This window comes from Sinomicrobium weinanense (assembly GCF_018863395.1).
In the GTDB taxonomy this organism is placed as follows: Bacteria; Bacteroidota; Bacteroidia; order Flavobacteriales; family Flavobacteriaceae; genus Sinomicrobium; species Sinomicrobium weinanense.
Window position 1 is genome coordinate 57,672 of record NZ_JAHKRR010000002.1, and the last position, 115,343, is coordinate 173,014.

The window sequence follows — 115,343 nt, forward strand, 5'->3', positions numbered from 1 at the left end:
AGGCCAGAGCTACCAGAATAGTATATCCGAAAACGATCCAGTAATAATTGGTCCCCTTCCACAAATGTGATTCGTACTCTTTTTTCAGGGAAGTCAATATCTCGTATTTTTCACCCTCCACGACTTCCCCGTTAAGGATGATCCGTTTGCCCCTGTCTATTGTTCCTTTGGTCGTATAGATATTGTTCAGTTCGTCTTCCAGGGCCTTTTCAGAAAGTTCCTTGTTTGCTATGATGTTAGGTTTTACAATAGCTGTAAACAGGTCGTAAAAGTCGTCTTCATAATCAGAAAGCCTTTGTTGTGCCAGGAAGTCGGAAAGCAGCTGTCTTATTTTTCCAATCTGTACTAATTTGTCTTTGGCTACGGGTGTTACTTCATTACCTTTTACCACATTGACAAACCGGGTGTCCGGCAGGGTCTCTGTATCGGCCACTACCCCGTCGGCATATAGCATTTCGAGAAAATCCTGTCCTGCCTTTTTCGGGCCCCTTCGCTTAAAATAATTGGCGTATTCCGCCTCATAACGGTCCGTAACACCGGAAACCACACTCGTATCGTAAGCGTAATAAGGTATGAAGTTGGCCCGTACTTCTTCCTGCTCGTCCGCAATTTCTTTTTCCGTTTTCTGTATGGCGAAATCAAAAGGGGCATAGAGATTTTCATACTGCCATGCTTTTCCCTTCTGAAATTCGTATTTGAACTTTCCCGCCTTTGGAAAAAGATAGATCACCAATGCCGTAGCACAGAGAAAAAGAAAAGTCTTATAGATCAGTGACTGATTCCGGTATATATCGTGCAAGGCATCTTTCATTAATAAGGATATATTTAGTTCAAATTTACACAAAATTGTTTCACTTCAAATGTTCAGCGGTGAAAGGTTGCCAGTTGCCAGTTGCGGGTTGAAGGTTTTGTTATTGTTTTTTTTGACCATGCTCAGGCATATCCAGCCTGAGCACAGGTATTTGCCAAAGGTTCACCTTACAACAGTAAGGAACCAATGCTTTATAAATGCCAGATTTCCCTCTTCAGGGTATTCGAACCGGATTCAAACTGACAACCGGCACCCCGCTTCCCTCCTCCAAATCTTACAGGTTGTGTGTTCGTATTCATCCTAAAAATTCATACCTTTAAACTTCTATAATGAATTATACTAACTCAAAATAGATTATGAAAAGACTCTGCCTCTTTATGCTGTTGTGTGGCTGTTTCACGGGTGTTGCACAATCAGGACTTCAGAAAGACATTGAAAACATCGAACCGAAAATAATTGAATGGCGAAGGTATTTCCATCAGAACCCGGAATTGTCCAACCATGAGTTCAATACTGCCAAAAAGATCGCCAAACACCTGAAAGACCTCGGGATGGACGTACAGACCGAAGTGGCCAAAACCGGCGTGGTGGGTATCCTCGAGGGCAAAAAGCCGGGAAAGGTTATTGCGCTTCGTGCCGATATCGATGCCCTGCCCGTTACGGAACGTGTGGATGTACCGTTCAAATCTACCGTGCGGACGGAATACCTGGGCAAGGAAACAGGTGTTATGCATGCCTGCGGACATGATACCCATATTGCCATTATGATGGGAGTGGCCGAAGTCCTTGCAAAGAACAATGATTTTGCAGGCACTGTAAAATTTATTTTCCAGCCTGCCGAAGAAGGCCCGCCCCCTGGAGAGGAAGGAGGGGCAAGCCTCATGGTCAAAGAAGGCGTCTTGGAAAACCCGAAAGTAGAAGCTATCTTCGGCCTGCACATCAACTCACTCACCGATGTAGGCAAAATACTGTACAAACCCGGCGGAACTATGGCCGCCGCCCAGGAATTTGACATCCATGTCAAAGGAATACAGGCACACGGGTCCGCTCCATGGAGCGGAGTCGATCCTGTACTGGTGTCGGCCAAAATAGTGGATGGGCTGCAATCCATCATTAGCAGGGAAATGGAATTGACCAATGAAGCGGCTGTAATAACCATCGGGAAGATAAGCAGTGGTGTCCGCCATAACATCATTCCGGAAACCGCAGAGATGCTGGGCACAATACGAACCCTGGACTACGACATGCAAAAGCTGCTTAACCGCCGTATGAAAGAAATGGTTCCTGCTATTGCGAAGGCATATAAGGCTGAAGCTACCATCAACATTGCCAAAGGCCTGCCCATTACCTATAACGATCCCGAACTCACAGAAAAAGCACTCCCTTCCCTTAAAAAGGCTGCAGGAGAAAATAATGTAATGCTGACCAAGGCCGTCACCGGAGCTGAGGATTTTTCCTTTTACCAGGAAAAAATACCCGGCTTTTTTTTCTTTTTGGGAGGAAAACCTGTTGACAAAGGGCCTACCCAGCACCATACTCCCGATTTTTATATCGATGAAAGCGGTATGCTGCTCGGCGTAAAAACTTTTACGCAAATTGTTTTTGATTACCTGGGAAAATAAATATGTTTATCAGGTAATATATCAATCAGCAAATTGAAATTGATCGGTAAACTGAACATAAGACAACGCTTTAATGTGCCATTATCAAATTAACTGATTGACAAATTGGCTAATTAAATTATATACAATGAATATCATAGCTTTATTTCTCGGTGATATCCCATGGTGGGGATGGATCCTTATATTTCTCGCACTTGTAGCTGTCCGGGATATTTTTGTTCAGCGGGCACACACTATAAGCCATAATTTCCCTATTGTGGGGCATTTACGTTATCTCCTGGAAAGTATAGGTCCGGAACTCCGCCAGTACCTCGTGGCCAATAACCGGGAAGAACTGCCCTTTAACCGTATAGAAAGGGGCTGGATATACGCCTCGGCAAAAAAGGAGAACAATTATGAGGGTTTCGGTACGGACCGGGATATTTATTCTCACCAGTACCTTTTCGTAAACAATGCCATGATCCCCTATAAGATAAAAGAAGGGCATCCGAATTACACAGACAAGTATTTCCTTCCCTGTGCCAAAATTATGGGCGCATATCGCAACCGGCGAAAACCGTTCCGGCCGGGATCGGTGATCAACATCTCGGCCATGAGTTTCGGATCGCTCTCCGCCAAGGCAGTAGAGTCGATGAACCTCGGGGCTAAAAAAGCAGGCGCTTACCACAATACGGGCGAAGGCGGATTATCTCCCTACCATTCCAACGGTGCCGATGTGATATTCCAGATCGGAACGGGTTATTTCGGTGTACGGGACAAGGAAGGCAATTTTTCCATGAAAAAACTGAAGAAGCTGGTGGAAGAAAATCCATTTGTAAGGGGTATCGAGATTAAGTTGTCGCAGGGCGCCAAGCCCGGTAAGGGCGGAGTGCTCCCTGCCAAAAAGATCACTAAGGAAATTGCCGGGATCCGGCATGTTGATACGGGAAAAGATGTGCTCTCTCCGGTGAACCACAGTGCTTTTTCTTCCATACCGGAACTCATCGATTTCGTAGAGCGCATTGCCGAAGAGACCGGGCTCCCGGTGGGCATTAAAGCGGCTATTGGTAAACTGGACCAATGGCACGAACTGGCCATACTGATGAAAGAAACCGGAAAAGGCCCCGACTTCATTACCATAGACGGTGGTGAAGGGGGAACAGGAGCCGCTCCCCCCAGTTTTGCAGACCACGTTTCCCTGCCCTGGGTATACGCTTTCAGTGATGTCTACGGGATATTCAAGGAATACGATATTGCCGATCGTATGGTCTTCATTGCCAGCGGAAAACTCGGATTCCCTGCCAAGGCCGCAATGGCCTTTGCCATGGGAGCCGATTGTATCAATGTAGCCAGGGAAGCCATGATGAGCATAGGATGCATACAGGCGCAATCGTGCCATACCAATCGTTGCCCCAGCGGAGTGGCCACACAGAACAAATGGCTGCAAAGCGGTATAAACGTCCCCCTGAAATCGGACCGCCTGGAGCAGTATTTCAAAACCTTCCGCAAAGAATTCCTGGAAGTTACCCACGCCTGTGGTTACGAACATCCCTGTCAGTTTACCATGGACGACGTCGATGTAAGCGTCGGTGACCGCAACCTCACACAAACCCTTGCCGCCACCTACCAATACAACAAGGTAAAAGTGCCTTTTGAAAGTATGCAAAAAATAAAGGAATGCCCTTATCTGGGCGGGAAAGATCAGCATCACGCATAATTGGCCTCCAATCCCCTTCTGCATGCCTGAAGCGGGGGCCAGTTACCAGTTTTCCGGTTGGTGGTGGTTATGGGTAAAAGAGCAAATTCATGACAAATACTGATGCTTATGCTCGGAATATTAAGAATACATCCCAAAAAGTCCAACAAAAAACTGGTAACCGGCAACTGGCACCACCTCTATTAACCTCACGTTAAATTTTAATTTATCACAATATTTTTACAGTGAGATAGTTATATATTTATCAAAAAAACCCCATGACTCCTATAAAGAAAAGTTTACTTTTTGCTTTTTTCCTACTTTGCAGCATTTCCTTTGCCCAGGAAAAGTATACCATAAGCGGTATTGTTACCGAAGAAAAAAGTAATGAAAGCCTCATTGGTGTCAACATTATCGTGTCGGGACTACACCAGGGAGTATCTACCAACGAATATGGTTTTTATTCCTTCAGCCTCCCGGAGGGGAAGCATACCCTGAGTATCAGCTACCTCGGGTTTAATACCATTACCCGGGAGATCGACTTGCATTCGGATATACGGCTCAATTTGCAACTGTCCGAAAACTCCGAGCAGCTCGACGAAGTGGTCGTCACGGAATACATCAGTCCGGAAAATATCGGCTCTCCTCAGATGAGTGTCAACGAACTGTCGATAAACACCATCAAAAAGATGCCTGTTGTCCTGGGCGAGACCGATATCATCAAATCCATTCTCCTGCTTCCCGGTGTAACCAGTGCAGGCGAAGCGGCTTCGGGCTTCAACGTCAGGGGTGGTGCTGCAGACCAGAATCTTATTCTATTGGACGAAGCTACCATCTACAACTCCTCGCACCTCTATGGTTTTTTCTCTGTGTTTAATCCGGATGCCATCAAAGACATCAAACTATACAAAGGAGGGATCCCTTCGCGTTATGGCGGCAGGGTTTCTTCGGTCCTCGATATTTTCCAGAAGGATGGCAACAGCAGGAATTTTCATATGAACGGCGGAATAGGCGTCCTCTCCAGCCGACTGCTCGCCGAAGGGCCTATCGTAAAGGACAAGGGTTCTTTTCTCTTCGCAGGCAGGAGCTCTTATGCCCACCTGTTCCTGAAACTTACGGACAATGAGAACGCCGCGTATTTCTATGACCTGAACACCAAGATCAGCTATCGTTTTAACGACAACAACAGTATATTTATCTCCGGCTATTTTGGCCGGGATGTGGTAAGCATCCGCAACAGTTTTAAAAATACATATGGCAATTCCATCCTCAATTTCCGCTGGAACCACCTTTTTTCGGACAAGCTCTTCTCTAACCTTTCATTTATATACAGTGATTATTACTACGGATTACGCCTGAATTTTGTTCAGTTTAACTGGGATTCAGGTATTCAAAACTTCAACCTCAAGTACGACTTTAAACATTATGTCAACCAGGATCTGAAATTATACTACGGGGTCAACGGGGCTTATTACAAGTTCAATCCCGGGGAGGTTACCCCCACCGGTGAAAATTCCGGGGCAAATTACCGGAAACTGGATGATAAATATGCCCTGGAAAGCGCCGTCTATATCGATGTGGAACACTCCATTTCCGACAGGTTAAAACTCCAGTACGGCCTTCGGGCCAGCAGTTTCTTCAGGATGGGCCAAAAAAACCTCAATCTGTATAAAAACAATAATCCCGTGATCTTTAATGAAGATTTCGGCATTTACGAAAAGGCCGTCCCGACCGGTACGTTGACCAGGTCCAGGACCAAACGCCTCAAGACCTTCATCAACCTGGAGCCCCGTGCCTCCCTGGCCTACAAACTAAGTGAGAACACCTCGCTCAAGGTGAGCTATAACCGGATGGCCCAGTACCTGCACCTCATTTCCAACACCAGCTCACCTACCCCGCTGGATGTATGGGCACCCAGTGGCAGATACATCAAGCCTCAGTTGCTCGATCAGTATGCCCTGGGGTATTTCCACGATTTCAGGGACAACTCCTACACCCTGGAAGCCGAAGGATTTTACAAGAACATCAAGAACCGTATCGATTATATAGACGGCGCCGACCTCATTGCAAACAATGCCATAGAACAGGTTATACTCCCCGGCGAAGCTCGTGCCTACGGGCTGGAATTGCTGTTGAGAAAGAAAAAGGGGCGCCTTCAGGGCTGGCTGTCCTACACCCTGTCGCATTCAGAACAGAGAACCCCGCCAAGGACCATCCGGGAAACCGGTATAAATAATGGGGAATGGTATAACACCCCATATAATAAGACCCACGATATTTCCCTGACCGGCTCTTATGCCTTTAACAAAAAACTTACAATGGGCATGAATTTCATAGCGCAATCCGGGCAGCCGGTCACTTATCCGGACGGGTATTATCAATACCAGGGTGTAAACTTTCCCAGCTACACCGGTAGAAATGACGAAAACCTGCCGGCCTACCATCGCCTGGACCTCTCCCTCACCTACACTCCTAAACCGGAAAAGAAAAAGGGCTGGCAGAGCGAGTGGGTTTTCGGTATATACAACCTGTACAACCGCAAAAATGCAGCTTCCATTACTTTCAGACAGGACCGGGAAACCGCCAGGAACGAAGCGGTGAGATTATCTATTTTCGGTATTGTCCCCTCCATTTCCTATAACTTTAAATTCTGATGCCATGTCTATCACCATAAAACGCATACTGCCCTGCCTCATGTCCATCATCGCACTACTGGGCTGTGAAGACACCGTACATGTGGATGTACCCGAAGCCACTCCCCGTCTGGTCATAGACGCCTCCATAAACCTGCCCAAGGACGGGCTTCCGGAAGCACAACAGATAAAACTCACAACTTCCGCCCCCTACTACAATGACCAGGTGCCACCTGCAACAGGGGCTTCGGTTGAAATTACCGATAGCGAAGGTATTGTCTATACCTTCCTTGAGGACGGTAATTCCGGGATATACAAAAACACACAGCTCGTCCCGAAGTTCGGCAAGTCCTATACGTTAGACATTGTATATCAGAATGAACACTATACGGCCACTGAAACCATGAAATCCGTCACAGAGATCGAAGATATCCTTCAATCCAAAGGCGGTGGTTTCAGCGGAAACGATTATGACATCAAAGCCTATTATACCGACCCCCGGGATGAAGACAATTTCTACCTGTTCGAGTTTATTCCGAACATACAGCTTATTCCCAATTTACAGGTCTATGAAGACGAATACACACAAGGCAATCGCATATTTGCCTATTATACCGACGAAGACCTGGCTCAGGGCAACCAGATAACCATAAGGGTATACGGGGTTTCCGAACGGTTTTACAACTTTATGAACATCCTCCTGGAGCAGAGCTCCAGCCAGGGCAACCCGTTCCAGACCCAACCTGCAACTGTCAAGGGCAATTGTGTGAACCTTACGGATAAGAACAATTTTCCCTTTGGGTATTTCCGCCTTTCGGAAATGCATGAAGTGATATATACATTAGAATAAAAATTAACGGGTAAAAGATATCAATACGTTAGTATCGGGATCCGTTTTATCCATGAACATCGTTTTTTATCAGTACATTTTTACAGACCGAAACAAATACTTAAACCCATGTAAACCACTGAAGTCAAACCTCTAAAACCAAGCCCCCGCCATGTTAGCCACTAAAAATTGTATTGCGATCCTGTCGCTGATCGCATGGTTGCCTGGTTTTTCCCAGGCCGAGGATTCAACACACACAAAAGAAGGACGTTTCCGGACGTCAGTAAATGTTTTAAAAAACAGTATCTTAAGCATTCCGGGAGATTTTAAAGAGATGGGACATTCTATTTCCGGAAACTGGAAAAAAACTGCTGCCTACACCGGTGGAATTGCCGGACTGGTTATGGTGGACAAATACACTACCGAATTCTACCAGGACAACATTGAGGATAATATTAAATATTCCCTGCCCCGCATTTCATCCAGGAAAAGCAACTTTCCCCTGTTTCAGGGAAACGATGCCTACATTACCTACTCCCTGCTGGGAATTTACGGCGGGTCTATAATAGCCAACAATGAAAAGGGGCAGATCGCCGCGATAAATTCCTTTAAGGCCCTGGCATATTCTTATGTGATCTCCCATCTGGTATTGAAAACCCTTTTCGGCAGACAACGCCCGGACCCCGCTTTAAGTGATGGCATCCCTCCCGAAAGCCCTTTTACCTCCAACCCTCTTGATTTCGGTAATTTTCACGGTGTTTCTTTCGATGCCGACGCGGACGGTACAGCTTTTCCTTCATTGCACGCCACAGCCTATTTTGCCGTAGCAAAAGTGCTCGCCATGGAATTTAACAATTACTGGATACCCTATACCCTGGTCAGCGTTGTATTTTTTGCCGACATCAAGAATCACAGGCACTGGGTTGCAGACATGGTTGCCGGGGGGCTTATTGGAACATTGATAGGAAAAGCCATTGTAGTCAGTTCCCGGAAGCTGAAAGTTAAAGAAGACTCCGGTACACAGCAGGCCTCCTTGCGGAAAAGAGCCAGTTTTCAGTTGGTACCACAGATATCCGGCAGAATGGTCGGACTACATTGTGCGGTAACTTTTTAAACGTGATAGGGCAAAATAAAAAGCGGGATATTTTTTATCATATCCCGCTTATGCTATATTAAACCCCAGAAAGGGCAACAATAAATTACTTCAGTTCAAAACCTACATTTACCGTGGCTTCGATACTCATTTCACCAATAGCTATGGACTCCCTGCCACCTGAAGCATCGGCTTCCACTTTCATCGTGGCAAATCTCGGCATGGGGATGGGTTCGGACAGTCCGGTCTCAGACAGGTAAATGGGATCGCCTACACTTTTACCCAGTGCAGTAGCGTATTCTTCGGCTTTTTTTCTCGCATTTTCCACTGCCTTGATCCGTGCCTTGCTTTGCAGTTCTTCGATATTGGAAGCTCCGAAGGTCACTCCGTCTATCCTGTTGATCCCGGCATCCAGAAGGCCCTGGGTCAGGGCTTCATATTTAGATAAGTCTTTCAGGCGAATGGAAAGTGATTGATTGGCCACATACTTGTATTCCTTGGTCTGGTAGTCGTAGTTTTTGTTAAGGTTCAGGTACTCCGTCCGGACATCTTTGGAGTCTATCTTCATCTCCTTACAGAATTTCAGGACCTTGTCTATAAGCACATCGTTGAGTTTCTTTACCTCGCCAGCCGATTTTCCTTCGTTCTCTACCCTAACTTTCAGGGTTACGTTATCCGGAATCACTTTTACCGTACCTTCACCCGAAACAGATATCGTCCGGGACTGGTCTTTTACCAATACTGACGGATTTTGAGCTTGTAGTGCCATAGTGCTGCCTAATACTAAAGTTAAAATGATTTTTTTCATCGTATATATTGCTTTTTTGTTTATATCCTTGCCTGTAATCAACTCCCGTGCCAAACCAAAAACCACTTTTTGCTCTCTAAAAAATTTATATTTTTCTTAACGCTCCGGGAAAACCAGATATACCGTCTCAACGGCAATCGGGACAAAAGTCTGGCGAGACTTATCGAGACAAAGGTAGATTTTTCAACAGTAAAAACGTTACAGCTTCCCCATTTTTCCGAGCACATAGAGCAAAACGATCGGAATGGCTAGTAGAGTTACCATCAATGGATCAATGGCAATAAGCCCCGGATAGAAAACAAGCGTAAGGACATATCCGCCTATTGCCCCGCCAAAATGCGCCGTATGCCCGATGTTGCCTATTCTCTTTTTCATGCCGTAGATGGAATAGAGCAAATAGCCTATGCCAAATACATAAGCCGGGATCGGTATGGGGATAAAGAAGAAATACAGGCTCATGTTCGGGTTGAGCAGTATGGCAGAATAAATGACCCCTGTCACCGCTCCGCTGGCCCCCACTGCGCTGTAATGATCTTCATTCTTGTGGAACTGAAAGGAAAGCAGGTTCCCTGCTAGCAGGCTCGCCAGGTAAATGGCCAGGAATTTCGGATCGCCAAAACGCGATACTACGATCGGGGCAAAAAAATAGAACGTTATCATGTTAAACAACAGATGGGTCACATCCACATGCAAAAAGCCGGAAGTGACCATACGCAGCTTTTCCCCGTTCTTTATGCCCCTTATCTGGAATTTATAGCGTTCAAAAAAAGAAAGGTCGTTAAACCCTTTTATGGAGACTAATACATTAGCGGCGATAACCGCTATCATTACTATGTTCAAATTCATGGAATCACTTGTTTGTAACCTTGTATGTTCAAAAATACATTAATTTTTTTCATTGCAATTCTTTTATGATTTTCTTTAGTACATGACAAAATTCAAAAATCCATTGTTTTTTTGACTCAGGACTTCAAGATATGGGATATGAGATGTTAGACATAAGGCTTAGGGCTTTAAGATGTGCCTATGTCAACTAGCTCGGGGTAAGCCCTTTGATAAATACTATACTAAGTTACCTGTACTGATCATACCAAAGTGCTCAGTACAGATTCCATAAGGCATTCAAATGAAATGAACCATATATCTAAAATCTCATATCTGATATCTTCCTTCATGCCCATAATTTTTTGTCATATACCTAAATAATTTTCAATAAAAATTTAACGTGTTTCCTCCCGGATGGGACGAAGAGCGGAAATATGGCTATATTTGCCGGAAATACTACGCGATATAATGCAGCTTCTGGTCTTTATTCTGGCATATCCCCTGTTGTGGATCATCTCTCAACTACCGTTCCGTTTGCTTTATGTTATTTCTGATGTAGTGTACTTTATCCTGTACAAACTCATAGGGTATCGCAAAAAAACGGTCAGGACCAACCTTAAACTTGCTCTTCCCGAACGATCTGCCGAAGAAAGGCTCTGTATCGAGAAAAAGTTTTACAGACATTTCGGAGACGTGTTCCTGGAAATGATAAAATCCCTTTCGGTCTCAAAGGCCGAAATAAAGAAACGTTATACATTTACCAATATAGAGCTCATACAAAAGCTCGAAAAGGAAAAGAGTATTATTCTGCTGTTTCCGCATTATGCCAACTGGGAGTGGAGTTCTACAATAAACCTGTATGTCACTTCTTCCAAAGGGTATGCTGTATATCAACGTATTCAAAACAAATACTTTAACAATCTGGTTAAAAATATCCGGGAAAAGAACGGTACTACCCTGATCGAAACCAGGGAAACCATTAAGGTCATACGAAAGAACCAGATAAATAAGGTACCTGCTATTTACGGCTTTTTAAGCGATCAATCCCCGCAGTTGAGCAAGGCTGTATACTGGCAGGAATTTATGGGCATAAAGGTCCCTGTACACATAGGCCCGGAAGTACTTGCCAAGCGGGCAGACCTGACCGTACTATATATGCACACTGAAAAAATAAAAAGGGGATATTACCGCGCAACCCTTAAAACACTTACCACCTCTCCTGCAACAAACCCGAATTATCAAATAACCGATATGTATATCCGGGAAGTGGAAAAACAGATCAAAGAAGCTCCGGAATATTATTTCTGGACCCACAAACGTTGGAAACACAAAGGCAAGGCCCCGAAGGATTGACGATAGTCATTCTGAACCCCGATGTATCAGGGTTCAGAATGATGATTGGCTTCAGCTCCTCAACGGTCTTACATCATCATACCCCCGGAAACTTCGATACGCTGTCCGTTGATCCAACGGGCATTTTCAGAGCATAAAAAAGCAACTACCCCTCCGATATCTTCCGGCAGGCCTGCCCGGCCAAGGGCGGTAGCATCCGCTATGTGTTTGTTCATCTCCTTATTATCCCATACGCGACCGCCGCCAAAATCTGTTTCTATGGCTCCGGGCGCAACTACATTGGCAGCGATACCCCTCGCCCCAAGTTCTTTAGCCATATACCTGGTGAGCACTTCAACAGCACCTTTCATGGAACCGTAGGCCGAAGAGCCCGGAAAAGAGAAGCGCGCCAGTCCGGACGAAATATTGATGATGCGCCCCCCGTCATTGATGAAAGGTAAAGCCTTTTGCGTAAGGAAAAACACGCCTTTCAGATGAATATTGAACATCCCGTCAAACTGTTCTTCCGTAGTTTCCGCAAAGGGGGCGTAAAGCGCAGTCCCTGCATTGTTGATCAAAAAATCGAAACTTGCGTTGCCATTTTGCTCTTCCAGTCGCCCGGAGAGTTGCCGAAAGAAAGTATCGAATGTACTGACATTGCGCGTATTCAGTTGCAGGGCTATGGCCTTCCGGCCCAGGGACTGAATTTCTGTAACAACTTCTTCGGCCTTCTCTTTATTGCTGTTGTAGGTCAGTACTACATCCGTTCCGTTTTTGGCCAGGTTTATTGCCATATCCCTTCCCAGGCCACGGCTCCCACCTGTTACCAAAGCGGTTTTACTCTTTGTTGTTGTCATTGTTCTGCTATTTAAATTCACAATTTTTTTACAACACAAAGGTCCGCAGAGAAGCGGGATCGCAGTTTGTAAACAACAATCCAAGATTTGCAAAAATCAAATATATATTTTACGAACGAAATGCCAGGGGAGACAGGGAGGTCCGTTTTTTAAAAAAGTTAGAAAAGTGGGCTACTTCTTCAAAACCGAGACTGAAAGCTATCTCAGACACGTTCCAGCCTGTTTGTTTCAGCAATATCTTGGCTTCCTGGAGCAGCCGGCCGTTTATGATCTCGGTAGTGGTCTTTCCGGTGTTTTCTTTGAGCACTTTATTGAGATGGTTTACATGAATGGCAAGCCTTTCGGCATATTCTCCGGCGGTTCGCAGCTTTAGTTGCTGACCGGGGGAATCCAGGGGGAATTGCCGTTCCAGCAGTTCAACAAAAAGGGAAGTGATACGGGCCGAAGCGCTCTGGTCGTTATGCAAAACTGCGGCAGGCTGCAATTTTTGCCCGTAGTGAATAAGCTCCAGGACATAATTGCGGAGCAGGTCGTATTTGTATTCGTAGTCCGATGCTATTTCGCGCTGCATTTTTACGAACAACTGTCCTATTTCTTCCGCTTCTTCATCGGTAATCTCAAAAACAGGATAGCCACCCGCCCTGAAAATAGGGAGTTCATCCAGCACCACCCCACTTTTGTTCCTGATCAGAAATTCACCGGTAAACACACAAAAAGAGCCGGCCTGCTCTTCTTCCAGCGGAAACCAGTGATAAGGGACCTTTGGCGTGGCAAACAGCAGCGCATTCTTTTCCACATCGATCACTTTGTCGGCATATTCTGCCCTGTTCCTTCCCCTGATAAGGCTTATTTTGTAATAAGCCCTGCGATCATAAGGCATCACATTTTTTTGTTTTACCTGCCTGATGGTGTCCGATATATCGAATACATTAAAATGACCGATCTCCTTATGGATCCCCGGCGGTAAAAGGGTATTCAGGTCCTTCCCGGTAAAGTTTACGGCTTCTTCGTAAAATTGCTCAAGCGACCTGTTCCTTATATGTTTCACCTTGTGGTCGGTTTGTAAAATTCAAAGATAGTATACTGGGCTTTCTCTTAAAACGTGATCTCTTCCCAGGTATTGGCATACACAGGAGCCACCTTGTTCAGGGAATTTTTAAGGCTTATGATATCTACTTTGGGGCCATCGGAGAAAACCTTGAGTATCTCGTCTTTTTTGGCGTCGAAAAAGACCTGCAACAGGAATGAATTAGGCCTGGTGGAATTTACCCGTTCCAGGAATTTCATGGATCTGGCCATGGATTCTTTTCCGGAAGCTGCGTCTTCTGTCATCATGTCCAGTCCTTTCCGGTGATATTCGTACAGGGCTGTACGATAGCTTTTGAACGGATTGGACAGTAGGTTGTCGATCAAGCCCCAGCGGCTTTTGTTCCCGTCGGACTGTTTCCACCCGGAATAGTCACTGCTCTGTGCCAGGTTTACGATATTTCGTGCCTGTTCGTAGTAGGGCGTCCCTCCTTCGGGCGTAAAGGTGTCGGCATCCATCCCCAGGATGATGTATACATAATACGTCACCACCGATACGAGATTGGACTCAAAGGTATTGGGGTTAAAAAAAAGCGGTTGAAATTCCAGGTAGCGGAAATTGAACTGCCTGTCCTGGAAATTCAACACAGGCGATTCATATGCGGAATTGTACACCGGACGCGACGATTGCACCTGTATGGAAGCCGTAAAACGGTCAGATTCATAATTGTTGATCGTGATATACATGCTACTCTTTATCCGTTCCTGAGGTGCATATACGCGGTTGGTCCATTGGGTCTTGTTCACAAAATCGGTAAGGGATTTCTCCAGGCTTTCGAAGATCTGTTTATTGCTTTGCCCTACCTGTTCGGCATTCACGATCACCCGGCAGTTCAGCTCCTGTGCAGACAGGGAATACGACCATAGCAAAACGAAAAGTAAAAGTGTATTACTCCATACCGCCTTAAGACATCCGGCGGCATATTTCGGTAAAAATATCCTGGGCAACATCCGATTTAGGTTTTAGTTCAAACGGGATGGTATTCCCCTCCCTGTCTATAAAAGTAATCTTATTTGTGGACTTACCAAAACCGGCTCCTTCGTCATTGAGTGAATTGAGCACAATGGCATCGAGCTTCTTTTTGTGGAGTTTTCCCCGGGCATTTTCCAATTCGTCATGGGTTTCCAGGGCAAATCCTGCCAGGTATTGATGTTTTTTGATGGCCCCGAGGGAGGCCAGGATATCTTTTGTAGGTTCCAGTTCGATGGACAGGGAGACGTCTTTTTTCTTTATTTTTTTATCTACCGGTGCTGCCGGCCTGTAATCGGCCACGGCTGCTGCCAGAATGGCTATATCCACACCGGGGAACACCTCGTGTGCAGCCTCGTACATTTCTTTGGCACTTACCACCCGCACAGTCCTAATCTCCGGAATATCGGCAGAGAGGTACGTAGGGCCGGAAATCAAAGTTACTTCCGCCCCGAGCCGGGCGGCAGTTCTGGCCAGTTCATAGCCCATTCTTCCGGAAGAATGATTTCCTATAAAACGCACCGGGTCTATGGCCTCATAGGTCGGGCCCGCGGTAATAAGCACTTTTTTGCCATAGAGGGGCAGGTTACGGATGATATGGTTTTCCATGAATTCCACAATGGCCTCCGGTTCTGCCATACGGCCTTCGCCGGTAAGCCCGCTCGCAAGTTCACCATGGGTTGCGGGGATCACTATATTACCGTAAGTCTTTAATCTGTCCAGCGTTTCTTTTGTAGACGGGTGCCGGTACATATCCAGGTCCATCGCCGGGGCAATGTAGACCGGGCATTTGGCAGAAAGGTAAGTTGCAAGTAAAAAATTGTCCGATACACCATTGGCCATCTTTGCCATGCTATTGGCTGTGCCCGGGGCAATTACCATATAATCTGCCCATAAACCGAGCTCCACGTGGTTGTTCCATAGGGCATTTTCGTCGTCCTCACTGGTAAATGAGGACAATACGGGATTTTTGGACAGGGTAGACAGGGTGAGCGGTGTAACGAATTCCCTGGCGTTTTCGGTCATCACCACCCGGACACTCGCTCCGGACTTTATAAACAACCGTACCAGAAAAGCGGTCTTATAAGCGGCAATGCCCCCTGTAATGCCCAAAAGGATGTTCTTGCCGCTTAAAACAGACATTTATGCTTCTTTTTCGGTATTCCTGTAATATATTTTGTCGTTCAACCACTCTTCCACAGCAATAGCGTGGGGCTTGGGGAGTTTTTCATAGAACTTGGACACTTCGATCTGTTCCTTGTTCTCGAAGATCTCCTCCAGGCTGTCGGTATAGGTAGCGAACTCTTCCAGCTTTTCGATCAGTTCCTTTTTGATCTCTGAATTGATCTGGATAGCCCTCTTGGAAACAATGGATATCGCCTCGTAGATATTGTCGGTAGAGGCGTCTATCTTGTTTTTGTCGAGCGTTACGGTAGAAACCGGTGCTTCTGTTTTTCTCAGGTTACTCATCTCTCTCTTCTTATTTGCTAAATTGTTGTAATTCTTTTTCCACCACGGCTATCATCTTTTCCGTTTTATCTGCATATTTGGTCTCGGGGTAATATCTTTTCAATGTATTATAGGCATCTTTTGTATTGTTTAACCGCTCTTCCATCTTTGCATAAACACTGTTCACTGCAAGATTATAGGAAGCCTCCATTTTGTAATACATGGCATCTTCCCTGAAAACGGTTCCCGGATAATTGGACAAGAAATTATCAAATGACTTAATCGCTGCTTCATAATACCGTATCCGGTTGTATTGCTTGGCGATCTCCAAATCCTTCTTTTCCAGCTTTGTCCGCAATTCCTGCGTAAGTTTATTGGCTTCGTCTATGTACTCCGAATCGGGATAAGTGTTGATAAACAACTGTAATTTGTCCAGGCCCGTATTGGTCTCTGTCTGGTCTACACTAAACTTCGGAGAAAGCATATAGTAGCTCTTGGCCCCGAGGAAAGCCGCTTCTTCGGCCTTGTCACTTTTGGGATACGATTTTGAAAAACGTTCAAACTGGTAGGCCGCCAGATAGTATTCCTTGGTCTGATAATAGGAGTCCGCATGAAAATATACCACCCTCTCTCCTTGCGGTTTTCCCGCATACTGGGGCACGATCTGTTCAAAAAGGCGGTTCGCTTTCTTGTAATCCCCTTTGTTATACAGCTTTTCGGCCAAATCGTATTTTAACTTAACATCCTCGCTCTTCAGCGCCTTCTGAAATTCACTGCAGGAACTCAGCAGGGCAGCTGTGACAGCGATGTAAACAAATCTCTTCATGCTTTGACTCGTAAGTTTTAGTGGTTCTTTCCGTTAAAATTACGGAAATGGCACTTACCGCTAAAATTAACGGCAAAATTAGCCAATAATTAGATAATACAAAATTATTTATCGCCCGAAGATACAATTTACATTCTTCCCTGAAAACAGGAAGGAACGAATTTTAACCATATTTTAGAGTTTACTACGCTTCCTTCTCTGCTTTACCTTTTTACCGAAATCCAAAAATCACCCTTGTACAGTGATTTTTTTCCTGCTCTTTAATTCTATGTTTGTAGAATTGAAATTTTATTCTATATTTGTAGAGTTAATTCTAATTTTATAGAACATGAAGCTATCCAACTCCGAAGAAGAACTCATGAATTATCTATGGAAGCTCAAAAAGGCTTTTATGAAAGATCTGTTGCAGCAATATCCCGAACCCAAACCGGCCCCAACGACTTTGGCCACCTTATTAAAACGAATGAAGGATAAGCAGTTCATCGATTACAAAGTTTATGGAAAATCCAGAGAATACTTCCCGCTGGTGAAGAAGAAAGACTACTTTTCCAGGCACGTCAACAGGTTGATAAAAACCTTTTTTAATGACAACGCCAGCCAGTTCGCTTCGTTTTTTACGACGGAAACCAATCTTACCAAAGAAGAATTGGAAAAACTTAAAGAGTTAATAGATGATGAAATAAAAAAGAAATAACATGCTGTATTACATCTTAAAATCATCGGCCTGCCTGACGGTATTCATATTGTTTTACAAGTTGTTTCTGGAAAAGCAGGACATGCATGTTTTTAAACGGTTTTACCTGATCTTTGCGTTAATCGCCTCATTCTGCATTCCGCTGATCACTTTTAAAACCTATGTTGAACCGGCCCTGACACCACAACTTATAGCCCATACTGCAATTCCGGCCGAAAAACTGTTGGGCACAACAATCCGGGAAACAAATTACTTTCCTGTCGTTTTGTGGGGTATTTACGGGATGGGAGCAGCAGTTTTTGGCATTCTTTTTTTATCGAACCTGCTGAAACTCATTAAAAAAATAACGCTTAATGAAAAAAAGAGGTCCGGGAAATTCACCAATGTGCTACTCTTAACAGAGGTAGTTCCGCACACCTTCTTCCATTATATTTTTCTGGAAAAGAATAAATTTGAAGCCGGACAAATTCCCGAAGAAATTTTACTGCACGAACAATCGCATGCCCGACAAAAACACAGTCTGGACCTTGTTTTTATCGAGTTGCTTCAGGTTATATTCTGGTTTAATCCGCTTATTTATTTTATAAAAAAAGACATCAGGCTCAACCATGAATTTTTGGCAGACCAGGCTGTTCTGTCCCATGGTTATCACACAAGAAAATACCAGCAGATGCTATTGGCATATTCATTAAGAGTAGCTCATTATCCATTTGCTGCAGCCATCAATTATTCATTCATCAAAAAGCGATTTACAGTTATGAGAACACACACATCTAAAAAAGCCATTTGGTTGAGAAGCCTCATGCTCCTACCGTTGTTGACGGTACTGGTTTGCAGCTTCAGCCAGAAAAAGGAGATTGAAAAAAACAACTCCGAAATTCAATCTCTCTCTTCAAAAAAGACAGTCTCCATTTTGGAAAATACAGAGATCCTGGTCACGAAAGACCGGAAACTCTATGTCAACGGAAAACAAACAACCCTTAAAGCATTGCCAAACATTCTTGCTCAGTTAGGCCTAAAGCCGTCTTCCGACAAGCAGGATAAAACAGGGCCTGTTAAGATTAAAATTGAAAAGGGCGTAAAAATGGGCCTTGTCACCGACATCAAAGAACAATTAAGGCAACACGGTTATCCTGCGGTGAAAATAACGCCCCTTTCGCAACGAAAAGGCGCAACCCCCAAACAAATTGCCGAACACAACAAACTGACGAGCTTTTACAATTCACAGCCAGGCGGTAAGCGGATCATTAAATTTGACGACCTGGCCCGTATACAATATCTGTACACCCTTATGACCGGAGAGCAAAAGGCACAGGCTCAACCCCTTGCCACACTTCCTCCGCCCCCACCGGAGGCCCCTCAAAAGCCTGAACCCGTTTCAATCCAGGAAGATCAGTTCCAGCTCGTCATATTGATAAACAAGCACGACGAGCTGATGTTAATCGAAAACTCCAAAGACTTTATAGAAAAAGTCTCCATAAATGACCTGAAAGATCAATTGCTGAACATCCATAAAAACGAAATGAAGAGATCCGGTTCTATAAACACACTGATAAAAACTGACAGGGCTTCTAAAGGAATTATTGCCAGGGTCTCTTCCATTTTAGAAGAACTGAAACTATACAAGCCCATTAAGATGGGGGTTAGGACTCAATACCCATAATCACCCGAACCACAACCGGCTAGCCCTCATTAAGATCTGTAATCCGGTTAAGTGGCCTTACCCGCAAGTACTTTAATTTATTAAAATCAGTTCAACATAAATCACGAAGTCATTACGAGCCCTAACATTTTAGCAACCGCATAAATGGAAAATGACATCTCTGTCCCGTCAAGCGAAGTCGAGACGCCCTAGCCAGCCCGGAACCCCTCGACTCCGCTCGGGGTGACAGCTTCCTATATCATTGTAATTCATATTATTACAACCAAAAAAAAGTATCGAGAAATATCTGACCAGAAAAAATCCTCGGCCTGATGATAGGGATCATTCTTATGTCGGGATTCAGGTTATACCAAATTCACATTTTTTTCAACAAAACCCGATATTCTTGCTTCCAGTTCGCTGTCCACTTTTACCAGGGGCAGCCGCACCGCATCATCTGCCAGTTCAAGGGCATGTAATATGGATTTTATTCCGGCCGGGTTACCCTGTTCGAAAGCCATATCTATGACATCCATAAGTTTGTAATGTAAAGTATAAGCCTCCTTGGCATGCCCTTTCAACCCATACCTTACCATCTCCGAAAATTCCCTGGGAAATCCCTGCCCTATGACAGATATAACCCCGGATCCCCCGGCCAGTACCATGGGGAGAGTGATCATATCGTCACCGGAAATGACCAGGAAGCCTTCCGGTTTGTCCTTTACAAGCCGCATGGCCTGTACGATATCGCCTGCTGCCTCTTTTATCCCTATAATATTTTCCATGTCCCGGGCCAGCCTCAGTACGGTTGCAGGTAATATATTGGAAGCCGTTCTTCCCGGAACGTTATACAGGATAACGGGTATCGGTGACGCTTCTGCCACGGCTTTGAAATGCTGATATATACCTTCCTGTGTAGGCTTGTTATAATAAGGCGATACGGACAGGACGGCATCGAATGCAGACAGGTCTGCGTCCTGCAGCTCGCGGATCACTTCGGCCGTGTTGTTGCCACCGATACCGAGCACCAACGGAAGTTTGCCTGCATTTGCCTTTATAACGGTTTGTTTTACGATCTCTTTTTCTTCTTTGGTCAATGTCGCACTTTCTCCGGTGGTCCCCAAAACCACCAGATATTCCACTCCTCCTTCCGTGCAGTGGGTAACCACCCTTTCGAGTGCTGCCCGGTCCACACTGTTATCCCTGTTAAACGGGGTTACCAAAGCTACCCCGGTGCCTGTGAATTTTGACATTTTATATCTTGTTTAAAATAGTGAGGTATTTAATTAATTCTGTCCTGAACTCCGGAAACCTGTTCGGAGTAGTGTTTAATATAAAATCGTTCCCTTTCTCGTATTCGCCTGTCAGCCCCACCTTAAAGGCCGACCTGACCTGCAGGGTAGCCAGTCCCAGCAACAGTTGCGGCTGACTGTAATAGCTGAGCAACATATCGTAGGGCCTGTCCAGGATCTGCTTGTAACGATCGTTGCGGATCTCTCCTTTCCACCCCAGGTCTTCCTGGCGAAAGACCGGAATGCCATAATAGGCATTGGCATCTTTTCGCCCGGTATAACCTATGATCCGGAAATGCTCCTGCCGGACCTGTATATCCATGGCCAACTCCTTAAACGCCTCTACATCATCAAATTCGTCAAGGTTTACCACACAGGCCAGTGAAGACACTTTGTCATTCCCGGCATTTCGTTCGCCACTGTTGGACGACAGGCCTTTTTTAAGAATTTTATAGGCCGCTTTTTCCTTGTATTTCTTAAAAAACATATACCTTCGCTTTGTTTTGCAAATGTAATACATTACCATGCATAAAAACATACTCAAACCGGACCTTAAATACATAAAAATAACACATTTTGTTATTTTTACAACAATTATAGTGTTTTTTTCCTGTAAAAATGAAAGTAGTGATTTCAGCGGAAATATTTCACGGATAGAAGGCAGGGAGATCAACATTAATGACAGCATCGCCGCAGACCAGTCCATAGACGACTTTGTACGCCCTTACCGCGAACATATAGACAAGGATCTAAGCACTCCCCTTGCATATAATCCGGAGACCCTGAACAAAACAGACGGAGAGCTAAACACAGCCATAGGCAACCTGATGGCCGATATTGTCATGGAACAATCAGCTCCCGTGTTCCGGAGCAGAAAAGAGAGCGAAATAGATGCCGTACTCCTTAATTTCGGAGGTATCCGGGCTATGATGCCCAAAGGGGATGTTACTGCAAGGACCGCCTATGAGGTAATGCCATTTGAAAATGCTATTGTGGTCCTGGAACTTTCCGGCAAAAAGGTCAGGGAAATGATCGATTACCTGGTAAAAAGGAAAACCGCCCATCCCATAAGCGGCATCAAACTTTCCCTCAACAGCAACGGCGGCCTGAAAGAGGCACTTATCGGCGGAAAACAGATAGAGGATGGCAAAAATTATTTTATCGCCACATCTGACTACCTGATGAACGGGGGCGACAATATGAACTTTTTCCTCAACCCGGTGAGCGTAACTCCCCTCGACTACCGTATCCGGAATGCCATGATCGATTATTTTACCCGAACCGATACGATCCAGGCAGTCCGGGACGACCGTTTTGTGATGGAATAAACCGGTTATTCCTTTTATTCATAACAATTATTGCACGTTATACGTTATTATAAGGGTTTTCAGTTGCGAGTTGCCAGTTTTAATTCGTCTTACATGTATTAACAACAACTGGTAACCGGTAAAAAACACAAACCATGACCTCGACATTAGACTTACTCTTCTACTGCATTCCGGCCCTGATCACCGGGTTGATCGCTTATTATTTTTTCGTTCAATTTATCAAAAACGAGGATGCCCGCCGCCGTTTTCTCCTGCATAAGGACCACCAGAAGCACACTACGCCTATACGCCTGCAGGCCTACGAACGCATGGTACTCTTCCTGGAACGCATTGCTCCTTCCAAACTGCTTTTACGGGTGGCTCCCAACAGCACGGATAAAGAAAGCTATGAATCCATGCTTATCAAAAGTATAGAGGAGGAATACGACCACAATCTCTCTCAACAGATATATATGAGCGACAAATGCTGGAATGTGATCAAAACTGCTAAAAACACCACCATACAACTCATCCGGAAGACGGCCATGAGCGATAAGACCGATTCGGCCGACAAACTGCGGGAAACCATTCTCAACGAACTACTCGACAAAGCCCCGCCTTCCAGCACGGCCCTGGCGTATATTAAAAAAGAGGTCAATGACTTGTTGAATTGAAGGTGACAGGTTCCGGGTTTTGATCCCTGAGCAGAGCCGAAGGGCAGGTTCAAAGTTCCAGGTTTCAGGTTGAAGGTTTCAGGTTGTTTACGTTTTATAGTCCGGAGCTTATGTTTTTCTGTTTTTAGTGAACGTTCTTTTAACTTCGGTATACATTTTTGTATTTACTCTATACGTTGTCTAATAAGGGAATAATATACTTTTATCCACAGTTTACGTCCCATCAGTTACAATTTGTATTTTTTCCTTTTTGGTTTATATTCGGGCATTTACATTTAACATTTTTTAATCAGCAGTTTACATTCTCAGATCTGCAATCTACATTTTTCTTGCCATAATCTGCATTCTACCTCTGAACACCTACCTTTTACAGAACACTTTAAACTTCTAACCTGAAACCTGAAACTTTACCACCTTAGTTAGTTAAAATGTTCGTACTTTTACCCCGCAGGCCATCTTATCGCGCCCCGGTCTCTTTCCGGGGTGAGGAAAGTCCGGACACCACAGCGCAGCGTAGCGGGTAACACCCGCCCTTCGCCAAGGCGGAGAGGACCAGTGCAACAGAAAGGATGTACAGGTAATGCTGTAGTGAAATCAGGTAAACTCTACGCGGTGCAACGCCATGTAAACCGGCATTTGAGGGTTGCGCGCCCGACTCGCTCACAGCGGATGCCGGAGGGTAGGCGGTTAGAGATGCCGGGCAACCGGTATCCCAGATAAATGATAAGACTCGACAGAATCCGGCTTACAGGCCTGCTTTTTTTAGAAAGTGAGAGGGTGAGAAAGTGAGAGTAGGTCAAAATTCTCACCCTCTCACTTTCTCACTTTTACACCTCAAACAAGTCGGAAGACAGGTACCGGTCGCCACGGTCGCAGATAATGGCTACGATCACTCCTTTATCCAGAGTATCCGCCAGTTTCAGGGCGGCGCAGACAGCTCCTCCGCTGCTCATCCCGGCAAATATGCCTTCTTCCCGGGCCAGGCGCCTGGCCATGTCTGCAGCTTCGGCCTCACTCACTTCTATGATCTCATCTACCTTGGCGGGGTTGAATATTTTGGGAAGGTACTCCTCGGGCCATTTCCTTATCCCGGGAATACTGGAATCATCCGTTGGCTGCACTCCCACAATACGGACATCCGGGTTCTTTTCTTTCAGGTAGGTCGATGTCCCCATGATCGTCCCCGTGGTCCCCATGGCCGAAACAAAATGGGTGATCTTTCCTTCGGTGTCCCTCCATATTTCCGGTCCCGTAGTCTTGTAATGCGCTTTCCAGTTATCTTCGTTGCCAAACTGATTGAACATCACATAGCCTTCTTCCCGGACCTTTTTCTCCGCATAATCCCTTGCCCCTTCTATACCAATATCCGAGGGCGTGAGGGTTACTTTGGCTCCATAGGCCCGCATGGTCTGCACCCTTTCTTTTGTGGAATTTTCGGGCATGACCAGTTCGATGTTCAGCTTAAACAGCCCTGCTATCATGGCCAAGGCAATACCGGTGTTGCCACTTGTAGCCTCGATAAGCCTGGTTTCCGGGGATATCTCCTTTCGTTCCAGGGCACTTTTTATCATGTTATAGGCCGCCCGGTCCTTTACACTGCCTCCCGGATTATCGCCTTCCAGCTTCAGCAAAAGGGTGATGTTCTTGTTTTTTACCAGGGTGGTGGCTGCCACCAAAGGAGTGTTTCCTATATTGTCGAGTAAGGTTTTGTACATGTCTTTCGGGTTTGATCTGTTATTCCCTTCTTTTCCCATAGAGTATCTGGAAAAATAGGTTCGGAAATCCGCGAAACGGAATTTTTATCCAACAAAAGTACCATTATTTTCCTGAAAAAGTTTCGTAGTTTTTAGCTGGGCAATATTTATGGTAACTTATAATATCTCCCTATCCGCATCTCACCTTCTCACTTTCTCCCCCTCTCACATTCAAAAAGAGAGCTCCCTGTTACCATCCGGCTGTTCAGTAATATAAATATGCACTGCTTCTTCCGGCAGCAGGCCTTCGATCTTTTCGGGCCACTCCACAAAGATCCAGGTATCGGCATACAGGTAATCTTCAATACCGATGTCCAGCGCTTCAGTTTCATCTTTTATACGATAAAAATCAAAGTGATAAACGGCGCAGCCATTATCTCCTACATATTCATTGACCAGGCCAAAAGTGGGACTGCTGGTCATATCGCGCACTCCTAACTGCTGCGCCAGGGATTTGATGAGGGTGGTCTTTCCTGCACCCATCACACCGTGGAACAACAGGGTCTTGTCCGGCACCTCGTCCAGGAGCTGCCGGGCCACTGCATCGATCTCAGCCAGGGTATAGCTAATTTTCTTCATTCAGCATTAATTACTTGGGTTCCATCACTACAAAAGGTATAACCATCTCTTCGAGCGATATCCCTCCGTGCTGGTATGTATTCCGGTAATAGCTCACATAGTGGTTGTAATTGTTGGGATATGCAAAGAAGAGGTCTTCCTTGGCAAAAATAAAGGAACTGCTCATATTGATGGACGGCAGGTGTGCATCCTTCGGCTTTTTTACGGCAAAGACATCCTTGTTGTTATAAGAGAGGCTCCTCCCCGTCTTATAACGCAGGTTAAGGCTGGTCTCCTTGTCCCCTATCACTTTAGATGGGTTCTTAACATTTATCGTACCGTGGTCTGTGGTAAGGAGCAGTTTAAAGCCGAGCCGCTGCGACTGCTGTATGATCTCCAGCAGGGGCGAGTTCTTGAACCAGCTTTGGGTCAGGGAGCGATAGGCTTTGTCGTTCGAAGCCAGCTCCTTGATCACTTCCATTTCCGTCTTGGAATGAGAAAGGATATCCACAAAATTATACACCACCACCGTAAGGTCGTTGTCTTTTTGTGATTTGAAATTCTGCACCAGTTGCCTGCCTGCTTTTAAGCTGGATATCTTGTGATATTCCCACTTGATATTCAATCCCAGGCGGCGTATCTGCTCGTTCAGGAAATCGGCTTCGTGCAGGTTCTTACCGCCCTCGTCCGTGTCGTTCTTCCACAACTTCGGGTACAGCTTTTCCATTTCCGCAGGCATCAGTCCGGAAAAAATAGCATTCCGGGCATATTGTGTGGCCGTGGGAAGGATGCTGAAATAGGGTGTTTCGCTTTTTGTCTTGTAATGTACATTAGTAGCATCCTCTATGGCTTTCCATTGGTCGTATCTCAGGTTGTCTATGACCACGAGCAGCGTCGGAATATCTTTTTGCAGTTCGGGCACCACCAGTTCCCGGAATAAAGTATGTGACATCACAGGACCGGCATCGTCCGAAAACCAGTCCGGGTAATTTTTTTCGATAAATTTGCCAAACTGGGTATTGGCTTCCGTTTTCTGCGACTCCAGGATCTCCACCATCCCGATATCTTCAATATTCTCGAGTTCCAGCTCCCAATATATCAATCTCCTGTACAGGTCTGCCCAGTCTTCAAAAGAATTGACCATAGCCATGTCCATCGCTATTTTCCGGAATTCCTGCTGGTAATTGGCCGTAGTCTTTTCTGACACCAACCGCGAATGGTCCAGGTTTTTCTTCAGCGAAAGTAATATCTGGTTCGGGTTAACGGGTTTTATAAGGTAATCGGCGATCTTGGAGCCAATGGCCTCCTCCATGAGGTATTCCTCCTCGCTCTTGGTGATCATCACCACGGGAAGGTTGGGCCGCTTTGCTTTGATCTCTGTCAGGGTTTCCAGACCGGTGAGCCCGGGCATGTTTTCGTCCAGGAAAACAATGTCGTAATTGTTGCTGTCAATATCTTCCAGGGCGTCTGCCCCACTCTGGCAGGTCGATATAGCGTAATTCTTGTTTTCCAGAAAAAGAATGTGCGGTTTCAGCAAATCGATCTCATCGTCTACCCACAGTATTTTTATGTTGCTCATATCCGTATATTTGTATTTTGCATTAATTCATTCCTCAATTCATGTTAAGACGGGGAAATGATCTCTGGTTGCCGGGTCTTTCGCCGGACTCAGGACGGGCTAAGGCCGAAGCACGGGCCAAAAATAAACATATAAAAGCCCATAACGGGCATTTAACAGGCAAAGATAATTACTAACTGATATACAATCGTGCAAAACTCAAAGTTTACGAAATTCTATATAGATGAATCATACTAACAAGCTCAAAATATTTAACGATCCAATTTACGGATTTATTACCATACCCAACACCCTTGTCTTTGACCTTATCGAACACAAATATTTTCAACGACTGCGGAGAATTTCGCAAATGGGGCTTTCCTACCTGGTGTACCCGGGAGCGCACCACACCCGTTTTCACCACGCCCTGGGTTGTATGCACCTTATGCAAAAAGCAGTACAAACCCTTCGTTTTAAGAAGGTTGACATTTCTGAAGAGGAAGAAGAGGCCCTGCTCATTGCCATTTTATTGCACGACATAGGTCACGGTCCTTTCTCCCATGCCATGGAACACAGTATTGTGAGCGGGGTAAGCCACGAGCAGATATCCCTGCTTTTTATGGAAGAGCTGAACCGTACATTTAACGGAAGTTTAACGCTTGCTATCCAGATGTTCCGGGGCGAATATCATCGGAAATTCATGCACCAGCTCATTTCGAGCCAGTTCGATATTGACCGTACCGACTACCTGAAAAGAGACAGCTTTTATACCGGGGTAGCCGAAGGCAATATCAATTCTGAAAGGCTGATAACCATGCTCAACGTAGTAGACAACGAACTGGCCATAGAGGAAAAAGGCATCTATTCCGTAGAAAAATTCCTGGTAGCCCGGCGGCTGATGTACTGGCAGGCCTACCTCCACAAAACGGGACTTGCGGCAGAACAACTTCTCATACGGGTGCTGAAGCGGGCCAAGGAACTGGTATCGGAAGGCACTGACCTGAAAGCTAGCAGCGCACTGGAATACTTCCTGAAAAACAAAGTGGAAATACAGGATTTCAACGCTTCCGTACTCGATATTTTTTCAAGGCTGGACGACTACGACATCATATCGGCCATGAAGGAATGGCAGTTCCATGAGGACTTTGTACTCTCTAATCTGTGCGCCATGCTGCTGAACCGCGACCTGCTGAAGATAAAGTTCAGGAAAAAGCCTTTTTCGGACAAAAAATTAAAGAAACACACAGACCTTTTTATCGAAAAACACAGTGTTCCGGATGAAGTGGCCCGTTATTTCGTATTTACGGGCGAAGTGGAGAACCTCGCTTACAGCACAGACAAGGAAAACATCCATATCCTTATGAAAACAGGAAAGAAATCGGATGTGGTAAAGGCTTCGGACCTGCTTAATATAAAAGCGTTGTCTAAACTGGTAACCAAATATTATATCTGCTATCCGAAACAAAGTTAGAGGTTGGAGGTACGAGATACGAAGTACAAAGTACAAAGTATAAAGTACCTGGTTAGGGTTACAGGTGGGGTGTGATAAGAAGTACGAAGTTTGTTTATGGCAAAGCCCAGTTAAACGAACATTACTTATTAATTTACAGTATTTTACCTCAGAAAAACACTATCAATTCAAACCTGAAACCTGAAACTTGAAACCTGAAACCTGAAACCTGAAACCATAAACCACACACAATAAACCGAAATTTTATACTTTTGCAGGAATGAAATTTACAGCAAGTCAAATAGCGGGCATACTGGAAGGGGACATTATAGGAGACCCCGATGTGGAAGTCTCCAATCTGGCCAAGATAGAAGAAGGCGCTGAGGGCGACCTCACTTTCCTTGCCAACCCCAAGTACAAACCTTATATCTATACCACCAGGGCTTCCATTACTATTGTAAACAAAGATTTTGAAGCGGAATCTGACCTCTTCACCACACTTATAAAAGTAGAAGATGCCTATAAATCGTTTTCCAAATTACTGGAATACTACAACCAGGTAAAGATGAACAAAACGGGAATAGAACAACCTTCCTTTATTTCCGATTCCGCCAGTTATGGCGAAAACATCTACCTGGGCGCTTTTTCCTATATCGGGGAAAACGTTCGTATAGGCAACAATTGCAAAATTTACCCTAATGCCTACATCGGCGACAATGTTTCCATAGGAGACAATGTTGTGGTGTTTGCAGGGGCCAAGATCTATTCGGAGACCGTCATAGGCCATCACTGTATTATCCATGGTGGAGTTATTATAGGTGCAGATGGGTTTGGTTTTGCCCCGGAGGAGAACGGCACGTATTCCAAGGTGCCTCAAACCGGGAATGTTATCCTGGAAGACTATGTCGATGTAGGAGCAGGTACTACCATAGACAGGGCCACCCTGGGTTCTACCATTATAAGGAAGGGTGTTAAACTGGACAATCAGATCCAGATCGCCCACAATGTGGAAATAGGAGAAAATACCGTAATAGCCGCTCAGACCGGTATTGCAGGATCGACCAAAATTGGTAAGAACTGCATCATCGGGGGGCAGGTAGGCATAGTTGGGCACATCACCATAGGAAACCGGGTAAAAGTACAGGCTCAATCCGGAATAGGCCGGAATATTGAGGATGATGAAGTACTGCAGGGGTCTCCGGCTATAAGTTATGGAGATTTCAATAAATCATACGTACATTTTAAAAATCTGCCCAAATTAGTACAAACCATTCACCAATTAGATAAAAAACGGAACGACAATGAGTAGTGATAAAGTTGTTAAACAACGTACTATTGCAAAAGAAGTTACGCTACAGGGAGTTGGCCTGCACACAGGGCACGAAGTGACCATGACCTTTAAACCCGCTCCGGAAGACCACGGCTATGCCTTTAAGCGTATAGACCTGGAAGGAAGCCCTGTAATCGAAGCTGACGCCAACTATGTGATCAATACCCAAAGAGGTACCAACCTGGAGAAAAAAGGAGTTAGGATACACACTTCCGAACACGTCCTTGCAGCTCTTGTAGGACTGCAGATAGACAACGTACTGATAGAACTCAACGCCCCCGAACCTCCCATCATGGACGGTTCTTCCAAATATTTCGTAGAAGCCCTCGAAAGTGCGGGCATTGTGGAGCTGGATGCAGAAAGGGAAGAATATATCGTAAAGGATGTGATCTCTTATACCGACGAAGAGAGCGGAAGCGAGATCACGGTCATTCCGGCAAACGAGTACCAGGTGACCACCATGGTGGATTTCGGCACCAAAGTACTGGGCACGCAGAACGCTACGCTAAAACATCTTTCGGAATTTAAAAAGGAAATATCCGATGCCAGGACCTTCAGTTTTCTCCACGAGATCGAAACTCTCCTGGAACACGGGCTGATAAAGGGCGGAGACCTCAATAACGCTATCGTTTATGTAGACAAGGAACTCTCCCCGCAAACGATGGAAAAACTGAGAGTGGCCTTTAACAAAGATTCCATTTCCGTAAAGCCCAATGGCATCCTGGACAACCTTACCCTGCATCACCCCAATGAAGCGGCACGGCACAAGCTGCTCGATGTCATCGGGGACCTGGCCCTGGTAGGAACACGTATCCGAGGTAAGGTCATCGCTAATAAACCCGGACATTTCGTAAACACCCAGTTCGCCAAAAAGCTCTCCAAGATCATCAAGATCGAGAAACGGAACAAGGTCCCCCAGTTCGACCTGAACAAACCACCGTTGATGAATATCACGGATATCATGAAAAAATTACCGCACCGTCCGCCGTTTTTGCTGGTAGATAAAATACTCGAACTCTCGGATACTCATGTCGTAGGGGTTAAGAACATTACAATGAACGAGCCGTTCTTTGTGGGTCATTTCCCCGGAGCACCTGTAATGCCCGGAGTACTTCAGATAGAGGCTATGGCCCAGGCAGGTGGTATACTGGTATTGAGTACCGTACCCGACCCGGAGAACTACCTTACTTTCTTTATGAAGGTAGACAAGGTTAAATTCAAACAACAGGTAGGCCCGGGAGATACCCTGGTATTTAAACTGGAATTGATATCCCCCATACGAAGAGGCATCTGCCATATGCAGGGATATGCCTACGCCAACGGCAAACTGGCCACAGAAGCCGAAATGATGGCACAAATAGTAAAAGTTAAAAATGAATAAGTAAATGATAATGATGTGTCCCCCCGGTTCACATTTTAATTATCAACACAATCGACACACATGAATCAACCTTTAGCATACGTACATCCCGGAGCCAAGATAGCCAAGAACGTGGTTATCGAACCTTTTACTACGATCCATAACAATGTGGTCATAGGCGAAGGAACCTGGATAGGCTCTAATGTAACCATCATGGAAGGAGCCCGAATAGGTAAGAACTGTAATATTTTCCCCGGGTCGGTGATCGCTGCCACTCCACAGGACCTGAAATTCGAGGGCGAAGAGACCACTGCAGAAATAGGCGATAATACCACGATTCGCGAATGTGTGACCATCAACCGCGGTACGGTAGACAGGATGAAGACCAAAATCGGAAACAACTGTCTTATCATGGCATACAGCCATATTGCGCACGACTGTATTGTAGGAGATCATTGTATATTTTCCAACAACAGCACACTCGCCGGGCATATTAATGTGGGCGATTATGTTGTACTGGCTGGAATGACAGCCGTACACCAGTTCTGCTCCATCGGGAATCACGCTTTTGTTACCGGGGGCTCCCTGGTGCGAAAAGATGTTCCGCCTTATGTCAAGGGAGCACGCGAACCCCTGTCGTATGTAGGTATTAATTCCGTAGGACTGCGACGAAGGGGCTTCTCTTCCGAAAAGATCCGTGAAATACAGAACATATACCGGATACTCTATCAGAGAAATTACAACAATACCCAGGCCATCGAGATCATCGAGGCCGAAATGGAAGCCACACCGGAAAGGGATGAAATACTCCAGTTCATACGCGATTCGCAAAGAGGTATTATGAAAGGATATTTCAACGCCGGGTAAAGAGTTGACGAGTTTGGGAGTTGATGAGTTACATTCCTCCAAAACTAAAAGCTCCAAAAACTAAAAAACTAAAAATCAAAAGATATGGCATCAACGTCAGATATACGAAAGGGATTATGTATCAGGTACAATCACGATATATTTAAGGTCGTGGAATTTTTACATGTCAAGCCCGGTAAAGGGCCGGCATTTGTAAGGACAAAACTAAAAAGTGTTACTACCGGAAAGGTTATAGACAACACCTTTTCTGCCGGGCACAAGATCGAAGATGTCCGCGTGGAAACCCACGGTTTTCAATACCTGTATCCCGAAGGAGACACTTTCCATTTTATGCATACGGAAGACTTTAACCAGATCTCCCTGCAAAAAAGCATCCTGGACAGCCCGGAATTACTCAAGGAAGGCGAAGTGGTTAGTGTGCTTCTCAACACCGAGGACGGTTTACCGCTTTCAGTAGAGATGCCTTCTCACGTGATCCTGGAAGTTACCCACACCGAACCCGGCGTAAAGGGAAACACCGCTACTAATGCCACAAAACCGGCAACCATGGAGACCGGGGCTATTGTTAACGTTCCACTCTTTATCAACGAAGGTGACAAAATAAAGGTGGAGACCGAAAAAGGAACTTACGTAGAACGGGTAAAGGAATAACCACCGCTCACAAACGGAAAACAACATATGAAATTTCCACAGGCACACACGCTACGACAGATAGCGACCATTCTGGACTGTGACTTTGCAGGCCCGGAGGATTTTCCTGTGTATGGCATGAACGAGATCCATGTCGTGGAACCCGGGGATATTGTCTTTGTAGACCATCCCAAGTATTATGACAAGGCTCTGAACTCTGCCGCTACAGTGATCCTGATCAACAAACAGGTGGAATGCCCCGAAGGTAAAGGCCTGCTCATTTCGGACGACCCTTTCCGCGATTTTAACAAGCTTACCAATTATTTCCGCCCTTTCGAAAAAGCGGTGGCTACCATAGCCCCCTCCGCCACTATCGGAAAAAACACCATCATACAGCCCGATGTATTTATCGGGAACAATGTTGTTATAGGAGATCACTGCGTTATACATCCTCATGTCACCATCTACGACAATACCGTGATAGGCGACTATGTGACCATACATGCAGGTACCGTACTGGGAGCAGATGCTTTTTATTATAAAAACAGGCCCGAAGGGTTCGACAAGCTCATCTCGGGAGGCCGGGTGGTCATCGAAGACCATGTAGACCTCGGTGCACTTTGCACCATTGATAAGGGCGTTACAGGCAGCACTATTATAAAAAAAGGCGCCAAACTCGACAACCAGGTGCACGTAGGCCACGACACGGTGATCGGAAAGAAATGCCTCATTGCCTCCCAAACCGGGATCGCGGGCTGTGTAATCATTGAAGATGAAGTAACCATCTGGGGGCAGGTCGGTATGACCAGCGGTATAACCATAGGTTCCAAAGCCGTGATACTGGCACAATCGGGCATAAGCAAGTCCCTGGCAGGCCACACCACTTATTTCGGATATCCCGCCGAAGAGGCACGTAAAAAATATAAGGAACTGGCATCCATCCGTAAAATTCCGGATATCATAGAAAAACTAAACCCAAGGGAAGGTGATCAGTAATCTGTGGTCGGTGAAAGCTAACAAACTAACAGCCGGAAACCGGCAACAAAAAAAATAACCCCGGGCCGCAAACATAAACAGCAAACCGTAACGGATAATTCACATAAAACCCTATTTTTGCATAGCCTATTAAAAATTAAAGTATAATGAGTGTTTTAGTCAACAAGGATTCAAAGATAATTGTACAAGGTTTTACCGGTAGTGAAGGTACTTTTCACGCCGAACAGATGATCGAATACGGAACCAATGTGGTAGGCGGGGTAACTCCCGGAAAAGGAGGCCAGGAACACCTGGGCCGTCCTGTTTTTAACACAGTTAAAGATGCTGTTGAAAAAGCAGGTGCCGATACTTCTATCATTTTCGTACCGCCCGCTTTTGCCGCCGACGCTATCATGGAAGCTGCAGATGCCGGGATCAAAGTGATCATCACCATTACCGAAGGTATTCCGGTAGCCGATATGATCACGGCTTCCAACTATATAAAAGACAAGGATTGCAGGCTTATCGGCCCTAACTGCCCCGGAGTTATCACTCCCGGAGAAGCCAAGGTAGGCATTATGCCCGGATTCGTATTCAAAAAAGGAAACGTGGGCATTGTGTCCAAGTCCGGGACCCTTACTTATGAAGCTGCAGACCAGGTAGTCCGTCAGGGACTGGGTATCACCACAGCCATCGGTATTGGCGGCGATCCCATTATCGGGACCACTACTAAAGAAGCCGTGGAACTACTGATGAACGACCCCGAAACCGAATGTATCGTAATGATCGGTGAAATAGGCGGACAACTCGAAGCTGACGCCGCCAACTGGGTCAAAGAAAACGGCAATAAAAAACCCGTAGTAGGATTCATCGCCGGCGAAACTGCCCCCAAAGGAAGGACTATGGGGCATGCCGGAGCCATCGTAGGAGGTGCGGACGATACTGCCGAAGCTAAAAAACGCATCATGAGGGAATGCGGCATCCACGTCGTAGACTCTCCGGCGGAAATCGGCAAAAAAGTAGCTGAAGTCATCGGGTAATTATTGCTAAAACAGCAAACAATTATAAAATATTGTAAATCCACCAGTTATATGAGCTGGTGGATTTTTTTTGCGCCCAAACCCCGCTAAATTGATGGGGTTTCTTGTTTTGTCCTGTTTCTATTTGCTATATTTGGACTTTGCTTATCGGGCAAAGAACGAAGAGGTAGTTAAAAAGTGATCTTTACATCAGCCTGAACTTGCCTGTACTGAGTACAATCGAAGTGTTTTCAGGTTCTCATACTGATCGTCCGATCAGTGGAATGGGATGCTGAAACAAGTTCAGCATGACGTGGGATAGGACTTTTTAACTACCTCCTTAGTCCCACAAAAATAATATTAAGAAATAGAGGTAAGGCCTCCCGGCATATAACATAAGGCCATAACATCCGGTCAGCAATGCGTTATATGTCCTGAAGCCTTATATCAGCAACCGTTACAAATTGACAAACAGATGAAACTCTTAGAAGGAAAAACAGCTATCATTACCGGTGCAAGCAGGGGAATTGGAAAAGGTATTGCACAGGCTTTTGCCCGGGAGGGAGCCAATATTGCATTTACGTACAGCGCTTCGGCCGAAGCTGCCGCAGAACTGGAAAAAGAACTCACTGCCGAGGGAATTAAGGCCAAAGGCTACCAAAGCAATGCCGCCAGTTTTGACGATGCACAAAAACTGGCAGAAGAAGTGATCAAAGAATTTGGGAGTATCGATATCCTGATCAACAATGCCGGGATCACCAAAGACAACCTCCTGATGCGTATTTCCGAAGAAGATTTCGACAAGGTCATTGAAGTCAATCTCAAGTCTGTATTTAACATGACCAAGGCCGTACAGCGAACCATGCTCAAGCAACGCAACGGCTCTATCATTAACATGAGTTCGGTAGTGGGTGTCAAAGGTAATGCCGGGCAGACCAACTATGCAGCTTCCAAGGCCGGGATCATTGGTTTTACCAAATCCATTGCCCTGGAACTCGGATCGAGGAACATCCGTTGCAATGCCATAGCACCCGGATTCATAGAGACCGAAATGACAGCCAAACTGGACGAAAAGACCGTACAGGGATGGAGGAACGAAATACCACTCAAACGGGGCGGAACCCCCGAAGACGTAGCCAATGCCTGCCTCTTCCTGGCCTCTGACCTCAGTGCATACATCACAGGACAGGTGCTCCAGGTAGATGGTGGAATGCTCACGTAAAACGAGTATACTCGCCAACTAAACCTACAAAATGTCTGTTTTATATATCATTCTGGCAGGAATATTGGCCTTACTGGCAGCAATATTCCAATACGGAAAAGCAAAAGGCAAGTCAAAAGGAAACTTGCTTTTTGCTTTTTTGCGGTTCCTGTCTGTGTTTTCCATACTCCTGCTCCTTATCAACCCCAAATTCAAAAAAGTTACCGTATACCAGGAAAATCCAGCCCTGGCCATCCTTACAGACAATTCTTCTTCCATAGCCTTCCTGGAACAGCAGGAAAAAGTAAATGATATCCTTACCGCCCTGGAAAATGACCAGGAGCTAAAAGAACGGTTTTCCATAGACCACTACACTTTCGGGGAAACTCTGAAAAACGGACGTGCCCTCACCTTTGGGGAAGGCCGGACAGACCTGAGTGAATCCCTGTCCTCCCTTAAAGATATTTACAGGGGCAAAAACACCGCCACTATCGTCATCACTGATGGTAACCAAACCTATGGAGAGGATTACACTTACACTTCCCTGAACTACCCTACCCCCGTATTCCCGGTCGCCCTGGGAGACACGGCCACCTACGATGACCTGAAGATATCCAGGCTCAACGTCAACCGGTATGCCTATTTCAGGAATAAATTCCCGGTAGAAGTTATCCTTAATTATGACGGGGAAGCCCCGGTAAACAGCACTTTCCGTATCTTATCCGGCAATCGCACCCTGTTCCGTAAAGCAGTGCATTTTTCCCCGGAGCACAGATCGGAGATCATACAGACCCATCTCGACGCCGAAACCAGGGGCGTACTGACCTTCAGGGCTGAGGTGCTTCCCCTGGAAAACGAAAGGAATACCCGCAACAACCACAAGGCATTCGGTATCGAGGTCATAGATCAGAAGACGGAAGTGCTTATCATTTCCGATATGCCCCACCCCGACATCGGGGCCTTAAAACGAGGTATTGAATCCAATGAAGAACGTACCGTAACCCTTAGCAAACCCGATCTCAACATAAACAAGCTCAACGATTTTCAGCTTGTTATCCTCTATCAGCCCAATGCCTCCTTCGCCAATGTATTGCGTGAGCTTTCGAAGATCGGAAAGAACACTTTTACGATCACCGGCAGGAACACGGACTGGGATTTTCTCAACCGGGCACAGGATATTTTTTCCAAAAAGAAAAGCAATCTCACAGAAGAGGTACAGGGAAGTTACAACGAGAGCTATTCCATATTTGCTACGGACAACATCGGCTTCTCTCACTACCCTCCCCTTCAGGTAACTTTCGGGGATATAGACCTGAACGCCCCTTATGAAACGATCTTATATCAGAAAGTAAAAGGAGTCCCTACCGAAACCCCGTTGCTCTTTACCGTAGAAAAAGATCATAAAAGGGGTGCCGTGCTCCTGGGACAGGATATCTGGAAATGGAGAATGCAGGACTACCGGGAAAACAAGAATAATGAAAAGTTTGACAAGTTTCTCGGCAAACTCATCTTTTATCTCGCTTCCAACCAGAAAAGGGACCGGCTGGAAACCGATTACGAAACCTTTTACGACGGAAGTTCCCCGGTGACCGTCACTGCACAATATTTTGACAGGAACTACCTGTTTAACCCGGAGGCCTCGCTGCGCATAACAGTGAAAAAAGAAAGCGATACCTCCGGAAGGACCTACCCCATGCTCCTGCGCAATAATTATTACGAAGCCGATCTCAGCGACCTTGAAGCCGGGCAATATACCTTCACCGTCCGTGTGGAAGGCGAAAACATACAACGCTCGGGACAATTCCGCATACTGGAATTTGACATAGAGCAGCAATACGGAAGCGCAGCTATCGGCAAACTCCAAACACTGGCCCGAAACTCCGGCGGAAAGGTATTTTACCACACTGACATCGAAAACCTGAAAACCAGGCTGATGGAAGATGAACGTTTTAAACCTGTTCAGAAAAGTAAAGAAAATACCGTACCTTTAGTAGATTGGAAAATATTGCTGTTCCTCATTGCCCTGTTCCTTACTGCAGAATGGTTCCTCAGAAAGTACCGTGGACTCGTATAATTGAACAGCATCTATCCACAAGATAAACGATATAGCCGCAAATTCAGGCTTTAAAAACCAAACTAAATATAAACCGTTAAACTAAAAACATGGACAGATTGCCCAAATTAGGATTACCCGTGATCATTGGTGTTATACTTTTGATTATTCTTATTGTAAAATCAACAATTACCATAGCCCCGGGAAAAGCAGGAGTGTTGTACAGGACGTTCGGTGGTGGTGTCGTTACAGATAAACCTCCCATGAGCGAAGGTTTCCATTGGGTGCTCCCCTGGAACAAAGTATACGTATACAATGTAAGGCAACAGGAGCTTTCCGAAAAAATGCAGGTACTCTCCTCCAACGGATTACAGATAGGACTGGATGCCACGGCCTGGCATCAGCCCGTCAGGGAAAAACTGGGGCTGCTGCACCAGGAAAAAGGAGAACGCTATATTACCGATGTTATTCTCCCGGCCATCCGGTCGGCAGCCAGAAGTGTGGTAGGCAGATACACCCCGGAACAATTGTACTCTACCAAAAGAGATGCCATCCAGGAAGAGATATTTGATGAGACCAAGAAAATACTGGACAAACAATACGTACAATTAAACGAGGTCCTGGTTCGCGATATTACCCTGCCTCCTACGATCAAAACTGCAATAGAAACAAAATTAAGACAGGAGCAGGAGACCCTGGAATATGAGTTCCGGTTGGAAAAAGCCGAAAAGGAAGCTGAACGCCAACGCATAGAAGCCGAAGGTAAGGCCGCTGCCAACAGGATACTGAGCGCCTCCCTGACCGACAAAATACTCCAGGAAAAAGGCATTCAGGCCACCGTGGAACTTTCTAAGTCCCAGAATTCCAAAGTTATTGTCATAGGAGCCGGAAATGACGGTATGCCTATTATCCTTGGAAATCAGTAGTGGTTGGTTTGAGGTTACAGGTTGCAGGTTTTGATCCCTGAGCAGAACCAAAGGGCAGGTTTAAAGTTTGCTTTTGCATTCTGCAAAAAACGAACATTCGGAAGGAAAACGTAAAACAATATAATCCGAAGCAAAACATCAACCTGAAACTTGAAACCTCAAACCCTCCTTTTGTTAACAACTCCCTGCAAAATTCAATCGCAGCTGCCCGAAATATGATCGCAATTTTTATCTTTGTGTCGTAAAGTTTTTTCTATGGAGCAATTTGTGGTTTCGGCGCGTAAGTACCGCCCTCAGACATTCAGGGATGTTGTGGGGCAGCAGGCTATTACCAATACGTTACTAAACGCCATAGAAAACAATCACCTGGCACAGGCCCTTCTTTTTTGCGGACCCAGAGGTGTGGGAAAGACTACCTGTGCCCGTATCCTGGCCAAAAAGATCAACCAGGACGGCCAGGAAAGCCCGGAAGAAGACTTTGCATTCAATATTTTTGAACTCGATGCAGCTTCCAACAACTCCGTAGACGATATCCGGAACCTTATAGACCAGGTACGCATTCCTCCTCAAAGCGGAAAATACAAGGTATATATCATAGATGAGGTGCACATGCTCTCGCAAGCGGCCTTCAACGCTTTCCTGAAAACACTCGAAGAGCCTCCGAAGCACGCTATCTTTATCCTGGCTACCACGGAAAAACACAAGATCATCCCTACCATTCTTTCCCGTTGCCAGATATTCGACTTTAAACGCATTACCGTAAAGGATGCAGCCGAATACTTAAAATATATCGCGGAAAACCAGGGTATAGAGGCCGACGACGACGCACTGCACATCATTGCCCAGAAAGCAGACGGAGCCATGCGCGACGCCCTTTCGATTTTTGACAGGGTCGTGAGTTTTTCCGGGCAAAAACTCACCAGGCAGGCGGTTACCGAAAACCTGAACGTACTCGACTACGATACCTATTTCAAAGCCACCGACCTTATCCTCGAAAACAATATTCCCCAACTGCTGATCGATTTTAACGAAACGCTGGCGCGGGGATTTGACGGGCATCATTTTATCGCCGGGCTTGCCTCACATTTCCGGGACCTGCTGGTCTGTAAGAACGAAGCTACCATTCCGCTGCTCGAAGTGGGCAGTGACGCCAAACAGCGCTATCTCGAACAATCGCGCAAAGCATCGGTCCCTTTTTTAATGAAAGGGATAGAGCTGGCCAACACCTGTGACCTGAACTACAAAACGAGCAAAAATCAACGGTTACTTACAGAACTCTGCCTTATGCAACTCGCCTCCATCACTTTCGATGGAGAAAAAAAAAATGACACTCCCTTCATAATCCCTCCCGCATTTTTCAGGGATAAAAGGGCCACAGAGCACAAGGACAAGACTTCGTCTTCCACAATTTCGCAGGCCGCAGAACCCGTGTCCACGTATGAGACAACTCCGGTTACTGCCTCGAAACCCCATACAGATACCCCTGCTAAAAAAACAGAAACCACCCCTCCCGCCGTAGAGGAAAAACGACAACCTACCTCCCCTATCGAAATCGGAAAAAAGCGCGTTTCCGGCCTGTCCCTGTCGAGTATAAAGGCCAAAAAGGAACTGGAAAAGAACAAAAAAGAGACCAGGATAGACGAATCCAGCCTGCCACGGGAACCCTTTACCGAAGAAGATATGCAAAAGGCCTGGGACAGTTATGTAAAGCAGATGAATGACAAAGGAAAAAAGATCATAGCTTCCAACCTGGCCACAGACAGGCCCAAACTAAAAAACAGCAATACCATCTGGATCGAGCTCCCCAACGACACCATGAAAAAGGAAGTAGAAAGGGAACAGTTTCCATTAATGGAATACCTCAAGGATCAGTTGCACAATCATTTTATAAGCCTTCAGGTCACGGTAAACGAAACTATAGAGCGAAAATATGCCTTTACCCCTCAGGAAAAGTATGCCAAACTCCGCGAAACCAACCCGATGATCGACATGCTACGCTCGGAATTTGATCTGGACATTTGAATATTATCGGTAAATCTGTATACGGGTATACCTGTATTCGAGTTGGTAAAAGACCACGAAAGAAATTGAATTATAAAACCTGAGATCACCCGAATACCGGGCACTCAAATACTCGAACACTGAAATAAAATGAATTTCGTAAAGACCACGGAACAGGACTCCAATTACCGGGATTTGGAAAAAATGACGGTAAATGAACTTTTACACAACATCAATAAGGAAGATAAAACCGTTCCCCTGGCCGTTGAAAAGGCCATTCCTCAAATAGAGGCCCTGGTAGAACAAATAGTGATAAGGCTGAAGAAAGGCGGCCGCCTTTTCTATATCGGTGCAGGCACGAGCGGAAGGCTGGGCATACTCGACGCCTCCGAATGCCCTCCGACTTATGGAGTGCCGGAACAATTGGTCATAGGCCTTATCGCAGGAGGGGACACTGCCATACGAAAAGCAGTGGAATTTGCCGAAGACAGCAAGGAACAGGCATGGAAAGACCTTAAAGCCTGTGATATATCTTCTGATGATGTGGTTATAGGCATAGCCGCATCAGGGACCACACCCTACGTTATAGGAGGCCTGGAACGGTGCAACAAGAACGGGATCTTAACAGGGTGTATCACCTGCAATGAGAACAGTCCCCTGGCCCTGACTGCAGAATATCCCGTAGTAGCTGTTGTTGGCCCCGAATTTGTCACCGGGAGCTCCCGTATGAAAGCCGGAACTGCCCAGAAACTCATTCTGAACATGATCTCTACGACCTCCATGATCCAATTGGGCCGGGTAAAAGGCAACAAGATGGTGGATATGCAACTCAGCAACATTAAGCTGGTGGACCGCGGTGTAAGAATGATCATGCAGGAGCTTCAGGTTTCCAGGGAAGAAGCTGAGGCCCTGTTACAAAAGCACAAAAACGTAAGGAATGCCATAAAAGCATATCAAGCTGAAAAATAACCGAAAATCACCAGATTTGAGAAGGACAGACCGGAAATTACTCTTAAAAAGCCTGAAATATTTTGCCTATACCGTGATCCTGATGTTTACGGCCCCCATAGTGATCTACCAGGCGTTCAAAAACCAGGAACACGCGTTTTACTGGCCTGTGCTCATCATAGGCCTTCTGGCCGGGATAGGAGCGATCGTTATGGCTTTTATAAGCCTGAAGATGATGATGCGATCCTTTTTCGGGGACTGAAAAAACACAACTCCGTTTCTCACCGGTGTGCAGGTCGTCAGACCGGATAAAAACGGAGCATAGTAAAGCATATAATTTACACCAGTTATTTCCTGACCCTCACCGGATAGGGGGGGCTCTCCATTTTTCGGGGAGGATTTGCCTTTAATTCCTTCATCACTTCTTCTATAGCCCTTTCGAGTTGCGGATCTTTGCCCTGAATAACCTGTTCAGGCCACTGTTCCACCTTTATATCCGGGGCTATTCCTTCATTTTCAATACGGAATCCTTCTTCATTATAGAAAGCCACATTTGGAGCCATGACCGATCCGCCGTCGATAAACTGCGGAAAGCCCAATATACCTACCAGGCCTCCCCAGGTCCTCTTACCTATAAGTTTGCCCAGCTTGAACTTGCGGAACATCCAAGGCAGAAAATCCCCACCGGACCCGGCCGTCTCGTCTATAAGCATTACCTTAGGCCCCTGTATGGAAGCGCTGGGTGATTTGAGGTCATTCCCATATCGGAAATTCCAGTAGGCCTGTTCAGGTCTTTTGAGAATATCTATATAATAATCGGCCAGAGAACCTCCTCCGTTAAATCTTTCATCAATAATAATCGCCTTTTTGTTAGCCTGCGGGAAGAAATACCGCTTAAAATACTTGTGTCCCGCTACCGAGGTATTGGGCACATAGACATAAGCCACTTGTCCGTCCGTAGCTTCGTGTACCTTCTTCATGTTCCCTTCTACCCAGTCCCTGTTCCTCAGGGCCCATTCCGAAGCTACAGGGGTCACTTTTACTTTTCGCGCATCCGATGTACTATTCGTAGTACTTACTGTAAGGGTAACGATCCTGTCTGCGGTATTCTCAAAGAAGCTGTACAGGTTATCTTCGGCCATAACTTCGTTACCATTAACCGCAAGGAGATAATCACCTGCATTCACATTAACGCCAGGTTCGGTGAGAGGAGATCTCAATTCAGGATTCCAGTTGAGTCCTCCGTATATTTTTTTAAAGCGGTAACGGTTCCCTGCCACTTCATAATCTGCACCCAGCAGGCCTCCCTTTATTTTTCCGGGATTGTGCATACGATCTCCCCTGCTCCCGAAACGGTGGTGCCCCACAGCCAACTCACTGAACATCCATTCCATAACACGGTACAAATCACTCCTGCAGGAGAGATCAGGGAGAAATGCCCCGTACTTTTCTTTCATCGCTTTCCAGTCTGCGCCGTGCATTCCGGGATCATAGAAATAGTCCCGGTTTACCCGCCAGGCCTCTTCGAATATATTGTTCCATTCGGCAACCGGGTCTATCTTCACCTGTATGGTACCGAGACCCAGCATTCCGTTATCCGGCTTTTTTCCCGTATCGGTTATCCCCCACTTGCCTTCATTTCGATACAGCATTTTTTCTCCCCTGGCTGCAATGACATAAGCATCCGCTGCCATAATCTCCTCGTCCTTACGCTCATTGAGATCGTATTTATGCAGCATGGCAGGGCTTCCGTTATGTGGGGCGGCAGCCAAGTAAAACAGCTCTCCCTCCTTTGCAATCCCCAGGTCGGAATACATACCCGCGGGTATAGGAATATCCACAATCCTGTGCTCTATATTATCCCAGTCTATGATCAATGGAGGTTCTTCTTTTTTGTTTTTGTCTTTGCCCTTTTCCGTGTCCTCATTTTCTTCCTCCTCTTCTGCCACTGCTTTTTCTTCATCATTTTCCTTTGCAAAAGGGGATCTTGTCTTTTTTTGAAGGGTCACGAGATAGATAGAACTACTCATCTCCATATCGAGGGTCGATTGATCAAACCAGTTCACAACAGGACCGGCATCTGTGGACGCCAGCATATACAGATATTTCCCTGACGGATCGAACACAGGGCTGGAAACATTGGACAAGCCGTCGGAAAGCGGGTAAGATTTGTCTTCTTTTACTGAATACAGATAGGCCCTTTCAAAATGGGTTTCTGTAATGACCGTATAGGCTATCCAGTTGGAATCAGGGGACCAGTCACCAAAGAGGTTCCGGAAAGCACCGGGAACATATTGTTTGTCCGAAGCGATCTTCTTTATTTTCCCGGTAACAATGTTGACCACATAAAAATTTCTGCCGTTATCCACAAAACTTACTTTCTTACTGTCTGGCGACCATCGGACATACGCATAGAAACCTGTCCCTCCCGGACTGATCACTTTTTCCTTGCCCTCGCCGTCTTTGTCCTTTATATGCAGGGCATATTCACCACCGGCATCTGAAAAATACGCTATGGATTTTCCGTCCGGTGACCATTCCGGCATATTTTCGTGCACTCCAGGAGTATTGGTCAGGTTAACAGGGTTTCCCTTTTCAGCAGGAGCAGTAACAATTTCTCCCCTGAAATCCACAACTACCCGTGCTCCCGAAGGTGAAATGGAAATGCTTCGCACATAGTTACTCCCCGATACAAAACGCGGCCGTAGCTCCAGTAGGTCCGTAGCGATACCTACTTCAATATGGTCAATGTTCCCACTGGCTGTTTCGTAAATATGCAGATAACCCGCCTGTTCAAAGACAACCTGCCCGTTGTGAACGGCGAGGTCCATTACCGGAAAGTCCTCATAGTGGGTCAGTTGTACAATTTCCTTTGTCTCCGTGTCATAGGAAAAGAGATTGAACTCCCCGTTCCTGTCACTTCGGAAATATATTCTGGAGTCCATCCATTCAGGATTGGAGTCATTGCATCCACCCGCAGGTTTCGGAATCTCGACTACAGAGTGATCTTCCGTATTATACAGCCATATCCGACTAATGGTTCCTCCACGATAGTGTTTCCATTGTTTAAAAGCATCAAAAAGAGGTGTGTAGGCAATATGTTTTCCGTCCGGTGCATAACTGGCCCAAAATGCATTGGGTATATCCAGCTGGGTTACTTTTCCGCCTTCCACGCTCATGGTAAACAGTTGGTCAAAGCGGTTGGTAAAGGTACTTCGCTGGGAAGCGAACAATACTCTTTTGCCATCGGGCGAAAATCCTCTGACAGTATCGTCATAGGGATGCCAGGTGAGACGACGGGGCACTCCCCCTGTTACCGGGACTATATATACATCGGTACTGCCGTCATATTCGGCATTGAAAGCTACCAGGGAGCCATCGGGTGAAAATACAGGGTTGGATTCAATACCTTCGTCTATGGTAAGCCTTCGCGGATTGGAACCGTCCTTGTTGGCTACCCAAAGGTCTTCTGCATAAATAAAAGCTATGTGAGTATCGCTAAGGGCAGGTTGCGACAACAAACGGGTATTTTCCGGGTCGGGAGCACTTTTTAGCAGGGCCAGGTTAAATAAAATAAGAATAAAGGCAAGAAATGTTCTGGTCTGGTTTTTCATGGTCGTTTTTTTTAGATTGTGATATGCAGAGCGCGCAGGGAAGGCATCGGGAACAATACCTGAAACCGGTAACCGTGGAAGGGTACCGGCTGCAGGTATAGCTGTCTTTAACTATTACTCGTTTTCTTTTAAAACGGTAAATTCAATGGCAGAAGAGTTGTATACCCTATGGGTCTGCTTTTGAAAGTCTTCTTCTTTGGCGTAGAAAATATTATCCACATAGGTTTGGGGATTACGGTCGATAAGCGGGAACCATGTACTTTGCACCTGCACCTGGATCTTGTGCCCCTTTTTAAAAGTGTGGAACACGTCCTGTAATTTTATATCCACATTGGTCTCTTCATTGGGCACAAAGGGTTCGGGCTTTTCAAAACTGTTCCTGAAACGGCCCCGCATCACCTCGCTGCGCACCATCATGTGATAGTTGCTCATCTTCAGGTACTCCTGGGTCTCTTCATAATCTTCGGCATCGGGAGGATAGACATCGATGACCTTTACGATCCAGTCGGCATCCGTTCCGGTGGTGGACACCCTGAGTTTGGCCAGGATATCACCGGCCAGGGTAATATCTTTATCCAGCACCCCTGTCTCAAAAACAAGTACATCGGGCCTTCGGGCGGCAAAACGCTGGTCGTCCGTCATATACTTCCTCGGGGTAAATACCATTTTTATATCTTCGGAATAAGGGACCGGTTTTTTAGGGTCACTGACAAACTCCTGATAAGAATATTCCATGGTCATCACCTGCGACAAGCTCTGGTTCTGTCCCATGCCATACACTTCCTTGGTTGTGTTTTCGGGAGGCCAGGTATCGAATTTTTTCCATTCCCGTCGTCCGGTATCAAACATATAGGCTTCGGGCAGGCCGGAATTTTTGTCTCCGCTGCCCTTGAGGAAATGATTAAAGAACCTGGTTTCTATCTCGTCCTGGAAAAACTCGGAAATACCATCTCCGAAATACACATTACCTATGGCCTGGCGCCCTTTTTTCCTGGCCCAGTCCCCATGGCTCCAGGGGCCTACAACTATGGTATTATAGTTGTCGCTTCTTTTTTCGATATTTTTATATGTGGCCAGTGGCCCGTAAAGGTCTTCGGCATCGAACCATCCGCCTACGACCATAACTGCCGGTTTTATCTTTTCCAGGTGCTGGATGATGCCCCTGGTTTTCCAGAAATCGTCATAATTGGGATGATCTTTTAATTGCTGCCAGAATACATTATCTTCCTTATAATATTTATCGAGCTTGGAGAGTGGGCCGGCATCCAGGAAAAACTGGTACTGGTCTTTCGTACCCAGTTCCGGAAATTCATACCATGCTTCTGTTGTGGGCTTGTCTTTCATATAACCAAAAAGCGCCGTAGCTCTCCAATAGCTCAACAGATAAGCACCGTTATGGTGAAAATCATCAAAAAAGAAATCCCCTATACAGGCCTGGGGTGAAACGGCTTTTAGTGCCGGGTGTGCATCCAGCAGGGAATAGGTAGAATAAAACCCGGGATAGGATATGCCCCATACGCCTACTTTTCCGTTATTGTTGGGAATGTTCTTTACCAGCCAGTCTATGGTGTCGTAAGTATCGGAGGCTTCGTCGGTCTGTTTCCGTTTTTTATTCGGAACGTAAGCCCTCATATTGTCATATGTCCCTTCACTGTTCCAACGTCCTCTTACATCTTCGTAAACGATGATATTGCCTTCTTCCATCATGGTTTCATTAGGGCCTATCTTGGAACGGTACTGCCCTTCTCCATAGGGAGCACAGCTATACGGCGTTCGTTGGAGCAATATCGGGTATTTCCGGGACTTGTCCTTAGGGCTATAGATCGTAGCATGCAGCTTTATACCATCTCGCATGGCAATAGTTACTTCCTGTTTGTCATAATGTTCCTTTACATCATATTCCTGTGCAAAACAGGAAATAAAGGCAAACATCACAAACAGCAATGCAGAAGTTTTTTTCATAATTCGGAGTTTTACTTATGGAAATGTATTATAAAAAGTAAATATATAACAAAAAAGTACGGCCACAACCGTACTTTCCTGTGTTTTATAAAAAGAGCGTAGTTATTTAACACTCTCCTTTCCGGCTTTAAGCCAGTTATAATACGTCTCCTCATCGGTGTATTTCTGCGGAGGGCCCAACAGTTCCAGATCCGGGGTCATGATAATATAGTAAGGCTGCGATGCCGTATGGAAATTGATCGCCTGGAAGGTCGCCCACTTCTCCCCTATCGTCCGGATCTGCTTTACCCGGCCAGACTCCAACCGGTAGTTGAACTGTTTGTCATCCGGAAGTTCCTTTCGGTCGTCTATGTACAGGGAGATCAGCACATAGTCATCTTTCAACAGCTCATAGACCCGGGGAACACTCCAGACATTCTCTTCCATCTTCCGGCAGTTGACACACGCCCAGCCTGTAAAATCCAATAGTATCGGCTTGTTGTTCGCCTTGGCATAGGCCAAACCTTCATCAAAGTCCTTGAAACAGTTGATCCCCAACGGACAGTCGCTCTCCTGTTGTTTGACACTGTAAAACATCGGCGGAGGGAAACCACTGAGCAATTTCAGGTTGGCACCCCATAGCCCCGGGACCAGGTAGATCACAAAGGCTGCTACCAGTACACCGGAGGCGATGCGGATAAAGCCCAGTTTCTTTAAAGGGCCGTCATGCGGGAACTTGATCTTGCCGAACAGGTAAATGGCCATCAAGCCGAAGATCACAATCCAGATGCCGATAAAGATCTCACGTTTTAAAATTCCCCAGTGTTGGACCAGGTCCGCATTGGACAGGAATTTAAAGGCCAGGGCCAACTCCAGAAAGCCCAGCACCACTTTCACCGTGGTCATCCACCCGCCCGATTTCGGCAGGGAGTTCAGCCAGTTCGGGAACAGGGCAAACAGTGCAAAGGGTAAAGCCAGGGCAAAACCAAAGCCAGTGATCCCTGCGGTAAGCTGGGTCGCTCCCCCTTCGGCCGTCAGCGAGCCTACCAATAAAGACCCTAGGATAGGACCGGTACATGAAAAGGACACGATGGCCAGGGTCAATGCCATAAAAAAGATACCGATGAGCCCTCCCGTTCCGGAGGCCGAGTCCATCTTATTCCCCCAGGAACTGGGTAAGGTCAGTTCGTAATACCCGAAAAACGAAAAGGCAAAGAACACAAAGATCACAAAGAAAATGACATTGAGCCAGACATTGGTCGAGATCGTATTCAGGATCTCGGGGTCGATACTGTCCAGAAAGTGGAACGGGATACTCAGCAGCATATAGATCACCACGATAAACACCCCGTAGAGTATTGCATTGGAGATCCCTTTTTTCCGGTTGCCCGACTGCTTGGTAAAGAAAGACACCGTCAGCGGGATCATCGGGAATACACAAGGGGTCAGCAGTGCCAAAAGCCCCCCCAAAAAGCCCAGCACAAAGATGCCCATAAGACCACCCCCGCCGCTTTGACCCTGGTCCCCGCCTTTTAACTGTTCCGGGTTTTGAAGCTCCAGTTTTAAGTTTTTAGACAAGAGCGCGCTCTTCTCATCCACTTCGAGCTGTTTGACCACCGCTTTACCACCATCCAGCGAAAAGGCCAGGTCGGCATCGGCAAAAATACAGCTCTGGTCGTCGCAGGCCTGGTATTCCACCAATCCCTGTATCACCTTGAGATCGGGCTTCAGCAGTTTGATCTTTTGCTTAAAAACGGCTTCCCCGTCAAAATAGGAAAGCTCCATGTCGAAGATATTGTCGTATTCCGTATGCGATTCGCTTTCTTCCAGGCCCCCCACCAGTTCGTAATCTTTCCCGGCACCTTCGAAAGTAAAGGACGTAGGGATAGGGCCGCCTTCCGGGATATTGGTAGTATACAGGTGCCAGTGTTCTATGATGGACGCCGTCATGACCAACTGGTATTCCGTGTCTGACAGCTTTTCCACGGAAGTGTCCCAGGTCACCTGGTCCCCGGGCTGGGCCGAGACCCCGGAGGAAAACAGTATTGAAAAAAGTCCGATCAGGATGGGAAGTATATGTTTCATTTTATTCGTGATATGTTAGTTTAGTGTGTCTTTATTAGATTTGAGATTTTAGCTATCAGATTTAGATATTCTACTTATTATTCGGAAGGGTTTAGCACCACACTCATTTTGTTCACAGTATCCAGAGTTATTTTATACCTGTTGTCCAGGCGGTGGCCTATCACCCACACGATATCGTCCCCGGAGCACAACAGCCAGATCTTTTGTTTGTCCAGTACTGATATTTTCTCGTCCTTGAAGAACTTGCTCAGTTTCTTTCTGTTGGACATTCCCAGGGGATAAAAATAGTCGCCTTTTTCCCATTTCCTGACAATCAGGGGGTACTTTAACTTATCTTTATCAATCAGGACTGTATTTTTCTGGTTTTCCCCTAATTCTTTTCCTTCAAAAAATTTTAAATGCAACGGTTCCGTGATTTCCTTAACATCTTCATCAACAGTATAACACCCCGTTTTTGAACCCTTTAACGGCTCTATGAGGAGGTTTTCCCTGTCCTTCACCATAATATATCCGCGGGAAGTTATACGCTTCCCCGACATGGCATGCAACAGTTTCCGGACTTCATCCACCGGAAAAGAAAAATCCTTGAACAGGTAGTACAGGTAAGACTCCAACGGGCTTAATCTGCCAAGCAGGGAAATATCGACGATCCATCGTTCTCCTTCTTTTTTTATTATCTTTTCCTTTATTTCTTCCACATGTTTTTTCAGGATGGTTTCGCATTCCGACAAATGATGCTGGGTTCTCCTGAATTGTTCCAGAAAATCAGGGGACAACATTTTTAACTGCGGAACAATGTCGTGCCTGATCTTGTTCCTCAGGTACCTGGTATCTACATTACTACTGTCCTCTCTCCACTGCCAGCCGTTTTTTTTCAGATAAGAAAAGATCTCCTCCCTGGAAAAGGGCAGCAAGGGGCGTATGACCTTCCCGTTAACAGGTGGAATACCGGAAAGTCCTTCGATACCCGTACCCCTGGAGAGGTTAATAAGAAAGGTTTCCAGGTTGTCATCGGCATGATGAGCGGTGAGCAGGTAGTCGAAATTCAGGGTATCCTGCAGTTGGGCAAACCAGTTATACCTCAGTTCGCGTGCGGCCAGTTGTATGGAAAGGCCGTGTTCACCGGCATAGGCTTTGGTGTTGAAATGTTCTGTATAGACACTTACTTCCAGTTGCTTGGAAAGTTCCCGGACAAATTTTTCGTCTTTGTCGCTTTCTTCTCCGCGCAAATGAAAGTTGCAGTGGGCCAGTGCCATATCCAGCCCCGAAAGGTGGCAGAGCCGGGCCAGGACTACGCTGTCAATCCCTCCGCTGATGGCCACCAGTAACTTTGCATCTTTCAAAAATGGAAAGTCTTGTGTTATATGCTCTTTGAACTGTTCTAACATCCGGCTAAAATAATGGTTCTTCTTTAAAGCCAAAAATCGGGGGTGATACCGTTTTCACATCACCGATCATTATAAGTTTTACCCCGCCAACAACCAAAGGTCCCAAGCTCCCGGATAAAACTTAGGAGTTGTTTTAGTATCGGGTTATTATTCCTCCAATACCCTCCGCATGGCCCGGGCCTTTATCAGGCACTCCTCATATTCCTTTTCCGGGACGGATTCCCCGGTGATGGCCCCGCCAACTGTGAAAGACACATACTTGTCTGCCGCATTATACAATATACTCCGGATAACCACATTAAAATCAAAATCTCCCGAGGGGGTAAAATATCCTACCGCACCGCTGTACAGCCCGCGTTTTGTCTCTTCCAGTTTTTCTATGATCTTCATGGCCGATATCTTGGGGGCTCCTGTCATGCTGCCCATGGGAAAGGTGGACCGGATAATATCCACAGAAGATATATCGTCCTCAACTTCAGACGTTACGGTAGATATAAGCTGATGCACCTGTTCAAAAGTATACACCTCGCACAATTCCTCCACCCGAACACTGCCTTTTTTTGCTGTTACGGAAAGGTCGTTGCGCACCAGGTCTACGATCATAATATTTTCTGAACGCTCCTTAGGCGTGTTTTCCAGGTCGTGTTTCAACTGCTGGTCTTCTTCCGGGTCTTCGGCACGTCTGGCCGTTCCTTTTATAGGTTGGGAAACCACCTTGTTTCCCGTTCTTTTCAGGTATCTTTCCGGTGACGCCGATATCAGGTATTTATCTTCCAGCTTCAGGTAAGCCGCAAAGGGTGGCCGGGAAATGGCATTGAGCCCGAAAAATGCCTTTAGCGGGGATATACCTGCCTCCTCTGTATAAAATTCCTGGCAGAAATTAGCTTCGTAAATATCGCCCCGGCGGATGTGTACCAGCATCTGTTCCACTTTTTGCAAGTAGGCTTCCCGAGGTATTCTTGCTTTTATGCCCTCACCCGGTATCGGGCGTAATTCCGGAGTGTCTTTCTCTTCCATATCCCGCACGGCATTAAAATCCTCCTCCACTTCGTCATCCACCATGGGGAGATAGTGAAATTTTGCGGTGTTCCCTTTTATAAAGATCATTTTTTTAGGCTGAAAAAAATACAGCTCCGGGAAATGCAAATGGTCCGTATTGGAAGAAGTCAGCTTCTCCACGTCATTTTTAAGGTCATAAGACAGGTAACCGAATATCCAGTCGGCCGTAGTGGCCTGATATTCCTTTAAGTCGTCAAAGGCATGGTGATGATCGGTTTTTATGGCGGTCAGGGCATCTACCGCCAGCACTGCGTCAAAAGACGGGTATAAATGTTGGTAATCATTGCTGTCCAGCCATATGACCTCTGTATATTGTTGTGCCCATAAAAGTAGTTTTTCCTTAAATCCGCCCCCGTCTTCCAGGGGAAATACAACTTCAGTTCTCCGCATCCTTCGGTTTTAGAAAATAAGAATGTTACAAATTTAACAAATCCTTTACGAAAGATACGCGACGAAAAGGAAAATATTTTGTAGTATTGCAATGTGAAAAACAAGCACTGAGGTTATTACGGATCATAAAAGAATCCACCTCTTTATTTTTACAAAATGGAAAATAGTCACAACATATTAACTTCTCTTCAACTGAGGCTTCCGGTTTCAGTTATTCGCCCTGTTGTGCGCCGTATCCGCCGTCGCCCGTAAGGGTGTACTTCTGTTTTGGAGCCCAGGTGAGTCCGGCTCCCCTCTCAAAGAAATCTGATATACTTTTTTCAACCAAGTACAAGCAACATGGATATTGTTATTGCTAACAAGTCGCATATTAAACATGCTACTGTTATCTGTGATACCATAGAAGAATCTGCCAAGGTAAGAGGTACCGGTATTGCCAAAAGGACACCGGAATACATCATCTCCAAGATAGAGAACGGTAACGCAGTAATAGCGGTAGACGGGGATAAATTCGCCGGGTTTTGTTATATTGAAGCCTGGGGACACGGAAAGTTCGTGGCCAATTCCGGACTCATCGTACATCCGGACTACCGAAAAATAGGACTGGCCAAAAAGATCAAGAAGACCACATTTGAGTATTCGCGGACAAAATACCCCGATGCCAAGATATTCGGCATAACCACCGGGTTGGCCGTGATGAAGATCAATTACGAACTGGGATACAAACCCGTAACCTTTTCCGAACTGACAGACGACCCCACCTTCTGGAAAGGCTGCCAGACCTGTAAGAACTACGATATCCTGCAACGGACCCAGCAAAAAATGTGTCTTTGCACCGGCATGATGTACGACCCGAAAGAAAAGGAGAATAAAAAACAAAAACACCCCTATAACAGCAAGGTACTTCAAAGGTTGAAAAACATAAAACAGGCCCTCCTGTTAAAAAAGAAAAAACCAGCCAAAAATTCTATAATCCCTTTGGAAGAAGGGTATATCAGCTTAAAGAAAGTCATGGCAAAATTTAAAGGGAAATAAGTTGGGGAGTTTTGGAGTTCTGGAGTCTTGGAGTTTTTTAGTTATCTATACTCCCGGACGTATCAACTCCAAAACTAAAAAACCATTAAAACGATAAATACGGTTTAGGAGCACGGAGATAAGACAATACCCAACTCATCAACTCCAAAACTAAAAAACTATTAAAAACGATAAATACGGTTTCGGAGCGCGGAGATAAGACAACACCCAACTCATCAACTCCAAAACTCCAAAACTAAAAAACTATTAAAACAATGAAAAAACTCGTTTTGGCTTACAGCGGAGGATTGGACACTTCATACTGCGCAAAATATCTATCCCGGGAAAAAGGTTATGAAGTCCATGCCGTAAGCGTAAACACCGGGGGTTTTACGCCCGAAGAACAAAAGGACATTGAAGGAAAAGCCCTGAAACTGGGCGTGGCCACATACAGCAATATCGATGCAGTTAACTCTTTCTATGACAAGGTAGTAAGACACCTTATCTATGGTAATGTTTTAAAGAACAACACCTACCCTCTTTCCGTAAGTGCCGAACGGATCGTTCAGGCCATAGAGATCATTAACTATGCAAAAAAGATCGGTGCCAAATACATTGCCCACGGAAGCACAGGGGCCGGGAACGACCAGGTCCGGTTTGACATGATCTTCCAGATCCTCGCCCCGGAAATAGAGATCATCACTCCTATCCGCGACGAGCAGCTTTCCCGGCAGCAAGAGATCGAGTACCTGAAAAAAAACGGGGTCGACATGTCCTGGGAAAAAGCCAAATATTCCATCAACAAGGGGCTTTGGGGCACCAGTGTAGGTGGCGACGAAACCCTGACCTCTCACCTTTCCCTCCCCGAGGAAGCCTGGCCCAGTCAACTGGAAAACGATGGTTCTCAAAAAATAAAACTCACCTTTAAAGAGGGCGAGCTCATAGCTATAAACGACAAAGAGGATAGCCCGGTAAGCAATATCCAGCTCCTGAATGATATTGCCTCCAAATACGCTATCGGAAGGGATATCCATATAGGCGATACCATTATCGGCATCAAGGGAAGAGTAGGTTTTGAAGCCGCTGCGCCGCTTATCATCATCAAGGCGCACCACACTCTGGAAAAACACGTACTTACCAAATGGCAGCAACACCACAAGGAATACCTGGCCAACTGGTACGGCATGCTTCTCCATGAAGGCCAATACCTGGATGAGGTGATGCGGAATATCGAAGCCTTCCTTTCCGACACGCAAAAGAACGTGACCGGCCATGTTTTCGTAACCCTTCATCCCTATCGGTTTGTGGTGGATGGCATCCAGTCTCCCCACGACCTGATGAACGCTTCGTTCGGAAGCTACGGTGAGATGAACAAGGGCTGGACGGCAGACGATGCCAAAGGATTTATCAAGATAAATTCCAATCAGAACAAGATCTATTATCACGTCAATAAAATGAGCTAACAGGTTTCCAAGCTATTCAGTAGAGACGCACGGCCGTGCGTCGCAACGTGATGGGCCTGTGCACCTCAAATGAGCAATAAATCTAAAATTTAAAAAATGATACAAGCAGGAATCATAGGCGGTGCCGGATATACGGCAGGAGAACTGATACGGCTCCTCCTCCGGCATCCCGCAGCAGAAATAAATTTCGTTTACAGCACTTCCAATGCCGGGAACCTGATAAGCGATGTTCATCAGGACCTGCTCGGGGAGACAGAACAGAAATTTACCAGTGAAATAAACACCGATGTCGATGTGCTTTTTCTTTGCCTTGGGCATGGAAACTCCAAATCCTTCCTCGAAAAACACAGTTTTTCCGCCCAAACGAAGATCATAGATCTCAGCAATGACTTCCGGTTGAGCCCGGATGCCGATTTTAACGGTATGCACTTCGTATACGGATTGCCCGAACTCAATAAGGCTGAGATTGAAAACGCACAGTATATCGCCAACCCGGGATGCTTTGCTACGGCCATACAACTGGCATTGCTTCCGTTGGCACAGCACGACTTGTTACAGCACGATGTACACGTCAACGCCGTTACCGGGGCCACCGGGGCAGGCACATCCCTGTCGCCCACCTCGCATTTCCCGTGGAGAGACAACAATTTTTCGTATTACAAGCCCTTTACCCATCAGCATTTGGGAGAAATAGGACAAAGTATCACTCAATTACAAAACAATTTCGACAGGGACATCCTTTTTATGCCCAACCGGGGGAATTTTTCCAGGGGGATCTTTGCCACGGCCTATACCGAATGTACCGAAGATCTTGAAAAGATAAAGGAATTATACAAGGCATTTTACAAAAATGCTGCTTTCACAACGGTTAGCGACAAAGAGCTGCACCTCAAACAGGTGGTCAACACCAACAAGTGCCTTATCCATTTGCATAAGCACAAAAACAAACTGCTGATCACCTCCATCATCGACAACCTGACCAAAGGTGCATCCGGACAGGCCATACACAATATGAACCTGATCTTCGGATTGGAGGAGAGCCTGGGATTGCAATTAAAGGCCGCTTATTTTTAAGTACGAAGTTAGAAATACGAAGTTAGAAGTATAAAACGACCGAACTAAAGGAAAAACAGCCTAAAACCTGCAACTTTAAACTTTGAACCTTGAACATTAAACCACAAACAACGATCAGCCGATGAAAATAGCCATCATAGGAACCGGAAACCTCGGCCTTTCCATAGCCAAGGGCCTCATCATCAACAACGCGGTGACCACGCTTTACCTGACAAAAAAAAACCCGGATTCCATTAAAAGCTGGGAAGAATACGGAAATGTCACAGTCACCTCCGACAACCGGCAGGCCGTACAGAATTCTGACATTCTCATCTTTGCCGTACAGCCCCGGCAATTTGAAGGTATCCTTCACGAAATAAAGGATTTGCTGAATGACAAGCACGTCCTTATCTCTACCATAACCGGATTTAAGATCAAAAAGATCGAAGCTATTGTCGGTGACGACAACTACATTATACGGAGCATGCCCAACACGGCTATCTCTGTCGGAAAGTCCATGACCTGTATATGTAGCAACGAAAAAGGGAAACAGCGGGTGGAACTCACCAGGGCTATTTTTAACAAACTGGGCACCTCCATAGAGATCCCCGAAGAACAGATGCGGGCAGCCACAGTGATCTGTGCCAGTGGTATTGCCTTCTGGATGCGCCTGGTCCGCGCCACCACACAGGGTGCCATACAACTCGGTTTCGATGCTAAAGAAGCCCGGGAACTAGCCATGCACACCTGTATGGGAGCCGCCAGCCTCCTCGTAGAATCGGGTAACCATCCCGAAGAAGAGATCGACAAGGTCACCACACCCCGGGGATGTACCATAGAAGGCCTTAACGAAATGGAACACAGCGGACTGAGCTCTTCCCTCATCAAAGGGATCGTAGCTTCATTTAACAAAATCAATCAAATTGCCGATTTGTAGAAAACGACGTAAGATTGCAGGACTTAAGACATAGGATCGTGAAGATAAGATCTGTCTTTTCGAACTTGTTATTAAGCATCGGTTTAAAAAATTATTTACCAAACATGAAATTTTGGAGTGCAAGGCATCAGACCACAAACCATCATACGTCATAAGTCTTACAGTCCTAAGTCAAAAAAAGATAAAAATGAAACTATTCGACGTTTACCCATTATATGATATTACTCCGGTACGGGGAAAGGACGTTTTTGTTTACGACGAAAATAACACATCTTACCTGGATCTTTACGGAGGTCATGCCGTGATCTCCATAGGGCATTCCCATCCCCGGTATGTATCGGGCATTTCCGGGCAGTTGCAAAGACTTGGCTTTTATTCCAATGCCATACAGAACCCGCTACAAGCCGAACTGGCCCAAAAACTCGGCGCCCTTTCCGGGTGTGACGATTACGAACTCTTTCTCTGCAACTCCGGGGCCGAAGCCAATGAAAACGCCTTAAAGCTCGCCTCCTTCCAGACAGGAAAGGCACGCGTTATTGCCTTTAAAAATGCCTTTCACGGAAGGACATCCGCCGCAGTAGCTGCCACAGACAACAAAAACATTGTTGCCCCGCTTAACGCACAACACCGGGTAACCTTTCTGGAAATGGGAGACACCACTTCCCTGGAAAGCGAACTTCAAAAAGGAGATGTCTGCGCCGTGATCGCAGAATTTATACAAGGTGTAGGCGGACTGGATGAAGCCCCCGCCGGTTTCTACGAAAAAACCGATAAACTCTGCAAACAATACGACAGCTTGTTCATCGCCGACGAAATACAGTGTGGATACGGCCGTACAGGTGATTTTTTCGCCTTTCAGAAGTATAACATAACACCAGATATCATCTCCATGGCCAAAGGTATGGGCAATGGTTTCCCCGTAGCAGGCATCCTTATACACCCATCCATAAAGGCCAGACACGGCATGCTGGGCACCACCTTCGGAGGCAATCACCTGGCCTGCGCCGCAGCCATAGCCGTACTGGATGTGCTGAAAGAAGAAAACCTTATGCAGAACGTCACCGAGATTTCCGCATATTTTACCGAAAAAGCCAAATCCATACCCCAAATAAAACAAATCAAAGGCCGGGGATTGATGCTGGGACTGGAATTCGATTTTAAAGTGGGTGAACTCCGCAAAAAACTCATCCATGACAAACATATCTTCACCGGCGGAAGCAGTAACAAGAAATTGTTGCGTATTTTACCTCCGCTCACCGTGAAAAAAGAACATATTGATACGTTTTTTGACGCACTTAAAACAATTCTTCCCTCGTAAGAGAAAGAAAAGCTCCCCTCTTGAGAGGGGCCCGGGTGTGTAAAGCAAAAAATTTGAAAAGAAGAAAAATCATTCCATATAACCCAAAACTAAAAGAGCTCGCCAGGCAGTCACGTAACAATAGCACCAAGGCCGAGATCATTCTCTGGACAAAACTGAGAAGAAAACAACTATACGGATATGATTTTCACCGGCAGAAACCCATAGATAATTATATTCTCGATTTTTTCTGTCATGAACTTATGTTGGGTATTGAAGTGGATGGATACTCACATGGTATCGTGGAAGTTTATAAAAAGGATGTACAAAAAGAACAAACAATGAGCAGATTAGGGATACAAGTCCTTCGGTTTACGGACGAACAGGTTCTGAAAGATACTGAAAATGTGTTGAGGGCTATTGAGGCTTATATACATGAATATGAAGTACACACCCCCAACCCCTCTCAAGAGGGGAGCTAAGTTTCGTTTTCCTGAAGGAAAACATCTGATAACCACGTAACCCAAGATATAATCAACTCCAAAACTCCCAAACTAAATAACTTATTAACTAAAGAACAAATGAAACATTACCTGACAACAGACGACATAGAAAACCTCCCGAAAACCATAGCAGACGCTATTGCCTTAAAACAGGCCCCTTATAAGTTTGAACAACTCGGTAAACACAAAACACTGGGGATGTTGTTCTTCAATTCCAGCCTGCGTACCCGCCTCAGCACACAAAAAGCGGCCATGCAACTCGGAATGCAGGTCATGGTGATGAATTTTTCGGGAGAAGCCTGGTCGCTGGAGTTTGAGGATGGTAGTGTTATGAACGGTTCCACCTCCGAACACATCAGGGAAGCTGCAGCGGTTATATCGCAATACTGTGATATCATAGCGGTCAGGGCCTTCCCTACCCTCACGGACAAGCAGAAGGACGAAAATGAATACGTGTTAAAGAGTTTCCAGAAATACGCCTCCGTCCCTATTATAAATATGGAAAGTGCCACCGGGCACCCACTTCAGGCGTTGACCGATGCTATTACCATTACCGAACAGAGAACAAGGGAAAAACCCAAAGTGGTCCTCTCCTGGGCTCCGCACCCCAAGGCATTGCCCCATGCCGTGGCCAATTCCTTTACCAGCATCATGCAAAAGATGGATGCAGACTTTGTCATCACCCATCCCGAAGGATATGAACTCAATCCGGAAGTCACTGGCGATACCCCGATCATCTACAATCAGGATGAAGCCCTGAAAGATGCTGATTTCGTTTATGTAAAAAGCTGGAGCTCGTACAGGGATTACGGTAAAGTGTTGCACACCGATCCCAACTGGAGGATCACAGCCGACAAAATGGCGCTGACCAACAACGGCAAATTTATGCACTGCCTGCCCGTAAGGAGAAACATCATTGTGGATGACGCTGTTCTTGACAGCCCGCAATCCATCGTCATACCACAGGCCAATAACCGTACCTTTGCAGCACAGGTAGTTTTAAAACAGATCCTTGAATCTATATAATGACGATGTAGAGACGAACGGTCGTTCGTCTCAAACGAGACCGGGATTTAACAGCCCATTAAAAATATAAAAATGAAACCCAAACTATCCATAGTCAAAATAGGTGGTAACATCATCGAAAACGAATCGGCATTAAGCGATTTCCTCCGGGACTTTGCCGTAATGGAAGGCCAAAAGATCCTTGTTCACGGCGGGGGGCGAACAGCCACCCGTATTGCCGAACAACTCGGAGTCCCTGCAAAAATGGTAGGCGGCCGGCGGATCACCACCCGCGAAACACTCGACGTCATTGTCATGGTCTACGGTGGGCTCGCCAATAAAAACATCGTCTCCCGCCTGCAAAGTTTCGATTGCAATGCCATAGGCTTATCGGGTGCCGACGGCAACATTATTATTTCCGACAAAAGGCCCGTTAAGGATATTGACTACGGTTTTGCCGGGGACATCAGGCAAGTAAACGCCACAACTATAAAGGCCTTGCTCGAAAGTGGGATGACCCCTGTATGCTGCGCCATAACCCACAACAAGAAAGGACAATTGCTCAATACCAATGCAGACACCATCACCTCTGAAGTAGCCATCGCCATGAGCGAACACTTTGAGACTTCGCTCTACTACTGTTTTGAGAAAAAAGGGGTATTGCGAAGCGTGGAAGACGACAATTCGGTCATAGAGCACATCAACACGGAAAAATACGAGCAATTACTCCAGGAAAATGTCATATCAGACGGCATGCTGCCCAAAATGCACAATTGCTTTAATGCCCTGCAACGCCACGTGCACAGGGTATATATAGGCCTGCCGGGGATGATCGCAGGAAAGGAAAAACTGTTTACAACGCTAACGTTATAATATAGATTGATCGTAAAGACGCGCGGCTGTGCGTCTCAAGCGAGATTATCTCCTTAAAAGATATAAAGTAAAATGATAGACCAACTCAAACCATCGGCCATAGCGCTTTTAGAGCAACTGATAAGCACCCCTTCCTTTTCATCCGAAGAGGACCGGACTGCGGCACATATCGAAAATTGGCTTCGATCAAACAGCATACCCTTTAAGCGTAAGGACAATAACGTATATGCTTTCAATAAACACTTTAAAGAAGGTAAACCCACCCTTTTGCTGAATTCGCACCACGATACCGTAAGGCCCAATACCGCCTACACCAAAGATCCCTTTGATGCACATATAGAAGATGGCAAGCTCTACGGATTGGGGAGCAACGATGCCGGAGGGTGCCTTGTATCCCTGCTGGCCACCTTCGTTTATTTCTACGATAAACCCGACCTGAATTACAATCTGGTCATAGTGGCTTCTGCCGAAGAAGAAAGTTCCGGCGATAAAGGGCTAAACAGTATGCTCCCCATACTACCCCACATCGACGTGGCCATAGTAGGCGAACCCACTCTGATGCAGCTTGCCATAGCCGAAAAAGGACTGGTGGTATTCGATGCCGTGGTCAGGGGCACACCCAGCCATGCTGCACATCCTAACGATAATAACTCCATATACAACACCATCAGGGTGCTGGAATGGTTCAGGGACTATCGCCTTGAAAAAGTATCTGAAGTCCTGGGGCCGGTAAAGCTGACCGTGACCCAGATCAACGCCGGAAAGCAGCACAATGTCGTCCCCGCCGACACCAACCTCGTTATCGACGTGCGGGTCAACGACAAATACACTAACCAGGAGATCGCAGACCTTCTGCGGGCAGAATCCCCCTGTGATGTTATTACCCCGCGTTCGTTAAGGCTTAATTCATCATCCATACCGAAGGATCATCCACTGGTACAGGCAGGAATAGCTTTAGGAAGAGAAACCTATGGTTCGCCAACGCTGTCTGACCAAGCTGTATTGACTTGTCCTTCCCTTAAACTGGGACCAGGAGACTCTACCCGCTCTCACTCTGCAAATGAGTATATTTACGTACGCGAAATTGAGGAAGGCATTGAGCTATACATCAAATTAATGGAAAAGGTTTTGTAACGCATCAAACCAAAAACCTTAAACAAGAAACCACAGAAACCACAAAACATGAAACTCTGGGACAAAGGCTTTAGCACAGACCAAAAAATAGACCATTTTACCGTAGGCAATGACAGGGAGCTGGACCTGCTCCTGGCCAGATATGACGTTATCGCCTCTACGGCACATGCCAGAATGCTGGGTAAGATAGGACTGCTTACCGAAGAAGAAACCGGGCAACTCGTCACGGAACTCGAACATATCCAAAAGGACATCGAAGCGGGGAAATTTACCATAGAGGACAGTTTCGAGGACATGCACTCCAAGATAGAGTACCTCCTGATCCAAAAACTGGGCGACACCGGAAAAAAGATACACACCGCCCGCTCCCGGAACGACCAGGTACTCGTGGCCATGCACCTGTACCTCAAAAACGAGTTGCAGGAGATCAGGCAGCAGACGGCTGACCTTTTTGGCCTTCTCCTGGAACTTGCAGAAAAACACAAAGACACACTCCTTCCGGGCTACACCCATTTACAGATCGCCATGCCCTCCTCTTTCGGGCTGTGGTTCTCCGCCTATGCCGAGAGCCTTATCGATGACCTCTACTTTATCGATGCCGCATACAAGGTCGCCGACCAGAATCCACTGGGAAGTGCCGCCGGGTATGGCAGCTCCTTCCCCATAGACCGAAGCTATACTACTAAGGAACTCGGTTTCGAGACCATGAAATACAATGTTGTAGCCGCGCAGATGGGCCGTGGCAAGGTAGAGAAAAGCACCGCCTTCGGATTGAGCAGCATTGCCGCTACCCTCTCCAAAATGGCTATGGATGTGTGCCTGTACATGAGCCAGAACTTCAATTTTATCTCCTTTCCAGACGAACTTACTACCGGGAGCAGTATCATGCCCCACAAAAAGAACCCCGATGTGTTTGAGCTTATCCGTGGCAAGTGCAACAAAATACAGGCCGTGCCCAACCAGCTCACCCTGATCACCAACAACCTCCCCAGCGGATACCACCGTGACCTCCAACTCGTCAAAGAAGTCATTGTCCCTGCCATTCAGGACCTCAAGGCCTGCCTGGAAATGGCCGCCTTCACCCTGAAGGATATCCGGGTAAACAAAGGTATCCTCGAAGATCCCAAATACGATTACCTCTTTAGTGTTGACACCCTAAACGAACTCGTACAGTCGGGCATGCCCTTCCGGGACGCCTATAAAAAAATGGGTATGGACATCGCTGAAGGCAACTTTAAACCTAAGCGGGACATACATCATACACATGAGGGCAGTCTGGGTAATCTCTGTCTGGATCAGATCCGGGAGAAAATGCAAAAAACACTGTAAAGAATACTTGTCATTATGGAAAAGTTAATTGTACATAAAGACGGATTCTGTATCTCAACAGATAAAACAAAATTAAACATCGGGATCATATATAAATTTTTATCAACCGAAGCATACTGGTGCCTGAACATCCCAAAAGATAAGGTATTGAATTCAATACAAAATTCATTATGCTTCGGAATTTATAAAGATGACGAACAAGTAGGTTTTGCAAGAGTAATTTCCGACTTTTCCACCATTGCCTATCTCGGCGATGTTTTTATACTGAATAATTACAGAGGCATCGGATTATCTAAATGGCTGGTAAAAACCATCATGGATCATCCCGACCTGCAAGGCTTGCGAAGGTGGATATTACTTACCGGTGATGCTCACGGATTATATAGACAATTCGGATGGACTGATATCGCCGATCCCACAAAATGGATGGAGCTTTATAACAAAAAAATATACTCAAAATAAGACCAAAATATATCAGCATTCACTGAAAACAATGATTACCAGATCATTATTCAGCATTAATATACTTAACATATACAAGCCATTCAAAGACCAAAACACGGCATTACGATAGTACAACACAAAATTTACGACAATATACGACAATTCAACAGGGCGTTAATCATAATACATTTACTCCCATATATTGTTACAATAATATAGCCCTGCCCGTCTTTATTTCCGGGTACGGCTTATTTCCTTACTCCGCTGCTGTACTTCCCGGACCAGCAAAGGAAGTGCAGGCTGCACCATATTATGCCCGTAACCCTCCAGTTCATACAGCTCTGTATCCTTATGCCCGGCAAGTTTCATCATCCGTAGAAAATAGGCGTTCTCCTCATACCTGCCCAGCATTTCTTTCTCCCGGTCACCGGTGATCAGTAACATGTGAGGGGCATCATCACGAACGTGGTAGAGCGGGGCATATTGGTCTATTAAAGGCTGTATATCCGAAAGCCCCATTTCCTTCCGGATATTAAAGTGGGTTATGGTATGCCCGCTAAAAGGGATGACCTCGGCTATTTTATCCGCATCAACATGATGGGGTTTGAGATAATCCTTGTCCAAGGCGGCCATCATGGCCAGGTATCCGCCTGCGGAATGCCCGGAAACGAAAATAAGGTCCGGATCACCGCCGTATTCCCCGATGTGTTTAAAGACCCAGGCAATGGCAGCGGCCGCATCCTTTATGCACTGCTCTGACTTCACTTTGGGAGAAAGCCGGTATCCTGCACCAACCACGGCAAAACCCTTGTTTTTCAACGCTTCGGGAATTTCCCTGCTTCCCCCGGTGAGCCCCCCACCGTGAAACCATATCACCGTAGGATAATTATCCAGGTTCACGGGATAATAGATATCTAACTTACATTTTTCATTTACATAAGAGTCTTTTTCACTCAGTGAATCAGAATAATAAAGAACATCCATCTCCGTCTTGTAGTTCTCCTGGGAAAATCCGGAGAACCCGGTAAAGAGCAACAAAATAATACAGCATTTTGTTTGTAGTGATCCGGGGAGTATGATATTAATCATAAGGTATTGATTTGAATATATGTGTTTTGTTTCAGTTGAAAGACCAATTTACTGTATTATCCCATAGGTAAGAAAACAAAAAGAGGTAATTCTGTTAAAGTATTTGACCTATCTCCCGGTTCGACTCATTCAATGGGATTCAACGCCCCAGGGAAGTTACCATCCAGAAGGCAAATACAGAAATGACAAACCAGAGCAGGCATCCCATGATAAAAAGCCTGCCTCCTACGGCAGCAACGGTCTTCCTGGTAAGCCCGCATCCGATGAGAAAAAGGGTAAGCGTAAGGGCCGATTTGGATATCTCAACAACATACGGACTGATATACCGAACGGAAGGAACATAAGTGTTCAGTAACATACCAAGGATAAACAACCCAATAAAATAAGGGATCTTTATCTTACTGCCCTTTGTTCTGAATATTACGGAAGAACACAGGGCCACGGGAATAATCCATAGCGCCCGGGCCAGTTTTACGGTTGTGGCTACCTCCAGGGCTTCGGATCCGTACTTTGCAGCCACACCTACCACCGAACTGGTGTCGTGAACTGCTACCGCACTCCAAAGCCCGAAAGTGTTCTGGGAAAGCCCCAGAAAATGCCCTATGGGAGGAAAAAGGAACAGTGCCAGGGAATTCAGGACAAACACCACCCCAAGGGCCACCGAGATTTGCTTTTCCTGGGCTTTTATCACGGGAGCTATGGCGGCAATGGCACTACCGCCACAAATGGCCGTACCTACCGATACCAGGAAAGCGGTCTTTTTTTCGATTTTCAGAACCTTGTGCAACACAAACCCCAGCACCAGTGTCCCTATGATGGAACCAACGGTGAGCATCAGGCCTTCCCTGCCCGCCTTTAATGCACTCTCTGCATGCATTCCAAATCCCAGCCCCACCACGGAAAATTGCAACAGAAGATGGGAAGCCCGGTGGTTGAGGTGCATATACGGATGCCCCATGACCTGCGCTGTCATCACTCCGAGAAGCAGGGCAACCGGCGGGGAAACGAAAGATGAAAGACAAAGGAGAACCAGGGCGATAAAGATAATTTCCCGAATGCTGACATGCTTATTGAAAATCTCTTTTACGACAAGCGTACGGAAGTCTATTCTGCTTTTTGATTTCCTGTTCATAGTTGCAAGTTTTACCCTGCAAAGTTCCCCTGCCCCGGTGAGTTATGGAAATCACTTATGGGAATGTAGTATTACCTGTAGTTATAACGAAGGGCAAAATCCATAAAAAGCCCTGTGAGTATATCGGCATGGCCCTGTAACCGGACAAAATAAAAGAGCCGTTCTATCTCCAGCCCTTCCACATCTATAATAGAACAGCTATTATTCTGAAGTTCGCTTTGTATGGTATAGACAGAAAGAAATGCCAGGCAACCGGAATGTTGCAGGTATAGTTTTATACCTTCACTACTGGTGAGTTGAAGCGCTATGTGCAGATCGGATATTTTTATATGCAATGCCTGAAGGGCATGGGTTATTACATCTAAAGTACCGGAACCAAATTCACGTATCAGTAAAGGTTGCTGTTTTAATTCCTCTGTATCTATGGTCCCTTTCAGGGCCGCCGGGTGATCAGCAGAACCGGTCAGGACGATTTCATCCCGGATAAAGGGCGTATACTTCAATCCCGGCGATTTGGACACGCCTTCGGTAACCCCGAGATCAATGTCCTTGTTTTCCAGCAATTTTTCTATCCATTCCGTATTCCCCACCAGGAGTTCGATATCCACATCAGAATATTTTTCCCGGAAAGCGGGCAATACTTTAGGCAATATATAATTGGCTATCGTGGTACTGGCCCCGATACGCAGCTTCCCTACCTGCTCTCCCGATAAGGCGTGCAGGTCTGTTTCCAGTTTCCGGTATATTTCAAATATCTTCTCCGTGCTTTGCAGCAGCAGCTCCCCTGCATAGGTGAGTTGTATTTTTGTTCCGTTACGTTCGAACAACTGTATCCCGTATTCCTGCTCCAAAGCCTTTACATGCTTGGTTACCGCGGGCTGGGAAATATACAGTTCACGGGCGGCACGGGTAAAATTAAGCCGTTTGGCCACGGTGTGAAAAACCTTTAAACGAAAATCGAGCATGGTGTAAAAGTATGAATTAAAATCTGTCTGTCTGCCCGGTCCTGCATTTTAACTTTTACACAAAACCTTCCAAAACAACTGATCCTTTTTCAACAGCCTCCTTTTTAACATTTCCCTTAATTTTATCCTAAACATCACGCTTATCTGCCCGGAAAGTTTAACTTTGCACAAATCCATTAAATTGAGTTTCGAATCACAACAGGTGATTTTCAATACAATCCCGCTTGTAGATCGTAGCTCTTAAATCGTGAATTATTAAAATAATAGATAAATGAAAAAGATCGGCTTATTGTTTTTTATGGTACTTGTTGCCGTTTCCTGCGGTAAAAAGGACGGCTATACGATCACTGTAAAATTGGACGGTGTGGAAGATGGCAAACAGGTATTCATGAAAAAAGTAGATGAAAACAATCAGCCTGTGGATGTGGATTCAACCGAAGTGAAAAACGGGGAATTTACTTTTGCGGGAAAAGCGGATATTCCGGAAATACATTATATTATTGTAGACCAGGTTGGAAATATTCCGGTGATCGTAGAGAATGGGGATATTGAAATAGAAGCCTATAAAGACAGCATTAACTTCTCTAAAATGGGAGGTACGCCGTCTAACGACGACTTTTATGCTTTTATCAACGGTACACGCAGTATCGGAGAAAAGATCAACGCCCTGCGCGAACAGATGATGAAGGCTTCACAAGAAAAAGACACGGTAACCATAGCTACTTTACAGGATACCTATGCCGATATCATGGATGAGGCCAAGGAATATGAAGTGCAATTTGTTACCGACAATCCGGATTCTTATATCTCTGCCATAGTGCTTGAAAAAATACTCCAGTCCAAGTCACAGTCTCCGGAAAAGGTAAAGGAGCTGTTCTCCACCCTGACCGAGGAGGTAAAGAAAACCAAGCCTGCACAACGAATAACTACGCAATTGGAGCAAGCATCCAAGTTGTCCATAGGTGCTGTGGCCCCCGATTTCTCCGGTCCTACTCCCGAAGGAGAAACCCTGACCTTAAAAGATATCAAAGGAAAAGTAACCATTATCGATTTCTGGGCGGCATGGTGCAAACCCTGCAGGGCCGAAAATCCACATGTGGTTTCGCTCTACAACAAATATAAAGACCAGGGATTGAGCATCATCGGTGTTTCCCTGGACCGAAAAAAGGAAGATTGGGAAAAAGCCATCGAAGAAGATCAACTTCCCTGGCATCATATTTCTAACCTGAAGTTCTGGCAGGACCCCATTGCACAGCTCTATAACATAAAGGCTATCCCCGCTACCTTTATCCTCGATGAAGAAGGCAAGATCGTGGCTAAAAACCTGCGCGGTGAAGATCTCGACGCCAAACTGGCCGAGCTTTTTGAAATGTAAAAATCCATTACCAGATATAAGAAAGGCTATCCGTGAGAGATAGCCTTTCTTATTTTCTGTTTTTCCTTTCCTCCTAATACAGTATCACAGCCAGCTCCTTAGCTCCCTGTGCTCCTTTTACCAGAGTTTGTTCTATATCTGCCGTCTTGGACGGGCCTGCCATAAACAGTCCGAAACCAAAGGTTTTCCCCTCCTCTATCCTGGCATAGGCCTCGTGCATGGTGGCCACTAAGTGGTTACGGGAAAGCAGTATTATCAGTTTTTCGGGAATAAAGGCGAGCAGGCGGGACGTCAGTTCCTCATCGGTGAACCAGAGGGCAGCGTTTTCCACCACTCCGAAAGAGGCCTCCGCGACAAACACTCCCGGGATATTGTCTTGATCAAAAGGCATATCTTCATCAAATACCAATGGATATTTTTCCCGCAGACGGGGAACGGACGATTGTATTTTTTGCCCCTCGCTCCACTGCGTTATGATCCCTGTGATGTTTTCTTCTTCCCCGAGAAACACCTCGGTCCCGGAAGCCTCTGCCGTACGTACATACTCTTCTACCAGGGCCGTTTTGTCATACAAAAGGTCTATCTCCGGCCTGGGAAGCGGGTCCCCGCACGCTTTTTTTAAACTATCGAGTATCTTTTCCTTACTGTTCATCGATCCTTAAACTTTGATATGTCTGAAGTAGGAGTTTATATTATTTTTGTCTTTTCTTATACCATTGCCGGAAGGTTTCCCCGGGCACTTCCGGGAACACCCTGGCCTTTTTGCCGTCTTCTCCTTTACTGTTCCAAGGGTTGAATTTTGACTGCAACAGGCTTTTCGGCACCCATCGGAACGCCGTAGTGACCATCCCGTATTTTTTATGGCTTTTCAATATGCTGCTTCCCACTTGCATACTCATTTTTTTGGATGTATCGGCAGAGGTTTCATCTGTAAGTTTTTGCCTCCATTTATACAATAGCCCGGCCAGGTCTATTTTTACCGGACATACATTATTGCACGAACCACAGAGTGTAGAAGCAAAAGGAAGGTCCTTGTTTTTTTCTTTGCCGTAGAACGGGGCCAGTACGCTCCCGATGGGTCCGGGGACCGTATGGTGATAGGAATGTCCGCCGGAACGCCTGTACACCGGGCAGGTGTTCATACATGCCCCACAACGGATGCAACGCATGGCCTGGCGGAATTCCGGATCGGTATAAATATCAGTACGCTTATTGTTCACTATGATGATGTGCTGTTTCACATCCGGTCGCGGCTTCCTGTAATGTGAGGTAAAAACGGTAACTGGCTGTCCGGTTGCCGAACGGGCGAGCAACCGGGTAAAGACCGCCAGTTCCTTATACCCCGGAACGAGTTTTTCCAGTCCCATACAGTGGATCACCGTTTTTTTACTGTGCACCCCCATATCCGCATTGCCTTCATTGGTGCAGACCACTACGGCGCCGCTTTCGGCAACCCCAAAGTTTACGCCGGTTATTGCCGCATCAGCTTTTATAAAGTCCTTTCGCAATGCTTCCCTGGCCGCAGCAGTGAGATAGCCCGGATCGGCATTGCCTTTTTCTGTTTGCATCTTTTCGTGAAAAGTGTCGCTGACTTCCTCTTTTTTCAGGTGAATAGCAGGGACAACAATATGACTGGGGTGTTCTTTCCTGAGCTGGACTATCCTTTCGCCAAGATCGGTATCCACCACGTCGAATCCCTCTTTTTCCAGATAAGGGTTCAACCCGCATTCTTCCGTAAGCATGGATTTGCTCTTCACTACGGACCGAGCATTATTTTCACGGAGTATGGAGGCGGTGATCTCGCGAAGTTCGGCATCGTCCCATGCCCAATGTACCTGCATTCCGTTTTGTAATGCATTTTCCTCGAAGGTTTGCAGGTAATCTGCCAGGCGGGACAGGGTATGGTCCTTGATCGCAGCAGCAGTGCTTCGCAGCTTCTCCCAATCCTCTATGGTATCGCGCTGTTTATCACGTTTGGCTCTTAAGAACCACAAGGCATCATTATGCCAGTCCGTTTTGTCGGAGGTGGTTATAAATTCTTTGCTCAGATTTGCATGTGTTCCTTTCATGATTCATCTGTTAGGTTTGGTATTCGGTGGTTGGTATTCAGTGGTTGGGTACTTGGTGATTAGCCTTCGGCTCAATCCTTTTCTGAGCATTTCGACAACCCCATATAAATTCCTTCAAAATGCCCAGAAGACCGGACGTAACCGAATACAGATTACTGATTACCACTTCCCCCTTCTTCCGAATTGAGCAGTTCTGCTATGTGCATTATTTTCATCGGGCTGTTCTCCGCCTGGAACACCCCTTCCAGGTGCATGAGGCACGACATATCGGTAGCAGTTACATATTCGACACCTGCCATAGACATACCCTTCATCTTATCGCTTCCCATCTTTACGGAAACTGCTGCTTCAGACACGGCAAAGCTCCCGCCAAAGCCGCAACATTCATCGGCTTTGGGCGGAACAACCAATTCGAGTCCGTCCACTGTGGAAAGTACTTCTTCTATTTTGGAATAGTGCGGTACTTTTAGTTCTGAAGGCGTCCCCAGGTTTAATCCCCTAAGGCCGTGACAGGACAGGTGTAATCCCACTTTATGAGGGAAAGATGCCTTTAGTTTTTCAAGGCCGGTAACGTCGTGAAGAAACTCGGTGAGCTCCCTTACCCTGGACAGTTCTTCTTTCCCAACCAACGGCTTCAGCAGATGATGGGTAAGATGGGATGAACAACTGGCCGACGGGGTTACCAGGTAATCTACCTCCTGCAGGGCTTTCAAAAATGGTTTTTCGTAACCACGGGTCATTTTTTCATATCCGCTGTTGGCCATAGGCTGGCCGCAACACAAGGGGTCTTGTAAAAAAACAACAGTGCATCCCACTTTTTCCAGCACTTCCAAAGTATCTTTCCCCACTTTCGGGTATAGCTGGTCTATATAACAGGGCACAAACAGTCCTACAAGCATTACAAGGCAGATTTAAAATCAAATATCCTGGTCATCAGTCGCCATTTTTCCCTGGGTTTGCTTCCCGGCATGGCCTGTTGGTATTTCCACATCAGCTTTTCCCATTCCTGAACTTTCGTGTTCGAGGCATCCATAAATTCTTTCTGCTTAAAGGAAAAATCGTCATCAGTTTCCATGATCATAAACAGGCGGTTCTGAATACGATATATTTCCATGTCTATAATACCACTTTCGCATATGCTTTTCAACACTTCGGGCCACACTTTCGCATGATGAGCTTCGTATTCGGCGATCAGCTCATCATCTTCTTTTAAATCCAAGGCTAAACAATACCGTTTCATTGCTTGTTCACAGTTTAAATGTTGCAGGTTGCAAGTTAGGAGGACCGGCTACGGATCAATATACTTTTTTGTGTACCCAGGTACCGTATATACTTATATAAACAAAGCAAACCAGTGGCAGGATAAACGAAAAATTCACTTCCGGAACCCCGGTAATTAATACATCGGATACACCAGACCCTCCGATATCTATGATAAGGGCCTGGAACTGGGGCATCAGGGCTCCTCCCACAATAGCCATTACCAATCCGGCCGCTCCTATTTTTGATTGTTCTTCAGAAAGGCCTTCGAGGGCTATACCATAAATCGTGGGGAACATCAGTGACATGGCAAAGGATATACCTACTATACTGTACAGCCCGAACATTCCATTGATCCAGATGGTACCGATACAGAATGCTATGCCGAGCAAGGCAAAGGCCATCAGTAGCCTTCCGGAACTCATAAAGCGAAGCATATACGTACCTATGGCACGTCCTACAAGGAAGAGTATAAAAGCGACAAACTGGTAATACGCCGCATCGTCACTGCTTACTCCCAGGCCTTCGGCATATTGGTATATGTAGGTCCAGCACATGATCTGTGCACCTACATAGAGGACCTGTGCCAGTACTCCAAGAATATATTTTTTGTTCCGGAAAAGCCCGGAGAATGTTTCTTTCAGGCCAGGAATACCTCCTTCATCTCTTACCTGCGGCATCTTGCTCACCACGATCAACACAAATACGGCAAGGATCACAAGCCCCAGAGCTACATAAGGGTCTCTTATCACCATGAGGTCTGAAGTACGGATCATGACTTTCGTGGCTTCATCCAGGGCGCTGAAGTCTTCCACATCTACGGATTGTAGTTTCCTAAGGACAAATTGCTGTGCTACCAGGAGCCCGAGAACCAGCCCGAGAGGGTTAAACGCCTGCGCCAGGTTGAGTCTTTGTGTTGCGGTTTTAGTGTCTCCCATGGCCAGGATATAAGGGTTGGCCGTAGTCTCTAAAAAGGCCAGGCCGAAAGTCAGGATATACAATCCGAGGCAGAAGAACCAGAATTTTTCAGTGATGGCCGCCGGGTAGAACAGTAGTGCCCCTCCGGCATACAGGGCGAGGCCTATGAGGACCCCTGTTTTATAGGAATATTTTCTGACGAACAGTGCTGCCGGAAGTGCCATACAAAAGTACCCGCCGTAAAATGCCATCTGCACCCAGGCTGCCTGTGAATTATTGAGTTCCAGTACTTTTTTAAAAGCCTGCACCATAGGATCGGTAACGGCGTTTGCGAAACCCCAGAGGGCAAAAAGGGAAGTCACAAGAATAAAGGGCAGCAGGTTCTTTTTCGGAACCACGGGTGATAATGTTTCTTTCTTCACTATTTTATGGGTTTTTATTGGGATTGATCGATCTCTGACCGTGCTTAATTCTTTATCGGGTTTTAATTTTTTCAGGTTAATGCCCTGTCCAGGTGTACGTATCCCCCGTCTACGTACAGCAACTGTCCGGTAGTATGACTCGACCTGTCAGACAAAAGGAAGGCCACTGTATTGGCTATTTCCTCAGCGGTGGTCATACGTTTTTCCAGGGGTATTCTTTCGGTAATTGTCTTTAATTTTTCTTCGGAATCGGGAAAGGTCTTTATCCATTTTGCATACTGCGGCGTATAGCATTCCGATACGATCACCGCATTGACACGGATGTTATACGGAAGCAGTTCCACCGCCCATTCCCGGGTAAGTGCATTCCGGCCACCATTGGCCGCTGCATACCCGGAGGTGCCACCCTGGCCGGTAAGCGAGGTTTTAGAACCGATATTGACTATGGCTCCCCGGTTTTTTTTCAATTCGGGCAGAACGAGATGAGCCATCAGGTAATAATGGGTAAGGCTTTTGTTGATGGAGGCCACAAACTGCTCATAAGAGCCATTTTCGAGGCTTACACCATCGTTTACCCCGGCATTGTTGACCAGGCCATCTATCCTTCCAAACTTCTTCAGCACCTCTGCAACCGCATTGGCACATGCTTCCGGATCGGTTAGTTCGCCTATTACGGCACCGGCCTTTCCTCCTTTTTCTTCTATCGCACGGATGGCTTTCTGGTTGTCACTCTCATTTCTTCCCACAATAACGGGGATCGCGCCTTCTCCGGCAAGCACTTCGCATATTCCATAACCGATGCCTTTTGCTCCCCCGGTCACTATGATCACTTTCTCGTCTAAATGTAAATTCATACCTGCATTTTCCTGTTTTTCGGCACAATTTAAGCGCTAAAAATAGCTTAAAAAAAATTTATATGGCCTAATATTAACGATTTAACATTTGTTATTCCTATTGTTTTATTCTTTTGGATATTAGGAACTGCCTGAGTTTTATTCCCTTCGACAGGCTCAGGACATCGCCCTTCGACAGGTGATGTACTGAACCCGCCGAAGTGCTCAAGGCAACGCCTTTCGACAGGGGTAAAGGATTGATAGGAGATTGATCCGGCTACGCCGGGAGATTGAATGGGATTGAAATGTTTAAGGTCAATCTCCCGATGGCGATCGGGATTCAATCTTCCTCCAATCTTCCATCAATGTCCTATCAATCTCCGTTATTTTTCAGATTGATCTGCATTTTGTTTCGGAGCAAGATCACTCCCCAGCCATATTTTTTGTCCGGCCGGAAGTTTTATCTCCTTTTCGGTACCGTTATAAAGCAACCTGCATGTTTTGGCTTTTTTGGAATACAGGCCGAGGCCGGTCAGTTTACCATCTTTCCATGTTATATCCACTTCTGTATTTCCTCTTGCTACCAGTCCTTCCACTTTTCCCGTTTTCCAGTTTTCCGGAAGGGCGGGAAGTATCCGGATAAATCCTTCATGCGACTGCATCAGCAATTCGGCTACACCGGCGGTAAACCCAAAATTCCCGTCGATCTGGAACGGCGGATGCATATCGAACATATTGTTTGCCATGGATATTTGCAGAAACTTCCGGATGTTCTCTTCCGCAGAAACCCTGTCCAGTAAACGGGCATTGAAGCTGATCATCCAGGCCCTGCTCCACCCGGTGCCCGCGCCTCCGTGTTCGAGGCGATAATCAATGGTCTTTTTGGCGGCAGCAAAGGCTTCCCCATCTTCCTGGGTGATCTTGCTCCCGGGATGCAGGGCATACAAATGCGACATATGACGATGCCCTTTCTCGGCTTCCTCAACGGGCTTGTTCCATTCGAGTATCCTTCCGTCCTCTCCGATAACCACTCCGGGATACAGGTTTTGCAGTTTGGCTCTTACTTCTTTGGTAAAATCGTCCTCTATGCCGAGCACCTGTGCCGCATTGAGCGTATTTTCAAACACTTCGCCTATGATCTGGTGCCCCATTGCAGCACCGGCGGAAACGGCTGCCGGTTTTCCGTCTCCGGCGATATACGAATTTTCGGGAGAGGTTTCGGGAACAGAGATCCAGTTTCCGTTTTCATCTTTTACCAGCCAATCGAGATAAAAAGAAGCAAAGGCCTTTAAAGCCGGATATGTTCTGTTTTTTAAAAACGTGGTATCCCCGGTATAGCGATAATGCTCCCAGTAGTGTTGCGCCAGCCATCCGCCGCCATGTATCCAGGAGCCCCAGTATGGCTGTTCTGCCCGCATCCATGCGGATGCCCACAGATCGGTAGCATGGTGTATTACGGTTCCGCGGTTGATGCCGTATTGTTCCTTTGCCGTGATCTTTCCGCGTTCTATCAGCCGGTCCGTAAAATCGAAAAGCGGCAGGTGGAATTCGCTCAGATGGGTTACTTCGGCTGGCCAGTAGTTCATTTGTAAATTGATATTGAGATGATAGTCGGCATTCCAGGGGGCTTCGATATGTTCGTTCCAGATCCCCTGGAGATTGGCCGGGTTGGTACCGGGCCTGGAAGAGGAAATAAGCAGATACCTTCCGTACTGGAAGAGTTTGGCCATAAGGTCCGGATCGTCCTTTCCATCTCTTATTCTTTTCAGTCTTGCCTCCGTAGGAATCGAATCCAGTTCTGCGCCACCGAGGTCGAGAGCCACTCTCTTATAATATTTCTGATGATCTGTTACGTGTGCCTGTAAAAGTTCATCGAAGGTCTTGTCTTTTACGGTTGTGAGTACCCGGGTGTTTTCTTTTTCGTAATCGTTGTTGTAAAACGAAGTACTTCCGGTCAGGATCAGGGTGGCCTTTTTTACATTTTCGAGCCGTAATTTACCGTTATCGGCTTTTACGGTGCCGGAATTGTGCCTGACCTGTAACCTGGTCTCGAAGTTCACTCCTTTATCTATCGGAAAAGGCTCAGACTTTACCACTCCCCCGTATTGTGTTACCGTACCTTTCATGCTTATCTCATCGGGAGCAGGATTGGAAACGGAGACCGTGGGATGCCCGTGATCTTCCGGGCGGTCCAGCCTTAGTGAAAAATCCATGCCCTCCCCGGCTGTCGTGGCCAGCTCTATAACGAGTACATTATCGGCTGCAGACGCAAATACTTTTTCGGTGTAAGTATTCCCATCCGCTGTATACCGTACAGAAGCCACCGCACTGTCGAGGTCCAGTGAACGGGTGTAGTTTTCTGTTGTTTTATCCTTGTCGAAGTCAATATACAGATCACCCATGGTCTGGTGCGATTTCAGCATGGTCTTATAGGAAAATCGTTTTACGATCTCCTGGTCTGCTTCGTGCACTTTTCCTTCTTTGACCAGTTTGCGAAGGTACTCCAGGTCTTCCGGCGTGCCTTTTGAATCGCCAAGGTCCGGACCTCCCGGCCACATGGAATCTTCATTTAGCTGTATACGTTCGTGCGCCGGGTCTCCGAAGATCATAGCGCCGAAACGTCCGTTCCCTACGGGAAGTGCTTCCATCCATTCGGCTGCCGGCCGGGTATACCAGAATTTATCGGTTTTGCCAGGTTCTTTTCCTGTTTTATCATTGCAGGAAAGCAGTGCAAAAACGGAAATAATGTATACCAATATACTTATACCCTTAATTCTTTTCATCTATTGTTCTGAAGATGTATTATTTTCCGCTACTTTGATCTTGAATGTCCACGCTTTGGTACTGCCGACAGCTCTCAGAGCTTTCCGGGGAACTGAAACCGTTACTCCTTCTCCTTCGGTATACTTCCATTCCAGGGGTTCGTCGTAACCCAGTAAAAGAACTTCCGATCCTTCTTCGGGCTTAAGGTGATCAAAACGGATCCTCTTACCTGGTTTTTCAAAACTTACAGCATAATAAATCGGTGTTCCTTTTTTCCGGGTAAACCGGATATTTTCACCCTGTTTATACCCCGTATCCGGGCTTTCCGTGCCGTATATCGCTTCACCGTTGACCTTGATCCATTCCCCGATGTCTTCCAGCCGTTCTACGCTGGCATCGGGTATATTCCCTAGGGCATCGGGCCCTACATTGAGCAGGTAATTCCCTCCCTTGGCGGCGACATCAACGAGATTACGGATGAGGGTTTCCGAGGATTTCCAGTTGTTGTCATCGGTTTTGTATCCCCAGGTATCGTTCATCGTCATACAGGATTCCCAGTCAAAATCGGAAGTACCGTCCAGTATTTCCTGTTCGGGAGTGCCGAAATCTCCAGCATAGTCACTGTCGTCGCGGTTCATGCCCTGCATGCCCTGTCGCCCTTTGTCTACCCGGTTGTTGATAATGATCTCCGGTTTAAGGCTGCGCACATATTCATACAGTGCAAGTCCCTGCTCATGGGTAAATTCTTTCTCCCATTCCCCGTCAAACCACAGGATGGTGGGATCATAGGCGTTAACCAGTTCTTTTAGCTGGGGTTTGAGATAGTTTTCCAGGTAATCGGCAAAACGCGCTTCATTATTTTCCGAGGGCTCCCCACCCGCATAAGTGTCGGCATGAGAATCGGGATGGTGCCAGTCCATAATGGAATGGTAGAGTCCGAATTTTATTCCCTGGGCCTTACAGGCGTCAGAAAGGGCCTTCAGCACATCTTTGCCATAAGGTGAAAAATCTACAATATCATAATCGGTGATTTTTGAATCCCAAAGGCAAAAACCATCGTGGTGTTTGGAGGTAATGACCAGGTACTTCATTCCGGCCTTTTTCATCAGGGAAACCCATGCTTCTGCATCGAATTCCGTGGGATTGAACTGCTTTGCATATTCTTCATAAACGTCCACGGGAATTTTTGCATTGTACATGATCCATTCTCCTATACCCTTTGCCTCTTTCCCTTCGTATCTCCCCGCAGGTACGGCATAAGCTCCCCAGTGGATAAACATACCAAAGCGGGCGTCGCGCCACCAGGCCATACGCTGGTCAAATGCCTCTTCGGACTCTTCCAGGTAATTCACGGTTTCTTTTTCGGCAGGCTGTTTTTCGGGCTTCTGCTCCTTTTGCTTCTCCTTGCAGGCTACGGCCAGAAAAGCCGTCAGTACTAAAACATGTAATGTCCTCATAATTTTTGGCGTTATGGTTGTTAAATAATTTATATCGTTCTTGACTGACTTCTACCAGCCCTGTCATTTTTATTCCGGTCCGGCAGGTATTCCGTAGAACTGTACGGCATTTTTGCCCATAATCTCCGGGAGTTCGTCCGGACTGAAATAATCCTTTACGATCTTCAGCACTTCTCCATAACCACAGGAAATCAGGCAAACGGGCCAGTCCGACCCGAACATGAGCCTGTTCGTTCCGAAGGCTTCCGTAACAGTATCAAGAAAGGGCGTAAAGTCCTCCTGTTTCCAGGTAAAATTATCGGTTTCCGTTACCATTCCGGATAGTTTACAATACACATTTTCACTTTCGGCCAGTCTGCGGATGTTTTTTGTCCATTCTTTATCGAGCCCCCCGGATATTTCCGGTTTGGCGATATGATCCAATACAAAACGCTGGCGGGGAAACCGGCGTACCAGATCCACGGCAGCCGGTAACTGACGGGCATAGACCAGAATATCATAAGTAAGCCCGAAGGCTCCCAGTGCACCGATGCCTTTCCGGAAATCTTCCCGTAACATAAAATCATCCGGTTCGGCCTGTACAATATGCCGTACACCACGGAAAAGAGGATTGCCGGAGAACCGGGCCAGGGATGTGCTTACATCCTCCGACAGAAGATCTACCCAGCCTACCACAGCTTTTACGAACGGGTTTTCCGCAGCACATTTCAGCAGAAACTCCGTTTCTTCTTCAGATTGGTCGGCCTGTACGGCTACACATCCGTCCATCCCGTTTTTTTCCAGGACAGGTTGCAGGTCCGAAGGCATAAAATCCCTCCGGATGACCTGCATGCTATCGTCTATCCATGCATCCCGTTCCGGGTTGTATTGCCAGAAATGCTGATGAGCATCGATTTTCATTGGCTATCTGTTTTATGGTGAGAAGGTGAGAAAGTGAGAAGGTGAGAACAGGTTTCCCCTCCTTTTTACGTTCTCACTCTCTCGCCTTCTCACTCTCTCACTTTCTCACTTTCTCACACTAACATATGCTTTTGCTTCCTGCTTTGCCGATCCGAGCCCTTCAATACCGAGTTCTACCACATCACCCGGTTTGAGGTATCTGGGCGGATCAAATCCCAGTCCTACACCCGCAGGAGTTCCTGTCGAAATAACGTCTCCGGGTAAAAGGGTCATAAATTCGCTCAGGTAGCTGATCACTGTGGGGATATCGAAAATAAAATCTGAGGTGTTAGAATTTTGCAGCGTTTCCCCGTTAACCTTTAACCATAAGTTCAGGTTATGGGGGTCCAGTTCTTCATCGGCAGTCACGAGGTATGGTCCCAACGGTGCAAAGGTATCGCAGCTCTTTCCTTTTACCCATTGTCCGCCGCGCTCCAGTTGGTAGGCGCGTTCGCTGTAATCGTTGTGTAGCGCATACCCCGCTACATAGTTCATGGCCTCTTCTTTGGTAACATAGGAAGTTTTTTTGCCAATGACTACCGCCAGTTCCACTTCCCAATCGGTCTTTTCGGAACCGCGGGGAATCACTACCGGGTCATTGGGGCCTACAATAGAAGATGTTGCCTTGAAAAACACCACGGGTTCCTTTGGCACATCCATTCCGCTTTCTGCGGCATGTTTTGCATAGTTCAGCCCGATGCAGATCAGTTTGGAAGGCCGTTTTACCACGGGGCCAAACCGAAATCCTTCCGTTACTTCCGGGCATTTGTCTTTATGATCCGCTAACCAGGCCTTTAAACGCCCTATACCATCTTCAGCAAAAAAATCTTCCGTATAGTCCTGCCCGAAATCGCTCACATCGAGTTGTTTGCCATCCGGCAGTTCTACTCCCGGTTTTTCCTTTCCTTCGGGGCCAAATCTGAATAGTTTCATTCGTTATGTGTTTGTTTTTATTTGTGGTTCTTTTTTAGCTGTTCAATTTAATAAACCCTCCGTCCAGCGGGTAATCTGTCCCGGTGGTAAAAGACGCTTCGTCAGAGCACAGGAAATAGGCCAGGTTGGCCACTTCTTCGGGTTTGGCCATACGCCCTATGGGCTGGGTTTTGGAGAGGGTGTCGTACATTTCCTTTTCCCTGCCGGGATAATTTTTGGCCAGGAAACCGTCTACGAAAGGCGTATGCACCCTGGCCGGGGAAATGCTGTTACAACGGATACCTTCAGATACATAGTCCTTGGCAACGGAATAGGTTATCGCCAGGACCGCACCTTTGGTCATGGAGTAGGCAAAACGGTCGGCAATACCTACATGGGAGGCTATGGATGCCATATTGAGGATCACACCTCCGCCGTTTTTCTTCATATGAGGTATTGCGGCATGAATGCAATTGTACACCCCTTTTACGTTTACGGCAAAAAGTTTGTCCATATCGGCCTCGGTAGTTGTTTCTACGGTGCCGATGTGGGATACTCCGGCATTATTGATGAGAATGTCAATAGTACCCGAGGCTGCAATGTCATCGATCACCCTGAGCACTTCTGCCTGGTCACTGACATCACAGGGGATGATCTGCAGGGTATCTCCATCATCTTCCGAAAAGGCTTCTCTGGCTCCTTCGACATTTCGTTCCAGCATAAAAACAGTGTGCCCCTTATCGAGGAACACACGTGTTATCGCAGCTCCTATACCGGAGCCTCCACCGGTTATAATTACATTTTTTGACATTTTATTGTGATTTCTAATTGTTCTAAGTTTAAAGTTGCGGGGGACCAGTTACCAGTTGCAGGTTGCCAGTTTTTATACTTCCTCTTTACTTCACTCCTTTTAACTTTTTTACTCCGTCATTATCACTAAAATACTTCATCCCTCTAACTTCACACTTCGTATTTTACAATGAAATTCCTCTTTTCCATGGAATAAAATCATCCTGTTGCAGTTTTTGGGCACAGGTTTGTTTTTCTCCGCTCGCCACTGCAATAATGAGTTCCATCAATTCGTCGGCCAGTTCCTTTTGCGATTTGCTTTCGGAAAAAAGCCTCCCGGCATCAAAGTCGATAATATCATTTATTTTTTCGGGGAGCATGGAATTGGACGATATTTTCACCACGGGGCAGACCGGATTTCCTGTCGGAGTTCCGAGGCCGGTGGAAAAAAGGATGATGTTGGCCCCTGCTCCGGCCAATCCGGTTGTCGATTCTACATCATTCCCAGGCGTACAAAGCAGGTTAAGGCCTTTTCGGGTAGCGTATTCCCCATAATCCAATACGTCCGATATGGGGCTTCTCCCCCCCTTTGTCGCCGCTCCGGCAGATTTTATGGCATCGGTAATCAATCCGTCCCTGATATTTCCGGGAGAGGGATTCATATCAAAACCGGAGCCGACCTCTTGTGCCCTGGTTTCGTAGTTTCGCATTAAGCGTACGAATTTTCCGGCGGTTTCCCTGGTAGTACAACGATCTATCAGATCCTGTTCCACACCACACAGTTCGGGGAACTCAGACAGAATACTCTTCCCTTTCAATGCGTTGATCCGGTCTGCGACCACACCGATCAGCGGGTTGGCGGAGATCCCGGAAAAACCATCAGAACCACCACATTCCAGCCCGAGGGTCAGTTTGGAAAGGGGGGCCGAGGTTCTCCGGCAATTGTTGGCTTTCCTGAGCCCTTCGAAAGTGTCGTGAATGATCTCGTTCAACATGGTGTGTTCGGAAGAATACTGTTGCTGCTCAAAGAAAAGCAGCGGTTTCCCCAGCTCCTCCCCGGTTTGCCCCAGGGCTTCTTCGAGCATGGCGATCTGTGCGTGCTGACATCCCAGGCTGAGCACGGTGGCCCCTGCTACATTGGGATGGCGTATATAACCTGCAAGCAGGTTTACCAGCAATTGGGTATCCTGGCGTGTTCCGCCACAGCCTCCTTCGTGAATGAGGAATTTTATGCCGTCTACATTCGGGAATACCTTATTTTTTTCCACAGTGTTTGTCCCTTCCTGTGTTCTGCCCTGAAATTTCCCGGCCAATTCCCTGACCTGTAATTTATAGGGGTTTTCTCTACGGAAGCCGAGTTCAGTCTCCAGGGCTTCCTGTAACACTTTCAGGTTTCTGTTCTGACAAAATACCAGGGGGATGAACAACCAGTAATTGGCCGTTCCCACCTGTCCGTCTTTCCTGTGGTAGCCCTGAAAAGTACGGTCGGTATAATTGTCTACCTCCGGCGGCTGATAGCGGTATTCCTGTTTTCCTATGTGATACGGAGCTGCCACATGTCTGGTATTTTCTACGGTAAGCATACTGCCCGCCGGGAGCCCGGTGGTCAGTTTCCCTACCGGCACACCATACATGCAGATGGTGTCTCCCTCATTCATAGCGTTCAGGGTAAATTTGTGTTTTACGGGTATATCCTGTACCAGTTGCACGTCATTCCCGTCTATTTCGAACCTGTCATTTTCGTTCAGATCCGTAAGGGCTACGGCTACGTTGTCTCCGGAGTGTATTTTTAGATATCGTTCCAATTATGCTGTATTGTATTTTTTTAACAATGGCGATGTTTGGTAATCGGTGAAGTTTATCAATCTCAGATATCTTACAAACCGAATACCGATTACTGACCACTGATCACCAGTTTTTCCGATCCCGGGAGAACAATCTTCCGGGAATTTCAAAAGTAAACAGTTTTTCTACGGAAAAGTTCTTATATCTTTGCTCTTATTTGTACAATATTTGCTCACATGCCGTTTCGTTAAAAAATGCCTTATGGATTTGCATTTCCTGCATAAAAACCTGGAGACAAATTTTAAAGCCTCACACCACCGGGAAAAGGAATTCCTGAAGTTGTGGCATTACCATCCGGAATATGAACTGGTCTATATTTCCAAAGGCCGGGGTACGATATATGTCGGTGACTATATTGGCCCCTATCAACCGGGAAGCGTATTTTTGATCGGCGCTCACCTTCCGCATATGTTTGAGACTTTGAGCAGTTCATTTCCGGAAGAAGAAGACATATCCGAAGCCTACGTTATACATTTTGGCGAGGAATTCATCGGGGGATTTTCCGGAAACTCTGTTGAGTTTGGTTATATCCCCAACCTGATCAACCACGCTGTTACCGGGCTGTTTTTCCCGTTTCCCGGGAAAAAAGCCTGCAAGACCTTTAAAAAAACGGTAAACGGCAATATCCAGGAAAACACCCTGCACTTTCTGCGAATATTGTACCTGCTTCAACAAAAGAAAAAAGAACATCTGGCCACCCCGGCATGGATAAAACAATTTAATTCCGGCGATAAAAAACTGAACAAGGTACTTCAGTATATCATGCAACATTTCCAGGAAGAACTCTCCCTGGAGGAGATCGCTTCTTATGCAGGAATGAACAAAACGGCTTTTTGCCGGTATTTTAAATTAAAAACAGGAAAATCCTTTATAGAATTCCTCAACGACCTGCGGATCGGTTTTGCCTGTAAATCTTTAATGGAAGAAAATGTTTCCAGATCCATTTCTGAGGTATGTTATGCCTCCGGATTTAACAGTCTTTCCTATTTTCACAGGATCTTTAAACGCAGCAAAGGCGTAGCGCCTTCGGAATATCGCGGAGGAACCGATTGAGATAGTTAAGGGCTATTTTTACAAAACCCTCAAAATGTTTTATTTGAACCGGAATACTCCTGCTTTTTCAAAGACCTCAAAAATATTGGCGATCACTTCCAGAGGGATTTCTATTTTATACTCGGCATATAATGCATCGCGAATATCTAAAACAGACTTCCGGCCATCGCTGTAACTGGCTATTACATCTTCAAACTGGTATATCCTCAACTCTCCTGCTTCGCGCTTTCGGAGTATATTCAATACTTTTTCTATTTCCTGTTCTATTTCCTCGTATTTACCGGAATATTCCTCACCGAGTATATCATAGGTAGAATAGAATGCATTGAGTTCTTTGCCTTTTATCCGTACAGGAACTATTTTCTCCGCCTCTTTCTCCTTTGACGAAGATGCCCGGGGCGCTATGTCTTCACCTCCATTCAGGTTCTTTGCCAGGGCTTGTATATCGTTTAATATCAACTTTTCTTCCTGGTCATACAACACTATCTTTTCTTCTATAATTTTTTTGGTACTCCTGTCCCCGGAAAACAACAAACAAGATCTAAGAGCCTCTTTTTCTCTTTTGTAGGCATACTGAATGATCTTTGAAGAAAACCCGAGGTCGTTTTGAATATCGGATGAACCCAACAACAATTTTCTGGCTTCAAACTCATCATTTTTAAGTCGTCTTTTCCCGTACATTTCCACCAGGTTCATAATATCTGATACATTTGAAGAATCTCCATAAGCTGTCATTATTACTGAGGCCAGCCCTATAAAGGCCACCCTGTGCAACTGTGTAGGATCTACTTTGTCCGGGGTGTCCTCGCTGGAGTGATAATAATTGTCCGGCCAGGTACTATACGCAACTCCCGGAATACCAAAATCATTAAATATCTGATGGTCAGAACCCCTGGTATAGGAGTGCATCGATGCATTGATCTGGTTTCTGCTCCCGTTTACTGAAATGATCTGAAAATCCTTTCTCACGGGATACCTGTTGTTATTGTATTTATTCAGAAAGTCCACGATCGATGAGGAAAAGGCATTGATATAAGACGCATTCCAATCCGGGGTGTAGCTGATATTAAAAAATGAATTGGTTTTCTTCAGGTCCGCACCGAGCATATCCAGGTTAAGGTTTAAAATTCGCTTTTTATTCTCTTTAAAATGCCTGGAGAACCACGCTTTTGTACCTGTAAATTCGGGAACCCACAAAAAGCGTATGGTCCTCAGCGGCCGGCTTATCTTTTTCTGACGAATAAGATTGTTCAGGGTTCTGGCCACTTCCAATGACACGGCACTTCCCGAAGCGTTGTCGTTTGCTCCCGGCTTATAGTGATCTATATGGGCCGTGATCACAATTTCTTCATCCGGATATTTCGAACCTTTTATAACCCCACTGACTACGCCAAAATCATCTGCCTGGGATTTCGTGTCTATATCGACATAAAGCGTCATCTCTCCGTACTTTTTCAGGGATTCCCGCAACTCTTCAGCCCTGCGTTCGGATATCATAAAGGCAAAGTATTCTTTGGCCTTATCTTCGACCCTGGGTATACCCGCCCATCCTACCTGATCGGCAAAATCGCCTTGCAGGCGGTTGGATTTATCCCAGTAGGGAACAGAATAATGTGATATGATACCAATAGCCCCTTTTTCCCAAACCGCTTTTTTTACAACACCGGAAGGATAATTAGAAGTAAGGACGATCTTTCCGGCAAGGTCTTTATCTTCATAATCTTTTTCTGTCCCGGCACCTATATCTATAAGTTTTGCCTTTGCCTTTTTAGAATAGCTGTTCCTTACCAGGGACATAGGCAGATCGGCATAGGATGTGATCTTGTAATTATAGGGTTTCAGTGACCAGAGCTCTCCTTTTTCTGCTATCCAGAACGATTGGGGGGTATCTCCAAAATAACTGGTTTTCCCGTCGGCAACATATTTTTCAACTTCCACATCTTCCAACCGGAATTCCTGTGCTTTTTGCTTTACCCAGTCAACGGCATCATTATATTTCCCCGTATTTTGCTGACGGTCCCACAATGAAATTTGTTGTACGTAATTATAAGCACGATCTCCGGAGCTGTGATGAATCAGTAATCTGGTTATGGAATCGTTCAATATCAGCCCGGTATCGGAACTTAGTTTATCTATTACACCACTTTTCTGGGCAAATAAGATACACCCGCTCAGTGTCAAAGCCACAAAGGAAATCAGTTTTTTCATGGGATTGGAATTTAGGGTTGGTCAGGAATTTCGCCAATACGGCTTCACCTCCTTGAGTTGTTGTTTTTCAGTTATATTTTTCTGTAATTTTATTCAATCCTGTTCTAAGAATTTAGACGATCTGCAATCAAAAGTGTTACAAAAATTAACAGCTCTTCCTTAATGAGTTATTTTTTCTGAAATTCCGCTTCTTCTATCAGATACAATCCGAACCGGATCTTCCAATAAGGTATTTCTCCTTTGAAGTATTCGAAATACGGGCGCAGGGCTTCCGGATTTTCGAGGGCTTCCCGGGCCTTCCCTACGGCCTTGATCTCTCCGGATGAAATAAACTGGTCTATTTCTATTTTTTCTCCTTCTTCGTGCTTTTTTAGCAGGTGACTCAGTATCGTATCTGTTTTCAATTCCCGTTTTTTCGCTATTTCTTCAACGGTCAGTCCTTCCCGGTAAAGCATAAAGGTACGGTCTTGTGTGGGCAGTTGTTTTAACAATTCCTCCCGGTGTTCTGCTATGACCTTCAGAAAATGGCCTGCATATTTTTTCTTTTTCACCTCTCCTACTCCACTGACCTGGTCAAATTCGTCCTCATTGGCCGGTAACCTGGCCTCCATATCCTTCAGGGTAGCGTCACTGAAAACGATATATGCGGGGACATTTTCTTCTTGTGCAATAGCAGAGCGGAGTTTGCGCAATTTTCCAAACAGGGCATCATCCGGAGCTTCTTTTTCCCTTGACCTAGCGGTTTCTTTAACAGGTTGTACCAGGGTTGCCAGCTGTACTTTTTTACCTTCAAACAAAATTGCTTTGGCCAGTGGGGTCAATGCCAGGCGGCCGTTTTCGTGAAAACGAACCTCGAGTATTCCCTGGTTGATCATCTGAATGATATATTGCTGCAGGTCCCTCCATGAGATATCCTTTACGGTCCCATAGGTCTTTACCCGGTTGTACCCTTTTTCAAAAACAGCGGCATTTTGTGCGCCCCGGAGAACATCTGCCACCATGCCCAGAGCTTCCTCTTCTTTTAGCCGCGCTACGGCAGAACACACTTTCTGGGTAAGTACAGTACCGTCAAAATATTGTGGCGGATTTTTGCAAATATCACAATTCCCGCAATTTTCAGACAGGTGTTCCCCGAAGTAATTGAGCAAGGCTATCCGGCGACAGCTCAGGGCCTCTGCAAATTGCTGCATACGTTCGAGTTTGGCCAGTTGAAATTCCCGTGTAGGCGAATCATCCATGAACTTTCGCAACTGTACCACATCAGCGAAGCTATAAAACAACAAAGTATGTGCCGGGAGTCCATCACGCCCGCTACGGCCTATCTCCTGGTAATATCCCTCTATGTTTTTGGGCATATTATAGTGAATGACCCAACGGACATTACTCTTGTCTATCCCCATACCAAAGGCGATGGTAGCCACCACTATGGAAACCCGGTCATGAATAAAATCTTCCTGAACACTTGTTCGCTTTTCAGGAGACATTCCGGCGTGATATGCCCTGGCTTCATAACCATTTTGCTGCAACTTTGTTGCCAGTTTTTCTGTTCCTTTACGACTGAGGCAATAGATAATGCCACTCTCTTCCTGACGGGCACGCAAAAAATCCAGTATTTGCCGGATACGATTATTTCCCGGCCGGACATCGAGATAAAGGTTTTTCCGGTCAAAGGAGGCAATGTGCTGCGAGGCTTCGGGGATGTTCAATTGGTGTAGTATGTCTTCTCTTGTAGCCTGGTCTGCCGTAGCTGTAAAGCCCACCACCGGGGTTTCCGGAAGTATTTCTTTCAGGTTTCCCAAACGGGTATATGCCGGACGGAAATCATGCCCCCAGGCAGATATGCAATGGGCTTCATCCACAGCTACCAGATTTATGGTAACACCAGTGAGCAGGGGAATTAACTGCGGAAGGCTCTCCGGGGCCACGTACAACAATTTCAATCGCTGCTCCCGGAGTCCGGACAGCACCAAAGACTGTTCATCGGGTGACTGGACACTGTTGTAATAAGCAGCTTCTATACCATTGGCCCGCAGGGCATCTACCTGGTCTTTCATCAGTGCTATAAGCGGTGATATAACCACAGCCATGCCTGGCATCATTAAAGCCGGTAACTGGAAACACAGGGATTTTCCTCCTCCCGTCGGCATTACGGCAAGTACATCTTTTCCTCCGAGTATTTCGGTAATGATACGTTCCTGATTGGGACGAAAACTGTCATATCCGAAATGTGTTTTCAGAACTTGTAAAATATTATTTGTATCGATCATAATGTGAGAAGATGAGAAGGTGAGAAAGTGAGAGGATTAGAATGTGAAAGGGTGGAATATGTTAATTCTATCCGAAGAATTTATAAAAGGACATTAAGGTGGTCATCACAACAAAAACGATACTAATAACCCAAAGCAAAGTCTTAAACTGGATGTCCAACTTTTTTTCTAAAAGATCCATTCTGCTTTCCAAACGGTTTTCTATATTTTCAATTTTGTGAAGCACCTTCTCCATGTCGCTGTCGGTTTTCATTTCGATCAGTGCTAAGATAGGATTTTTTAGCCTCCTTGGCAACTTTTCTGCCTGTTCGTTAAGGTCGGTGATCTTCATTTTTAAACACTTAAAAGTTCACACAGATACAAGAAACTGATTTAAACCCCAGATTCCAGAGTTTTCTGGAATCTGGGGCTCCTGATCTGACATTTCCTTATCATTTGCCCAACAACAACATTTCGTGACAGAGAATTTCCGTGATATAGCGCCTGTTCCCCTTTTCATCTTCCCAGGACCTTGTGGTCAGTTTACCTTCTACGGCAATTTCCTTTCCCTTCTCTACATAGTTTTCCACTACATTGATCAGGCTGCCACGGACCACTATGTTGTGCCAGTAGGTCCGCTCTACCTTTTCTCCGTTCTTGTTCTTATAATTATCGTTGGTGGCCAGGGAGAACCGGGCTATCTTGCTCCCGTCTTCAAAATTGATAAATTCGGGATCATGACCCAATCTTCCAATGAGTTGCACCTTGTTTCTAATGGCGTTCATAATACTAAAATTTTAAGGTTAAACAGTTATTACAATCGGACTTGAAAAATCCAACAGGGCAAACTTAAACCCCCAATAGCTGTTTATCCGGTTGTTAAACGATTACTTTCGTTTGTAAACGGTTGTAAATGATTGTAATTAATTAAAAACGAATATAATACTGATTACCATAAAATTACAAAACACCTCGCGAAACATTTTTTTTAGCTGTTTTTTTAAATTTTCCGGAATAACACCTTGCAGCCGATAAAATTTGTTCTTGTGCCGAAAAATTCAGCCACAAAGTTTGCCAGGGTTAGGTAAAGGAATTTAAAGTACCAGTAAACCTTATATTGTTCATCTGAATACCACAGATACAGATTTCTACCGGCTTATATCTTTTAAGGATGTTTTTCCATTTTTTCTTCCTGCAAAAAAGCAAAAAACGGGGATATACTATGGTGGAAATAATATCAGGTAAAAAATGCTGTCCGAAAGAAACTTTTTGTTCAAAATACACAGTAGGGGTACATCATTCAATACCGCTATTCTGTTCTGGCTTTCAATTCCATAGGCCGTAAACATTCATAGATCATTTCATTTACAGGGGTGGGAACACCGAGTTCTTTACCTTGTTTTACGATATAGCCGTTAAAATTTTCCAGTTCGGATGGTCTTCCGTCCATGATATCGCGCTGGGTCGAGGCCGTGGTCCCGGCAGGCTGGGTATTAATAATCTCAAACGCCTTTTGAACATGGCTTTCATCCAGCGGAATATTTTTGGCAAGGGCCACTGCTTTGATCTCCGCTGCGGTTTGCTGCATCACTCTGTATAAATAATCACTTTCGCGAATTTTGTCGATAGGGACCCTGGTCAATCCGCCAATTCCACTGATGGTTGCAATAAAGAGAAACTTTTTCCAGACCTCGAGCTGAATGTTTTCGGGGTTTGTATTCGTAATCTCCGCCCTGTTAAAAATGTCTGTCAAACGGTTTATCCGGTTGGTTTTTGAATTATCGGTCTCGCCAAAAGTGATACGCGGTTCAAAGGAAACATGTTTGATCTTCCCCGGTTTTTCCACAAAACTGATCAAATGACACAGCCCTGCCAGAACATTTTTTTTCGGAAGAATCTCGCATAGTTTTTCGGCATTGTCGGCACCGTTCTGTAAAGGCAACACCATGGTTTCCGGGCCCAAGACAGGTTTTAGCTGTTCCGCCACCTCAGGGATCTGCCAGGATTTTACGGCCAGGATCACCAGTTCGGGAGTAGAAACTTCCGTTAAGTCATCGGTAACAAGTTTAGGGCTAACCTTAAAGTTACCATTAATACTTTCTACTTCCAGACCATGTTGCCGAATCGCTTCGAGGTGTTTTCCACGGGCAATCATGGTTACGGGATAGCCTGCTTTTGCCAGGCGGCCACCGAAATAGCCGCCCACACCACCAATACCAAAAACCAGTATTTCCATTTCAATCGTTTATTGATTTCGTTTTGCGTAAAATTAAAAATTATCACTGGAAAATTCATGGATGTTGTCCGGATGTTGATATCCGGGATTTATTGATGCCTGTCAAGGCAAAGGCTCAATTTTCTTTTTATTGCATTGGTATAAAAACACTCATGTACAGGTTTCTCCCCATTACCGGAGAAAGCAATGACCTCTTTCACCCGGCCTTTTTGCCCTTCCCGTCCTTTTTCCGTATATTTAATTAGTTGTAAAACAGGTAAAATCATAGTCGATCATGAAAAAAGCTGCCACGGTTCTTTGGTGTAGCCTGCTCTTTTTTCTTCATTCTTATGCGCAGGACACTTATTCTGAAAAACGCAAACAAATGGTAGAAAGTCAACTCATAACCAGAGGGATCAAGGACAAAGCTACCCTGAATGCCATGCGCACCGTGGAACGCCACCAGTTGGTACCCGGAACGCAAACACGGTATGCATATGAAGACAGGCCCCTGCCTATCGGTTACGGGCAAACGATATCCCAGCCCTATATCGTAGCCTATATGACCGAAACCATCCGTCCCGAGGCGGGAATGAAAATCCTGGAGATCGGCACAGGCTCGGGCTATCAGGCAGCGATACTGGCAGAGATCGTAGACCGGGTATATACTGTAGAGATCGTAGACTCCCTGGGCAGGCGTGCCCAGAAAAAACTTCGCGATCTGGGGTATAAAAATATCCATGTAAAACTGGGGGACGGCTACTTCGGCTGGGAAGAACACGCGCCTTTCGATGCCATAATCGTAACCGCAGCAACAGAATACATTCCCCCTCCCCTCATGGAGCAACTGAAAGAGGACGGAAAAATGGTGATCCCGGTCGGCGCTCCTTTTACGGCACAGTACCTTATGCTGGTGAAAAAAAAGAATGGAAAAATAAAAACCCAAAAACTTCTCCCCGTAAGATTCGTCCCGTTTACAAGAAGCGACTAACCTGAAAAAGACACTCCCGGTATGTATCGAATACTGCTTTCCATAGGTCTTTTATCCCTGGCCATGATCGCTTACCAGATAAGCCTTATGCAGTATCTTTCCATAGTGCAATGGTATCACTACGCCTATATGGTCATTTCCATTGCCCTGCTCGGTTTCGGTGCTGCGGGAACCGTAATATCGCTTTTCAGAAAGTCACTCCTGCGCCATATGAACGCTCTGCTTCCTTTTCTCATCTTTTTTTCGGGACTGAGCATGCCCCTGGCTATCCGGGTCTCCGGAATGCCCTTTGCCCGGTTTGACACCTATCTCCTGTTTGTGGAACGGCGACAACTGTGGCAATTACTGCTGAACTACATTATCTTTTTTATTCCTTTCTTTTTCTGCGCCCTGGCCATAGGGCTGGTCTTTGTAAAATATGTCCGGGAGATAGGAAAGCTGTATTTTGCCAATCTCACCGGGTCCGGGTTAGGCGGACTGGTGGCTATCGTTCTGTTCTGGACGGTCTCTCCTGCCCGGATAGCATATATAACCGGTGGTATGGCCGTAATTGCCGCTATATTGGTAATCCCGGCAGCAACTGCTTTACCCAAGGAAAAAAGGGCCTTTTATTCCAGCCCCCGTTTTTTGTACACATTTTTCCCCCTCCTGCTCCCATTGTTATTTGCAGGATATTATTATCCTCCCGAAATTATTTCTTCCCAGTACAAAAGCCTGAACCGGACGCTGCTGCTTCCGGATGCGGAAATCTGTTGGGAGCGGAACAGTCCTCATGGCTGGGTACAATACGTTTCTTCACCGGCACTGCGTTATGCTCCAGGGCTCAGCCTTGCCTATCCGGGGGATATCCCCGTTGTGGACGCTCTTTTCAACAACGGAGAATGGTATGGGGCAATATTTCCGGAAACGGCAGAAAAAAACACCGATGTACTGGCCTATACCACTTCTGCCATAGCTTCTGAAATCATTTCCCCGGAAAAGGTATTGGTCCTGAACGCAGGGACGGGAATGCGGGTATCGCATTTTTTGAACCTGGGGATCCCTTCCATAGATGCTACGGAATCTCATCCTTTGATCACTTCTTTTGCCAAAAGAAATATGGGGTATTCCAGGCTGTTCCAGCAGGATCCCCGCTCTTTTCTCCGGAAACCGGGAAAACAATACGACCTGATCTGCCTTCCATACATCGGCGCTTTTGGCGGAACGGCTGGCCTGCAGGCCATGCAGGAGGAATACCTGCTCACCACAGAAGCCTTTTCCCTGATCTATGACCGTCTGAGCGACCACGGCATTATAGAAGTGACCTGTTGGACAGACAACCCATACCGCAACCCGTTGAAAACTGCAGCTAGCATCGCCGAGATGCTTTCTCAAAAAGGCATAGAAACCCCGCTACAACAAACCGTAGCTGTCCGGAGCTGGAACACCATAACATTCCTCGTTAAAAAAAGCCCTTTTACGGAAGCACAGCAACAATCGGTACGTGATTTCTGTGAACGGCTTTATTTCGATCCCTTGTTACTCCCCGGAATTACGGAGGAAGAAAGAACAACCTATAACGATCTTGAAGACAAAAGCCTGTTCTCCCTGACAGATTCCATTTTTAGCAGAAACCGGGAAGCCGTCTATAAAAATTATGATTTCCACATCCGGCCGGCTACTGACGATCAACCTTATTTTTCACAGTTTCTCCGGTGGAAGAGCTTTCCGCAATTGCAACGCCTGTACGGACAGCAGTCGGCATCGTTCCTGGAACTGGGGTACCTCATTGTCCTGGTTACCTTTGTTCAATCTGCAATGCTGGCCATTATCTTTATCGTACTGCCCCTTTTTCGCTTCAGGAAAAAAAGTGGTGGCAAACTTCAGACGCTTTTCTATTTCTCAGGATTAGGTATCGGGTATATGTTTGTGGAGATCGTCCTCATACAACAGTTCACCCTGTATCTGGGCCATCCGGTCTATGCCATTACCGCGGTTATCGGCACCATGCTGCTCCTGTCCGGTACCGGCAGCTATCTCTCTTCCCGTTTATCGCCGAAGCCGGCTGTTCTCCGGAAGGTCACTCTTCTCATAACCGTGCTGCTTCTCCTCTATGGATGGTTTTTGACAGCTATATTACAGGCGGGCACGGGCTTTCCCTTTTTCGTAAAAATTTTCCTGGCCGTAATTCTTATCGGAATTCCCGCCGTGATCATGGGAATGCCTTTTCCGCTCGGGTTACGGTACCTTTCACAACAGGAAAAAGCCAATATTCCCTGGGCGTGGGGGATAAACAGCTGTATGTCGGTAGTAAGTACAGCATTAGCGACCATTATAGCCCTGGAAAGCGGTTTTATCTTATTAATGATTTTTGCCGCCTTGGCTTATTTTATTACTTTTAGTAGCAGTTTTCTAAAACCAGATCAATCATGAACTTAAATCAGGTCACGGCTCCTTCATCAGATCTGTCAAAAGCCATCCCTTTTTATGAAAACCTGGGATTGAAACTGATTGTAAGATCACTTCCCCATTACGTACGATTTGAATGTCCGGATGGCAATTCCACCTTTTCACTTCACCTTGTGGATGAACTTCCGAAAGGGGAAGGAATACATGTCTATTTTGAATGTGAGAACCTCGACGAACACGTCCGGGCCCTTGCGGATAAAGGGATCGTTTTTGATGAACTTCCGAACGACAAAAGATGGTTGTGGAGAGAAGCGAGGTTAAAAGACCCGGACGGTAACCTGCTGGTATTATTCCATGCCGGCGAAAACAGGAAAAACCCGCCGTGGCGAATATAAAAGGATAGCGATCAATATCAGAAAATGTCACTTCTCAAAACCTATCTCCTATGAAAACCGTCTTATCCTTCATTTTCATATTCCTCTTAACAATCTCCTGCAAACCGGGGCAGGAAGAACCCCTGGTCCGGAAAGATCACACGGTAAAGAGCACGGACGGAGTAGAACTCCATGTACGGGAAGTCTTTTTTAAGAACGGTACATCCCAAAACACATCCCCGTTACTTATGGTACACGGCGGAGGGCCGGGCGCCATCGCCTCTTTCGACCTGGATGTTCCGGGTGGCTCCCTCGCTTCCGATATTGCAGAAAAAGGATTTAAAGTCTACCTGATGAATATCCGGGGCTGGGAGAGATCTACCCTTCCGGAATACGACCTTTCAGACTCTACCCTTGTAGCCGGCAACTACCGGGAAGCAGGCGAAGACATAAATGCCGTTATCGATTTTATCCGGGAACGGGACCATGTAAAGAAGGTCTCTTATTTCGGATGGGCAACAGGGGGGCATTGGGGAGGTTATTACGCTGCCCTGCACCCGCACAAACTGGCTCATTTTATTTCGCTCAACTCTCTGTACGGTGTAAATGCTCCATGGGAACTCAAACAGTTTTTTAGATCGGACCGGGATTCTTCTCTTTATAACAAGCAAGGGTTTTTCCGGAAATCGGCCAAAGGTTCACTGACCGGAAAGTGGACCTCTACCATCCCCACGGAAAACAAGGAAACATGGCGCGACCCCGGAATAGCAGAGGCTTATGATGAGATCGCTGTAAAACTTTCTTCACTCCCCGATACCATGATCGTACCCGGAGGGTACAGAGAAGAGAGTTTTTACATGTCTAACGGAAAAAAATACTGGGATGCAAAAAATATTTCCACACCCTCGCTCGTAATGCGAAGCGAACTGGATTTCTGGTCGAGGCCCGAAGATCTGGAAGCCATAAACAAAGACCTGAGGATCGAAAAGAAAAAGGTCATTACCATTCCCGGCACCCACTATCTGTTTCTGGACCGTCCGGAACGGGGGCGGGACAGGTTGATCCGGGAAATTGTAAATTTCCTGGAAGAGTATTAAAAACTGAAAAAGGGTGTCTTCTAAAAGCCTGTACTCGTTATGCTGACTTGTTTCAGCATCCCATCCCGATTGTCCGATCAGTGTTATGGGCCCCTGAAACACCCCTTCGACTGTGCTCAGGGTAAAAGTTCAGGGTGACGTAAAGACCACTTTTTAGAAAACACCCTCTTGTTTACGGTTCGGTGTTTATTTTAGAACAGTTGGCTTATGTACTGACTTGTTTACATTTTTTCGTACATCCCTCTCAGTTTCTGAGGGGTAATGACCTGTTTCCAATCCTTACCGAGTGCATTTTCCCAAAGCGGCACCATTCCCATGGAAACGCTTATCATTGTATCGAAATCATCATCAGTGAGGTTTGCACAAAGGCCTTTCGGAATTTCTACTTCATACTTGTCTACCATCTTCTTGAACTGCTTAACACCTTCCGGATAAAATTCTTCCAGGTGATCGAAGACAATACAATTTCCTACACCGTGCCGGGTTCCGAGCAGATAGGAAAGTCCGTAGCTCATGGCATGGGCTACACCTACCTGCGAATAGGCAATGCTCATGCCTCCGTGCCAGGATGCCATCATCAGCTTGTCGCGCGATTCATCTTCGGACAGGGATCCATTGAAAAAGACCTCGTTGCAGAGGTCGAGTGATTTTTCTCCGTAGCTCTGGCTAAAAGCATTCAGGTAGGTCCCTGTCAACGATTCTATACAATGAATGTAGCAATCCATCCCGGTATAGAACCACTGGTTTAAGGGCACCCCGGTACAAAGGTCCGGATCCAGCACCACCTGGTCAAAAGGGGTATGGTCTGAATTAATGCCCAGTTTCTTTTCAGGCCCGGTGAGGACCGTAGTCCTCGAAACTTCCGCCCCGGTTCCACTGATTGTTGGGATACCCACGTGATACAGGGCAGGATTTTTTAACAGGTCCCATCCCTGGTAGTCTTCGGAAGACCCCGGATTGTTGAGCATAATGGCAACGGCCTTGGCCAGGTCCATCAAGGTTCCGCCTCCAATACCTATAACCCCGGAAGGAAGCGCATCAAATTCTTCTTTTATACTGTCGCGAAGCGCGTCTACCTGCGAGGTCTTGGGCTCTACGTCCGAGTTTATAAAAATAACCTTATCGTTGTGATAAAGCGGTATTCTCTTTTCAAGAGGGCTGCCCTTAAAAACATCATCCACAAGAAAGATAAACGGCGATGAGGTGCTCGTGCGTTTGGAAGTTATTATTTCTTCTAACTGGTCAAAACTACCGCGCCCAAAAACCACCCTGGGCACCATGGGGAAATTTTTAAAATTCATAATGTTGCTTTTTGCATTTTACTTACTCAATTCCAGTTGAAACTGCTGTGCAAACAGTCCCACTTGACACCCGTCCATCAGAGTGTGATGTACATATCCGGGCATCTGTTTTTTGCCATTTTCTTCGAATATCTTCCCGCAAGATATGTTCGGGGATGAATTCTTAAACCTAAAACTCCTGGCATGAGACAGCGCGGTAAACTGTACCCGGGGGATGGCCTAAAAGCGGATCATATTATCACCTCTTCCGGAAGGTATCAGTTAACTCGTATTACGAACCCTGTCTATTTCTAATTGTGCATTTTTACGGAATGCGGTAAAACCTTCTTTAAAATCTTTTAAAAAAATAAAAGTGTTCTTTCCGGTTTCGGTATTCTATGTTCAGTTTCCTGACCACTACAAAAACCTCAACACTTCCTTAATGTTGTTTACGGTTCTGTATCCACCGTTATTTTCATCTTCGCGTACTATTTCGTGTGCCCAGGTGGTATGAAAAGGCACATGAATAGCCTGTGCTCCTATATTTACTATTGGAAGAATATCGGATTTCAGGGAATTTCCTATCATGAGAAATTCTTCTTCCCTGATCTCCAGGTGTTCGAGCAGGTTCCGGTAATTCTCTTCTTTCTTTTCACTGAGCACCTCTATATGATGAAAATATTCGGAAAGCCCCGACCGTCCCATTTTCCGTTCCTGGTCCAGCAGGTCTCCTTTGGTCAGTAATACAAGCCGGTATTTTCCACTTAATTGCCGAAGCACTTCTTCTACCCCGTCCAATAGTTCCACGGGTTTAGAGATCATCTCTTTACCGAGATGCAGGATCTCGGAAATGGTTGCTACGGGAACCTTCCCATTCGAAAGGTCTATGGCACTCTCTATCATGGAAAGCATAAATCCCTTGATCCCGTAACCGTAAAGTTCGAGATTATCCATTTCCACCTTAAACAGTTCCTGGTCTATTTTGTTCTCGGTTTCGTATGCCGACAATAATCGGGCAAATTTTTGTTCGGCTTCCCTGAAGTAGGTTTCATTGACCCAAAGGGTATCGTCGGCATCAAAGCCTATGACCCTGGTGCTGTCGTAATTTATTTCCATATTTTTTTAGCTCTTTCGAGGTCTTCCGGGGTATCTATTTCTACGCCTTCGGTCCTGGTTTCCACCATTTTTATTTTTTTTCCGTATTCGAGATAGCGTATGGCCTCTATCTTTTCGGAAGCCTCCAGGGGCAGCATCGGCAAGTGATAAAAATCCATAATGGCATTTTTCCTGAACGCATATATCCCTTTGTGCTTAAAATATCTCGCTCCTACATCCTCTGCCCTGGGATATGGGATCGGAGAACGGGAAAAGTAAAGGGCAAAATCGCGGTTGTCCACAATGACCTTTACGATATTGGGATCGTTTATTTCGTCCCAGTCCCTGATCTCGGTCATCAGTGAAGCGAGGTCTATTTCCTTTTCACGGTCGTCCTTGAACACTTCGATAACCTTGCTGAGGCTTTCCGCATCGGTAAACGGTTCATCGCCCTGTACATTGACTACGATGTCGACATCCATATTTTCTACGGCCTCGGCTATCCTGTCACTTCCGCATTCGTGCTCTTTTTTGCTCATGACCGCCTTGCCGCCGTTCTTTACGATCTCACTGTAAATTATATCGCTGTCGGTAACTACCAAAACATCGTCAAAGAGCCCGGTACGAACTGTTACTTCATAGGTTCTGACTATAACAGGTTTTCCGTTGAGGTCCTGCATCAGTTTTCCCGGGAACCGGGTAGCCGCATATCTCGCGGGTATCATGGCTATGATCTTCATCTGTGTCTCTTTTACGAAAGACCAAAATTAATTATTTCCTGTCAGGCAAGAAAATTTAGAGCGGTGATAACGCGAGAAATATTATATACTCATATCTCACCTTCTCACTTTCTCACCTTCTCACTTCCCACGAGGCCGTATTTTCCGGTAAAAACGAAATACCATCACAAGGATAAGGATCACCAGAACGATGGCCAGGATAGGCAGAAATATGGAGACTACGGACAATATCACGGATACCACCGTCTCTATTGTAGAAACAATGGGATTTCCAAATCCTGCTGTCGAGACCGAAGAGGTTAAGCGTGTAGCGGCAGAGGCTCCCTTGATCGCGGCTGCCGTCCCTCCACCAGCGATCAGTGCTATGGCCCAGGTCATGGCTGGATCCAGCCCGGATGCGGTCGAAACCACGGCAAGAGTACCCGCTATACCTGCCAGCGGAAGGGCAATACTGTCGAGCAGGTTGTCTACCCACGGAATATAGTAAGCAAATATTTCCACAATTACGGCCACCCCGAGGATGATCAGAGCCGGGAGGCCTCCTACCCACTGCCAGCTCTCGTTGAGCTCCCACATGCCGAAATGAGAAGCAAGGCTCAGAATGAGCAATGGCAGAAAAATACGAAAGCCTACACTGGCTGCAAGCCCTATACCGAGAAATATGCTGATTATGGTTTCGGTAGTCATATCGATTGGTTTTTAGGTTAGAGTTTGTAAAGTTATAAAGTTTTTTATGTCTTACCTGTCCCCCCCTGCCCCTCAAACAGGGAGCTAGAGAGCTTTTAAAAAAATAAAGGCTCCCCCTTGAGGGGGGCGGGAGGGGGTGTTCCCCTCAGACAATTCCATCGATATCCGGTCATTCTTCAACAAAAAAATCATCCTTAAATCCTATAAGGTATAGTTTGGTCCTGGCACGCGTTACTGCGGTATAGAGCCATCGCAGGTAATCGCGGTTTATTCCGTCGGGAAGATAGGGCTGTTCCACGAATATGGTATCCCACTGTCCGCCCTGGCTCTTGTGGCAGGTTATGGCGTAGGAAAACTTGACCTGAAGAGCGTTAAAATATTTATTGTTCTTTACTTTCAGGAACTTTTTGTAATTAGCTCCCTCATCTTCGTAATCCTTCATCACTTCCTGGTACAGCCTGTTAGAATCTTCATAGGGAAGAGACGGGGTTTCGGCATGGATAGTGTCTAGCAGTAACACGGTTTCCAGGGGTTTCATATCGGGATAATCGATCATTCTCACCTTTACTTCGGCGAATTTAAACCCGTAGAGTTCTTTTATGGCAAATATTTCCAGGACCTCGATGATATCCCCATTGGCAATAAACCCGGCTTCGCTGCTGGCCTTTACCCAGAAATAATTGTTCTTTACCACCATAAGGTAATCTCCGGTAGCCAATTCGTTATCGTGAAAGAGTATCCTGCTCCTGATCTGTTGGTTGTAGAGATTGGCCCTTTTATTGGACCTTACGATGATCACCGTTTCCTCCCGGCCTTTATTTCCGTAGGCTTCGTCAATGGCATTTTGTATGTCATAACCATCGGTGAGCCGTACAATATCTTTAAAACCGTTCAGGTCGAATTTAAAATCAAAAACACTGCTTTCTCCCAGGCATTCCCTAATATTGGTGGCGTTGTACAAGATGCCGGAATTCAATTGCTGCCGCACTACTTCGTCCAGTTCCACCTTGTTCACATCCTTGTTATAGTGCAGGGACAAGGTATTTTCGTCCAGGGCCGGGCTTATATCCAGGTTTACCGGGGGTAGCTGTGCCGTATCGCCGATAAGCATCAGTTTGCAATTGTTCCCGGAATATACATAATACATCAGGTCGTCGAGCAGGGAACCGTTTTCGAACAGCTTGGAATCTCCGGGCAGATCGGGGATCATGGAGGCTTCGTCAACGATAAAAAGGGTGTCCTTGTGCTTGTTGGCCTGTAAGACAAATTTTATCCCGCCATTCTTCTGTTTCCTCGGAAAATATATCTTCTTGTGAATGGTAAAGGCCGCAGTCCCGGCATAAGAGGTTATGACCTTGGCCGCCCTGCCCGTAGGTGCCAGGAGCACCGTTTTTTTATAACTCCCCCGCATATTGGACACCAGTGTACCGATGATCGTCGTTTTTCCGGTTCCGGCAAAACCTTTAAGCAGAAACACGCGGTCTTCGTGTGTCGAAAAAACATATTCCGACAACTGTTGAAGGGCCATTTCCTGTTTTAAAGTAGGGCTATGGGGAAATTCCTTTACAATATTCCTGAAAAACGAAGGTGCATCCATAAAATCTGCTTCTTTCGTCAAAAATACGAAGGGATTTGGAAATTACGCCCCTTGACTTTAGTTTATACAGAGTTTACCGAAGGACTCGGGATGACAAAATAATTTATAACTCCGGTTCTTGGGCACTTCGGTAAACTCTGTATAAACTAAAGTCGAGAGGCATTTTTAGCGGGAAAAACTTTTCTGAATAAAAAAAAATTGTAGTTTTGCGTAAAACCTCTTTAAACTAAAATCAAAAGATTAAAATGAAAACAGCGATACAAATTGCTTTATGGCTCCTCAGTATTTTCTTTGCCTACAAGATTTACCGATCTGTCAATGACCCTATTAAATTTGACAAAGTAAAAAAAGAACGCTATGCCAAGGTAATTGACAAGCTCAAAGAAGTGAGGGATGCCCAGGAAGCATACCGGACCGTTACCGGTAAGTTCGCCAAAGATTTTAACAGCCTGATCAGGTTTATAGATACCGCAGAATTTGCCATTACCCAGCAACGCGATACCAGTTGGATGGAATACGATAAAGTATATCGGATCGACATGCAAAAAGAGGGTAAGATCATTGACACTTTAGGTTTTGTATCAGTGAAAGACTCATTGTTCAAAGGTACGGACAGCTATAAAACATTGATGGATGTGCCCAATGCCCCCAACAATGAAAAATTCAAAATGGATGCCGGCATCATAGATCGAAACGGATTTAAGGCTTCTGTGTTTGAAGCAAAAGTTGATAAAGGTGTTATCCTTCATGACCAGCCGAAAGACCTGTTGGCCAAAGAAAAACAAATCATTTCGATCAGTGAAGTGCCCGGACCTGAGATCATAGTCGGTTCGTTAGAAGAAGTGAGTACAACTGGTAACTGGCCTATAATCTATGACTCAAAAAAGGACGAATAGTACATATTCGACAACCAATTATAACGAATTGTCCATTCAGGTTAGCTTGAGTGGACTTTCTTTTTGCGTACTGGACGGACTGAGCAAAACCATCTTTGCCATAGAGCAACATCCTTTCGAAAACAGTGTCACCCCCCAGGCATTGCTTCAGAAGACGGAACAGCTTTTCAGTGAAAAGGAAATTCTGGAGCAGTCTTTCAAAAAAGTATATGTCATACACAGGAACAACCTTTCTACCATAGTCCCCAGGCCGCTTTTCAGCGATAAAAACCTTTCGGAATACCTGAAATTCAATGTTAAGATCTTCGATACCGATTTTGTTACCTACGACGATCTTGGCAGTACGGAACTCATCAATGTTTACATCCCTTTTGTCAATATCAACAATTATATTTTTGACCGTTTCGGGGAATTCGAATACCGGCATTTTTCGAGCGTCCTGGTAGAGACACTGCTCCGGAACCTCCCTGATGCCACCGGCCCCATGATGTATGTCCATGTACAAAAAGGACATTTTGAGATCGTGGTCATAAAGGATAAAAAACTGGCCCTGTACAACACTTTCGAATACACCAACAAGGAAGATTTTATCTATTATATATTATTCACAGCCGAACAGTTGCAACTGAACCCGGAAGAATTTCCGCTTTATTTACTCGGGGATGTACACGACGGGGACGAACTCCATCAAATGGTGTATACTTATGTGAGGCATGTGGATTTCGGCAATAACCACTGCCATTATCAGCTTGCCAGGGACCTGGAGGCTGTGGAACCTCACCGGGAATTCATTTCTGTAAATTCATTTTAAATGCGTATCATCTCCGGAAAATATAAGGGGAAACGGCTCATGGCCCCTAAAAAACTACCTGTACGCCCCACTACGGATTTTGCCAAGGAAGCGCTTTTCAATATCCTCGAAAACCATTTTTATCTCCAGGAGATCTCCGTACTCGACCTTTTTGCAGGTACGGGCAATATCAGTTATGAATTTGCCAGCCGGGGCTGTACAAACATAACTTCGGTAGATGCCCATCCGGCGTGTGTACAGTATATCCACAAAACAGCAAAGGAGCTGGATCTCCCCGTTCGAGTCATTAAAAGTGACGTATTCCGCTTTCTGGACAAGGTACGCACAAAAACAGATCTTATCTTTGCCGACCCTCCGTATGACCTCTCCCCGGCAGATTTTGCCCGTATAGCAGAACTGGTGTTTAAAAAAGAGCTGTTGGGAGAAGAAGGTTTTCTTATCATAGAGCATTCCAAGTTTACCAGCCTCGAAGACCTCCCCCATTTCAGTTTCCACAAAAGATACGGTAACTGTGTGTTCAGTTTCTTTGAATGGGAGGCAGAGGACAAATAGCATTATTTGATAACTCAAAACACAAAGACATAAAAAAACCGCGGAGACTTTCCGCGGTTTTATTTTTCAGATCATTTCTTTTAAAATTCCCTGGGCCAAACATTGTTGGAGCCATTAACATCGGGAAGTATTTTGTCGGGGTCTACTTCCACCTTTTTCACTTCCTTATCGGTTTCCAGCAAGTGGTTCCACTGCTCTCCCCGTTGCCATACTTCCACAGGAAGGGTTTTTCGTTCCCTGGAACCATCGGCATAGGTCACTTCATAAAGTACAGGCATAGGCATACTTCCCCTGTTACTGAAGCCGATCACGTAACTGCCTTCCAACGACTGTACGGCATCTACAGACAGATCTATGTTCTCATTGCCGTAGAACCAGCTTTTCCAGAACCAGTTGAGGTTTTCTCCAGCCACATTTTCCACAACATTGAAGAAATCTGCCGGTTGCGGGTGCTTGTAGGCCCAGGCTTTGATGTATGCCTTGAACGCATTGTCAAAACGCTCGTGCCCAAGGATGTATTCCCGGAGCATCAGCAGTCCCAATGCAGGCTTGTAATAGGCTACCATACCCAGGTTATGGCTTTGCACGATATCCGGATAGGTGGATATGCTTTCGCGGCCCTTATCGGTCAGCCATCCTACCTGTCCCCTGGACTGGTTTAATCTGGACGGGTATTCCCCGTTGTTAAAGTCCAGCGTGCTGTAATGATTGATAAAGGTATTGAAGCCTTCATCCATCCAGGCATATCGTCTTTCGTTAGATCCAACGATCATCGGGAACCAGATGTGCCCGAACTCGTGATCGGTTACACCCCATAATCCTCTGCCCTTGGCCTTATAACCACAAAAAACGATCCCGGGATATTCCATACCTCCTACGTTAGAAGCAACGTTAACCGCTGCCGGGTAAGGATATTCATGCCACTTTTCGGAATAGTATTCAATAGAAGCCTTGGTATATTCCGTAGAACGGCTCCAGGCCTGTTCTCCATCGCTTTCATCCGTATAGACCGACTGGGCCATTGCTTTCTTTCCGCTAGGCAGGTTTATACGTGCCGCATCCCAGATAAATGCCTTGGAAGAAGCAAAAGCGACATCCCTGGAGTTTTTGATCCTGAAGTGCCATGTGATCTTCCCATCCTGCTTTGGCCTTGTTTCGGAAGTATTCCCCACTTCCTCCGGAGTAATGATATACACGGTCTCGTCACTTCCGGATGCTTTAGCCATCCGGTTTTGTTGTTCTTTGGTCAACACCTGTTTTGCATTAACCAGCTCTCCGGAACCTACTACAATATGGTCGTAGGGTACGGTAATTTTATAGTCGAAATCGCCGTATTCCAGGTAGAACTCTCCTGCTCCCAGGTAAGGCTCTACGTTCCAGCCCTCAACATCGTCAAAAACGGCTACCCTGGGATACCATTGTGCCATGGAATACACCACTCCTTTTTTCATGTTCAGGCGGCCCATCCTGTCCATTCCTTTTTCGGGTATCTTATACTCGAAATTCATAGAAACAGTGGCTTCTCCTCCCTTTGCAGCGATCGGCTGGTTAAAGAATACCTGCATACGGGTATCGTTAATAATGTGTTTGGAAGATGCCTTGCCCCTTCTCCCGGTTTTGGCAGCTACGTTCGATATTTTATATCCGCCGTCCACATCTCCGGAATACCTGTTTCCTTCAATCGGAGTGGTCAGCGTTCCCCGCGAATCTTCGGTAAAACGGTTCTGGTCCAGCTGAAGCCAGATAAAATCCAGGGGCTCCGGGCTGTTGTTATGGTAGGTGATCGTGATCTTTCCCTTGAGTTGGTTGGTTTCATCGTCCAGTTCCGCTTCGATATTGTAGTCTGCTCCGTTCTGCCAGTATTCCGGACCGGGAACGCCGGAAGCCGAACGGTAGGTGTTGCCTCGGTTGTACATAAATTCGCCGAACAGATCCTGGTTGTTGTCTTCTGGCTGTTGTGCATGGGCACTTACCATAAACAAAGCAGCAACGACCAGCATCTTTTCCATTAGATGTCTCATCATTTCTTTTGTGGTTTAAGTGATTATTTAAGTTAGTGAACTCATTTAAAGCCAATCAGGGAGAGTTTAAATGAGTTCAGTCAGAATTAGATGTGCTAAAATACACAAACATTTGGAGTGCCCATAGAAGATTTAACAAAGGGTTAACTTTGTGTGTTCGTTTTAACTGCCATTCCCTGAAGTTAAGCCCTATTTTTCATTTTTTGTTTGTTCAGGGTTTTATGCCATTTTGAATGGAAAAATTTAATGTATTTTTGAACCTATGATAAGAGCCGCACTAGTAACCGTCATATCCCTGTTGTTCCTCTCGGCGTGTAAAAGAGAGAAAACGCAAAATCCTGCCGGGGAAAGGACGGAAATAGCAGTAAAATATGCCAAAGGGTTCCGGATCACCCGTTTCGATTCCTATACGAAAATCGAAGTATCCGCTCCCTGGCCGGACGCCAAGGAGCATTTCACCTATATCCTGACGAGTAAAGGTGAAACCATTCCCGACGGGGTTACTTATGACACATGGGTCAATGTCCCGGTAGAAAACGTAGTTGTTACTTCCACCACCCATATCCCGGCCCTGGAAGCTCTTGGAGTGGAAGACCGGCTTACGGGATTTCCGGACACCCGTTATATCTCTTCCGAAAAAACCCGGAAAAATGTAGATCTCGGCCGGGTAAAAGAACTGGGGAACAATGAAAGTATTAACACTGAAGTCCTTATCGACCTGCAACCTGATGTCGTAGTGGGATTTGCACTTAGCGGAAGTAATAAAACCTATGAAACCGTACAAAGATCGGGGATCCCTGTGGTCTTTAACGGCGACTGGGTAGAGGAATCCCCGCTCGGCAAAGCCGAATGGATCAAGTTCTTTGCCCCTTTCTTTGGCAGGGAAGCAAAGGCCGACAGCATTTTTAACCATATAGAGACCGAATATCTCAATGCCCGGAAACTGACGGAAAACATCACCGAAAAACCTACCGTGCTAAGCGGTGCCATGCACAAGGACGTATGGATACTTCCCGGGGGGAAAAGCTGGGCAGCACAATTCATACGCGATGCGGGTGGCGACTACCTGTGGAAAGACACAGACAATACCGGGAGCCTGTTCTTAAGTTTTGAAAGCGTACTGAACAGGGGCCAGGATTCAGATTTCTGGATATCGCCTACCATGTTCTCCGGTTATGAGGAATTAAAAACAGCAAACCCGCATTATAAAGAGTTTAAGCCGTTCCGGGCACAAAACATATACACGTACAGCAAGACCAAAGGAGCCGGGGGAGGCATGCTCTATTACGAACTGGGGCCCAACCGCCCGGATATTATCCTCAAGGACCTCATTCACATCTTCCACCCGGAAATACTGCCGGAGCACCAACCTTTTTTCTTTAAACCTCTGGATCAATAAACCCCTGAAACGATTTGAGACCGCTAAGATCATACAAACTCCCTTTCCTGTTGTTTACCCTGTTGCTCGTGTTCTGTTTTTTCGTAAACATCAGCCTGGGGTCGGTTTATATTCCGCTGAAACAGATCATATCGGTATTGTTCAACGGGGAAACGGAAAAACAGGCCTGGGATTATATTATTCTCAACTATCGCATACCCAAAGCGGTCACGGCCATACTCACGGGCTCCGGCCTGGCAGTAAGCGGGCTTCTGATGCAGACCCTTTTCCGGAATCCGCTGGCAGGGCCTTTTGTATTGGGAATAAGTTCGGGAGCCAGCCTGGGGGTTGCCCTCCTTATCATGGGAGCCTCCACACTGGGGATCACGGTTTTCCTCAGCAATGTATCCCTGGCCGTTGCAGCTACCGCCGGGAGCTTCCTGGTATTGCTCGCAGTGATCTCGGTCTCCATCAAAGTAAGGGATACCATGGCCATTCTTATCATCGGGCTGATGTTTGGCAGCATTACCTCGGCCGTGGTGAGCGTACTGTCTTATTTCAGCAGTGCCGAAAAATTGCAGCAATACATCTTCTGGTCTTTCGGCAGCCTGGGAAACCTGGGATGGAACGAACTCCTGTTCCTGTTTCTCCTCGTATTGTTCGGTATTGCGATGAGTATATTTTCCCTGAAAAGCCTCAATTCCCTGTTACTGGGTGAAAATTATGCCAGAAGCCTGGGCACCGATATCCGGAAAAGCAGGCTTATTATCATATTCGCTACCAGCATACTGGCCGGGGGCATCACTGCTTTTGCCGGACCGATAGCCTTTGTGGGGCTTGCCGTGCCCCATCTTACCCGGCAGGTTTTCAACACCACCAATCACAAGGTGTTACTTCCGGCCGTGATCCTGTATGGTGCCATTTTAATGCTGATATGTGACACCATTGCGCAATGGCCCGCAAGCGAATTTACCCTGCCCATTAACGCCATCACTTCCATTGTCGGTGCACCTGTGGTGATCTGGTTACTCGTACGTAAACGAAAAATGATATTTTAGGGGACAGGTAACGGGTGAAGGGTAACTAACGGATGGGGATTAATAGGACGGGATAACAACATAACTGATATTATGACAACGGACAAAAAAAATACGGTCCTCAAAGCAGAAAGGCTCGGTATCGGCTATAAAAACGGAAAGCATATTTCCGAAATAGCTTCGGATATTTCCTTTGCCATAAGCCGGGGGGAACTGAATGCCATCGTCGGGGCCAACGGTATCGGAAAGTCTACCTTGCTACGTACGCTTGCGGGAATACAACCATCATTGTCCGGAACAATCATTCTCAACGATAAACCCCTGCCGCGATACACCAACACAGAACTGGCCAGGGAGATCAGCCTGGTACTCACCGATCAGCTTCCTTCCAGGAACCTTACGGTTACAGAGACCATTGCCCTGGGCAGACAGCCTTATACCAACTGGATCGGGACCCTTACCGAGAACGATCTCCACAAAGTAAAGGAAGCCATAAACCTGTTGAATCTCGGGGAAATACAGCACAAAAAATGCTACACCCTAAGCGACGGACAATTACAAAAAGTAATGATCGCCCGGGCCATTGCCCAGGACACATCGATCGTAATCCTCGACGAGCCCACTACCCATCTCGACGTATATCACAAGACCTACATCCTTAAACTCCTTAAAGACCTGGCCCGCCAAACGCAAAAGAGTATTCTCTATTCATCTCACGAGATCGAACTTTCCATACAACTGTGCCACAAGATCCTGGTGATGAGCAGCAAGGGAACGTATTTCGGCTCGCCCTGCCAACTTATCGAAGAAGGAAGTTTTAACCACCTCTTCCCCGGAGACCTCATCACATTCGACCGGAATACGGGGACCTTCAAGGTGAAGTAAGCTACGTTTTTTGATTTGCGATCGACGAATTACGATTTAATACTGTGGTTCTTAAGAAGCGCCCGAAAAAGTTACCCGGGTAAAACCAAAAGACCGGTTCCTGAGTCCGTCGATTTCACTCAGGATAAACTGAAGCCGAAGGAAAAATTTCTATCTTTGACAAATTAAGTACCCTTTAAAAAACACCCTTATAAATGACCGAAAGTCTCCTTATCTTTATCGTAGCTGCCGTATCTGTTATTGCGGGTGTCTTTGCCGGGATCTATATCCAGGGATTGAAGTCCAAAAACCAGCAAAGCACCTGGACAGAGAGGGAAAACCAGTTGCAATCTACAGCGAACGGTTTGCGCGAAGACATCGAAAAACTGCATTCGGAAAAGGGAGACCTCCGGCGTGAAAAGGAGAACATAGGCCTTCAGCTCGCCCGGAAGGAAACAGAACTGGACAACCTCAGGGAGAAAAACCGGGAACAAAAAGAGGAGGTAGAAAAACTCCAGGAAAAATTTACCCGTGAATTTGAAAACCTGGCCAATAAGATCCTCGACGAAAAGAGCAACAAGTTTACCCAGCAAAACCGGGAAAACATCAAGAATATCCTCACTCCCCTGCAGGAAAAGATACAGTTGTTCGAAAAAAAGGTCGAAGAGAGCCAGAAGGAAAATATCAGCATTCACTCTGCCCTGAAAGAGCAATTGCTCAATCTGCAAAACCAGAACCTGAAGATCACCCGGGAAGCCGAAAACCTTACCCGTGCCCTGAAAGGAGACAGCAAAATGCAGGGAAACTGGGGCGAACTGGTCCTGGAACGGGTGCTGGAAAAAAGCGGGCTCGAAAAGGGCCGCGAATACGACATACAACAAAGTTTCACCCTGGAAGACGGCTCGCGCGTACTGCCGGACGTTATTATCCACCTGCCCGATGGTAAAAAAATGGTTATCGACTCCAAGGTATCCCTTACAGCCTATGAGCGCTATGTCAATGCAGAAGAAGATCAGAAAGAACTGTTTCTCAAGGAACATGTCAATTCCATAAAACGTCATATCGAACAGCTTTCCGGCAAAAAGTACGAGGACCTCTACGAGATGGAAAGTCCGGATTTCGTATTGATGTTCATTCCTATCGAGCCTGCATTTGCCATTGCAGTACACGAAGACAATTCTCTGTATAACAAGGCTTTTGACAAGAACATCGTTATTGTCACCCCTTCTACCCTGCTGGCCACATTAAGAACTATCGATACCATGTGGAACAACGAAAAGCAACAGCGAAATGCCATAGAAATAGCCAGGCAGGCCGGGGCCCTCTACGACAAATTCGAAGGATTGGTTACCGACCTGACTAAAGTGGGCAAAAAAATGGACGAGGCCAAAACCGAGTACAAAGGAGCTATGAACAAACTCTTCGAGGGCCGGGGAAATATTATCATCAGCATCGAAAAGCTGAAAAAAATGGGCGCTAAAGCCAAAAAATCACTTCCCGAAGCCATCGTAAAACGTGCCGGAGAGACCGAAGAAGAGTAGAGGGCGCAATGCATTGCGCCCTCTACTGTGCCTCACTTGTGCCACAACTGAATAAAAAAAGTCATTCTAACTTAAATTTATATACCAGTGAAAAAAGCCGCCATTATTATCCTGTTATCTGCCATAGCCATTTTCCTCATTTACTATGCTTTTATCTATTATGTACCGTATAGTGAAGGGGTACGATCGGGAGAACTCATCAAAGTTAGCCACAGGGGGGCCATGGTAAAAACCTGGGAAGGAGAGATCAGCCAGGGGATCTCAGGGGCACAGATCTTCCATTTTTCGGTCCTGCCCAAAGATAAACAGGTGATTGAGGACCTTAAAAAATTCCAGGGAAAATATGTTAAAGTGGACTATGTGGAGCGCTTTACCACTTTTTTCTGGCTGGGAGAAACCAAATATTTCGTAACGAATGTCGTGAAAGAACAGTCTCCTCATAAAATAAATTAGACATGGCCGTAAAATTCAAGACCATTTCTGCATCGCAAGTAACTATTTCGGAGCTGATGCTGCCGTCGCATACCAATTTCAGTGGCAAAATACACGGGGGGTATATCCTTTCCCTGCTCGACCAGATCGCTTTTGCCTGTGCCTCCAAACACTCCGGAGCCTATTGCGTAACGGCTTCGGTAGACACGGTAGATTTCCTGAAACCCATTGAGGTCGGGGAACTCGTTACCATGAAGGCTTCGATCAACTTCACAGGAAATTCTTCCATGATCGTCGGTATACGGGTGGATGCCGAAAATATTCAGACAGGGGCCATAAAACACTGTAATTCGTCTTATTTTACCATGGTAGCCAAGGACGACCACGGGAACAACGTGGATGTCCCCGGCATCATTATCCGTAGTGAAAAGGAATTACAGCGTTTTTACAAAAGCGTAAAACGGATAGAACTGAAAAAGGAAAGGAAGGCACACGCTTCTATGATCCACCTGAATACGGATACGGCAGACATTCCGGATAAATACAAGGTCCAAATAGATATTCCCTAAGCTATTGATGATTAGTTTCCATCCTAATATATCGTTTAAATAGACGATATTATGTATTATCGTGTTTTTAAACGATAACAAAACAAATCGTGTTTTAAGGCGATATTTGCAAATATCGCTTTTTTAATAGATATTTGTGATATGACCAGTGTTATTACCGGAGACATCATCAATTCCCGCGAAGCGGCTTCGCCCGTGCAATGGCTTTCTACATTAAAGGAAAGCCTGTCTCTCGTATCTGCTGCCCCGAAATATTGGGAAGTCTTCCGGGGCGACAGTTTCCAGGTGGAGGTACAGGACTATTACAATGCTTTCCAGGCTGCCGTATACATCAAGGCCTCTCTTAAAACGATCAAAGACCTCGATGTACGGATGGCCATAGGCATAGGTTCCAAGACACACGAAGCCTCTACCATTTCCGAATCGAACGGCGAGGCTTTTATTTTTTCGGGAGAATTGTTCGAAACACTGAAAAAGGAAAAGAAAAACCTGGCTATCAAGACCGGGGTTCACCGGATAGACGAAGAACTGAACCTCTATTTTAAACTCGGGCTCATAGCCATGGACAACTGGACGCCCAACTCTGCGGAGATCGTAAAACTGACCATCGAAAACCCAAAACTTTCTCAACAGGAAGTGGGCAAACTCATAAACATTAAGCAGAATACCGTAAGCGAACGCCAGAAAAGAGCCTACCTCGACGAGGTCATGGCTCTGGATCGTATGTACAGGCACAAAATAGACCATATAGAGCACGCCCCGGCAAGATAGTGCTTCGCCCCGGATTGTCAATATCAAAAAAATATCTGCCCTATGGTAATATTGCTAAAACTTTTACTCGCACACCTCATCGGCGACTTTATCCTGCAAACGGACCGCGGGGTTAAGGAAAAGGAAGAAAAAAAACTGGCGTCCGGAAAATTATACCTGCATATACTGATCCATATCCTCCTTGTTTTCCTCTTTCTCTGGGACTCCAGGCTATGGTATGCAGCTCTTATCATCGGGGGTACCCACTTTATTATAGATGCCGCCAAACTACTGCTGCAAACCCCGAAGACCAAAAGACTGTTCTTTTACATCGACCAGTTGTTGCATCTGCTGGTCATTGTTGCAGTATGGTGCCTTATACAAGGATATATCCCGGCATTTTCCCTGTCCGAAAAACAGTTGCTTCTTCTTACGGGAGGACTGTTCCTTACCTTTCCTACATCCATTATCATCAAAACCACCATCTCTGTTTACACCCCAAAAACGGATCTGGAAAAGGATGATTCCCTGGAAAATGCGGGAAGGTATATAGGCATTCTTGAGCGATTACTGGTCTTTATCTTTATCGCAACCGGCCATTGGGAAGGTGTTGGCTTTCTGATCGCTGCAAAATCCATTTTCCGTTTTAGCGACCTTACCCAGGCCAAAGACCGGAAACTTACCGAATACATTCTCATAGGCACCCTGCTGAGCTTCGGCACCGCCATTGTAGTAGCGATCGTATGTACTTCTTTCCTGCTCTGACAACGATTCAATGATGTTGCAGTTTTTTGTTATTTGCCGGGATTTATTGAGATTTGTTGAGGCAGGACTCCTGCCCCTGGAGATTAAAATATCCTGGTAAGGTTAAAACCGAAATAGATATCCCCGTCTCCCCAGTCACCGGCGGCCTGCCCGAGGAAACCGTTCTCAAACATCGGCTGGGCATTGGTAAAATGCATCTGAAAAATATGTCCGCCTGTTTCCAGGTCTATTCCAATAGACAAAGGGTTCTTAAAAGGCGAAGACCCGGCGCGGTTAAGATGCCAGCCATAATCTGCATTTATGCTCCATCTCGGGCTTAACTTGTATCTCCCCCCTACCCCCAATGCAAACTGTGAGTTGTCCTGTTCGTTGACCACCACGTAGTTTTCGTGCAGAAATGTAGGCATCAGTTCCAGGGACAGCTTATCTGTAAATTTTCTGGAGATCAGAAGTTGTGTTGTATAGGATAGCCTGTGCTTAAACTCCATTTCGGGCAGGTTGTCCTTACTCATCTCTGTATTCACGGCTACAAGATGATATCCTACCACTGTAAACGGAAAACCGTTTTCCTTCTGGCGTAAAAGCCTGTATTTTATCGTAGCTCCATAGTTTTTCTGGTAAGAGCTCCTGGAAATCCCTACCGTTATACCATCGCTAATACCGTACATGAACTGGAGCCGGGTAACAGCCTGGTCCAATCCGAAAAAATCGTCCAAGCCGTATTTTATACTCCCGAAGCGGTGAGACACAACAAAATAAAAATCATTTTTATAGAGCAGTTTCGTAGATTCAAAATTGACGATTTTGATTCCTTTAAAAGCTGCCTTTACATAGCCGTTTTCTTCTACTTCGGCATCCAGTTCGTCCAGTAGGTCGTCCTGGCTAAAGCAGCACAGGGGCAATACGAATAATAATAGGGTAAGAAGTTTCATATGATTAATGATTTAAGATATAGCACTCATCAAACCGGATCTCCTCCAGCAGTTCGTCATATCCCAGGAATCTGCCTTTAAAGGAAATGCGTTCTCCTGTCTTTATTCCCGGGGGTTCACCAAACTGGGCTATTATATAATTGTCCACTGCCACGTATTCTTTCTCCAGGCTTGTTACCTCACCATCAATGCGGATCACCTTGTTCACATACTTTTCTGCTGACGCCACGGCATCTTCCCGGAATTCACGGATAAATTCTTCTGAAGAAAAAGTATACGCGGCTTCTTCGTTCTTAATATCCCTGTGAGGCTGGTAGACATATCTGTATACCATAAAACCCACAACGAGAATCCCTATTACAACCCAAAGCCATTTTCTGCTCATGAAGAAAATAATTTGTACAATTAACACAAAATCATAATAAATTTACGTAAAATAATATTTTTAAGAAAAAATCATCAAACAAATAAAATAAAGATCATTTTTACGGAAGTATTTAGACAGTTTCTTATAGTATGCCCTGTTTTTGTATTTTTATATCTTGATCCGTAAACATTCTGAAGCATGGAGAAAGAAAAATACCGGGCCGCATTCAGGTCAGCATTCGAAAGTTATGTTCCTATAACGGATGAATCCTGGTCGTCCATAAATTCCATCACCCATTTTCAGACGCTTCAAAAAGGAGAAGTATTGCTCCGGGAAGGCCAGGTAGCCAGGTCCCTCTACTTTATATGCAAAGGGGCATTGCGAACCTACTTTACCGATGCTGACGGGAATGTGTATAATAAGAACCTTTTTATGGAAGGGAGTTATGCAGCTTCCAAGGTATCTTTATTGCAGGGAGCCCCTTCTTATTTTACCATTGAGGCGCTGGAAGATTCCATACTTATCACTATCAACTACAAGGGCTATCGCGAACTTATCCGGACGAACGAAGACATACGCAACTTCTATATCGCCTATATCGAAAAGAACTGGATCATTGAAAAAGAACAAAGGGAAATTTCCCTCGTTATGGAAAATGCCACCGACCGATACCTCAAACTCCTGGAAAAGCATCCGGATATCGACAGGCGAATTCCCAAACTCCACATTGCCTCCCACCTGGGTATTACTCCTACCCAACTAAGCCGGATACGAAAGAATTTAAAAATAAAAAACGAAAACAAACCTGCATAAAAGGAGCCATCCGGCAGGGCAAACGCATCTTGTACAGAAAAGATCGTGTTTCGACTGCACGGTTCTAAAGGTTAAGGAGGTGATCGGTAATCGGTATTTGGTTACTCTAAAAAACAATGATTACTGAATACCGATTTTACAGCTTCTCAACATATGTAAATGTTTTGCTGTTCCGGGTGAAATAACTTTGTCCTGAATATTTTAAACGAAAGTACGATGAGAAAACCGGTCATTCTTATGGCAGTTTTTTCATTTAAATCAATTTTTCAGGCAAGATGAACAATTTAAAAGGAGTATTGTTAGTTGCCTTTGGAGCTGCCAGTTATGGCATCCTGGCAACGATCGTCAAGCTGGCCAACAACGATGGCTTTGGCACGGCAGGGCTTACATTTTCTCAATATCTGTTTGGTGCGGTTATCCTGAGTATTGGTGCTGTGTTGGTTAAGCGTAGTGGTAAAACACATCAATCCGGCAGCCCTGTTTCAATTTACCCCAGGCTAAGGCTATTCCTGTTTGGCACTTCTCTTGGGTTGACGAGTAGTTTTTATTACCTGTCCATCCAGTATGTACCTGTATCTGTCGGTATCATCCTTTTGATGCAGACCATTTGGATGGGAGTCATATTAGAATTTTTTACCGCCAGGGAATTAGTGCGTAAAAGAAAAATTGCAGGAGCATTGGTTGCCATTCTGGGTACGCTCATGGCTGCAAGGGTCTTTGAAACCGATATCAATTTCAGTTTTAAAGGGATCCTATATGGCCTTTTAGCTGCCGTAAGCTATACAGTGGCTATTTATGCCGCAAACAGAGTATCTCTCCATTTACCCAATATGATAAGAAGCAAATACCTTGTATACGGAGGTTTTCTGGCCATTCTCATATTCTGGAATATCCGGATCATTGAGGAATTCAGTTGGGAGGCCCTTTTAAAATGGGGCATTGTTCTGGGCCTGTTCGGCACCATACTACCGCCTGTTTTGTTCAACAAAGGTATTCCGGAGATCGGTACCGGGCTGGCAAGCATTATTGCAGCCCTGGAAATCCCCGTGTCGGTCTTTAGCGCTTACCTGTTGCTTTCGGAGCACATAGGCATCTTACAGATTACAGGTATTGTGACCATTCTTATCGCTATGATATTGATCAACTATCGCAGGAGAAAGAAAGCGGATATTCCAATTCATTAAAACATTACAAACACAATAGCAACAAGTTATGAAAATAACTCTTTTATCATTAACGACCATCCTGCTTTTACTTATGGGATGTATTGATACGAACAAAGAGGACAACCATTTAAAACTGAAAAATATGAGTGCTATCGTACATAAAAACCCGGGGACTCTATTTGATCCTACGCCATATGGCTTTAGCCATTCCACCGGCACTACGGCAAAGGGCAGTTATGTATTTATTTCGGGCCAGAGCGGAGGTGAAGATCTGGAACACAGGCTTTCGGATGATTTCAGAACTCAGGTCCGTTACGCCCTGCTCAACTTAAAAAGTGTTTTAGCGGAATATGACCTGAATCCCGAAAATGTACTTAAAATTACGATATTGATTGTAGACCACGATCAGGACAAATTACAGGTCTGGACCGAAGAGATGCAGAACGTATGGAAAGACGGAAAATTCCCTGCGAGCACCTTAATTCCCGTACCCCGATTAGCTCTGGGCGGCATGCTTATCGAGGTTGACGCTTTAGCTTTTATGCCGGAATAATAATTTTTACTGAAGGTCATCCAGCCGGAACCTTCCGTTATAACCTGCTATCGTACTGATCGTAGCCATCTAAACTATTCAAAGAATTTCAATTGATAAACAATGAACCAGTTAACACTATCTGCATTAGCTTTTCTGGGCGGGATCTTCCTCGCGGCCCAGGGAAGTTATAATGCCCATCTGGGAGTTTTGCTGAAAAACCCCTTCCTGGCATCGGTCACAGCATTCTTTTTCAGTACGATCTTTGCCCTGATCGTCGCCGCTATCAGCCTTAAACAATTGCCGGACAGGGAAACGATACAGCATATCCCTTTTTACCTGTGGTTTATCGGGGGGCTTTTCTGCGTACTGGGCATCAGCCTGTATTATTATACCATTCCCAGGCTTGGAATTTCTACCATGATATCCCTGGGATTGTGCGGTCAGCTTATCTTTGCAGTGATAGCCGGTCATTTCGGATGGCTGAACCTGCCCACCGAGCCCATAACCCTGAAAAAAACCATAGGGGTCATCTCCATGATCGCCGGAATTTTACTCATTAACCTGAAATAAAAAAAAGTCAGAAGTAGGAGG

The 115,343-nt window shown here is 45.9% G+C and carries 102 protein-coding genes and 1 other RNA gene (1 of these 103 only partly in view); 56 read left to right on the forward strand and 47 right to left on the reverse strand.

From position 1 onward, the window contains the following. On the reverse strand, positions 1 to 811 hold the start of the coding sequence (locus tag KN811_RS05930; protein WP_187964504.1) for an HD family phosphohydrolase. The gene continues 1,214 nt to the left of window position 1, outside the view; only the first 811 of its 2,025 coding nucleotides appear in the window; its start codon is at positions 809 to 811; its stop codon lies beyond the left edge, outside the window. 356 nt (positions 812 to 1,167) lie between these two features. Between KN811_RS05930 and KN811_RS05935 the strand changes: the two genes are divergently transcribed. The 5 genes from KN811_RS05935 (at position 1,168) to KN811_RS05955 (ending at position 8,684) form a co-directional block, all read left to right on the forward strand. Then, positions 1,168 to 2,433 carry an amidohydrolase gene (locus KN811_RS05935; protein WP_187964503.1) on the forward strand — a complete coding sequence of 422 codons (1,266 nt, stop codon included), beginning with the start codon at positions 1,168 to 1,170 and terminating at the stop codon, positions 2,431 to 2,433. Between the two features lie 127 nt (positions 2,434 to 2,560). Further along, entirely contained in the window at positions 2,561 to 4,129 is a 1,569-nt protein-coding gene (locus tag KN811_RS05940) for an FMN-binding glutamate synthase family protein (RefSeq protein ID WP_187964502.1), read from the forward strand. A 257-nt stretch (positions 4,130 to 4,386) separates the two neighbouring features. Next, positions 4,387 to 6,762 (forward strand): TonB-dependent receptor, encoded by a 2,376-nt coding sequence (locus KN811_RS05945; RefSeq protein ID WP_187964501.1) that lies wholly within the window; start codon positions 4,387 to 4,389, stop codon positions 6,760 to 6,762. A 4-nt stretch (positions 6,763 to 6,766) separates the two neighbouring features. Then, complete coding sequence (locus KN811_RS05950; RefSeq protein ID WP_187964500.1) at positions 6,767 to 7,591, forward strand: DUF4249 domain-containing protein; 825 nt, start codon at positions 6,767 to 6,769, stop codon at positions 7,589 to 7,591. Between the two features lie 151 nt (positions 7,592 to 7,742). Beyond that, positions 7,743 to 8,684 carry a phosphatase PAP2 family protein gene (locus KN811_RS05955; RefSeq protein WP_187964499.1) on the forward strand — a complete coding sequence of 314 codons (942 nt, stop codon included), beginning with the start codon at positions 7,743 to 7,745 and terminating at the stop codon, positions 8,682 to 8,684. Positions 8,685 to 8,769: 85 nt separating this feature from the next. Here KN811_RS05955 and KN811_RS05960 read toward each other — a convergent pair whose 3' ends face one another. Beyond that, positions 8,770 to 9,471 carry an SIMPL domain-containing protein gene (locus KN811_RS05960; RefSeq protein WP_187964498.1) on the reverse strand — a complete coding sequence of 234 codons (702 nt, stop codon included), beginning with the start codon at positions 9,469 to 9,471 and terminating at the stop codon, positions 8,770 to 8,772. Positions 9,472 to 9,669: 198 nt separating this feature from the next. Next, the gene (locus tag KN811_RS05965; RefSeq protein ID WP_187964497.1) at positions 9,670 to 10,317 is read right to left on the reverse strand and encodes a rhomboid family intramembrane serine protease; all 648 of its coding nucleotides are present in this window, start codon (positions 10,315 to 10,317) and stop codon (positions 9,670 to 9,672) included. Positions 10,318 to 10,710: 393 nt separating this feature from the next. Here KN811_RS05965 and KN811_RS05970 point away from each other — a divergent pair, with 393 nt between their 5' ends. After that, positions 10,711 to 11,649: a lysophospholipid acyltransferase family protein gene (locus KN811_RS05970; RefSeq protein WP_247716415.1), complete on the forward strand. Its 939-nt coding sequence runs from the start codon at positions 10,711 to 10,713 to the stop codon at positions 11,647 to 11,649. 68 nt (positions 11,650 to 11,717) lie between these two features. Here the strand turns inward: KN811_RS05970 and KN811_RS05975 are convergent, their stop codons facing one another. From KN811_RS05975 to KN811_RS06000, 6 genes are all read right to left on the reverse strand, one after another. After that, entirely contained in the window at positions 11,718 to 12,485 is a 768-nt protein-coding gene (locus KN811_RS05975) for an SDR family NAD(P)-dependent oxidoreductase (RefSeq protein WP_187964496.1), read from the reverse strand. Positions 12,486 to 12,594: 109 nt separating this feature from the next. Next, entirely contained in the window at positions 12,595 to 13,533 is a 939-nt protein-coding gene (locus KN811_RS05980; protein WP_187964495.1) for a helix-turn-helix domain-containing protein, read from the reverse strand. Positions 13,534 to 13,580: 47 nt separating this feature from the next. Further along, on the reverse strand, positions 13,581 to 14,522 hold the full coding sequence (gene porD, locus KN811_RS05985; RefSeq protein ID WP_187964494.1) for a type IX secretion system protein PorD: 942 nt from the start codon (positions 14,520 to 14,522) through the stop codon (positions 13,581 to 13,583). Next, on the reverse strand, positions 14,476 to 15,684 hold the full coding sequence (gene coaBC / locus KN811_RS05990; RefSeq protein ID WP_187964493.1) for a bifunctional phosphopantothenoylcysteine decarboxylase/phosphopantothenate--cysteine ligase CoaBC: 1,209 nt from the start codon (positions 15,682 to 15,684) through the stop codon (positions 14,476 to 14,478). The genes porD and coaBC overlap by 47 nt, the downstream gene beginning before the upstream one ends. Further along, entirely contained in the window at positions 15,685 to 16,011 is a 327-nt protein-coding gene (locus KN811_RS05995; RefSeq protein WP_187964492.1) for a DNA-directed RNA polymerase subunit omega, read from the reverse strand. It lies immediately after the preceding gene. Positions 16,012 to 16,021: 10 nt separating this feature from the next. Further along, positions 16,022 to 16,816, reverse strand: coding sequence for an outer membrane protein assembly factor BamD (locus KN811_RS06000; RefSeq protein ID WP_187964491.1), 795 nt, complete (start codon positions 16,814 to 16,816; stop codon positions 16,022 to 16,024). 328 nt (positions 16,817 to 17,144) lie between these two features. On the opposite strand from KN811_RS06000, the gene KN811_RS06005 reads away from it, so the two are divergent. Next, entirely contained in the window at positions 17,145 to 17,510 is a 366-nt protein-coding gene (locus tag KN811_RS06005; protein ID WP_187964490.1) for a BlaI/MecI/CopY family transcriptional regulator, read from the forward strand. 1 nt (position 17,511) lies between these two features. Further along, a complete protein-coding gene (locus tag KN811_RS06010; RefSeq protein WP_187964489.1) occupies positions 17,512 to 19,173 on the forward strand; it encodes a M56 family metallopeptidase in 1,662 nt (553 codons plus the stop codon). 344 nt (positions 19,174 to 19,517) lie between these two features. On the opposite strand, the gene dapA is transcribed toward KN811_RS06010, so the two are convergent. Beyond that, a complete protein-coding gene (gene dapA, locus KN811_RS06015; protein WP_187964488.1) occupies positions 19,518 to 20,405 on the reverse strand; it encodes a 4-hydroxy-tetrahydrodipicolinate synthase in 888 nt (295 codons plus the stop codon). Position 20,406: 1 nt separating this feature from the next. Beyond that, positions 20,407 to 20,931, reverse strand: a complete 525-nt coding sequence (locus KN811_RS06020; protein ID WP_187964487.1) for a DUF6913 domain-containing protein — start codon at positions 20,929 to 20,931, stop codon at positions 20,407 to 20,409. 37 nt (positions 20,932 to 20,968) lie between these two features. On the opposite strand from KN811_RS06020, the gene KN811_RS06025 reads away from it, so the two are divergent. The 3 genes from KN811_RS06025 (at position 20,969) to rnpB (ending at position 23,189) form a co-directional block, all read left to right on the forward strand. Next, entirely contained in the window at positions 20,969 to 21,772 is an 804-nt protein-coding gene (locus tag KN811_RS06025) for a 5'-nucleotidase C-terminal domain-containing protein (protein WP_187964486.1), read from the forward strand. A gap of 134 nt (positions 21,773 to 21,906) precedes the next feature. Beyond that, positions 21,907 to 22,425 (forward strand): DUF7935 family protein, encoded by a 519-nt coding sequence (locus KN811_RS06030; RefSeq protein ID WP_187964485.1) that lies wholly within the window; start codon positions 21,907 to 21,909, stop codon positions 22,423 to 22,425. Between the two features lie 444 nt (positions 22,426 to 22,869). Further along, an RNA gene (gene rnpB / locus KN811_RS06035) (RNase P RNA component class A) lies at positions 22,870 to 23,189 on the forward strand. Between the two features lie 63 nt (positions 23,190 to 23,252). Here the strand turns inward: rnpB and cysM are convergent. The 3 genes from cysM to porX form a co-directional block, all read right to left on the reverse strand. After that, positions 23,253 to 24,140 carry a cysteine synthase CysM gene (cysM, locus tag KN811_RS06040; RefSeq protein WP_187964484.1) on the reverse strand — a complete coding sequence of 296 codons (888 nt, stop codon included), beginning with the start codon at positions 24,138 to 24,140 and terminating at the stop codon, positions 23,253 to 23,255. 210 nt (positions 24,141 to 24,350) lie between these two features. Further along, complete coding sequence (gene tsaE / locus KN811_RS06045) at positions 24,351 to 24,758, reverse strand: tRNA (adenosine(37)-N6)-threonylcarbamoyltransferase complex ATPase subunit type 1 TsaE (RefSeq protein ID WP_187964483.1); 408 nt, start codon at positions 24,756 to 24,758, stop codon at positions 24,351 to 24,353. A 10-nt stretch (positions 24,759 to 24,768) separates the two neighbouring features. Next, positions 24,769 to 26,316: a T9SS response regulator signal transducer PorX gene (gene porX / locus KN811_RS06050; RefSeq protein WP_187964482.1), complete on the reverse strand. Its 1,548-nt coding sequence runs from the start codon at positions 26,314 to 26,316 to the stop codon at positions 24,769 to 24,771. 223 nt (positions 26,317 to 26,539) lie between these two features. On the opposite strand from porX, the gene KN811_RS06055 reads away from it, so the two are divergent. The 13 genes from KN811_RS06055 to KN811_RS06115 all read left to right on the forward strand — a co-directional run bounded on the left by KN811_RS06055 (position 26,540) and on the right by KN811_RS06115 (position 41,317). Next, positions 26,540 to 27,766 (forward strand): HD domain-containing protein, encoded by a 1,227-nt coding sequence (locus tag KN811_RS06055; RefSeq protein WP_187964481.1) that lies wholly within the window; start codon positions 26,540 to 26,542, stop codon positions 27,764 to 27,766. Between the two features lie 259 nt (positions 27,767 to 28,025). Continuing rightward, positions 28,026 to 29,054, forward strand: coding sequence for a UDP-3-O-(3-hydroxymyristoyl)glucosamine N-acyltransferase (gene lpxD / locus KN811_RS06060; RefSeq protein WP_187964480.1), 1,029 nt, complete (start codon positions 28,026 to 28,028; stop codon positions 29,052 to 29,054). Continuing rightward, complete coding sequence (locus KN811_RS06065) at positions 29,047 to 30,456, forward strand: bifunctional UDP-3-O-[3-hydroxymyristoyl] N-acetylglucosamine deacetylase/3-hydroxyacyl-ACP dehydratase (protein WP_187964479.1); 1,410 nt, start codon at positions 29,047 to 29,049, stop codon at positions 30,454 to 30,456. The genes lpxD and KN811_RS06065 overlap by 8 nt, the downstream gene beginning before the upstream one ends. Before the next feature lie 60 nt (positions 30,457 to 30,516). Continuing rightward, entirely contained in the window at positions 30,517 to 31,302 is a 786-nt protein-coding gene (gene lpxA / locus KN811_RS06070) for an acyl-ACP--UDP-N-acetylglucosamine O-acyltransferase (protein ID WP_187964478.1), read from the forward strand. Between the two features lie 84 nt (positions 31,303 to 31,386). Beyond that, positions 31,387 to 31,953, forward strand: coding sequence for an elongation factor P (gene efp, locus KN811_RS06075; protein ID WP_187964477.1), 567 nt, complete (start codon positions 31,387 to 31,389; stop codon positions 31,951 to 31,953). Between the two features lie 27 nt (positions 31,954 to 31,980). Further along, the gene (locus KN811_RS06080) at positions 31,981 to 32,928 is read left to right on the forward strand and encodes a UDP-3-O-(3-hydroxymyristoyl)glucosamine N-acyltransferase (protein ID WP_187964476.1); all 948 of its coding nucleotides are present in this window, start codon (positions 31,981 to 31,983) and stop codon (positions 32,926 to 32,928) included. A 146-nt stretch (positions 32,929 to 33,074) separates the two neighbouring features. Then, positions 33,075 to 33,947, forward strand: coding sequence for a succinate--CoA ligase subunit alpha (gene sucD / locus KN811_RS06085; RefSeq protein ID WP_187964475.1), 873 nt, complete (start codon positions 33,075 to 33,077; stop codon positions 33,945 to 33,947). Between the two features lie 454 nt (positions 33,948 to 34,401). Then, positions 34,402 to 35,148, forward strand: a complete 747-nt coding sequence (gene fabG / locus KN811_RS06090) for a 3-oxoacyl-[acyl-carrier-protein] reductase (protein ID WP_187964474.1) — start codon at positions 34,402 to 34,404, stop codon at positions 35,146 to 35,148. A 31-nt stretch (positions 35,149 to 35,179) separates the two neighbouring features. After that, a complete protein-coding gene (locus KN811_RS06095) occupies positions 35,180 to 37,201 on the forward strand; it encodes a vWA domain-containing protein (RefSeq protein ID WP_187964473.1) in 2,022 nt (673 codons plus the stop codon). Between the two features lie 89 nt (positions 37,202 to 37,290). Then, positions 37,291 to 38,106, forward strand: coding sequence for a prohibitin family protein (locus KN811_RS06100; protein WP_187964472.1), 816 nt, complete (start codon positions 37,291 to 37,293; stop codon positions 38,104 to 38,106). Positions 38,107 to 38,361: 255 nt separating this feature from the next. Continuing rightward, positions 38,362 to 40,128, forward strand: a complete 1,767-nt coding sequence (locus KN811_RS06105; RefSeq protein WP_187964471.1) for a DNA polymerase III subunit gamma/tau — start codon at positions 38,362 to 38,364, stop codon at positions 40,126 to 40,128. 129 nt (positions 40,129 to 40,257) lie between these two features. After that, positions 40,258 to 41,076, forward strand: coding sequence for an N-acetylmuramic acid 6-phosphate etherase (gene murQ, locus KN811_RS06110; protein WP_187964470.1), 819 nt, complete (start codon positions 40,258 to 40,260; stop codon positions 41,074 to 41,076). Between the two features lie 16 nt (positions 41,077 to 41,092). Further along, the gene (locus tag KN811_RS06115) at positions 41,093 to 41,317 is read left to right on the forward strand and encodes a DUF6095 family protein (RefSeq protein ID WP_187964469.1); all 225 of its coding nucleotides are present in this window, start codon (positions 41,093 to 41,095) and stop codon (positions 41,315 to 41,317) included. Between the two features lie 85 nt (positions 41,318 to 41,402). On the opposite strand, the gene KN811_RS06120 is transcribed toward KN811_RS06115, so the two are convergent. The 5 genes from KN811_RS06120 to KN811_RS06140 form a co-directional block, all read right to left on the reverse strand. Continuing rightward, positions 41,403 to 44,669: a S41 family peptidase gene (locus KN811_RS06120; protein WP_187964468.1), complete on the reverse strand. Its 3,267-nt coding sequence runs from the start codon at positions 44,667 to 44,669 to the stop codon at positions 41,403 to 41,405. A gap of 114 nt (positions 44,670 to 44,783) precedes the next feature. Next, positions 44,784 to 46,631: a CocE/NonD family hydrolase gene (locus KN811_RS06125; RefSeq protein WP_187964467.1), complete on the reverse strand. Its 1,848-nt coding sequence runs from the start codon at positions 46,629 to 46,631 to the stop codon at positions 44,784 to 44,786. Positions 46,632 to 46,733: 102 nt separating this feature from the next. After that, complete coding sequence (locus tag KN811_RS06130; protein ID WP_216334723.1) at positions 46,734 to 48,695, reverse strand: protein-disulfide reductase DsbD family protein; 1,962 nt, start codon at positions 48,693 to 48,695, stop codon at positions 46,734 to 46,736. Positions 48,696 to 48,772: 77 nt separating this feature from the next. Further along, positions 48,773 to 50,038 carry a tRNA lysidine(34) synthetase TilS gene (gene tilS / locus KN811_RS06135; RefSeq protein ID WP_247716416.1) on the reverse strand — a complete coding sequence of 422 codons (1,266 nt, stop codon included), beginning with the start codon at positions 50,036 to 50,038 and terminating at the stop codon, positions 48,773 to 48,775. A gap of 192 nt (positions 50,039 to 50,230) precedes the next feature. Next, entirely contained in the window at positions 50,231 to 51,532 is a 1,302-nt protein-coding gene (locus KN811_RS06140) for an anthranilate synthase component I family protein (RefSeq protein WP_187967631.1), read from the reverse strand. Between the two features lie 339 nt (positions 51,533 to 51,871). Between KN811_RS06140 and KN811_RS06145 the strand changes: the two genes are divergently transcribed. The 11 genes from KN811_RS06145 to KN811_RS06195 all read left to right on the forward strand — a co-directional run bounded on the left by KN811_RS06145 (position 51,872) and on the right by KN811_RS06195 (position 62,602). Further along, positions 51,872 to 52,567 (forward strand): GNAT family N-acetyltransferase, encoded by a 696-nt coding sequence (locus KN811_RS06145; RefSeq protein WP_247716417.1) that lies wholly within the window; start codon positions 51,872 to 51,874, stop codon positions 52,565 to 52,567. 254 nt (positions 52,568 to 52,821) lie between these two features. Continuing rightward, positions 52,822 to 54,009 (forward strand): argininosuccinate synthase, encoded by a 1,188-nt coding sequence (gene argG / locus KN811_RS06150; RefSeq protein WP_187967630.1) that lies wholly within the window; start codon positions 52,822 to 52,824, stop codon positions 54,007 to 54,009. A 96-nt stretch (positions 54,010 to 54,105) separates the two neighbouring features. After that, positions 54,106 to 55,083 (forward strand): N-acetyl-gamma-glutamyl-phosphate reductase, encoded by a 978-nt coding sequence (argC, locus tag KN811_RS06155; protein WP_187967629.1) that lies wholly within the window; start codon positions 54,106 to 54,108, stop codon positions 55,081 to 55,083. A 121-nt stretch (positions 55,084 to 55,204) separates the two neighbouring features. Further along, positions 55,205 to 55,999, forward strand: a complete 795-nt coding sequence (gene proC / locus KN811_RS06160) for a pyrroline-5-carboxylate reductase (protein WP_187967628.1) — start codon at positions 55,205 to 55,207, stop codon at positions 55,997 to 55,999. 187 nt (positions 56,000 to 56,186) lie between these two features. Beyond that, positions 56,187 to 57,317 carry an aspartate aminotransferase family protein gene (locus tag KN811_RS06165; RefSeq protein ID WP_216334725.1) on the forward strand — a complete coding sequence of 377 codons (1,131 nt, stop codon included), beginning with the start codon at positions 56,187 to 56,189 and terminating at the stop codon, positions 57,315 to 57,317. A gap of 53 nt (positions 57,318 to 57,370) precedes the next feature. Continuing rightward, entirely contained in the window at positions 57,371 to 57,778 is a 408-nt protein-coding gene (locus KN811_RS06170; protein WP_187967251.1) for an endonuclease domain-containing protein, read from the forward strand. 99 nt (positions 57,779 to 57,877) lie between these two features. Next, a complete protein-coding gene (locus KN811_RS06175; protein ID WP_187967250.1) occupies positions 57,878 to 58,825 on the forward strand; it encodes an N-acetylornithine carbamoyltransferase in 948 nt (315 codons plus the stop codon). Between the two features lie 72 nt (positions 58,826 to 58,897). After that, on the forward strand, positions 58,898 to 59,677 hold the full coding sequence (argB, locus tag KN811_RS06180; protein WP_187967249.1) for an acetylglutamate kinase: 780 nt from the start codon (positions 58,898 to 58,900) through the stop codon (positions 59,675 to 59,677). 72 nt (positions 59,678 to 59,749) lie between these two features. Continuing rightward, positions 59,750 to 60,811: a M20 family metallo-hydrolase gene (locus KN811_RS06185; RefSeq protein WP_187967248.1), complete on the forward strand. Its 1,062-nt coding sequence runs from the start codon at positions 59,750 to 59,752 to the stop codon at positions 60,809 to 60,811. Between the two features lie 48 nt (positions 60,812 to 60,859). After that, complete coding sequence (gene argH / locus KN811_RS06190; protein ID WP_187967247.1) at positions 60,860 to 62,140, forward strand: argininosuccinate lyase; 1,281 nt, start codon at positions 60,860 to 60,862, stop codon at positions 62,138 to 62,140. A gap of 15 nt (positions 62,141 to 62,155) precedes the next feature. Further along, on the forward strand, positions 62,156 to 62,602 hold the full coding sequence (locus tag KN811_RS06195) for a GNAT family N-acetyltransferase (protein WP_187967246.1): 447 nt from the start codon (positions 62,156 to 62,158) through the stop codon (positions 62,600 to 62,602). A 213-nt stretch (positions 62,603 to 62,815) separates the two neighbouring features. On the opposite strand, the gene KN811_RS06200 is transcribed toward KN811_RS06195, so the two are convergent. The 3 genes from KN811_RS06200 to KN811_RS06210 all read right to left on the reverse strand — a co-directional run bounded on the left by KN811_RS06200 (position 62,816) and on the right by KN811_RS06210 (position 65,770). Next, entirely contained in the window at positions 62,816 to 63,673 is an 858-nt protein-coding gene (locus KN811_RS06200; RefSeq protein WP_187967245.1) for an alpha/beta hydrolase, read from the reverse strand. 139 nt (positions 63,674 to 63,812) lie between these two features. Next, entirely contained in the window at positions 63,813 to 64,805 is a 993-nt protein-coding gene (locus KN811_RS06205) for a YeiH family protein (RefSeq protein WP_187967244.1), read from the reverse strand. A gap of 71 nt (positions 64,806 to 64,876) precedes the next feature. Continuing rightward, positions 64,877 to 65,770 (reverse strand): LysR family transcriptional regulator, encoded by an 894-nt coding sequence (locus KN811_RS06210; RefSeq protein ID WP_187967243.1) that lies wholly within the window; start codon positions 65,768 to 65,770, stop codon positions 64,877 to 64,879. 271 nt (positions 65,771 to 66,041) lie between these two features. Here KN811_RS06210 and KN811_RS06215 point away from each other — a divergent pair, with 271 nt between their 5' ends. Next, positions 66,042 to 67,145: a TlpA disulfide reductase family protein gene (locus tag KN811_RS06215; RefSeq protein ID WP_187967242.1), complete on the forward strand. Its 1,104-nt coding sequence runs from the start codon at positions 66,042 to 66,044 to the stop codon at positions 67,143 to 67,145. A 73-nt stretch (positions 67,146 to 67,218) separates the two neighbouring features. Here KN811_RS06215 and KN811_RS06220 read toward each other — a convergent pair whose 3' ends face one another. From KN811_RS06220 to KN811_RS06275, 12 genes are all read right to left on the reverse strand, one after another. Next, positions 67,219 to 67,797 (reverse strand): LutC/YkgG family protein, encoded by a 579-nt coding sequence (locus KN811_RS06220; RefSeq protein WP_187967241.1) that lies wholly within the window; start codon positions 67,795 to 67,797, stop codon positions 67,219 to 67,221. 40 nt (positions 67,798 to 67,837) lie between these two features. Beyond that, positions 67,838 to 69,214 (reverse strand): lactate utilization protein B, encoded by a 1,377-nt coding sequence (locus KN811_RS06225; protein ID WP_187967240.1) that lies wholly within the window; start codon positions 69,212 to 69,214, stop codon positions 67,838 to 67,840. Between the two features lie 152 nt (positions 69,215 to 69,366). Continuing rightward, complete coding sequence (locus KN811_RS06230) at positions 69,367 to 70,113, reverse strand: (Fe-S)-binding protein (protein ID WP_187967239.1); 747 nt, start codon at positions 70,111 to 70,113, stop codon at positions 69,367 to 69,369. Continuing rightward, positions 70,113 to 70,454 (reverse strand): L-rhamnose mutarotase, encoded by a 342-nt coding sequence (locus KN811_RS06235; RefSeq protein WP_187967238.1) that lies wholly within the window; start codon positions 70,452 to 70,454, stop codon positions 70,113 to 70,115. The genes KN811_RS06230 and KN811_RS06235 overlap by 1 nt, the downstream gene beginning before the upstream one ends. A 55-nt stretch (positions 70,455 to 70,509) precedes the next feature. Then, positions 70,510 to 71,814, reverse strand: a complete 1,305-nt coding sequence (gene fucP, locus KN811_RS06240; RefSeq protein WP_187967237.1) for an L-fucose:H+ symporter permease — start codon at positions 71,812 to 71,814, stop codon at positions 70,510 to 70,512. 71 nt (positions 71,815 to 71,885) lie between these two features. Next, a complete protein-coding gene (locus KN811_RS06245) occupies positions 71,886 to 72,668 on the reverse strand; it encodes an L-fucose dehydrogenase (RefSeq protein ID WP_187967236.1) in 783 nt (260 codons plus the stop codon). A 362-nt stretch (positions 72,669 to 73,030) separates the two neighbouring features. Then, positions 73,031 to 75,430, reverse strand: coding sequence for a glycoside hydrolase family 95 protein (locus KN811_RS06250; protein ID WP_187967235.1), 2,400 nt, complete (start codon positions 75,428 to 75,430; stop codon positions 73,031 to 73,033). Next, positions 75,431 to 76,867: an alpha-L-fucosidase gene (locus KN811_RS06255; RefSeq protein WP_187967234.1), complete on the reverse strand. Its 1,437-nt coding sequence runs from the start codon at positions 76,865 to 76,867 to the stop codon at positions 75,431 to 75,433. A 69-nt stretch (positions 76,868 to 76,936) separates the two neighbouring features. Further along, positions 76,937 to 77,767: an amidohydrolase family protein gene (locus KN811_RS06260; protein ID WP_216334727.1), complete on the reverse strand. Its 831-nt coding sequence runs from the start codon at positions 77,765 to 77,767 to the stop codon at positions 76,937 to 76,939. A gap of 105 nt (positions 77,768 to 77,872) precedes the next feature. Continuing rightward, positions 77,873 to 78,739, reverse strand: coding sequence for a fumarylacetoacetate hydrolase family protein (locus KN811_RS06265; RefSeq protein WP_187965867.1), 867 nt, complete (start codon positions 78,737 to 78,739; stop codon positions 77,873 to 77,875). Positions 78,740 to 78,773: 34 nt separating this feature from the next. Further along, the gene (locus KN811_RS06270; protein WP_187965866.1) at positions 78,774 to 79,529 is read right to left on the reverse strand and encodes an SDR family NAD(P)-dependent oxidoreductase; all 756 of its coding nucleotides are present in this window, start codon (positions 79,527 to 79,529) and stop codon (positions 78,774 to 78,776) included. Between the two features lie 163 nt (positions 79,530 to 79,692). Then, a complete protein-coding gene (locus tag KN811_RS06275; protein WP_187965865.1) occupies positions 79,693 to 81,312 on the reverse strand; it encodes a UxaA family hydrolase in 1,620 nt (539 codons plus the stop codon). A gap of 241 nt (positions 81,313 to 81,553) precedes the next feature. Here KN811_RS06275 and KN811_RS06280 point away from each other — a divergent pair, with 241 nt between their 5' ends. Beyond that, positions 81,554 to 82,405: an AraC family transcriptional regulator gene (locus KN811_RS06280; protein WP_187965864.1), complete on the forward strand. Its 852-nt coding sequence runs from the start codon at positions 81,554 to 81,556 to the stop codon at positions 82,403 to 82,405. Positions 82,406 to 82,444: 39 nt separating this feature from the next. Here the strand turns inward: KN811_RS06280 and KN811_RS06285 are convergent, their stop codons facing one another. The 5 genes from KN811_RS06285 to KN811_RS06305 form a co-directional block, all read right to left on the reverse strand. Beyond that, positions 82,445 to 84,613 carry a DUF4910 domain-containing protein gene (locus KN811_RS06285; protein WP_187965863.1) on the reverse strand — a complete coding sequence of 723 codons (2,169 nt, stop codon included), beginning with the start codon at positions 84,611 to 84,613 and terminating at the stop codon, positions 82,445 to 82,447. 167 nt (positions 84,614 to 84,780) lie between these two features. Beyond that, entirely contained in the window at positions 84,781 to 86,880 is a 2,100-nt protein-coding gene (recQ, locus tag KN811_RS06290; RefSeq protein ID WP_187965862.1) for a DNA helicase RecQ, read from the reverse strand. A gap of 67 nt (positions 86,881 to 86,947) precedes the next feature. Then, a complete protein-coding gene (locus KN811_RS06295; RefSeq protein WP_187965861.1) occupies positions 86,948 to 87,211 on the reverse strand; it encodes a hypothetical protein in 264 nt (87 codons plus the stop codon). Positions 87,212 to 87,311: 100 nt separating this feature from the next. After that, entirely contained in the window at positions 87,312 to 87,644 is a 333-nt protein-coding gene (locus tag KN811_RS06300) for a single-stranded DNA-binding protein (RefSeq protein ID WP_187965860.1), read from the reverse strand. 524 nt (positions 87,645 to 88,168) lie between these two features. Then, positions 88,169 to 89,095 carry a ketopantoate reductase family protein gene (locus tag KN811_RS06305; RefSeq protein ID WP_187965859.1) on the reverse strand — a complete coding sequence of 309 codons (927 nt, stop codon included), beginning with the start codon at positions 89,093 to 89,095 and terminating at the stop codon, positions 88,169 to 88,171. A gap of 274 nt (positions 89,096 to 89,369) precedes the next feature. Here KN811_RS06305 and KN811_RS06310 point away from each other — a divergent pair, with 274 nt between their 5' ends. The 4 genes from KN811_RS06310 to KN811_RS06325 are packed head-to-tail and all read left to right on the forward strand — an operon-like array spanning position 89,370 to position 93,924. After that, the gene (locus tag KN811_RS06310) at positions 89,370 to 90,065 is read left to right on the forward strand and encodes a protein-L-isoaspartate(D-aspartate) O-methyltransferase (RefSeq protein ID WP_187965858.1); all 696 of its coding nucleotides are present in this window, start codon (positions 89,370 to 89,372) and stop codon (positions 90,063 to 90,065) included. Positions 90,066 to 90,086: 21 nt separating this feature from the next. Then, the gene (locus KN811_RS06315; RefSeq protein ID WP_187965857.1) at positions 90,087 to 92,477 is read left to right on the forward strand and encodes a spermidine synthase family protein; all 2,391 of its coding nucleotides are present in this window, start codon (positions 90,087 to 90,089) and stop codon (positions 92,475 to 92,477) included. Beyond that, the gene (locus tag KN811_RS06320) at positions 92,474 to 92,848 is read left to right on the forward strand and encodes a VOC family protein (RefSeq protein ID WP_187965856.1); all 375 of its coding nucleotides are present in this window, start codon (positions 92,474 to 92,476) and stop codon (positions 92,846 to 92,848) included. Before KN811_RS06315 ends, KN811_RS06320 begins: the two co-directional genes overlap by 4 nt. A 50-nt stretch (positions 92,849 to 92,898) precedes the next feature. Beyond that, complete coding sequence (locus tag KN811_RS06325) at positions 92,899 to 93,924, forward strand: alpha/beta fold hydrolase (RefSeq protein ID WP_187965855.1); 1,026 nt, start codon at positions 92,899 to 92,901, stop codon at positions 93,922 to 93,924. Positions 93,925 to 94,145: 221 nt separating this feature from the next. On the opposite strand, the gene KN811_RS06330 is transcribed toward KN811_RS06325, so the two are convergent. The 5 genes from KN811_RS06330 to KN811_RS06350 form a co-directional block, all read right to left on the reverse strand. After that, positions 94,146 to 95,225, reverse strand: a complete 1,080-nt coding sequence (locus KN811_RS06330) for an iron-containing alcohol dehydrogenase family protein (protein WP_187965854.1) — start codon at positions 95,223 to 95,225, stop codon at positions 94,146 to 94,148. Between the two features lie 396 nt (positions 95,226 to 95,621). Further along, on the reverse strand, positions 95,622 to 96,320 hold the full coding sequence (locus KN811_RS06335; RefSeq protein ID WP_187965853.1) for an HAD family hydrolase: 699 nt from the start codon (positions 96,318 to 96,320) through the stop codon (positions 95,622 to 95,624). Continuing rightward, a complete protein-coding gene (gene kdsB / locus KN811_RS06340) occupies positions 96,311 to 97,039 on the reverse strand; it encodes a 3-deoxy-manno-octulosonate cytidylyltransferase (protein WP_247716419.1) in 729 nt (242 codons plus the stop codon). Before kdsB ends, KN811_RS06335 begins: the two co-directional genes overlap by 10 nt. A gap of 120 nt (positions 97,040 to 97,159) precedes the next feature. Further along, entirely contained in the window at positions 97,160 to 97,726 is a 567-nt protein-coding gene (locus KN811_RS06345) for a DUF4126 domain-containing protein (protein ID WP_187965852.1), read from the reverse strand. Between the two features lie 169 nt (positions 97,727 to 97,895). Continuing rightward, positions 97,896 to 99,323 carry an ATP-dependent DNA helicase gene (locus KN811_RS06350; RefSeq protein ID WP_187965870.1) on the reverse strand — a complete coding sequence of 476 codons (1,428 nt, stop codon included), beginning with the start codon at positions 99,321 to 99,323 and terminating at the stop codon, positions 97,896 to 97,898. Positions 99,324 to 99,568: 245 nt separating this feature from the next. Here KN811_RS06350 and KN811_RS06355 point away from each other — a divergent pair, with 245 nt between their 5' ends. Genes KN811_RS06355 through KN811_RS06365 form a run of 3 tightly spaced genes read left to right on the forward strand, consistent with a single transcriptional unit; the run spans position 99,569 to position 101,582 of the window. Next, positions 99,569 to 100,219, forward strand: a complete 651-nt coding sequence (locus KN811_RS06355) for a hypothetical protein (RefSeq protein ID WP_187965851.1) — start codon at positions 99,569 to 99,571, stop codon at positions 100,217 to 100,219. Beyond that, positions 100,197 to 101,030 (forward strand): DUF3822 family protein, encoded by an 834-nt coding sequence (locus tag KN811_RS06360; protein WP_187965850.1) that lies wholly within the window; start codon positions 100,197 to 100,199, stop codon positions 101,028 to 101,030. The genes KN811_RS06355 and KN811_RS06360 overlap by 23 nt, the downstream gene beginning before the upstream one ends. After that, positions 101,031 to 101,582 carry an RsmD family RNA methyltransferase gene (locus tag KN811_RS06365; protein WP_187965849.1) on the forward strand — a complete coding sequence of 184 codons (552 nt, stop codon included), beginning with the start codon at positions 101,031 to 101,033 and terminating at the stop codon, positions 101,580 to 101,582. Positions 101,583 to 101,662: 80 nt separating this feature from the next. On the opposite strand, the gene KN811_RS06370 is transcribed toward KN811_RS06365, so the two are convergent. Then, the gene (locus tag KN811_RS06370; protein ID WP_187965869.1) at positions 101,663 to 103,603 is read right to left on the reverse strand and encodes a M1 family metallopeptidase; all 1,941 of its coding nucleotides are present in this window, start codon (positions 103,601 to 103,603) and stop codon (positions 101,663 to 101,665) included. A 262-nt stretch (positions 103,604 to 103,865) separates the two neighbouring features. On the opposite strand from KN811_RS06370, the gene KN811_RS06375 reads away from it, so the two are divergent. The 8 genes from KN811_RS06375 (at position 103,866) to KN811_RS06410 (ending at position 110,939) form a co-directional block, all read left to right on the forward strand. Next, entirely contained in the window at positions 103,866 to 105,002 is a 1,137-nt protein-coding gene (locus tag KN811_RS06375; RefSeq protein ID WP_187965848.1) for an ABC transporter substrate-binding protein, read from the forward strand. A 14-nt stretch (positions 105,003 to 105,016) separates the two neighbouring features. Then, a complete protein-coding gene (locus KN811_RS06380; RefSeq protein ID WP_187965847.1) occupies positions 105,017 to 106,039 on the forward strand; it encodes a FecCD family ABC transporter permease in 1,023 nt (340 codons plus the stop codon). Positions 106,040 to 106,111: 72 nt separating this feature from the next. Then, positions 106,112 to 106,903 (forward strand): ABC transporter ATP-binding protein, encoded by a 792-nt coding sequence (locus KN811_RS06385; protein WP_187965846.1) that lies wholly within the window; start codon positions 106,112 to 106,114, stop codon positions 106,901 to 106,903. Between the two features lie 194 nt (positions 106,904 to 107,097). After that, on the forward strand, positions 107,098 to 108,423 hold the full coding sequence (locus KN811_RS06390) for a DNA recombination protein RmuC (protein ID WP_187965845.1): 1,326 nt from the start codon (positions 107,098 to 107,100) through the stop codon (positions 108,421 to 108,423). An 87-nt stretch (positions 108,424 to 108,510) separates the two neighbouring features. Continuing rightward, positions 108,511 to 108,876: a 6-phosphogluconate dehydrogenase gene (locus tag KN811_RS06395; protein ID WP_187965844.1), complete on the forward strand. Its 366-nt coding sequence runs from the start codon at positions 108,511 to 108,513 to the stop codon at positions 108,874 to 108,876. Between the two features lie 2 nt (positions 108,877 to 108,878). Further along, positions 108,879 to 109,424 carry an acyl-CoA thioesterase gene (locus KN811_RS06400; protein ID WP_187965843.1) on the forward strand — a complete coding sequence of 182 codons (546 nt, stop codon included), beginning with the start codon at positions 108,879 to 108,881 and terminating at the stop codon, positions 109,422 to 109,424. 141 nt (positions 109,425 to 109,565) lie between these two features. Further along, positions 109,566 to 110,195, forward strand: coding sequence for a transcriptional regulator (locus KN811_RS06405; RefSeq protein ID WP_187965842.1), 630 nt, complete (start codon positions 109,566 to 109,568; stop codon positions 110,193 to 110,195). Positions 110,196 to 110,237: 42 nt separating this feature from the next. Further along, entirely contained in the window at positions 110,238 to 110,939 is a 702-nt protein-coding gene (locus KN811_RS06410) for a DUF3307 domain-containing protein (RefSeq protein WP_187965841.1), read from the forward strand. A gap of 83 nt (positions 110,940 to 111,022) precedes the next feature. Here the strand turns inward: KN811_RS06410 and KN811_RS06415 are convergent, their stop codons facing one another. Continuing rightward, positions 111,023 to 111,871 (reverse strand): DUF5777 family beta-barrel protein, encoded by an 849-nt coding sequence (locus tag KN811_RS06415; protein WP_187965840.1) that lies wholly within the window; start codon positions 111,869 to 111,871, stop codon positions 111,023 to 111,025. A gap of 4 nt (positions 111,872 to 111,875) precedes the next feature. Further along, positions 111,876 to 112,256 carry an OB-fold protein gene (locus KN811_RS06420; protein ID WP_187965839.1) on the reverse strand — a complete coding sequence of 127 codons (381 nt, stop codon included), beginning with the start codon at positions 112,254 to 112,256 and terminating at the stop codon, positions 111,876 to 111,878. A gap of 180 nt (positions 112,257 to 112,436) precedes the next feature. Between KN811_RS06420 and KN811_RS06425 the strand changes: the two genes are divergently transcribed. The 4 genes from KN811_RS06425 to KN811_RS06440 all read left to right on the forward strand — a co-directional run bounded on the left by KN811_RS06425 (position 112,437) and on the right by KN811_RS06440 (position 115,322). Then, on the forward strand, positions 112,437 to 113,051 hold the full coding sequence (locus KN811_RS06425) for a Crp/Fnr family transcriptional regulator (RefSeq protein WP_187965838.1): 615 nt from the start codon (positions 112,437 to 112,439) through the stop codon (positions 113,049 to 113,051). Positions 113,052 to 113,326: 275 nt separating this feature from the next. After that, positions 113,327 to 114,235, forward strand: a complete 909-nt coding sequence (locus KN811_RS06430) for an EamA family transporter (RefSeq protein WP_187965837.1) — start codon at positions 113,327 to 113,329, stop codon at positions 114,233 to 114,235. Positions 114,236 to 114,263: 28 nt separating this feature from the next. Further along, positions 114,264 to 114,770 carry a RidA family protein gene (locus KN811_RS06435; RefSeq protein ID WP_247716420.1) on the forward strand — a complete coding sequence of 169 codons (507 nt, stop codon included), beginning with the start codon at positions 114,264 to 114,266 and terminating at the stop codon, positions 114,768 to 114,770. A 102-nt stretch (positions 114,771 to 114,872) separates the two neighbouring features. Next, positions 114,873 to 115,322: a DMT family transporter gene (locus tag KN811_RS06440; protein ID WP_187965836.1), complete on the forward strand. Its 450-nt coding sequence runs from the start codon at positions 114,873 to 114,875 to the stop codon at positions 115,320 to 115,322. Positions 115,323 to 115,343 lie beyond the last annotated feature (21 nt).

What these genes read in the sequence shown, in the direction of transcription:
- KN811_RS06020 (WP_187964487.1), bottom strand. Translation starts at nt 20,931, where the DNA reads ATGTTTTTTAAGAAATACAAGGAAAAAGCGGCCTATAAAATTCTTAAA.
- KN811_RS06325 (WP_187965855.1), top strand. Translation starts at nt 92,899, where the DNA reads ATGAAAACCGTCTTATCCTTCATTTTCATATTCCTCTTAACAATCTCC.
- KN811_RS06410 (WP_187965841.1), top strand. Translation starts at nt 110,238, where the DNA reads ATGGTAATATTGCTAAAACTTTTACTCGCACACCTCATCGGCGACTTT.
- KN811_RS06175 (WP_187967250.1), top strand. Translation starts at nt 57,878, where the DNA reads ATGAAACATTACCTGACAACAGACGACATAGAAAACCTCCCGAAAACC.
- kdsB (WP_247716419.1), bottom strand. Translation starts at nt 97,039, where the DNA reads ATGAAGATCATAGCCATGATACCCGCGAGATATGCGGCTACCCGGTTC.
- proC (WP_187967628.1), top strand. Translation starts at nt 55,205, where the DNA reads ATGAAAATAGCCATCATAGGAACCGGAAACCTCGGCCTTTCCATAGCC.
- KN811_RS06285 (WP_187965863.1), bottom strand. Translation starts at nt 84,613, where the DNA reads ATGAAAAAACTGATTTCCTTTGTGGCTTTGACACTGAGCGGGTGTATC.
- KN811_RS06195 (WP_187967246.1), top strand. Translation starts at nt 62,156, where the DNA reads ATGGAAAAGTTAATTGTACATAAAGACGGATTCTGTATCTCAACAGAT.
- cysM (WP_187964484.1), bottom strand. Translation starts at nt 24,140, where the DNA reads ATGTACAAAACCTTACTCGACAATATAGGAAACACTCCTTTGGTGGCA.
- KN811_RS06265 (WP_187965867.1), bottom strand. Translation starts at nt 78,739, where the DNA reads ATGAAACTATTCAGATTTGGCCCCGAAGGAAAGGAAAAACCGGGAGTA.
- KN811_RS06140 (WP_187967631.1), bottom strand. Translation starts at nt 51,532, where the DNA reads ATGCGGAGAACTGAAGTTGTATTTCCCCTGGAAGACGGGGGCGGATTT.
- KN811_RS06440 (WP_187965836.1), top strand. Translation starts at nt 114,873, where the DNA reads ATGAACCAGTTAACACTATCTGCATTAGCTTTTCTGGGCGGGATCTTC.
- KN811_RS06100 (WP_187964472.1), top strand. Translation starts at nt 37,291, where the DNA reads ATGGACAGATTGCCCAAATTAGGATTACCCGTGATCATTGGTGTTATA.
- KN811_RS06210 (WP_187967243.1), bottom strand. Translation starts at nt 65,770, where the DNA reads ATGCTCGATTTTCGTTTAAAGGTTTTTCACACCGTGGCCAAACGGCTT.
- KN811_RS06000 (WP_187964491.1), bottom strand. Translation starts at nt 16,816, where the DNA reads ATGAAGAGATTTGTTTACATCGCTGTCACAGCTGCCCTGCTGAGTTCC.
- KN811_RS06280 (WP_187965864.1), top strand. Translation starts at nt 81,554, where the DNA reads ATGGATTTGCATTTCCTGCATAAAAACCTGGAGACAAATTTTAAAGCC.
- KN811_RS06260 (WP_216334727.1), bottom strand. Translation starts at nt 77,767, where the DNA reads ATGAAAATCGATGCTCATCAGCATTTCTGGCAATACAACCCGGAACGG.
- KN811_RS05950 (WP_187964500.1), top strand. Translation starts at nt 6,767, where the DNA reads ATGTCTATCACCATAAAACGCATACTGCCCTGCCTCATGTCCATCATC.
- KN811_RS06220 (WP_187967241.1), bottom strand. Translation starts at nt 67,797, where the DNA reads ATGAACAGTAAGGAAAAGATACTCGATAGTTTAAAAAAAGCGTGCGGG.
- tsaE (WP_187964483.1), bottom strand. Translation starts at nt 24,758, where the DNA reads ATGAAGAAAATTAGCTATACCCTGGCTGAGATCGATGCAGTGGCCCGG.
- KN811_RS05955 (WP_187964499.1), top strand. Translation starts at nt 7,743, where the DNA reads ATGTTAGCCACTAAAAATTGTATTGCGATCCTGTCGCTGATCGCATGG.
- lpxA (WP_187964478.1), top strand. Translation starts at nt 30,517, where the DNA reads ATGAATCAACCTTTAGCATACGTACATCCCGGAGCCAAGATAGCCAAG.
- KN811_RS06295 (WP_187965861.1), bottom strand. Translation starts at nt 87,211, where the DNA reads ATGAAGATCACCGACCTTAACGAACAGGCAGAAAAGTTGCCAAGGAGG.
- KN811_RS06320 (WP_187965856.1), top strand. Translation starts at nt 92,474, where the DNA reads ATGAACTTAAATCAGGTCACGGCTCCTTCATCAGATCTGTCAAAAGCC.
- argB (WP_187967249.1), top strand. Translation starts at nt 58,898, where the DNA reads ATGAAACCCAAACTATCCATAGTCAAAATAGGTGGTAACATCATCGAA.
- KN811_RS06310 (WP_187965858.1), top strand. Translation starts at nt 89,370, where the DNA reads ATGAAAAAAGCTGCCACGGTTCTTTGGTGTAGCCTGCTCTTTTTTCTT.
- KN811_RS06215 (WP_187967242.1), top strand. Translation starts at nt 66,042, where the DNA reads ATGAAAAAGATCGGCTTATTGTTTTTTATGGTACTTGTTGCCGTTTCC.
- sucD (WP_187964475.1), top strand. Translation starts at nt 33,075, where the DNA reads ATGAGTGTTTTAGTCAACAAGGATTCAAAGATAATTGTACAAGGTTTT.
- KN811_RS06250 (WP_187967235.1), bottom strand. Translation starts at nt 75,430, where the DNA reads ATGAAAAGAATTAAGGGTATAAGTATATTGGTATACATTATTTCCGTT.
- argG (WP_187967630.1), top strand. Translation starts at nt 52,822, where the DNA reads ATGAAAAAACTCGTTTTGGCTTACAGCGGAGGATTGGACACTTCATAC.
- KN811_RS06235 (WP_187967238.1), bottom strand. Translation starts at nt 70,454, where the DNA reads ATGAAACGGTATTGTTTAGCCTTGGATTTAAAAGAAGATGATGAGCTG.
- KN811_RS06205 (WP_187967244.1), bottom strand. Translation starts at nt 64,805, where the DNA reads ATGAACAGGAAATCAAAAAGCAGAATAGACTTCCGTACGCTTGTCGTA.
- KN811_RS06350 (WP_187965870.1), bottom strand. Translation starts at nt 99,323, where the DNA reads ATGGATGCACCTTCGTTTTTCAGGAATATTGTAAAGGAATTTCCCCAT.
- KN811_RS06420 (WP_187965839.1), bottom strand. Translation starts at nt 112,256, where the DNA reads ATGAGCAGAAAATGGCTTTGGGTTGTAATAGGGATTCTCGTTGTGGGT.
- KN811_RS06030 (WP_187964485.1), top strand. Translation starts at nt 21,907, where the DNA reads ATGACCTCGACATTAGACTTACTCTTCTACTGCATTCCGGCCCTGATC.
- KN811_RS06315 (WP_187965857.1), top strand. Translation starts at nt 90,087, where the DNA reads ATGTATCGAATACTGCTTTCCATAGGTCTTTTATCCCTGGCCATGATC.
- KN811_RS06010 (WP_187964489.1), top strand. Translation starts at nt 17,512, where the DNA reads ATGCTGTATTACATCTTAAAATCATCGGCCTGCCTGACGGTATTCATA.
- KN811_RS06305 (WP_187965859.1), bottom strand. Translation starts at nt 89,095, where the DNA reads ATGGAAATACTGGTTTTTGGTATTGGTGGTGTGGGCGGCTATTTCGGT.
- KN811_RS06425 (WP_187965838.1), top strand. Translation starts at nt 112,437, where the DNA reads ATGGAGAAAGAAAAATACCGGGCCGCATTCAGGTCAGCATTCGAAAGT.
- recQ (WP_187965862.1), bottom strand. Translation starts at nt 86,880, where the DNA reads ATGATCGATACAAATAATATTTTACAAGTTCTGAAAACACATTTCGGA.
- argH (WP_187967247.1), top strand. Translation starts at nt 60,860, where the DNA reads ATGAAACTCTGGGACAAAGGCTTTAGCACAGACCAAAAAATAGACCAT.
- murQ (WP_187964470.1), top strand. Translation starts at nt 40,258, where the DNA reads ATGAATTTCGTAAAGACCACGGAACAGGACTCCAATTACCGGGATTTG.
- KN811_RS06405 (WP_187965842.1), top strand. Translation starts at nt 109,566, where the DNA reads ATGACCAGTGTTATTACCGGAGACATCATCAATTCCCGCGAAGCGGCT.
- KN811_RS06025 (WP_187964486.1), top strand. Translation starts at nt 20,969, where the DNA reads ATGCATAAAAACATACTCAAACCGGACCTTAAATACATAAAAATAACA.
- KN811_RS06345 (WP_187965852.1), bottom strand. Translation starts at nt 97,726, where the DNA reads ATGACTACCGAAACCATAATCAGCATATTTCTCGGTATAGGGCTTGCA.
- KN811_RS06335 (WP_187965853.1), bottom strand. Translation starts at nt 96,320, where the DNA reads ATGGAAATAAATTACGACAGCACCAGGGTCATAGGCTTTGATGCCGAC.
- KN811_RS05965 (WP_187964497.1), bottom strand. Translation starts at nt 10,317, where the DNA reads ATGAATTTGAACATAGTAATGATAGCGGTTATCGCCGCTAATGTATTA.
- KN811_RS06390 (WP_187965845.1), top strand. Translation starts at nt 107,098, where the DNA reads ATGACCGAAAGTCTCCTTATCTTTATCGTAGCTGCCGTATCTGTTATT.
- KN811_RS06370 (WP_187965869.1), bottom strand. Translation starts at nt 103,603, where the DNA reads ATGAGACATCTAATGGAAAAGATGCTGGTCGTTGCTGCTTTGTTTATG.
- KN811_RS05970 (WP_247716415.1), top strand. Translation starts at nt 10,711, where the DNA reads ATGGGACGAAGAGCGGAAATATGGCTATATTTGCCGGAAATACTACGC.
- KN811_RS06125 (WP_187964467.1), bottom strand. Translation starts at nt 46,631, where the DNA reads ATGAAAAAAACTTCTGCATTGCTGTTTGTGATGTTTGCCTTTATTTCC.
- KN811_RS06005 (WP_187964490.1), top strand. Translation starts at nt 17,145, where the DNA reads ATGAAGCTATCCAACTCCGAAGAAGAACTCATGAATTATCTATGGAAG.
- KN811_RS06130 (WP_216334723.1), bottom strand. Translation starts at nt 48,695, where the DNA reads ATGAAACATATACTTCCCATCCTGATCGGACTTTTTTCAATACTGTTT.
- KN811_RS06270 (WP_187965866.1), bottom strand. Translation starts at nt 79,529, where the DNA reads ATGTCAAAAAATGTAATTATAACCGGTGGAGGCTCCGGTATAGGAGCT.
- fabG (WP_187964474.1), top strand. Translation starts at nt 34,402, where the DNA reads ATGAAACTCTTAGAAGGAAAAACAGCTATCATTACCGGTGCAAGCAGG.
- KN811_RS05975 (WP_187964496.1), bottom strand. Translation starts at nt 12,485, where the DNA reads ATGACAACAACAAAGAGTAAAACCGCTTTGGTAACAGGTGGGAGCCGT.
- dapA (WP_187964488.1), bottom strand. Translation starts at nt 20,405, where the DNA reads ATGTCAAAATTCACAGGCACCGGGGTAGCTTTGGTAACCCCGTTTAAC.
- KN811_RS06105 (WP_187964471.1), top strand. Translation starts at nt 38,362, where the DNA reads ATGGAGCAATTTGTGGTTTCGGCGCGTAAGTACCGCCCTCAGACATTC.
- KN811_RS06430 (WP_187965837.1), top strand. Translation starts at nt 113,327, where the DNA reads ATGAACAATTTAAAAGGAGTATTGTTAGTTGCCTTTGGAGCTGCCAGT.
- KN811_RS06435 (WP_247716420.1), top strand. Translation starts at nt 114,264, where the DNA reads ATGAAAATAACTCTTTTATCATTAACGACCATCCTGCTTTTACTTATG.
- KN811_RS06400 (WP_187965843.1), top strand. Translation starts at nt 108,879, where the DNA reads ATGGCCGTAAAATTCAAGACCATTTCTGCATCGCAAGTAACTATTTCG.
- porD (WP_187964494.1), bottom strand. Translation starts at nt 14,522, where the DNA reads ATGTTGCCCAGGATATTTTTACCGAAATATGCCGCCGGATGTCTTAAG.
- KN811_RS06415 (WP_187965840.1), bottom strand. Translation starts at nt 111,871, where the DNA reads ATGAAACTTCTTACCCTATTATTATTCGTATTGCCCCTGTGCTGCTTT.
- KN811_RS06355 (WP_187965851.1), top strand. Translation starts at nt 99,569, where the DNA reads ATGAAAACAGCGATACAAATTGCTTTATGGCTCCTCAGTATTTTCTTT.
- KN811_RS06080 (WP_187964476.1), top strand. Translation starts at nt 31,981, where the DNA reads ATGAAATTTCCACAGGCACACACGCTACGACAGATAGCGACCATTCTG.
- KN811_RS06225 (WP_187967240.1), bottom strand. Translation starts at nt 69,214, where the DNA reads ATGAAAGGAACACATGCAAATCTGAGCAAAGAATTTATAACCACCTCC.
- KN811_RS06385 (WP_187965846.1), top strand. Translation starts at nt 106,112, where the DNA reads ATGACAACGGACAAAAAAAATACGGTCCTCAAAGCAGAAAGGCTCGGT.
- KN811_RS05995 (WP_187964492.1), bottom strand. Translation starts at nt 16,011, where the DNA reads ATGAGTAACCTGAGAAAAACAGAAGCACCGGTTTCTACCGTAACGCTC.
- KN811_RS06230 (WP_187967239.1), bottom strand. Translation starts at nt 70,113, where the DNA reads ATGCTTGTAGGACTGTTTGTGCCCTGTTATATAGACCAGCTATACCCG.
- KN811_RS06185 (WP_187967248.1), top strand. Translation starts at nt 59,750, where the DNA reads ATGATAGACCAACTCAAACCATCGGCCATAGCGCTTTTAGAGCAACTG.
- KN811_RS05935 (WP_187964503.1), top strand. Translation starts at nt 1,168, where the DNA reads ATGAAAAGACTCTGCCTCTTTATGCTGTTGTGTGGCTGTTTCACGGGT.
- KN811_RS06165 (WP_216334725.1), top strand. Translation starts at nt 56,187, where the DNA reads ATGAAACTATTCGACGTTTACCCATTATATGATATTACTCCGGTACGG.
- KN811_RS05960 (WP_187964498.1), bottom strand. Translation starts at nt 9,471, where the DNA reads ATGAAAAAAATCATTTTAACTTTAGTATTAGGCAGCACTATGGCACTA.
- KN811_RS06255 (WP_187967234.1), bottom strand. Translation starts at nt 76,867, where the DNA reads ATGAGGACATTACATGTTTTAGTACTGACGGCTTTTCTGGCCGTAGCC.
- KN811_RS06375 (WP_187965848.1), top strand. Translation starts at nt 103,866, where the DNA reads ATGATAAGAGCCGCACTAGTAACCGTCATATCCCTGTTGTTCCTCTCG.
- coaBC (WP_187964493.1), bottom strand. Translation starts at nt 15,684, where the DNA reads ATGTCTGTTTTAAGCGGCAAGAACATCCTTTTGGGCATTACAGGGGGC.
- efp (WP_187964477.1), top strand. Translation starts at nt 31,387, where the DNA reads ATGGCATCAACGTCAGATATACGAAAGGGATTATGTATCAGGTACAAT.
- KN811_RS06055 (WP_187964481.1), top strand. Translation starts at nt 26,540, where the DNA reads ATGAATCATACTAACAAGCTCAAAATATTTAACGATCCAATTTACGGA.
- KN811_RS06300 (WP_187965860.1), bottom strand. Translation starts at nt 87,644, where the DNA reads ATGAACGCCATTAGAAACAAGGTGCAACTCATTGGAAGATTGGGTCAT.
- KN811_RS06360 (WP_187965850.1), top strand. Translation starts at nt 100,197, where the DNA reads ATGACTCAAAAAAGGACGAATAGTACATATTCGACAACCAATTATAAC.
- KN811_RS06330 (WP_187965854.1), bottom strand. Translation starts at nt 95,225, where the DNA reads ATGAATTTTAAAAATTTCCCCATGGTGCCCAGGGTGGTTTTTGGGCGC.
- lpxD (WP_187964480.1), top strand. Translation starts at nt 28,026, where the DNA reads ATGAAATTTACAGCAAGTCAAATAGCGGGCATACTGGAAGGGGACATT.
- KN811_RS06145 (WP_247716417.1), top strand. Translation starts at nt 51,872, where the DNA reads ATGGATATTGTTATTGCTAACAAGTCGCATATTAAACATGCTACTGTT.
- KN811_RS06365 (WP_187965849.1), top strand. Translation starts at nt 101,031, where the DNA reads ATGCGTATCATCTCCGGAAAATATAAGGGGAAACGGCTCATGGCCCCT.
- KN811_RS06200 (WP_187967245.1), bottom strand. Translation starts at nt 63,673, where the DNA reads ATGATTAATATCATACTCCCCGGATCACTACAAACAAAATGCTGTATT.
- KN811_RS06095 (WP_187964473.1), top strand. Translation starts at nt 35,180, where the DNA reads ATGTCTGTTTTATATATCATTCTGGCAGGAATATTGGCCTTACTGGCA.
- KN811_RS05945 (WP_187964501.1), top strand. Translation starts at nt 4,387, where the DNA reads ATGACTCCTATAAAGAAAAGTTTACTTTTTGCTTTTTTCCTACTTTGC.
- KN811_RS06245 (WP_187967236.1), bottom strand. Translation starts at nt 72,668, where the DNA reads ATGAATTTACATTTAGACGAGAAAGTGATCATAGTGACCGGGGGAGCA.
- KN811_RS05940 (WP_187964502.1), top strand. Translation starts at nt 2,561, where the DNA reads ATGAATATCATAGCTTTATTTCTCGGTGATATCCCATGGTGGGGATGG.
- KN811_RS06065 (WP_187964479.1), top strand. Translation starts at nt 29,047, where the DNA reads ATGAGTAGTGATAAAGTTGTTAAACAACGTACTATTGCAAAAGAAGTT.
- porX (WP_187964482.1), bottom strand. Translation starts at nt 26,316, where the DNA reads ATGAGCAACATAAAAATACTGTGGGTAGACGATGAGATCGATTTGCTG.
- argC (WP_187967629.1), top strand. Translation starts at nt 54,106, where the DNA reads ATGATACAAGCAGGAATCATAGGCGGTGCCGGATATACGGCAGGAGAA.
- KN811_RS06120 (WP_187964468.1), bottom strand. Translation starts at nt 44,669, where the DNA reads ATGAAAAACCAGACCAGAACATTTCTTGCCTTTATTCTTATTTTATTT.